General features: G+C 70.6%; 64 protein-coding genes and 4 pseudogenes (2 of these 68 running past the window's edge). 10 read left to right on the plus strand and 58 right to left on the minus strand.

Annotation, left to right across the window (positions count from 1 at the left end):
* From glmM to rplM, 3 genes are all read right to left on the minus strand, one after another.
* Positions 1 to 929 carry the 5' portion of a phosphoglucosamine mutase gene (gene glmM, locus LIV37_RS21520; RefSeq protein WP_020869228.1) on the minus strand. The gene continues 430 nt to the left of window position 1, outside the view, so the window shows 929 of its 1,359 coding nt (coding positions 1–929); the start codon lies at positions 927 to 929; its stop codon lies beyond the left edge, outside the window.
* A gap of 140 nt (positions 930 to 1,069) precedes the next feature.
* Positions 1,070 to 1,573, minus strand: a complete 504-nt coding sequence (gene rpsI, locus LIV37_RS21525; RefSeq protein WP_020869229.1) for a 30S ribosomal protein S9 — start codon at positions 1,571 to 1,573, stop codon at positions 1,070 to 1,072.
* Positions 1,574 to 1,614: 41 nt separating this feature from the next.
* The gene (gene rplM, locus LIV37_RS21530; protein ID WP_020869230.1) at positions 1,615 to 2,058 is read right to left on the minus strand and encodes a 50S ribosomal protein L13; all 444 of its coding nucleotides are present in this window, start codon (positions 2,056 to 2,058) and stop codon (positions 1,615 to 1,617) included.
* A 371-nt stretch (positions 2,059 to 2,429) separates the two neighbouring features.
* Between rplM and LIV37_RS21535 the strand changes: the two genes are divergently transcribed.
* Entirely contained in the window at positions 2,430 to 3,296 is an 867-nt protein-coding gene (locus LIV37_RS21535; RefSeq protein WP_020869231.1) for a hypothetical protein, read from the plus strand.
* 36 nt (positions 3,297 to 3,332) lie between these two features.
* Here the strand turns inward: LIV37_RS21535 and LIV37_RS21540 are convergent, their stop codons facing one another.
* Positions 3,333 to 4,124, minus strand: coding sequence for a hypothetical protein (locus tag LIV37_RS21540; RefSeq protein WP_020869232.1), 792 nt, complete (start codon positions 4,122 to 4,124; stop codon positions 3,333 to 3,335).
* Positions 4,125 to 4,365: 241 nt separating this feature from the next.
* Here LIV37_RS21540 and LIV37_RS21545 point away from each other — a divergent pair, with 241 nt between their 5' ends.
* Entirely contained in the window at positions 4,366 to 6,465 is a 2,100-nt protein-coding gene (locus tag LIV37_RS21545; RefSeq protein WP_020869233.1) for a glycosyltransferase family 4 protein, read from the plus strand.
* A gap of 99 nt (positions 6,466 to 6,564) precedes the next feature.
* Complete coding sequence (locus tag LIV37_RS21550) at positions 6,565 to 7,092, plus strand: hypothetical protein (protein ID WP_020869234.1); 528 nt, start codon at positions 6,565 to 6,567, stop codon at positions 7,090 to 7,092.
* Here LIV37_RS21550 and LIV37_RS21555 read toward each other — a convergent pair.
* The 37 genes from LIV37_RS21555 to rpsJ form a co-directional block, all read right to left on the minus strand.
* Complete coding sequence (locus LIV37_RS21555; protein ID WP_020869235.1) at positions 7,086 to 8,294, minus strand: PP2C family protein-serine/threonine phosphatase; 1,209 nt, start codon at positions 8,292 to 8,294, stop codon at positions 7,086 to 7,088. The genes LIV37_RS21550 and LIV37_RS21555 overlap by 7 nt on opposite strands.
* The gene (locus LIV37_RS21560; RefSeq protein ID WP_020869236.1) at positions 8,291 to 9,310 is read right to left on the minus strand and encodes a SpoIIE family protein phosphatase; all 1,020 of its coding nucleotides are present in this window, start codon (positions 9,308 to 9,310) and stop codon (positions 8,291 to 8,293) included. Before LIV37_RS21560 ends, LIV37_RS21555 begins: the two co-directional genes overlap by 4 nt.
* Complete coding sequence (locus tag LIV37_RS21565) at positions 9,307 to 9,690, minus strand: ATP-binding protein (RefSeq protein WP_309471203.1); 384 nt, start codon at positions 9,688 to 9,690, stop codon at positions 9,307 to 9,309. Before LIV37_RS21565 ends, LIV37_RS21560 begins: the two co-directional genes overlap by 4 nt.
* Positions 9,691 to 9,769: 79 nt before the next feature.
* Positions 9,770 to 10,180, minus strand: a complete 411-nt coding sequence (locus LIV37_RS21570; protein ID WP_020869238.1) for an STAS domain-containing protein — start codon at positions 10,178 to 10,180, stop codon at positions 9,770 to 9,772.
* Positions 10,177 to 11,055: an STAS domain-containing protein gene (locus tag LIV37_RS21575; RefSeq protein ID WP_020869239.1), complete on the minus strand. Its 879-nt coding sequence runs from the start codon at positions 11,053 to 11,055 to the stop codon at positions 10,177 to 10,179. Before LIV37_RS21575 ends, LIV37_RS21570 begins: the two co-directional genes overlap by 4 nt.
* A 179-nt stretch (positions 11,056 to 11,234) precedes the next feature.
* A complete protein-coding gene (gene truA / locus LIV37_RS21580) occupies positions 11,235 to 12,101 on the minus strand; it encodes a tRNA pseudouridine(38-40) synthase TruA (RefSeq protein ID WP_020869240.1) in 867 nt (288 codons plus the stop codon).
* 84 nt (positions 12,102 to 12,185) lie between these two features.
* Positions 12,186 to 12,707, minus strand: a complete 522-nt coding sequence (gene rplQ / locus LIV37_RS21585) for a 50S ribosomal protein L17 (RefSeq protein ID WP_020869241.1) — start codon at positions 12,705 to 12,707, stop codon at positions 12,186 to 12,188.
* A 114-nt stretch (positions 12,708 to 12,821) separates the two neighbouring features.
* Positions 12,822 to 13,844 (minus strand): DNA-directed RNA polymerase subunit alpha, encoded by a 1,023-nt coding sequence (locus LIV37_RS21590; protein ID WP_009715858.1) that lies wholly within the window; start codon positions 13,842 to 13,844, stop codon positions 12,822 to 12,824.
* 105 nt (positions 13,845 to 13,949) lie between these two features.
* Positions 13,950 to 14,576 (minus strand): 30S ribosomal protein S4, encoded by a 627-nt coding sequence (gene rpsD, locus LIV37_RS21595; RefSeq protein ID WP_020869242.1) that lies wholly within the window; start codon positions 14,574 to 14,576, stop codon positions 13,950 to 13,952.
* 28 nt (positions 14,577 to 14,604) lie between these two features.
* A complete protein-coding gene (gene rpsK, locus LIV37_RS21600) occupies positions 14,605 to 15,009 on the minus strand; it encodes a 30S ribosomal protein S11 (protein WP_009715860.1) in 405 nt (134 codons plus the stop codon).
* A gap of 66 nt (positions 15,010 to 15,075) precedes the next feature.
* Positions 15,076 to 15,456 (minus strand): 30S ribosomal protein S13, encoded by a 381-nt coding sequence (gene rpsM / locus LIV37_RS21605; protein WP_020869243.1) that lies wholly within the window; start codon positions 15,454 to 15,456, stop codon positions 15,076 to 15,078.
* A gap of 196 nt (positions 15,457 to 15,652) precedes the next feature.
* Positions 15,653 to 15,766: a 50S ribosomal protein L36 gene (rpmJ, locus tag LIV37_RS21610; protein ID WP_003956441.1), complete on the minus strand. Its 114-nt coding sequence runs from the start codon at positions 15,764 to 15,766 to the stop codon at positions 15,653 to 15,655.
* A gap of 28 nt (positions 15,767 to 15,794) precedes the next feature.
* The gene (gene infA, locus LIV37_RS21615; RefSeq protein ID WP_003956442.1) at positions 15,795 to 16,016 is read right to left on the minus strand and encodes a translation initiation factor IF-1; all 222 of its coding nucleotides are present in this window, start codon (positions 16,014 to 16,016) and stop codon (positions 15,795 to 15,797) included.
* A gap of 164 nt (positions 16,017 to 16,180) precedes the next feature.
* Positions 16,181 to 17,017, minus strand: a complete 837-nt coding sequence (map, locus tag LIV37_RS21620; protein WP_020869244.1) for a type I methionyl aminopeptidase — start codon at positions 17,015 to 17,017, stop codon at positions 16,181 to 16,183.
* Between the two features lie 118 nt (positions 17,018 to 17,135).
* Positions 17,136 to 17,792 carry an adenylate kinase gene (locus LIV37_RS21625; RefSeq protein ID WP_020869245.1) on the minus strand — a complete coding sequence of 219 codons (657 nt, stop codon included), beginning with the start codon at positions 17,790 to 17,792 and terminating at the stop codon, positions 17,136 to 17,138.
* Entirely contained in the window at positions 17,792 to 19,105 is a 1,314-nt protein-coding gene (secY, locus tag LIV37_RS21630) for a preprotein translocase subunit SecY (protein WP_020869246.1), read from the minus strand. Before secY ends, LIV37_RS21625 begins: the two co-directional genes overlap by 1 nt.
* A gap of 204 nt (positions 19,106 to 19,309) precedes the next feature.
* A complete protein-coding gene (gene rplO, locus LIV37_RS21635; RefSeq protein ID WP_020869248.1) occupies positions 19,310 to 19,765 on the minus strand; it encodes a 50S ribosomal protein L15 in 456 nt (151 codons plus the stop codon).
* 1 nt (position 19,766) lies between these two features.
* The gene (rpmD, locus tag LIV37_RS21640) at positions 19,767 to 19,949 is read right to left on the minus strand and encodes a 50S ribosomal protein L30 (RefSeq protein WP_044571656.1); all 183 of its coding nucleotides are present in this window, start codon (positions 19,947 to 19,949) and stop codon (positions 19,767 to 19,769) included.
* A 2-nt stretch (positions 19,950 to 19,951) separates the two neighbouring features.
* Entirely contained in the window at positions 19,952 to 20,557 is a 606-nt protein-coding gene (gene rpsE, locus LIV37_RS21645; RefSeq protein WP_020869250.1) for a 30S ribosomal protein S5, read from the minus strand.
* A gap of 43 nt (positions 20,558 to 20,600) precedes the next feature.
* Positions 20,601 to 20,984 carry a 50S ribosomal protein L18 gene (rplR, locus tag LIV37_RS21650; RefSeq protein ID WP_020869251.1) on the minus strand — a complete coding sequence of 128 codons (384 nt, stop codon included), beginning with the start codon at positions 20,982 to 20,984 and terminating at the stop codon, positions 20,601 to 20,603.
* A gap of 3 nt (positions 20,985 to 20,987) precedes the next feature.
* Positions 20,988 to 21,527 (minus strand): 50S ribosomal protein L6, encoded by a 540-nt coding sequence (gene rplF / locus LIV37_RS21655; RefSeq protein ID WP_020869252.1) that lies wholly within the window; start codon positions 21,525 to 21,527, stop codon positions 20,988 to 20,990.
* A gap of 20 nt (positions 21,528 to 21,547) precedes the next feature.
* Entirely contained in the window at positions 21,548 to 21,946 is a 399-nt protein-coding gene (gene rpsH / locus LIV37_RS21660; RefSeq protein ID WP_020869253.1) for a 30S ribosomal protein S8, read from the minus strand.
* Between the two features lie 262 nt (positions 21,947 to 22,208).
* Positions 22,209 to 22,394 carry a type Z 30S ribosomal protein S14 gene (locus LIV37_RS21665; RefSeq protein ID WP_020869254.1) on the minus strand — a complete coding sequence of 62 codons (186 nt, stop codon included), beginning with the start codon at positions 22,392 to 22,394 and terminating at the stop codon, positions 22,209 to 22,211.
* A 3-nt stretch (positions 22,395 to 22,397) separates the two neighbouring features.
* A complete protein-coding gene (gene rplE / locus LIV37_RS21670) occupies positions 22,398 to 22,958 on the minus strand; it encodes a 50S ribosomal protein L5 (RefSeq protein WP_020869255.1) in 561 nt (186 codons plus the stop codon).
* A complete protein-coding gene (gene rplX / locus LIV37_RS21675) occupies positions 22,958 to 23,281 on the minus strand; it encodes a 50S ribosomal protein L24 (RefSeq protein ID WP_014054173.1) in 324 nt (107 codons plus the stop codon). Before rplX ends, rplE begins: the two co-directional genes overlap by 1 nt.
* A gap of 3 nt (positions 23,282 to 23,284) precedes the next feature.
* The gene (rplN, locus tag LIV37_RS21680) at positions 23,285 to 23,653 is read right to left on the minus strand and encodes a 50S ribosomal protein L14 (RefSeq protein ID WP_003998823.1); all 369 of its coding nucleotides are present in this window, start codon (positions 23,651 to 23,653) and stop codon (positions 23,285 to 23,287) included.
* Positions 23,654 to 23,756: 103 nt separating this feature from the next.
* Complete coding sequence (rpsQ, locus tag LIV37_RS21685) at positions 23,757 to 24,044, minus strand: 30S ribosomal protein S17 (protein WP_014054172.1); 288 nt, start codon at positions 24,042 to 24,044, stop codon at positions 23,757 to 23,759.
* Positions 24,044 to 24,268, minus strand: a complete 225-nt coding sequence (rpmC, locus tag LIV37_RS21690; protein ID WP_009715874.1) for a 50S ribosomal protein L29 — start codon at positions 24,266 to 24,268, stop codon at positions 24,044 to 24,046. Before rpmC ends, rpsQ begins: the two co-directional genes overlap by 1 nt.
* Positions 24,268 to 24,687 carry a 50S ribosomal protein L16 gene (gene rplP / locus LIV37_RS21695; RefSeq protein ID WP_014178774.1) on the minus strand — a complete coding sequence of 140 codons (420 nt, stop codon included), beginning with the start codon at positions 24,685 to 24,687 and terminating at the stop codon, positions 24,268 to 24,270. Before rplP ends, rpmC begins: the two co-directional genes overlap by 1 nt.
* Positions 24,688 to 24,691: 4 nt before the next feature.
* Positions 24,692 to 25,525, minus strand: coding sequence for a 30S ribosomal protein S3 (gene rpsC / locus LIV37_RS21700; RefSeq protein ID WP_020869256.1), 834 nt, complete (start codon positions 25,523 to 25,525; stop codon positions 24,692 to 24,694).
* A complete protein-coding gene (gene rplV, locus LIV37_RS21705; protein WP_014054168.1) occupies positions 25,525 to 25,872 on the minus strand; it encodes a 50S ribosomal protein L22 in 348 nt (115 codons plus the stop codon). Before rplV ends, rpsC begins: the two co-directional genes overlap by 1 nt.
* Positions 25,873 to 25,912: 40 nt before the next feature.
* Complete coding sequence (rpsS, locus tag LIV37_RS21710; protein WP_020869258.1) at positions 25,913 to 26,194, minus strand: 30S ribosomal protein S19; 282 nt, start codon at positions 26,192 to 26,194, stop codon at positions 25,913 to 25,915.
* 12 nt (positions 26,195 to 26,206) lie between these two features.
* The gene (rplB, locus tag LIV37_RS21715) at positions 26,207 to 27,043 is read right to left on the minus strand and encodes a 50S ribosomal protein L2 (protein ID WP_020869259.1); all 837 of its coding nucleotides are present in this window, start codon (positions 27,041 to 27,043) and stop codon (positions 26,207 to 26,209) included.
* Between the two features lie 47 nt (positions 27,044 to 27,090).
* Positions 27,091 to 27,417 (minus strand): 50S ribosomal protein L23, encoded by a 327-nt coding sequence (rplW, locus tag LIV37_RS21720; RefSeq protein WP_020869260.1) that lies wholly within the window; start codon positions 27,415 to 27,417, stop codon positions 27,091 to 27,093.
* Complete coding sequence (gene rplD, locus LIV37_RS21725) at positions 27,417 to 28,070, minus strand: 50S ribosomal protein L4 (RefSeq protein WP_020869261.1); 654 nt, start codon at positions 28,068 to 28,070, stop codon at positions 27,417 to 27,419. The genes rplW and rplD overlap by 1 nt, the downstream gene beginning before the upstream one ends.
* Positions 28,071 to 28,078: 8 nt before the next feature.
* Positions 28,079 to 28,723, minus strand: coding sequence for a 50S ribosomal protein L3 (rplC, locus tag LIV37_RS21730; RefSeq protein ID WP_020869262.1), 645 nt, complete (start codon positions 28,721 to 28,723; stop codon positions 28,079 to 28,081).
* A 13-nt stretch (positions 28,724 to 28,736) separates the two neighbouring features.
* The gene (rpsJ, locus tag LIV37_RS21735; RefSeq protein ID WP_003948644.1) at positions 28,737 to 29,045 is read right to left on the minus strand and encodes a 30S ribosomal protein S10; all 309 of its coding nucleotides are present in this window, start codon (positions 29,043 to 29,045) and stop codon (positions 28,737 to 28,739) included.
* A gap of 607 nt (positions 29,046 to 29,652) precedes the next feature.
* Between rpsJ and LIV37_RS21740 the strand changes: the two genes are divergently transcribed.
* A complete protein-coding gene (locus LIV37_RS21740; protein WP_121824658.1) occupies positions 29,653 to 30,465 on the plus strand; it encodes a DUF3152 domain-containing protein in 813 nt (270 codons plus the stop codon).
* Positions 30,466 to 30,468: 3 nt separating this feature from the next.
* Here the strand turns inward: LIV37_RS21740 and LIV37_RS21745 are convergent.
* Positions 30,469 to 30,810: pseudogene (locus LIV37_RS21745) on the minus strand (Uma2 family endonuclease); the annotation flags it as partial.
* 1,193 nt (positions 30,811 to 32,003) lie between these two features.
* Between LIV37_RS21745 and LIV37_RS21750 the strand changes: the two are divergent.
* From LIV37_RS21750 to LIV37_RS21760, 3 genes and pseudogenes are all read left to right on the plus strand, one after another.
* Positions 32,004 to 32,198 (plus strand): annotated as a pseudogene (locus LIV37_RS21750) (Uma2 family endonuclease); the annotation flags it as partial.
* A gap of 91 nt (positions 32,199 to 32,289) precedes the next feature.
* Positions 32,290 to 33,279, plus strand: a complete 990-nt coding sequence (locus tag LIV37_RS21755; RefSeq protein WP_020869268.1) for a GNAT family N-acetyltransferase — start codon at positions 32,290 to 32,292, stop codon at positions 33,277 to 33,279.
* Between the two features lie 169 nt (positions 33,280 to 33,448).
* Positions 33,449 to 35,602 carry a PIG-L family deacetylase gene (locus LIV37_RS21760; protein ID WP_121824657.1) on the plus strand — a complete coding sequence of 718 codons (2,154 nt, stop codon included), beginning with the start codon at positions 33,449 to 33,451 and terminating at the stop codon, positions 35,600 to 35,602.
* 344 nt (positions 35,603 to 35,946) lie between these two features.
* Here LIV37_RS21760 and LIV37_RS21765 read toward each other — a convergent pair whose 3' ends face one another.
* The 7 genes from LIV37_RS21765 to LIV37_RS21795 form a co-directional block, all read right to left on the minus strand.
* The gene (locus LIV37_RS21765; RefSeq protein WP_020869270.1) at positions 35,947 to 37,041 is read right to left on the minus strand and encodes an SRPBCC family protein; all 1,095 of its coding nucleotides are present in this window, start codon (positions 37,039 to 37,041) and stop codon (positions 35,947 to 35,949) included.
* Positions 37,034 to 37,621 (minus strand): hypothetical protein, encoded by a 588-nt coding sequence (locus LIV37_RS21770; protein ID WP_020869271.1) that lies wholly within the window; start codon positions 37,619 to 37,621, stop codon positions 37,034 to 37,036. Before LIV37_RS21770 ends, LIV37_RS21765 begins: the two co-directional genes overlap by 8 nt.
* Before the next feature lie 113 nt (positions 37,622 to 37,734).
* On the minus strand, positions 37,735 to 38,928 hold the full coding sequence (gene tuf, locus LIV37_RS21775) for an elongation factor Tu (RefSeq protein WP_020869272.1): 1,194 nt from the start codon (positions 38,926 to 38,928) through the stop codon (positions 37,735 to 37,737).
* A gap of 225 nt (positions 38,929 to 39,153) precedes the next feature.
* On the minus strand, positions 39,154 to 41,274 hold the full coding sequence (gene fusA / locus LIV37_RS21780) for an elongation factor G (RefSeq protein ID WP_020869273.1): 2,121 nt from the start codon (positions 41,272 to 41,274) through the stop codon (positions 39,154 to 39,156).
* Positions 41,275 to 41,312: 38 nt separating this feature from the next.
* Positions 41,313 to 41,783, minus strand: a complete 471-nt coding sequence (gene rpsG, locus LIV37_RS21785) for a 30S ribosomal protein S7 (RefSeq protein WP_014178748.1) — start codon at positions 41,781 to 41,783, stop codon at positions 41,313 to 41,315.
* A gap of 2 nt (positions 41,784 to 41,785) precedes the next feature.
* Complete coding sequence (rpsL, locus tag LIV37_RS21790) at positions 41,786 to 42,157, minus strand: 30S ribosomal protein S12 (protein ID WP_014054153.1); 372 nt, start codon at positions 42,155 to 42,157, stop codon at positions 41,786 to 41,788.
* Between the two features lie 489 nt (positions 42,158 to 42,646).
* The gene (locus LIV37_RS21795) at positions 42,647 to 43,498 is read right to left on the minus strand and encodes an FG-GAP repeat domain-containing protein (RefSeq protein ID WP_158634897.1); all 852 of its coding nucleotides are present in this window, start codon (positions 43,496 to 43,498) and stop codon (positions 42,647 to 42,649) included.
* 622 nt (positions 43,499 to 44,120) lie between these two features.
* Between LIV37_RS21795 and LIV37_RS21800 the strand changes: the two genes are divergently transcribed.
* On the plus strand, positions 44,121 to 46,889 hold the full coding sequence (locus LIV37_RS21800) for a helix-turn-helix transcriptional regulator (RefSeq protein ID WP_274596679.1): 2,769 nt from the start codon (positions 44,121 to 44,123) through the stop codon (positions 46,887 to 46,889).
* Positions 46,890 to 46,906: 17 nt separating this feature from the next.
* Here LIV37_RS21800 and LIV37_RS21805 read toward each other — a convergent pair whose 3' ends face one another.
* Positions 46,907 to 47,626, minus strand: a complete 720-nt coding sequence (locus LIV37_RS21805; protein WP_020869276.1) for a TetR/AcrR family transcriptional regulator — start codon at positions 47,624 to 47,626, stop codon at positions 46,907 to 46,909.
* A 47-nt stretch (positions 47,627 to 47,673) separates the two neighbouring features.
* On the opposite strand from LIV37_RS21805, the gene LIV37_RS21810 reads away from it, so the two are divergent.
* Positions 47,674 to 49,167: an MDR family MFS transporter gene (locus LIV37_RS21810; protein ID WP_121824654.1), complete on the plus strand. Its 1,494-nt coding sequence runs from the start codon at positions 47,674 to 47,676 to the stop codon at positions 49,165 to 49,167.
* An 80-nt stretch (positions 49,168 to 49,247) separates the two neighbouring features.
* On the opposite strand, the gene LIV37_RS21815 is transcribed toward LIV37_RS21810, so the two are convergent.
* Complete coding sequence (locus LIV37_RS21815) at positions 49,248 to 50,888, minus strand: FAD-dependent monooxygenase (protein ID WP_121824653.1); 1,641 nt, start codon at positions 50,886 to 50,888, stop codon at positions 49,248 to 49,250.
* A gap of 197 nt (positions 50,889 to 51,085) precedes the next feature.
* Between LIV37_RS21815 and LIV37_RS21820 the strand changes: the two genes are divergently transcribed.
* Positions 51,086 to 52,012, plus strand: coding sequence for a phytanoyl-CoA dioxygenase family protein (locus LIV37_RS21820; RefSeq protein ID WP_020869279.1), 927 nt, complete (start codon positions 51,086 to 51,088; stop codon positions 52,010 to 52,012).
* A gap of 160 nt (positions 52,013 to 52,172) precedes the next feature.
* Here LIV37_RS21820 and LIV37_RS53035 read toward each other — a convergent pair whose 3' ends face one another.
* The 7 genes and pseudogenes from LIV37_RS53035 to LIV37_RS21845 all read right to left on the minus strand — a co-directional run.
* Positions 52,173 to 52,424, minus strand: a complete 252-nt coding sequence (locus tag LIV37_RS53035) for an acyl carrier protein (protein WP_455569399.1) — start codon at positions 52,422 to 52,424, stop codon at positions 52,173 to 52,175.
* Between the two features lie 297 nt (positions 52,425 to 52,721).
* Positions 52,722 to 53,699, minus strand: a pseudogene (locus LIV37_RS53040) (beta-ketoacyl reductase); the annotation flags it as partial.
* 354 nt (positions 53,700 to 54,053) lie between these two features.
* A pseudogene (locus LIV37_RS21825) lies at positions 54,054 to 62,267 on the minus strand (type I polyketide synthase); the annotation flags it as partial.
* A gap of 49 nt (positions 62,268 to 62,316) precedes the next feature.
* Positions 62,317 to 75,111: a type I polyketide synthase gene (locus tag LIV37_RS21830; RefSeq protein WP_425507101.1), complete on the minus strand. Its 12,795-nt coding sequence runs from the start codon at positions 75,109 to 75,111 to the stop codon at positions 62,317 to 62,319.
* A 140-nt stretch (positions 75,112 to 75,251) separates the two neighbouring features.
* Positions 75,252 to 97,652 carry a type I polyketide synthase gene (locus LIV37_RS21835; protein ID WP_243146182.1) on the minus strand — a complete coding sequence of 7,467 codons (22,401 nt, stop codon included), beginning with the start codon at positions 97,650 to 97,652 and terminating at the stop codon, positions 75,252 to 75,254.
* A gap of 206 nt (positions 97,653 to 97,858) precedes the next feature.
* A complete protein-coding gene (locus tag LIV37_RS21840) occupies positions 97,859 to 108,895 on the minus strand; it encodes a type I polyketide synthase (RefSeq protein ID WP_121824652.1) in 11,037 nt (3,678 codons plus the stop codon).
* 51 nt (positions 108,896 to 108,946) lie between these two features.
* Positions 108,947 to 115,343, minus strand: partial view of a type I polyketide synthase gene (locus tag LIV37_RS21845; RefSeq protein ID WP_121824651.1) — the 3' portion only. 1,694 nt of this gene lie beyond the right edge of the window; 6,397 of the gene's 8,091 nt are visible here — the last part of the coding sequence; the start codon falls outside the window, past its right edge; it ends in the stop codon at positions 108,947 to 108,949.

Consider the following 115,343-nt stretch of genomic DNA (forward strand, 5'->3'; position numbering starts at 1 on the left):
GTCTGGACCAGTTCGACGCCCTCGCGCCGCATGGCCAGCTTGAAGCCGAGGTTGGACATCACGGTGCCGACCACCGTGTCCCCGCGCAGGTTGCCCGCCTCGCGCATGGCCAGGGCCAGGACGGCGAGGATCTGGTCGCCGTCGACCTCGCGGCCCGTGGCGTCCACCGCGAGACAGCGGTCGGCGTCCCCGTCGTGGGCGATGCCGAGGTCGGCCCGGTGCTCCACGACGGTCGCCTGGAGGCGGGCGAGGTGGGTGGAGCCGTAGCCGTCGTTGATGTTGAGCCCGTCCGGGTCGGTGCCGATCGTCACGACCTCGGCCCCGGCCCGCGCGAACGCCTCCGGGGAGACCCGGGCGGCGGCGCCGTGCGAACCGTCGATGACGATCTTGAGGCCGTCGAGCCGGTTGGGGAGGACGCCGACCAGATGGGCCACATAGGCGTCGAAGCCCTCGTCGTAGTCCCGGACCCGGCCCACCCCGGTGCCCGTCGGCCGGTCCCACGGCTCGCCGGAGGCGTGGGCGCGGTAGGTGGTCTCGATGCGGTCCTCCAGCTCGTCGGCCAGCTTGTGGCCGCCGCGGGCGAAGAACTTGATGCCGTTGTCGGGCATCGGGTTGTGGCTCGCGGAGAGCATCACCCCGAGGTCCGCGTCCAGCGCCCCGGTCAGATGCGCGACGGCCGGTGTGGGCAGCACGCCGACCCGCAGTACGTCCACCCCGGCGCTGGCCAGCCCCGCCACCACGGCGGCCTCCAGGAACTCCCCGGACGCTCGCGGATCCCGCCCGACCACCGCCACCGGCCGATGGCCTTCGAAGGTTCCCGCCTCGGCGAGCACATGCGCCGCCGCTACCGACAGGCCGAGCGCCATCTCAGCCGTCAGATCGGCGTTCGCGACGCCGCGCACACCATCCGTACCGAAGAGTCGTCCCACTGGTGTCCTCCGAAGTTACGAGCTGGGGGGCTGAAGCTTGCTTGTAGGTATACGCCCCCCGGTGGCGATAGCCGAACGCCCCGGAGGCACAGGTGGTGCCGCCGGGGCGTTCGGGTGAAGCAGCGGTGCCGCGATGGGCGTCAGCGCTTGCTGTACTGCGGCGCCTTGCGAGCCTTCTTCAGACCGGCCTTCTTGCGCTCGGTGGCGCGGGGGTCACGGGTCAGGAAGCCGGCCTTCTTGAGGGGGCCGCGGTTGTTGTCCACGTCCGCCTCGTTCAGCGCCCGGGCGATGCCCAGACGCAGCGCCCCGGCCTGGCCGGAGACGCCGCCGCCCGAGATGCGGGCGATGACGTCGTAGCGGTCGTCCAGCTCGAGCACCTTGAAGGGCTCGTTGACTTCCTGCTGGTGAACCTTGTTGGGGAAGTACTCCTCGAGAGTACGTCCGTTGATCTTCCACTGCCCGCTGCCCGGCACGATGCGGACACGCGCCACGGCGTTCTTGCGGCGCCCGGTGCCGGCGGCAGGCTGCGGGTCACCGAAGCGGGAAGCGAGCGACTCGGAGGTGTACTCCGACTCGACCGTCTCGACGCTCTCGGTGGTGTACTCCTCGACATCGAGGGGGGTCTCGGCGGTGGTCTCGGCCACGATGCTCCTCAGATTCTCTTCGTCGTAAGGGGTGGCCGGGACTACTGCGCGACCTGGGTGATCTCGAACGGAACCGGCTGCTGAGCGGCGTGCGGGTGCTGGTCGCCCGAGTACACCTTCAGCTTCGAGAGCATCTGACGGCCCAGGGTGTTCTTGGGGAGCATGCCCTTGATGGCCTTCTCGACGGCCTTCTCCGGGTTCTTCTCCAGCAGCTCGTCATAGCGGATGGAGCGCAGACCACCCGGGTAGCCGGAGTGGCGGTACGCCATCTTCTGGGTCCGCTTGTTGCCGGAGAGGTGCACCTTGTCGGCGTTGATGATGATGACGAAGTCACCAGCGTCGACATGCGGCGCGTACACCGGCTTGTGCTTGCCCCGCAAAAGGGTGGCGGCCTGGGTGGCCAGACGGCCCAGAACCACGTCGGTGGCGTCGATGACATGCCACTGACGCTGAACGTCGCCGGGCTTGGGGCTGTACGTACGCACGGTCGTAGCCTTCGCTTCTTCAGTGAGTGGAGTCTCCCCGGGCCCGCGAGGGCCGGGAGGACAGGTCCGGACAAGGCCACCCGGACGATCACGACAGCCCTGGCCGCACCTCGGTGACGCATGCCGAGTGCTTGCCGCTGGTCATCGGCCCGGTGGACCGGCGTAACGGCCTCTCACGTGAGAACGAGCAAGCCAATACGCATAACGAACTGGCAGAATACCGGCCCGCCCCCACCCGGGTCAAAACGCCCCCACACGACCGCGAACCCGTCCACGGCCCGGGTCCGGCCGGAAGGCCTGAGCCGTCGCGCGGCGTAATGGCAGCCGTCGGCGGGTCCATCCTGTCACCCGGCCGGTCTAAGATGCGCGCCATGAGCTTTGGGCAAGGGGGGCCTTATGGGCCCGGGGGTTCTCAGCCGCCTCAGCCGTCGACGCCGGACTGGGCGGCGCTCGCCGATCAGTCCGCCGCGCGCAACCGCCGCCGCAAGCTGCTCTTCATCGGGGGCGGGGCGCTGGCGACGGCCGCCGTCGCCGCGATCGTCGCCACCGCCGTGATCAGCAGCGGTCACAAGGACAAGGGGGGCGGCGATTCGGCCGGTGGGCTGCCCACTCCGCAGGACCTGCCCAGCGAGTCGGCGACGCCCGAGCCGACCTTCTCCAATGTGGCGCCGCCCGCGCCGCCGAAGCCGCTGGACATCATCTCCAGCGCCCGGCGGGACAAGGCACCGCTGAGCGCGGGCAGCCTCTTCCCCGACAAGCGCGCCGCCAAGGACGACCGGTCGTACACCAAGGCGGCGTCCGCCTCCACCACCAGCTGCTCGGCCGGGACCCAGGGGGCGCTCGGTTCGGTTCTGGTGAACAACGGCTGCCGCAAGCTGCTGCGGGCCACCTTCACCCGGGACGGCGTCGCGGTGACGGTCGGCGTCGCCGTCTTCGACGGCAAGGCGGCGGCCGAGAAGGCCAAGGACGGGTACAAGCCGAACATCGCCTCGCTCTCGGGCGGGGGCGTCCCGACCTTCTGCCGCCGGACGGCCTGCCAGAGCTCGGCGAACGCGATCGGGCGGTACGCCTACTTCACGATCTCCGGCTATACGTCGGGGAAGGCGGTCACGTCGTCGGACACCGCCACCCTCCAGGCCGCCCGCGATGTGGCCGACTACACCTTCCGCCGGATCCTGGCCCGGGGCAGCGCCCAGGCGTCGGCGGAGGCCGCCTCGGCCGCCTCCGCCACCAACTGAGACCGGGCCGCAAGCGAAAGGCCCGGCCCGCCGGGCTCAGGACGCGGCGCCCTTCGTGGCCTTCGCCACCTTCGCCACCTGGGCGTCCACCAGCGCGGCCGGGATCTCGGACTTCGCCGGGTCGGCGATGTTGACCCCGAAGAACACCATCACCTGCGGCCCGGTCCGCACGACCGTGAACTTGATGACGGCCTTCTCCTTGCCCGCGTCATGCAGGCTGAAGGACACCGCCTCGTCCCCGGCCTTCGGCGCGTCGAGCGGTGTCACCTTCTTGACGTCCGCCTTCCCGCCCGAGCCGTCCTCGGCGGGGAAGCCGCTCTGGCAGGCGGAGACGGCGTCGCGCAGGTCCTTCACGGTGCGCTCGGCGTCGCCCGGTCCGTAGGAGGAGATCCGGATCAGGCCGGTGCCCCCGACCTTCGCCTTGGTGAGGTCGGTGGCGTAGGCGCGGTGGACGCTGGCCTTGGGGGCCGGGTCGTACTGGCTCCCCATCAGCGCGGCCATCGGCCGGCACGCGGCCTTGCCGGTCTTGGCCGAGCCGCCCTCGCTGACTTCCTTGTCCGTCATCTTCTGCACCTCGACCCCCTTGACCTCGCCGTTGGTCAGGGCGGCCCGCTCCAGGGCGGACGCGGACAGGGGCTTGGCGGCCGGGTCGGAACTCGCGGCCTTGTCGCCCTGCGAAGCGCCGTCGCCCTGCTCGGCGCTGCCCGCCTGCTTGGCGCCGTCCGCCTTGCCCTCGCCGGAGTCGCTGCCGCATCCGGTCATCAGCCCGAGCGCCGCCACCACCGCGATGGCCGCGCCCACGGTCCGCTTCGCACCGGAGTCGTTCATTTCTCTGTCCACCCCTGGTCGGTATCGGGCCCGTACGGCCTCCGCACGGACACCCCGCAGACTCCCAGAACCCGGGGAAGGTTGTAATCCCTTTTCCGAATGTGGTTGATCCCATATCACCACACGCATAAGCAACCTTCGCGGCCCCAGTCAGTCTTACCGACCGACTCGGTCCTTACTGGCTCCGCCTCGGAGGGGAGGGCACGTCGCGGCAGTTCAGCCCCGCCGCGCGTACATCACCATGAAGATTTCTTTCCTGCTCCACAACGCCTATGGCATCGGCGGAACCATCCGGTCGACCTTCAATGTGGCCGGGGCGCTCGCCGCCCACCACACCGTGGAGATCGTCTCCCTGATCCGCACCATCGACACCCCGAACCTCCCTCTCCACCCCGCCGTGCGGCTCAGACCCCTGATCGACCTGCGCCCCCAGGAAGACCCGCCCCGCGCCGGGCGGCGCGCCGCCGACCTCGGCCATCCGCTGCTGACCCGGCCCAGCGCCCACATCCCCGCCGCCGAGGCCAGGGGCACCACCAACTTCAACGCCCTCACCGACGAGCGCGTCGCCGGGTACCTCGACCGCACCGACGCCGATGTCGTCATCGCCACCCGCCCCGGCCTGGTCATCTATCTCGCCGCGCTCGGCCGCGCCGGCCGCTTTCTGCGGATCGGCCAGGAGCACCGCCTCTACGGCACCCACCGCGCCGAGATCCGCGCCGCCTGCGACGCCGCCATACCCCACCTCGACGCGTACACCTCCGTCTCCGAGGCCGACGCGGCCACCCATCGGGCCCATCTCCCCGGTGTCACCACCCGGCTGACCGCCCTGCCCAACGGGGTGCCCGCCACCGGGATCGAGCCCTCCGACGGCCGCGCCAAACTCGTCGTGGCCGCGGGCCGGCTGATCCCCGTCAAGCGCTACGACCTGCTGGTGGCCGCCTGGGAGACGGTGGCCGCCAAACACCCCGACTGGCGGTTGCGCATCTACGGCCGCGGCCCCCAACTCCCCGCGCTGCGCCGTCAGGTCGACGAGCTCGGCCTGGCCGGCCACATCACCCTGATGGGCGCCCACTCCCCCATCGAGACCGAATGGGCCAAGGGCGCGATCGCCGCCGTCACCTCCCGCGAGGAGTCGTTCGGCATGACGATCGTCGAGGCGATGCACTGCGGGGTGCCCGTGGTCGCCACCGACTGCCCGCACGGTCCGGGCGAGATCATCACCGATGGCCGGGACGGACTGCTGGTGCCGGTGGGCGACGCGGACGGGATCGCCAAGGGGCTGCTGACCCTGATCGAGGACGATGAACTGCGCCGCTCGATGGGCGCGGCGGCCCGGATCGCGGCGGAGCGCTACGCCCCCGAGCGCGTGGCGGCCGCCTACGTACGGCTCATCGAGGAGCTCCACACCGCCCGCTCCACCACGGCCCCGGCCCACCGGCGCCGTACGGCCGGGCCGTTAAGGGGCCGGCCGGCCGGAGTGCCGCTGACCGGCGCCCTCAAGGACACGGTCAAGCAGCTGATCCGCAAGCCCCTGCGGCCCGTCGCGTCCTGCCGGGTCACCGCCGAGGGCGATCTGTCGGTGCTGCTGGAGCCCGCCGGCGTGCACGGCGGTGAGCTCGAACTGACCGTCACCCGCCGCAAGAGCGACGAGCCGCCCTTCCACATACCGCTGCTGCCCCCGGTCGGCGCCGCGCCGTCCGCGCCCTGGACGGCCACCCTCGACCGCGCGACGCTCGACCTCGACGAGGGCCGCTGGGACCTGCATGTGGTCCGCCCCTCCGACGGCGTCCGCCGCCGGGTCGGCTGCCGCTTCGCCGAGGGGCGCGGGCTGCTGGACCTGGAGCCGCTGCCCGGCTCCCCGTTCACCTGGTGGATCCCCTACTCCACCGTCGACGGCTATCTCGCGCTGCGCGCCTGGCGGCGCCCGGCCCACGCCGAGGCCCGGGTGATCCGCCTGGACGCCGAGGGGATCGCCGTCGAAGGCACCCTGCACGGCGCGCGCTTCGGGCCCGACGCCGCCCCCGCCGCGGTGGCCACCCCGTCCAGGGGCCCGGCCCGCCCGTTCCTCACCGGGGTCACCGCGCTCGACGGCGGCCGGTTCCGCTTCACCGTTCCGTACGAGCGGATCCGGGAGGCTCATGACGGCGAAGAGGGCGCCGCGGGCTGGACCCTGACGCTCCACAAGTCGGCCCGGGGCGGGACCCCGATCCGGATCGGACGCATCGTCGGCGACATCGTGGACCGCGACAAAACGGACCTCTTTCCGATCACTCACGGTGTCCGCCCCCACCTCACCCGCACCGGTGACCTCGCCATCATCTCCGTCACCACGGGGAATTGAGAGAATCGGTCCAAAGGTGCCGTGTTTGCCGCCGAGATCACCGGTAACACTCGGTGATACCAGCCTCGAGCGAGGAAAATCTCTGCGGAAGGCACAGCGATGTCAACAGTCACGCTCATCATCCTGCTGGCGGCACTGGCCGCCATGGCCGGCCTTGTGATCGCCCCCTCGGTGCGGCAGGCCCGCAAGGGCGAGCTGCCGGTCCGAAGCCTGCCCTCGGAAGCCAGGGAGCAGTACGCGGCGCGGTGGGCGGGCCTGCAGGAGCGGTTCGTGGACTCCCCCGGATGGGCCCTGCGCGAAGCCGACCGGCTGCTGGGCGCGCTGGCCGTCGACCGCGGCTATCCGGCCGAGTCCGAGGAGAAGCGGATGGACGCGCTGTCCGTCCGCCACCCCGAGGAGATCGACGGCTACCGCCGGCTGCACGCCATGGCGGCGCGGGTGCACGAGGGCGAGACGGCCACGGAGCGGATGCGGGAGGCCCTGATCGCGGCGCGTCCCCTGTTCGAACAGCTGGTCCGTGCCCAGCCGCACGACGAGCGCCCGCTCCCGCCTCCGGTCCCCCGTCAGCGGGACCTCCAGCGGGGCCGTGTCCCGCGGCAGCGCCTCGGCCCGGCCGCCGATCACTGACCGGTGAGCCGCACCGCCAGCGCGAGGGTGTCATCCGGATGCAGGATCACCGTGTGCATATCCTCCGCGATGGCGCCGGGGACCTCCTCCGTCGGGCTCTGCAGATGCTTGTGCGCGGCCTCGATCAGGCGCTTCTCGCCCTCGATCGGGTCCCGGCGGCTCTCGGTGAGACCGTCGGTGTAGAGCAGGAGGAGGTCCCCGGGGGCCAGCCGCTCGGTCAGCGGGGTCTCGCTGCCGGGCAGCGGAAAGCCGATTCCGCGCCCCCGGGCCTCCAGATACCGGGCCGTCCCGTCGCGGCGCAGCAGCAGCGCGGGCGGATGGCTCCCATTGGCCAGCCACAGCTCACCGGTGGCCGGATCGATCCGGGCCAGCTGCACGGTGGCCATCACGGACCGGTCGAAGGGGCGCAGGATCTCGTCGGTGCGGGCCACGATCGACTCGAGCCGATGGCCCTCCAGGGCCAGGGTGCGCACCGCGTGGGTGACGTTGAGCGCGCTGCGCGTGCTGGTCACCCCATGGCCCAGCGCGTCCACGATGGTGATGTGGACGGTGCCGTCGGGCAGCACGAACCAGTCGTACAGATCCCCGCCGGTCGGCGCGTCGGTGCCGGCCGGCTCGTAGTGCACGGCGAGTTCGAGACCGTCGGCCTTGATGGGCGCCGGGCGCAGCGCGTCCTCCAGCTCCCGCAGGGTCTGGCCGTGCGCGGTGCGCAACTGCTTGTCCCGCTCGTCGAGCTGGACGTAGAGCGCGAGCACCCCGCTGTTGGTCTCGGCGAGTTCGTCATTGAGACGGCGGTGCTCGGAGGTGAGCGCGTCGGCGGCGGCCACGACCGCGCGCAGCTCCTCCGCGGCGAGGGCGTCCTCGTCGGGCGCCTCGGCCGCGGCGCCGGAGGGGGGTGACGCCGGGAGGCGCCAGACCGTCTCGCCCTCGGTCACCTCGTCGGGGGCCATCGGGAGATCCGCCGCCACCGGACCCGTATCGCCCGGGGTCCGCAGCACCACCGTGAGCAGTCCCCCGGCCGGTTCGTAACCCCACTCGAGGCCCGCCTCCCGACCGGCCCGCAGCGCCGCCCCGGCGGCCTCGGCGGCGGACAGCACAAGGCGGGCCCGGACCGCGGGGTCCAGGGCGTGCTCCCGGGCCAGCGCCCGAACGGCCCGGCTGAGCCCCGCCGTCGTGGCGCAGGTGAGGTTCCTCGTCGTCATGGAAGCCTTAAGGGGGACCTGGCCGCGAGCACCGTGGCGTCGTCGCGGACGCGGCGATGGCCATGGGCGAGTGCGGCGGACAGCAGGGGCGGCGGGAGGCGGAGCACGGACGGGGGCGGGTCGAGCGACCAGCGGGCGTCGATGCCGTCGCTGTGCAGCACCGCCGTACCGCCCTGGGGCAGCGGGAAGTCGTGGACGCGGGGGGTGGGCATTCCCCAGCCGACGATACCGGGCTGGCCGATCAGCCGGTGCCGGACCCGGTCGTGGGTCAGGGCGAGGGCGCGGATGTTGCCGATGCCGCAGTAGTCGGCGTGCTCGGGACGCAGCCGCAGCACGCCCACGGCGGCGCCCCGGGTGTGCCGCAGGGCCCGGTTCATCCGGGTGAGCACCTCCGGCAGCGGCCGGTCCGGGTCGGTGTGGAAGGTACGCAGCGCCGCCTGGGCCGCCTCGGCGGCGGGCCGGCCGTGGCCGAGACCGTCCAGGACGACCGCGGTGCGGGCGGCGTCCGTGTCGACGACCGCGCAGGCGTCGCCGCAGCCCTCCTCCCCCTCGGCGGGCAGACAGACCGCACCCACCCCCTGCCACCCCGGCCGCTGCCCGCCCGGCGCGGTGAGGCGGGCGCAGGCCCAGGTGCCCGCGTGGGTCCCGTCGGCGCTGCGCATCTGGAAGTGGGTCGCCATCCGCTTGACGGCGCCGAGCCCGACCCCCAGCGTGCCGGACGTGGTGTAGCCGTCCGTCAGACAGCGCTCGGGGTCGTGCATACCGGGGCCGCGGTCGGCGGCGAGGATCTCCACCCCGTGGCCCAGCGGCAGCGGCTGTACGTAGAGCGTGCCGTCGTTGGCGTGCTTGTCCAGGTTGGTCGCCAGCTCCGAGGCGATCACGGCCGCCTGGTCGGGCAGCGCCCCCGGCAGCCCGCACGCCCGGGCTACCTCACGCGCCGCCTCGGCGGCCAGATGCACGGCACTGCGGTGGTCGACGCGCACCTGGACGGTGGGCGCCGTGAACGTATGGGTCACCGCACCGTCCAGCGGGTGACGACCACCACCGTGCCCTCACCCGGGCCGGTGCGCACCGAGAACTCGTCCATCAGCCGCCGGGCGCCGCCCAGCCCGTGGCCCAGGCCGGAGCCGGTGGTGAAGCCGTCGGTGAGCGCCGCGTCGAGGTCGGCGATCCCCGGCCCCTCGTCCTTGACGACCAGCCGCAGCCCGCGCCGTCCGCGGGGGTCGCGCGGATACTCCAGGGTCACCGTGCCGCCGCCCCCGTGGACATAGGCGTTACGGGCCAGCTCGCTGGCGGCCGTGACCACCCGGGTCTGGTCCACCAGGCCGAAGCCCACCTCGACGGTGGCCGCGCGCACGGCATGGCGGACCGTCAGCAGGTCCTCCTCCGTCCGCACCGGGTACGAGGCCGGCGCGGGCGGGCGCCGGTCCTCCGTCCGCGAGGGCCTCTTGGGTCCCCGGGAGGCGAGGGTGAATTCACCGGGCAGTGCCACGTCGGGCCCCTTCCAGGGGCTGTGGGGCCTGACGCCACCCCAGCGCGGCCATGCCCTGCTCCGGATTGAGTGCCGTCTCCACGCCGACGAGCTCGATCCCGAGCTCGACCAGGGTGATCGCCACCGGCGGTCGCATCCCGGCCACGATCACCCGCGCCCCCAGCAGCCGGGCGACCGTGGTCAGCTCCATCAGCGTCCGGGCCACGAAGGAGTCGATGACCTCCAGCCGGGAGATGTCGATGAGCACCCCACGGGCGCCCTCGGCCGAGATCCGCTCGGTCAGCTCCTCGGTGAAGGCGATGGCGGTCCGGTCGTCGAGCTCATTGAGCAGGCCGGTGACGAGGACGTCTCCCAGTCGCAGAATCGGAACGCCGGGCGAGCGATGACCGGTCACCGACCGTCTCCTTCGTCACCGTCGGGCCCGGGCCCGTCGATCAGCTTGATCGCGGCGGCCAGCGCGTCGGCCAGCGTCGCCCGCGTGAGGATGGTGGAAAGGTCGATGCCGAGCTGGGCGATGGTCTGGGCGATCGAGGGGCGCACCCCGCTGATCACACAGTCCGCGCCCATCAGCCGCACCGCGTTCACGGTCTGCATCAGATGCTGGGCGACGGCGGTGTCCACCGTCGGCACACCCGTGATGTCGATGATCGCGACCAGCGCCTCATGGTCCTGGATGGCCTGGAGCAGATTCTCCATCACCACCTGGGTCCGGGCGGTGTCCAGGGTGCCGATCAGCGGCACGGCCAGCACCTGCCGCCACAGCCGCACCACCGGCGTCGACTGCTCCATCAGCTGCTGGCTCTGCCGCCGGATGATCTCCTCCCGGCCGTCCACATACGTCTCGAAGGACAGCGCCCCGGCCACATCGAGCAGCCGGTTCATGAAGACGGCCGAGGCGAACAGCTCCTCGGCGTCCCGGGTGTCCCGCTGCACCGCCCTCAGCAGCGCCTCCTTGAGCGCCAGCACCGCGAGCGAGGTCGCCGTCGGGGTGGCCCCGGCCCGCGCCCGGCGCAGCGACAGGCCGACCACGGCTTCGTGCAGCCCGGGGCTGGAGGTCACCACACGGTCCACCGGCACACCGCTCTGCAGTCCGGGGACCAGCGCCTCGATCAAGGCGTCGGCCTCCTCGTGGAGTTCGGCCTCCCCGATGTCGGTGTCGAGCAGGGCCTGCTCCATCTGCAGCTCGACCCAGCGATCGGCGATCTCCTCGCCGCGTTCATGGAGCGCCCTGGTCAGACGCTCTCGCACAGCGGCCTCGCTGGTACTCACGCGGTTCCCTTCGCGGTCGGCGACCGTTGTCGGTTGGCAAATTTTATCGATCTTCCGGGGGCCCCGGAAGCCGCATCATGCCGATCGCCGCCCCGCCGTGACCTGTTCTCGCCTCCGCCGTACGCACACGATGCGCGTGGCGAGTACCCCGTGATCGCCCGACCACACCCAGCCAGGCCTCAGCAGCAGCCGGAACCGATCGCCGTCGCGCCCGGCAGGGACCGCTTGTTGCGGGACTCGCGGTTACGGGCCGCGAGTTGGCCGTCGGCCGGGTAGCCGACCTCTTCCAGGGTCAGACCGTGGGGGCGTACGACATGGACGGCGGAGTCGCGCAGCCCGGCGGAGAGCACCCTGGCGGGCCAGTCCGGCGGGCGGTGTCCGTCGCCGACGAAGAGCAGCGCGCCCACCAGCGAGCGCACCATGTTGTGGCAGAAGGCGTCCGCCCGCACCGTGGCCGTGATCACGCCGTCCGCCCCGCGCAGCCAGTCCAGCCGCTGGAGGGTGCGGATGGTGGTGGCGCCGTCGCGCTTCTTGCAGTACGCGGCGAAGTCGTGCTCGCCCAGGAGCCGTGTCGAGGCCGCGTTCATGGCGTCCACGTCCAGCGGCCAGTCGTGCCACAGCACATGGCCGCGCAGCAGCGGGTCGACCCCGCCGGGGTGGTCGGTGACCCGGTAGGCGTAGCGCCGCCAGATCGCGGAGAAGCGGGCGTTGAACCCGTACGGGGCCTCGGCGACCCGCCAGACCCGTACGTCATGGGGCAGCCGCCCGGCCAGCCGCCGCAGCAGCCTGTCCCGGTGCTCGGCCCACAGCGCCTCGGGCAGATCCACGTGCACCACCTGGCCGCGGGCGTGGACCCCCGCGTCGGTGCGGCCCGCGACGGTCAGCTCGAAGGTCTCCGCGGAGCGCGTCACCGTCCGCAGCGCGCTCTCCAGCTCGCCCTGTACGGTGCGCCGCTCGCGCTGCTTGGCCCAGCCCGAGAAGTCCTTGCCGTCGTAACTCAGATCCAGCCGGACCCGTACGAAACCGGGCGCCGCCTCGTCACTCACCCAACCGTTCCTCTCCATGCGGAACGGGCCCGCTCCCAGGATCTGGGGGCGGGCCCGTCCGTACGACGAAAGCCGTCGAACGCCTCAGGCGTCCTTCGACTCCTCGGCCTCGGCCTCGGCCGGAGCCTCGGCGGCCTCGGCGGCCGGGGTCTCCTTCTTGAGGTCCGCGACGGCCTGGTCACCGGCAGCGTCCTTGGCGGTGCGCTGGGTGGCGGCCTCGGCCTCGCCGACCGCCTCCTGCTGCACGGTCAGCGCCTCGACCAGCTCGATGACCGCCATCGGGGCGTTGTCGCCACGGCGGTTACCGATCTTGGTGATGCGGGTGTAGCCACCCGGCCGGTTCTCGTAGCGCGGCCCGATCTCGGTGAAGAGGGTGTGCACGACGCTCTTGTCGCGGATGGTCTGGAGCACCAGACGGCGGTTGTGAAGGTCGCCCTTCTTCGCCTTGGTGACCAGCTTCTCCGCGACCGGGCGCAGGCGGCGGGCCTTCGCCTCGGTGGTGGTGATCCGGCCGTGCTCGAACAGCGCGGTGGCGAGGTTCGCCAGCAGGAGCCGCTCGTGCGCGGCGCTGCCGCCCAGACGGGCGCCCTTGGTGGGCTTCGGCATTGGTCAATCTCCTCGATGTCTGCACCGGCCGTATGAGGTACCGGTGTCAGTGAACAAAATCCAGCCCGTCCGGCGATTGAGGACAAGACCTCAGCCACAGCGGACCAGCAGGTTCTAGTACTGCTCGGTCTCCACGAAACCGGCGTCCGCGTCGTCGTCCGCGCCGAACGCGTCCGCCGCGGCGGTCGGGTCGAATCCGGGCGGGCTGTCCTTGAGCGCCAGGCCCATACCGGCCAGCTTCGCCTTGACCTCGTCGATCGACTTGGCGCCGAAGTTCCGGATGTCGAGCAGGTCCGCCTCGGACCGCGCCACGAGCTCACCCACGGAGTGGATGCCCTCGCGCTTGAGGCAGTTGTACGAACGGACGGTGAGCTCGAGCTCCTCGATCGGCAGCGCCAGATCGGCGGCGAGGGCGGCGTCCGTCGGGGACGGGCCCATGTCGATGCCCTCGGCGTCCACGTTCAGCTCGCGGGCCAGGCCGAACAGCTCGACCAGGGTCTTACCGGCCGACGCCATGGCGTCACGCGGCCGCATGGCCTGCTTGGTCTCGACGTCGACGATCAGCTTGTCGAAGTCGGTGCGCTGCTCGACACGGGTCGCCTCGACCTTGTAGGTGACCTTGAGCACCGGCGAGTAGATCGAGTCGACCGGGATCCGGCCGATCTCCTGGCCGACCTGCTTGTTCTGCACGGCGGAGACATAGCCGCGACCGCGCTCGACGGTCAGCTCCATCTCCAGCTTGCCCTTGCCGTTCAGCGTAGCCAGGACCAGGTCGGGGTTGTGCACCTCGACACCGGCCGGCGGCGCGATGTCGGCGGCGGTGACCAGACCCGGGCCCTGCTTGCGCAGGTACATCACGACCGGCTCGTCGTGCTCCGAGGAGACGACCAGCTGCTTGATGTTGAGGATCAGGTCGGTGACGTCCTCCTTGACGCCCGGCACGGTGGTGAACTCGTGCAGGACCCCGTCGATCCGGATGCTGGTCACGGCCGCACCGGGGATCGAGGAGAGGAGCGTACGACGCAGGGAGTTTCCGAGGGTGTAGCCGAAGCCCGGCTCCAGCGGCTCGATCACGAACCGGGAGCGGAACTCGTCGACGACCTCTTCGGTCAACGAGGGACGCTGAGCGATCAGCATGGGTTTTGCCTCCAGTCTCCGGCGCCCGCTATTTGACGCCGAACCCTTCAATGGTACGGGCGGTACGTGCCAAACGGCTCCGTACCGCCCGTATCGTCTTGGCTACTACTTGGAGTAGAGCTCGACGATCAGCTGCTCCTGCACCTGGGTGTCGATCACCTGGCGCTCGGGCATCGAGTGCACGAGGATCCGCAGCTGCGACGGAATGGCCTCCAGCCACGCCGGCACCGTGCGGTCGCCCGCCTCGGCCTGAGCCACCTGGAAGGGGGTCATGGTCCGGGACTTCGGACGAACCTCGACGATGTCGTTCACGGTGACCCGAGCCGACGGAATGTCGGTCTTGACGCCGTTCACGGTGAAGTGACCGTGGCGGACCAGCTGACGGGCGTGGTCGCGGGACTTGGCGAAGCCGGCCCGGTAAACCACGTTGTCCAGCCGGGTCTCGAGGATGCGAAGAAGGTTCTCACCGGTCTTGCCGGTCTTCTTGTTCGCCTCCGCGTAGTAACCACGGAACTGCTTCTCAAGGACTCCGTAGATGCGGGTCGCCTTCTGCTTCTCACGGAGCTGCAGCAGGTACTCGCTGTCCTTGGTGCGCCCGCGACCGTGCTCACCCGGGGGGTAAGGACGGATCTCGATCGGGCACTTCGCGCTCTCGCACTTGCTCCCCTTGAGGAAGAGCTTCTGCTTCTCCCGACGGCAACGCTTGCAGTCGGCCCCGGTGTAACGCGCCATTGTTTCTGTTGTCTCCTACTTCAGCCGGTCAGACACGCCGACGCTTGGGCGGGCGGCATCCGTTGTGCGGAGTCGGGGTGACGTCCTGGATCGAACCCACCTCCAGGCCGGTGGCCTGGAGCGAGCGGATCGCGGTCTCACGGCCGGAGCCAGGACCCTTGACGAACACGTCGACCTTGCGCATGCCGTGCTCCTGCGCGCGGCGGGCGGCCGACTCGGCGGCCATCTGCGCGGCGAACGGAGTGGACTTGCGCGAGCCCTTGAAGCCGACGTGGCCGGCCGAGGCCCAAGAGATCACGTTCCCGGTCGGGTCCGTGATCGAAACGATGGTGTTGTTGAACGTGCTCTTGATGTGAGCGTGCCCGTGGGCGACGTTCTTCTTTTCCTTGCGGCGCACCTTCTTGGCGCCGGCCGTCCTGCTCTTCGGAGGCATTCTCGAAATCTCCCGTGGAGGTGGTCGGTCCTACAGCTCGGACCGCTTGTCAGCGTCCGGTGCGGACTACTTCTTGCCCGGCTTCTTCTTGCCGGCGATCGCGCGACGCGGGCCCTTGCGGGTGCGGGCGTTGGTCGACGTGCGCTGGCCGTGGACCGGAAGGCCGCGGCGGTGACGCAGACCCTGGTAGCAGCCGATCTCGACCTTGCGACGGATGTCGGCCTGGATCTCGCGACGGAGGTCACCCTCGGTCTTGATGTTGTTGTCCACGTACTCGCGGATCTTGACCAGGTCCTCTTCGCCCAGGTCGCGAACGCGGGTGTCCGGGCTCACACCGGTGCTGGCGAGCGTCTGCTGGGCAAGGGTGCGACCGATGCCGAAGACGTAGGTGAGGGCGACCTCTACGCGCTTGTCGCGCGGGAGATCAACGCCTGCGAGGCGTGCCATGAATCTGGCTCCAGATGGTTGTCGGAGGTCTTCCGCAGCACCACTCCCGGCCGCCGTACGGGACGGCTCCCGGGTCCCCGGCCTCCGACCGGGGGTGTCGTCCCCGCCAGGCGGGAACGGGTGACTGCGTATGTACGAAAAGTTATGACGTCGCGCGAAGATACTGCGAGTGGTGCAGGATTTCGGCCGGTGTGCGTCAGCCCTGGCGCTGCTTGTGGCGCAGGTTGTCGCAAATGACCATGACCCGGCCGTGGCGGCGGATCACCTTGCACTTGTCGCAGATCTTCTTGACGCTCGGCTTGACCTTCATGGGTGTGAGGTTCTCCGGGTCGTGAGATCTACTTGTAGCGGTAGACGATCCGTCCGCGCGTGAGGTCGTACGGAGACAGCTCCACGACCACCCGGTCATCGGGCAGGATGCGGATGTAGTGCATACGCATCTTGCCGCTGATGTGCGCGAGGACCTTGTGACCGTTCTGAAGCTCCACCTTGAACATCGCGTTCGGCAGAGACTCGATCACGGTGCCCTCGATTTCGATGGCGCCTTGCTTCTTGGCCATGTCCTGCTTTCGGGATCGGCTACCTTGATCGGCTCGCAACATGCGGGAGGGCATGCGAGAGCCGACGTGTCAGTCTACGTCAGGGCATCCCGAAACACGAATCCGGGGCATCATGCCCCGATTTTGAGATCTTTATGCCCACGGAGATCGTCAGACGGAGATCGTCAAGCCAGCGGGTCGGGCGCGGTCTCCACGCCCAGCTCGGCCAGCTTGGCCTTGCCGCCGTCCACGGCGGTCAGCACCAGCGGGCCCTCCTCGGTCAGCGCGACCGAGTGCTCCCAGTGGCTGGACCAGGTGCCGTCGTCCGTCTTGACCGTCCAGTCGTCGGCCAGCACATGCGTCTTCGCGGTGCCCAGGCTCACCATGGGCTCGATCGCGATGCAGAAGCCGGAGACCAGCCGGGGGCCCTTGCCGCGCTTCTTGGAGACGTAGTTCAGCAGATGCGGGTCCATGTGCATCTGGGTGCCGATGCCGTGGCCGCCGTAGTCCTCGATGATCCCGTACTTGCCGGAGGCCGGGCGGGGCTGGCGGCGGATGTAGCCCTCGATCGCCTTGGAGATGTCGACCAGCCGGTTGCCCTTGCGGACCGCCGCGATCCCGGCCCACATCGACTCCTCGGTGACCCGGCTGAGCTCGTACAGCTCCGGGGCGTGACCGGTGCCCACGAAGGCGGTGAAGGCGGCGTCGCCGTGCCAGCCGTCCACGATCGCGCCCGCGTCGATGGAGATGATGTCGCCGTCCCTGAGGACGGTCTCCCGGTCCGGGATGCCGTGCACCACGATGTCGTTCACCGAGGTGCAGATGGTGGCGGGGAAGCCGCCGTACCCCAGGAAGTTCGACTTGGCGCCGTGGTCGGCGATGACCTTACGGGCGACGTCGTCCAGGTCCTTGGTGCTGGCGCCGGGGACGGCCGCCGCCCGGGTCGCCTCGTGAATGGCGGCGACGACCAGTCCCGCCTCACGCATCTTCGCGATCTGCTCGGGAGTCTTGATCTCCACCATTGGGGGCCTTCCGGGATCGGTCTCTGGTGCGGTCCGTGCTGTGACGTATCTGCTCAACGATACGGCCGCGGCGCCCGTGCCGGGCGCCGCGGCCGTTCCGTATGGGTTCTCGCGGCCGTCAGGCTGCCTTGGCGGCCAGGGCGTCCATCGCCCGCTGGGTGACCTCGGACACCTTGCCCAGCGCCGAGATCGTCACGACCAGGCCCTTGGCCTTGTAGTAGTCGATGATCGGCTCGGTCTCCCGGTGGTAGACCTCGAGGCGCTTGCGGACCGTTTCCTCGCTGTCGTCCTCGCGCTGGTACAGCTCGCCGCCGCAGACGTCGCACACGCTCTGGGCCTTCGGCGGCTTGTACTCCACGTGGAAGGTGTGCGAGCTGTCGTTGCGGCAGGTACGACGGCCCGCGATGCGCTTGATCACCTCGGACTCGGGGACCTCCAGGTCCAGCACCGCGTCCAGCGAGACACCGCGCTGCCCCAGGTAGGTGTCCAGGGCCTCGGCCTGGATCTGGTTCCTCGGGAATCCGTCCAGCAGGAAGCCCGGCTGTGCGTCCTCCTGGTCCAGCCGGTCCTCCGCCATGCCGATGGTGACCTCGTCCGGTACCAGCTGTCCGGCCCGCATGTACTCCTGCGCCTGCTTGCCGAGGGGGGTGCCCTGGCTGATGTTCGCGCGGAACAGGTCGCCGGTGGAGATATGCGGGATCGACAGCTTCTCGGCGAGGTACGCGGCCTGCGTACCCTTGCCGGCTCCCGGAGGCCCGACGAGGACGATTCGCATCAGCGGAGGAACCCTTCGTAGTGTCGCTGCTGAAGCTGGCTCTCGATCTGCTTCACAGTCTCCAGGCCGACACCCACGATGATCAGGATGCTCGTGCCGCCGAACGGGAAGTTCTGATTGGCATTGAGCGTCACCAGCGCCACCGTGGGCACCAGGGCGATCAAGCCCAGATAGAGCGCACCGGGCCACGTGATGCGGTTCAGCACGTAGCTCAGATACTCCGCGGTGGGACGACCAGCCCGGATACCCGGGATGAACCCACCATACTTCTTCATGTTGTCGGCAACTTCTTCGGGGTTGAAGCTGATGGCGACATAGAAGAATGCGAAGAAGACGATCAGCAGGAAGTACGTGGCGATGTAGATCGGGTGGTCGCCCTTGACGAAGTTCTGCGAGATCCAGGTCGCCCAGCCGGCCTTCGAATTCGAGAACTGGACGATCAGCGCCGGGATGTACAGCAGCGATGAGGCGAAGATCACGGGGATCACACCCGCCTGGTTCACCTTCATCGGGATGTAGGTGGACGTACCGCCGTAACTGCGACGGCCGATCATGCGTTTGGCGTATTGCACGGGGATCCGGCGCTGGGCCTGCTCGACGAAGACCACCAGGCCGACCATGGCCAGACCGCAGAGGATCACCAGGCCGAACTCCAGCCAGCCGTCCATGATCTTGCCCTGCTGCTTGATGCTCCACATCGCGCTCGGGAATCCGGCGGCGATGGAGACGAACATCAGGATCGACATGCCGTTGCCGATGCCGCGGTCGGTGACCAGTTCACCGAGCCACATGATCAGCGCGGTGCCCGCGGTCATCGTGATGACCATCACGGCGGTGGTGAAGATCGAGTCGTCCCGTACGATCTGACCGCCGACCGGGCAGCTCTGGAAGAGCGAGCCGCTGCGGGCGGTGGCCACCAGGCCGGTGCCCTGGAGGATGGCCAGCGCGATGGTCAGATAGCGGGTGTACTGCGTGATCTTTCCTTGACCGGCCTGGCCCTCCTTCTTGAGGGCCTCGAGGCGCGGGATCACCACGGTCAGCAGCTGCAGGATGATGCTCGCCGTGATGTACGGCATGATCCCTAGCGCGAAGATGGTGATCTGGAGCAGTGCGCCACCACTGAACATGTTGACCAGGCCGAACAGCCCCTGCTGGCCCTTGGCGAGGTCCATGCACGTCTGGACGTTCTTGTAGTCGATGCCCGGGATCGGGATATGTTGCCCGAGCCGGAAGAGCACGATGATGCCCAGCGTGAACAGCAGCTTCTTGCGCAGGTCGGGCGTCTTGAACGCCCGGGCGAACGCGGTGAGCACGGTGCCTCCTGCGCCCCCCGCGTCGCTTCGCGAGAGGTGACGGTCTTGAGGATCGACGGATACTTATCAGCCAGGACCCGCGCGGAGACGTACCGCGCGGAAGGTAACAACGCCAGCCACCTTACCGGCGACCCGGCCCCGCTTGGAACGACCAACCGGGGATGCCCCGTATCTGGGGCACCCCCGGTCAGAAACGCACCGTGCTCAGACGAGCTCGGTGACGGTGCCACCGGCGGCGGTGATCTTCTCCTTGGCGGAGCCGGAGACGGCGTCGACCGTCACCTGGAGCGCCACGGAGACCTCACCGGAGCCCAGCACCTTGACGAGCTGGTTCTTGCGAACCGCACCCTTGGCGACCAGGTCGGCCACCGTGACCTCGCCACCCTCGGGGTAGAGCGCGGCCAGCCGGTCCAGGTTCACGACCTGGTACTCGGTGCGGAAGGGGTTCTTGAAGCCCTTGAGCTTCGGGAGCCGCATGTGGAGGGGCATCTGCCCACCCTCGAAGCGCTCCGGAACCTGGTAGCGGGCCTTGGTGCCCTTGGTGCCACGACCAGCGGTCTTACCCTTGGACGCCTCACCACGACCGACACGGGTCTTGGCGGTCTTGGCGCCCGGGGCGGGCCGGAGGTTGTGGACCTTCAGCGGGTTGTTCTCCGCCATGTCAGTCGACCTCCTCGACCGTCACGAGGTGCCGCACGGTCTGCGCCATGCCGCGGAACTCGGGGCGGTCCTCCTTGACGACCACGTCGCCGAGCCTCTTCAGCCCGAGCGAACGCAGAGTGTCGCGGTGGTTCTGCTTGCTGCCGATGTACGACTTCGTCTGCGTGATCTTGAGGCGGGCCATGCTCACACACCCACCCCGGCACGCGCCCGCAGCAGAGCGGCGGGAGCGACGTCCTCGAGCGGCAGACCACGGCGGGCGGCGATCTCCTCGGGGCGCTGAAGGCCCCGCAGAGCGGCCACCGTGGCGTGCACGATGTTGATCGGGTTCGAGGAGCCGAGCGACTTGCTCAGCACGTCGTGGATGCCCGCGCACTCCAGCACGGCGCGCACCGGGCCACCGGCGATCACACCGGTACCGGGGGACGCCGGCTTCAGCAGCACGACACCCGCGGCCTCCTCACCCTGGATCGGGTGCGGAATGGTGCCGGCGATCCGGGGGACCTTGAAGAAGTGCTTCTTGGCCTCCTCCACGCCCTTGGCGATCGCGGCCGGCACCTCCTTGGCCTTGCCGTAACCGACACCCACGGTGCCGTCACCGTCGCCCACCACGACCAGCGCGGTGAAGCTGAAGCGACGACCACCCTTCACAACCTTGGCGACGCGGTTGATCGCGACAACACGCTCGACGTAAGCGGTCTTCTCGGCGGCAGCGCCACCGTCCCGCCGGTCCTTCCGGTCCCGCCGCTCGCCGCCACCGGCGCCGCCACCGCGGCGCTGGGGTCCAGCCATTGGATTTACCTCTCTCGTTTCCGCTTTGCGTTGGAACCGGGGCTCAGAACTTCAGCCCGGCCTCGCGGGCGGCGTCCGCCAGAGCGGCGATGCGCCCGGCGTACTTGTTACCACCGCGGTCGAACACGACGGCCTCGATGCCCGCGGCCTTCGCCCGCTCGGCCACCAGGGCGCCGACCTGCTGCGCCTGGGCGCTCTTGTCGCCCTCGGCCGCCCGGATGGAGCTGTCCAGCGTCGACGCCGAGGCCAGGGTGTGGCCCGCGATGTCGTCGATGACCTGCGCCACCATGTGACGGTTGGACCGCGTCACCACGAGGCGGGGGCGGACCGGCGTACCGGAGACCCGCTTGCGGACGCGGATGTGACGCCGCTTGACGGCAGCGGCCTTGCGAGCGTTGCCCTTGGCAATCTTCACACCGTATGCCATGGCTTACTTACCAGCCTTTCCGACCTTGCGGCGGATGACCTCGCCCGCGTACTTCACGCCCTTGGCCTTGTACGGGTCGGGCTTGCGCAGCTTGCGGATGTTCGCGGCGACCTCGCCGACCTTCTGCTTGTCGATGCCCTCGACGCTCAGCTTGGTCGGGGACTCCACCTTGAAGGTGATGCCCTCCGGTGCCTCGACCAGGATCGGGTGGCTGTAGCCCAGGGAGAACTCCAGGTTGGAGCCCTTGGCCTGGACGCGGTAACCGACACCGCTGATCTCGAGCGCCTTGCTGTAGCCCTGGGTCACGCCGGTGATCATGTTCGCCACCAGCGTGCGCGACAGGCCGTGCAGGGCCTTGTTCTGACGCTCGTCGTTCGGGCGGGTGACAACGAGGGCGTTGTCCTCACCCTTGGCGACCTCGATCGGCGCGGCGACGGTGTGCGAGAGAGAGCCCTTGGGACCCTTCACGGCGACCGTGCGGCCATCGATGGTGACGTCCACACCAGCGGGAACCTGGATGGGCAGCTTGCCAATGCGCGACATGTGCTTCCTCCGTTCCCTGGTTACCAGACGTAGGCGAGGACTTCCCCACCCACGCCCTTCTTGCCGGCCTGCTTGTCGGTGAGGAGCCCGTGCGACGTGGAGATGATCGCCACGCCCAGGCCGCCGAGCACCTTCGGCAGGTTGGTGGACTTTGCGTAGACCCGCAGACCCGGCTTCGAGATCCGCTTGATGCCGGCGATCGAGCGCTCGCGGTTGGGGCCGAACTTCAGCTCGAGGGTGAGGCTCTTGCCGACCTCGGCGTCCTCGACCTTCCAGCCGGTGATGTAGCCCTCCTGCTGGAGGATCTCCGCGATATGCGACTTGATCTTGCTGTGGGGCATCTCGACGGAGTCGTGGTACGCCGAGTTCGCGTTTCGCAGACGCGTCAGCATGTCTGCGATCGGATCGGTCATGGTCATGATGGCCTTCGGCCTCTCTCGCCGGGGTTTCCTGTATGCGCCATCCCTCTCACCCGCTCAGTGGCGGGCACGGGTGCGGCGCGGGGACCTACGGCGTAGTAAGGATTCTGGGCGGCGAGCGCCCAACCCTTCTACTCTACGGGAGCGGAAGGGCGGGCCTCGCCATCCATTTGCTTACCGAGAGCCCGGTATCAACCCAAAATTCCATCTTTCGCCCGCCAGGGCGTCCGTTGAGGGCGGTGGCGGGAGACGGGTGGGTTGATTACCAGGAGCTCTTGGTCACGCCCGGCAGCTCGCCACGGTGAGCCATCTCACGGAGGCACACGCGGCACAGGCCGAACTTGCGGTACACGGAGTGCGGACGTCCGCAGCGCTGGCAGCGCGTGTAACCACGCACGCCGAACTTGGGCTTGCGGCCGGCCTTGGCAATGAGAGCCTTCTTCGCCACGGCTCACGCCTCCTTGAACGGGAAGCCGAGGTGACGCAGCAGGGCGCGGCCCTCTTCGTCGTTGGTCGCCGTGGTCACCACGGTGATGTCCATACCCCGGACGCGGTCGATCTTGTCCTGGTCGATCTCGTGGAACATGACCTGCTCCGTGAGACCGAAGGTGTAGTTGCCCCGGCCGTCGAACTGCTTCGGCGACAGACCGCGGAAGTCGCGGATGCGCGGAAGCGCGAGCGACACCAGGCGGTCCAGGAACTCCCACATGCGGTCACCGCGGAGGGTGACGTGGGCGCCGATCGGCTGGCCCTCACGCAGCTTGAACTGCGCGATGGACTTACGGGCCTTGGTGACGGCGGGCTTCTGGCCGGTGATCGTGGCGAGGTCGCGGATGGCGCCCTCGATCAGCTTGGAGTCGCGGGCGGCGTCGCCCACACCCATGTTGACCACGACCTTGGTCAGACCCGGGATCTGCATGACGTTCTCGTAGGAGAACTGCTCCTGCAGCTTGCCCTGGATCTCTTCGCGGTAGCGCGCCTTGAGGCGCGGTGCAGTGGTGGTGGCAGTCATCAGATGTCCTCACCGGTCCGCTTGGCAACGCGGATCTTGTTGCCCTCGTCGTCGAAGCGGTATCCGACGCGGGTGACGACCTTGTTTCCGTCCTTCTCCACCACGAGCTGCACATTGCTCACGTGGATCGGGGCCTCGGTCGTCACGATGCCGCCGGTCTTCGAACCACGAGCGGTCTGTCCGGCCTTGGTGTGCTTCTTGACCCGGTTGACACCCTCGACCAGGACCCGGTCCTCGCGCGGGAAGGCCGCGATGACCTTGCCCTGCTTGCCCTTGTCCTTACCGGTGATGACCTGGACCAGGTCGCCCTTCTTGATCTTCATCGGTTACAGCACCTCCGGCGCGAGCGAGATGATCTTCATGAACTTCTTCTCGCGCAGCTCACGGCCCACCGGGCCGAAGATACGGGTGCCGCGGGGGTCGCCATCGTTCTTGAGGATGACGGCCGCGTTCTCGTCGAAGCGGATGTACGAACCGTCCGGGCGGCGGCGCTCCTTCACGGTGCGCACGATGACCGCCTTGACGACGTCACCCTTCTTCACGTTGCCACCGGGGATCGCGTCCTTGACGGTGGCGACGATGACGTCACCGATGCCCGCGTAGCGGCGACCGGAGCCACCGAGAACACGGATGCAAAGGATCTCCTTCGCGCCCGTGTTGTCGGCGACGCGCAGTCGCGACTCCTGCTGGATCACGTCTATCTCCTGATCGTCTGCCGGTTCCCGGCAGGGGCTGGATATATCCAGCCCCTGCCGAGCCTGGCGGAACTGTCCTGCGGACTATTGCCCGCAGGAAGAATTACTTGGCCTTCTCGAGGATCTCGACGACGCGCCAGCGCTTGGTCGCGGACAGCGGCCGGGTCTCCATCAGGAGGACGCGGTCGCCGACACCCGCGGCGTTCTGCTCGTCGTGCGCCTTGAGCTTGTTGGTACGGCGGATGACCTTGCCGTACAGCGCGTGCTTGACGCGGTCCTCGACTGCGACGACGACGGTCTTGTCCATCTTGTCGCTGACGACCAGACCCTCACGGGTCTTGCGGAAGCCGCGGTTCTGCGTTGCGTTCTCAGTCACATTCGTCTCGCTCATCAGGCGCTCTCCACCGTCTCGATGCCGAGCTCGCGCTCCCGCATCAGGGTGTAGATCCGGGCGATGTCCTTCCGGACGGCCTTCAGCCGGCCGTGGTTCTCGAGCTGTCCGGTCGCCGCCTGGAAGCGGAGGTTGAACAGCTCTTCCTTGGCCTCACGCAGCTTGCCAACGAGGTCCTCGTTGTTCAGCTCACGCAGCTCGGACGCCTTGGTACCGGCCGCCATCACGACTCACCTGCCTCGCGCCGAACGATCCGGCACTTCATCGGGAGCTTGTGAGCAGCGCGGGTGAGCGCCTCACGCGCAGTCTTCTCGTTCGGGTAGGACAGCTCGAACATCACCCGACCGGGCTTGACGTTCGCGATCCACCACTCCGGCGAGCCCTTACCGGAACCCATGCGGGTCTCCGCAGGCTTCTTCGTCAGCGGACGGTCCGGGTAGATGTTGATCCAGACCTTGCCGCCACGCTTGATGTGGCGGGTCATCGCGATACGAGCGGCCTCGATCTGACGGTTGGTGACGTACGCCGGGGTGACGGCCTGGATGCCGTACTCGCCGAACGCCAGCTCCGTACCGCCCTTGGCCATGCCGGACCGCTTGGGGTGGTGCTGCTTGCGGTGCTTGACCCTGCGAGGGATCAGCATGGGGTCAGCTCTCCTTTCCGGCTGCGCTGGGCTCGGCCGCCGCCGCGGCGGGCGCCTCGGCCTTGCCGGCCTCGGTGGTGGGCGCGGCGGACTGCTGCGGCTTACGGCCACGGCCACCGCGCTCGCCACCACGGCGCTGCGGGCGGTCGCTGCCACCACGCGACGGGCGGTTGCCGGCGCGGGCGGCCGCGTTCTCGGCGCGGACCTCGGCGATGTTCTTCACGTCGCCCTTGTAGATCCACACCTTGACGCCGATGCGGCCGAAGGTGGTCTTGGCCTCGAAGAAGCCGTAGTCGACGTTCGCGCGGAGCGTGTGCAGGGGCACGCGGCCCTCGCGGTAGAACTCCGAGCGGGACATCTCGGCGCCGCCGAGACGGCCACCACACTGGATCTTGATGCCCTTGGCACCGGCCTTCATCGAGCTCTGCATCGACTTGCGCATCGCACGACGGAAGGAGACGCGGGAGGAGAGCTGCTCGGCGACGGCCTGGGCCACCAGCTGAGCGTCCACCTCGGGGTTCTTCACCTCGAGGATGTTGAGCTGCACCTGCTTGCCGGTGAGCTTCTCCAGCTCGCCGCGGATACGGTCGGCCTCCGCGCCGCGGCGGCCGATGACGATGCCCGGCCGGGCGGTGTGGATGTCGACGCGGACGCGGTCACGGGTGCGCTCGATCTCCACCTTGGAGATACCGGCGCGCTCCATGCCCTTCGTCATCATCCGGCGGATGGCGACGTCTTCCTTGACGTAGTCCTTGTACAGCTTGTCGGCGTACCAACGCGACTTGAAGTCGGTGGTGATGCCGAGCCGGAACCCGTGCGGGTTTACCTTCTGGCCCATTACCGGGTTCCTTCCTTGCTGCTGACGACCACGGTGATGTGGCTGGTCCGCTTGCGGATCCGGTAGGCGCGGCCCTGGGCGCGCGGACGGAACCGCTTCAGAGTCGGGCCCTCGTCGACGTACGCCTCGGAGATGACGAGGCTGTCGGCGTCGGTGTGGTCGTAGTTGTGCGCGGCGTTGGCGATGGCGCTGTCCAGCACCTTGCCGACCGGCACGCTCGCGGCCTGCGGGGCGAAACGCAGGACCGCCTGGGCCTCCGTGGCACTCATGCCACGGATGAGGTCCACCACGCGGCGGGCCTTCATGGGCGTGACGCGGATGTACCGCGCCTGGGCCCTGGCTTCCATGGTTGTCCCTTCAGTGTCTGTCATGAGTCTTTTCCGCTGATCAGCGACGACGCGACTTGCGGTCGTCCTTCTCATGGCCGCGGAAGGTGCGGGTCGGCGCGAACTCGCCGAGCTTGTGGCCGACCATCGACTCGGTGACGAACACCGGGACGTGCTTGCGGCCGTCGTGCACCGCGATCGTGTGGCCGAGCATGGCCGGGACGATCATCGAGCGGCGGGACCAGGTCTTGATGACGTTCTTGGTGCCTGCTTCGTTCTGCGTGTCCACCTTCTTGATCAGGTGGTCGTCGACGAAGGGCCCCTTCTTGAGACTGCGCGGCATCTAAACCCGCTCCTAGCGCTTCTTGTTCGTCTTGCGGCGGCGGACGATGTACTTGTTGCTGGCCTTCTTCGGCGAGCGCGTACGGCCCTCCTTCTGACCCCACGGCGAGACCGGGTGGCGACCACCGGAGGTCTTGCCCTCACCACCACCGTGCGGGTGGTCGACGGGGTTCATGACCACACCACGAACGGTCGGGCGGACGCCCTTCCAGCGCATGCGGCCGGCCTTGCCCCAGTTGATGTTCGACTGCTCGGCGTTGCCGACCTCGCCGACGGTGGCGCGGCAGCGGACGTCGACCAGGCGGATCTCACCGGACGGCATGCGCAGGTGGGCCATGGAGCCCTCCTTCGCCAGCAGCTGCACGGAGGCACCCGCGGAGCGGGCGAACTTCGCGCCGCCACCGGGCCGCAGCTCGATGGCGTGGAGCGTGGTACCAACCGGGATGTTGCGCAGCGCGAGGTTGTTACCGGGCTTGATGTCGGCGCCGGGGCCGTTCTCGATCCGGTCGCCCTGCGTCAGGCCGCGCGGCGCGAGGATGTAGCGCTTCTCGCCGTCGGCGTAGTGCAGCAGCGCGATGCGCGCGGTGCGGTTGGGGTCGTATTCGATGTGCGCGACCTTCGCCGGGACGCCGTCCTTGTCGTGACGGCGGAAGTCGATCACGCGGTACGCACGCTTGTGACCGCCACCCTGGTGGCGGACCGTGATGCGGCCGGCGTTGTTACGACCACCCTTGCTGTGCAGCGGGCGGACCAGCGACTTCTCCGGCGTGGACCGCGTGATCTCGACGAAGTCGGCGACGCTGGAGCCACGACGGCCCGGGGTCGTCGGCTTGTACTTGCGGATACCCATTTCTCAGTCCTCGGAAGATTCCGGACTTCTGGACGTTCCGATCCCCGTTAGGAGACCGGGCCGCCGAAGATGTCGATGCGGTCGCCCTCGGCGAGGGTCACGATGGCGCGCTTGGTGTCCTTGCGCTTGCCGTAGCCGGTGCGGGTGCGCTTGCGCTTGCCCTGCCGGTTGATCGTGTTGACCCCGGTGACCTTGACCGAGAAGACCGCCTCGACGGCCTGCTTGATCTGGGTCTTGTTCGCGCGCGGGTCGACGATGAACGTGTACTTGTTCTCGTCCAGCAGCGCGTAGCTCTTCTCCGAGACCACCGGCTTGACGAGGACGTCGCGGGGGTCGGTGAAGGTCTTGCTGGTGACAGCGGTCGCCTCACTCATCAGGCGGCGCTCCCTTCGGTCTTCTCAGCGGCCTTGGGACCAGCCACGAAGGACTCGAAGGCGGCCTTGGTGAAGACCACGTCGTCGGAGACGAGCACGTCGTACGTGTTCAGCTGGCCCGGCTCCAGGATGTGCACCTGGGGCAGGTTGCGGGCGGACAGCCACGCGGCCTCGTCGCTCCGCTCGGCGATCAGGAGCACGTTCTTGCGCTCACTGATCCTGCCCAGCAGGGTCTTCGCGGCCTTGGTGGAGATCTCACCGTCGACCACGCCGGTCACGACGTGAATGCGCTCGTGACGCGCCCGGTCGGAGAGGGCGCCGCGCAGCGCGGCGGCCTTCATCTTCTTCGGGGTGCGCTGGCTGTAGTCGCGCGGCACGGGGCCGTGCACGACGCCACCGCCGGCGAACTGCGGCGCGCGGGTCGAACCCTGGCGCGCGCGGCCGGTGCCCTTCTGGCGGTACGGCTTCTTGCCACCGCCGCGGACCTCACCACGGGTCTTGGTCTTGTGCGTGCCCTGTCGGGCAGCGGCCAGCTGGGCGACGACGACCTGGTGGATCAGCGGAACGCTGACCTGCGCGTCGAAGATCTCCGCGGGGAGCTCGACGGACCCGGCCTTGTCGCCTGCCGGCGAAAGGATGTCAATGGTGCTCATCGGTTACCTCAGGCCCCCTTGGCCGCGGTACGGACCAGGACGAGGCCGCCGTTCGGACCAGGAACCGCTCCCTTGATCAGGAGCAGACCCTTCTCCGCGTCAACGGCGTGGACGGTCAGGTTCTGGGTGGTGACCCGCTCATTGCCCATGCGGCCGGCCATGCGCAGGCCCTTGAACACGCGGCCCGGGGTGGCGCAGCCACCGATGGAGCCCGGCGAGCGGTGCTTGCGCTGGGTGCCGTGGCCGGCGCCGAGGCCGCCGAAGCCGTGGCGCTTCATGACACCGGCGGTGCCCTTGCCCTTGCTGGTGCCGGTCACGTCGACCTTGACACCGGACTCGAACACCTCGGCCGTGACCTCCTGGCCGAGCGTGTACTCACCGGCGTCGGCGGTACGCAGCTCCACCAGGTGGCGGCGCGGGGTCACATCCGCCTTGGCGAAGTGGCCCTTGAGCGGCTTGTTCACCTTGCGCGGGTCGATCTCGCCGAAGGCGATCTGGACGGCGCTGTAGCCGTCCGCGTCATCGGTGCGGACCTGGGTCACGACGCAGGGACCGGCCTTGACGACGGTGACCGGGACGACGCGGTTGTTCTCGTCCCACACCTGCGTCATGCCGAGCTTCTCGCCCAGGACGCCCTTGATCTGCTTAGCCATCTCGCGCGTCACCTCAGAGCTTGATCTCGATGTCGACGCCGGCCGGCAGGTCGAGACGCATCAGCGAGTCAACCGTCTTCGGCGTGGGGTCGAGGATGTCGATGAGGCGCTTGTGCGTACGCATCTCGAAGTGCTCGCGCGAGTCCTTGTACTTGTGCGGCGACTTGATGACGCAGTACACGTTCTTCTCTGTGGGCAGCGGCACCGGGCCCGCGACCGACGCACCAGTCCGGGTCACCGTCTCGACGATCTTCTTCGCCGAGGAGTCGATGACCTCGTGGTCGTAAGCCTTGAGCCGGATGCGGATCTTCTGTCCCGCCATGGCTACTTCGTAGTCCTGTCTCTCGTAACGCTCTGGGACCCGATGGCGTTCGTGTCCTCCTCCACCTCACTCCCGACCCACGCGGTCGGGCGTGTCGCAACCCCTCCCGTAAATCTCCGCACGGAGATCCCTGATGAAGGGGGTTGCTGGGGGAGAAATTCACCCACCGGGCGCCTGGCTGGGGCCCCGCTGACGCTTCCCGGAAGATTCCCGTACTTCCGCCCCTGATCAGGGGCGACGAGTACTGTGGGACTCGCTTCCGGTCCTCCCGGCGGGAGGCGCGCAGCATCGGCACTCAACCGAGCAACCTGGTCAGTGTGCCATAGCGGCTGCTCCGGACGCCAATCAGGGGCCCGGAAGCGTACCCCGCGCGGGGCGCACTTCAAACTCGGCGCGCACCGGGGGGGGCGGCACAGTGGCACGTGCGACTGTGCTGTCCAATGTGACCCCGCGCGCAACAGGGGCACAAGCCCCAACCGGTCACCCTCCCCACACGTCTCTCCAGGGGAACACACGACACACTCGCACTCCGGAGCACCGACGGCTCACGCGGCATGCGCACGCGGCCGATTCACCCGCCCCGCTGACACCCCCTGGAAGCGCCCCCATGACCTCCACCGCGCAGGCCCCCGGCCCATCCACCTCACCACCGAGACGACGGGGGCGCACCACCCGGAGCGCCCGCCCCCGGAACGTGGTGGTGGCACTGGCCGCCGGTGCGGCCCTGATCGCCGGGGTCGTGTTCGCGTTACGCGGCGACGGCGGCGGTAAGGGCGCGGCCCGCGCCACGGCCCCGGCGGCCCCGCCGCCCGACGCCATCTCGGCCACCTCCAGACCCCCTCGCCCGGGCTCCCCCACCACCGCGACCGGCGAGTTCGACACCGCGCGGTCCTCCGGCGCGGTGATCGGCAAGGGAAGCGATCCGCGGCGGTTCAAGGTCATGGTGGAGAAGGGCACCGGCATCAACGCGAAGCGGGCCGCGGCCGAAATCTCGGCAATCCTCGCCGACAAGCGCGGCTGGACCAACGACGGCGAGCACTCCTTCCAGCTGGTCGCCGACGGCCCCTCCGACTTCGAGGTGAAGATCGCCACCCCGGACACGGTCGACGAGATCTGCGGCGCCGTGGGCCTGGACACCCATGGCGAGGTCAACTGCGACGCCGGCAGCCAGATCATGGTGAACCTCAAACGCTGGAACACCGGCTCACCGGAGTTCTCCGGCCCCATCGGCGGCTACCGGGCGCTGATCATCAACCACGAGGTCGGCCACCGCATCGGCCACGGCCACGAGACCTGCCCCGGGAAGGACAGACGGGCGCCGGTGATGATGCAGCAGATATACGGGCTCAAGGGCTGTGTCGCGAACGAGTGGCCCTACGACGCGGAGGGCAGGTACATCGGGGGCCCGGCGGTGTCATGACGACTACATGTGATCGATCTGGGTCAGGTCGATGTCGATCATGAAGGGGACGGTCAGCTTCAGCCGCTCGTGATAGATGCCGGTGTTCGTGTAGGAGTTGGTCACCGGGTCCAGCTCATAGGTGTGCACGGCCGGGCGATCGTTCTCCCCCGCCATCTCGACCAGCCAGAAGTGGGGAATGCCCGCGGCGGCGTACTTGAGGGGCTTGGTCTCGCGGTCCCGCTCCTCGGAATCCGGCGAGACGACTTCCACAGCGAGCACCACGTCGGCCGCTTCGTACCGAGTCTGCCGCCGACTCTGCTCCGCCTCCGCGCGCACCACCAGAAGATCGGGCTCCGGGGCGTGCGGGACCCCCGCGTGGAGCGGCTGCCGAGCGTCCGCCCGAAAGACGGCGTGAGCGACCCCGGCGAAAACGGCCACGGGCTCCTGCTCGTCGAGGAACTGGCGGACCCCTGCGGGAGCTGGAGCAGCACGGGTACCTCGAGCGGGTCCGGGAGCGTACGCCCGAGGGGCGAATCCTCACCCGGACGTTCTCGTACAACGCCCCGGAGATCACCCGCGCCCGCCGCCGCGCCGGGGAGCCCCGGCCGACGCCGTCCCGCCCGCACCGCCCGTCCAGTCCCCGCCGCCCCCGGCGCCCGTACCGGTCCGGACTCCCGCGCCGCGACGTCACTCCTCGCGGAGCTGCGCCGCGACGACGACCGCTTACTCCTGCCGAAGCGGGACGTGCGCCGCCTCGCCCCCGCCGTCACCACCTGGCTGGAGCGGGGCACCACCCCCGAGGCCGTACGCCGCACCCTGGGCGGGAACCTCCCGCCCGACCTGCGTCACCCGGCCGCCCTGCTCGCCCATCGCCGAAGCCCGGCCTCTGCCGGGACTGCCAAGAACCCGAGCAGGGGGACACGCCCACCGCCGCCTGAAGGAATCGCCCAGCAAGGTGCGTCTCGGAGTACGAGTACGACACCGTCTCGCGCCTTCGGCGCATGTGAGCATGGGTCCGGGGGATGGGGGGCGAGCGCCGCCGCCGACTGCCGGGCCGGTTGGGTGTTGAGGCCGTGGCGGCTCGGCGACGCGGGAGCGACGTCCGATCTGGAGTCCGGTGGATCCGGGGCGGCCCCTCCGGATACCCCCCTCGAAAACGCTTGATCTAACGCAACTAATTTATCAAACAGTTTCCAGGGGTACCCCCACCCCGGCAGTCCGGCGACGGCCCCGCCCTCCCCGGCGCGGATGCCGCCACCGGCACCCGCTGCGACCGGCCCGGCGCCCGGCGACGCGGCCCGCGCCCCCACTCCCTGCTCCGCTGCTCAATGGCGCCGAAGGCGCGAAACGAACCCCGCGCCCGGCCACCGGCACCCACTCCGGCCCCGGCCCCGCTCGCCCAGGGCCCCAGCCCGAACCGCCCGGCTCGCTAGCATGGTTTTGCAGGCTTCCCGTTGCCCGGCGCGGCCGCCGGCCGAGAGAGGAGCGAGCGCCATGACGATCGCCCCGGATCACGCTGACCGTGACGCCCTCCGCTATCAGTCGATGCGGGACATCGTCGAGCTCCACAGCTCGGCATCCCCGTGTATGTGATCTTCGATCCCCGAACGGGCGAGGGCTCCGTGCTGTCCGACATCCACCGCACCCCGCACGGTCCTCGCTACGCGACCCGAAAGGACTTCGTCTACGGGGAGGACATCACGATCGGCGAGTGGACCGTCTCGACCGAGAACCTGCCGCACTACACATAGGGAGCACCGCCCTCGGGAGGCATGCTGGTGCGGCGGACCGGGCCCACGGTAGGTTCGGCGCGCCAGGTCGCCGGGACGAGGGGGGATCGGGATGGCCGGGGTGCCGCTGCGGGTGGAGATCTTACGGGCGGGCGAGGAGCATGTGGAGCAGATCGCCCGGCTCGCCGAGTCACGGAGTCTGAACGGGCCGGACGGCGCCCAGGGGACGGTGGAGGGGGGCTTCCTGGTCTCGGCGTACACCGAGGCCGACTACCGCGCCCGGCTGGAGAGCGCCGAGCACTTCTACGTGGCGGTCAAGGGCGGGCATGCGCTGGCGTTCCTGCTGGCCTACAGCTCCGCCCAGGTCGAGCCGGACGAATGGCTGAACCGCCGGATCAAGACGGCGCTCGGCAACTTCCTGGTGATCAAGCAGATCTGTGTGGCCCGTGAGGCGGCGCGGAGCGGCATCGCCTCGATGCTCTACTACCACGTCCTCGACCAGTGGGACGAGAGCCCCGTGATCGCCGCCGTGGTCAACGATCCCCCCAACGACGCGTCCGCCCACTTCCACCACAAGCTCGGCTTCCAGGAGCTGACCCGGCTGACCCCGCCCGACGGGCTGCCCCGGGTGGTGTGGGTGTGGCGCAAACCGCGTGAGGCGATGCTGCACGCGCAGTACGGGATCGCGGTGGACCTCTACAAGCACGAGGACAACCTCAACTGGCAGAAGCTGAACAACTTCTTCTACATCACCGCGGGCCTCGCGGCCGCCACCGCCTTCTGCCTGGGCAAGGAGGGCGCGGGCGGCTCCCTCGGCAAGGGGCTGGCGATGATCATCGCGGTCATCGGCGTCGGAGTGTCGCTGGGCTTCTCGCTGATGCTGCGGTTCGGGCGGCAGTACCTCCTGGCGCGCAAGGAGGCCGTGATCGAGCTCGAGGAGTACATGGCCTGGCACGGCGGCGAGCGGATCGTGAACCGCCGCACCGACGACCCCGGCGCCACCTATCTGAAGGTGTCCCCGACCGGCGCGATCATGATGCTGCTGCCGGTGCTGGTCGCGGCCTGCTGGCTCGCGGTGCTCGGGGTGCTGATCGCCGACTGACGTGGCCGAAAGGGCCGGCCCCGGCGGGATGCGTCGGCCCCGTGACGGCGATGTGCCCAATCTGTGACCGACACCTCCCGGCCATCGGACAACCTGTCAAGATCACCAACCGTCCCTTCACTCGGAGCAGCCGGAGACTACGCGCTGCCGAAGTGACAGGGTCACCAAATTGAACAGTCGATGGACATCGCGGGGGACGCGGACCACCCGCAGGCAGACGCTCGCCGCGCTGGCGGCGCTCACCGCCGGGGGAGCCGTGGGGGTTGCCGGGGTCACCGGGATCGCCGGATGCGGGGCCGGACATTCGCGAGGCGCGGCGGCCGGGCCGGCGCGGGCCAGTGAGCCCGGGGCGGCGGAGCCGTTCACCTCGACGGTGGGCGACAAGCGGGCGCTGCTGCTGCAGATCATGGCGCACCCCGACGACGATCTGTACTTCATGAACCCGGACGCCGAGCATGTGCTGCGCTCCGGAGTCCCGGTGGTGAGCGTGTACGTCACGGCCGGTGAGGCCCGGGGGATCAACCATCAGGCGGGGACGCCGATCCCGGACGCCGACAAGGCCGCGTACTCCGCCTCCCGCCACCAGGGGCTGCGGCAGGCGTACGCGCAGATGATGGGGCTGAACCAGTTCGCGCCCTGGCAGCGGTCGGTGCTGCGGCTGCCCGGCGGGGTCACGGCGGAGACCAACACCCTCGCGAACGGCGCCCGCGGCGCCCGGCTGATCTTCCTCAACATCGCGATGCTGTCGGACGGCGGCGTACGGATCCCCGCGCTGTGGGACACCCCGGGCACCGTGATGCGCACCCTCCTGGCCACCGGTTCCCCGGTGGCGCACCCCAGTTCGTACGGCCATCGGACGCTGGTCGACGTGCTCGCCGGGATCATGGACCGCTATCGGCCCACGCTGATCCACACACTGGACCCGGACCCCGACTTCCAGGTGCACGACGTGCTGCACCCCAAGGACAACGATCAGCCGGGCTGCTCGGACCACCGCGACCACACCCCGGTCGCGCTGTTCACCTGGAAGGCGATCGCCCAGTGGGTGACCGCGTCCACACAGCGCGACGAGCGCGCCCCGCGCTTCACCACCACCGCGTTCCGCGGCTACTACAACCAGCGCTGGCCGCACAATCTGCCGCCCGCGGTGCTCGCCCAGAAGGCCCGGGCGATCAAGTCCTACGGCGGTGCGCCGGACTGGGACTGCGGCAACGCGGCGGGCTGCGGCGACTACAGCCAGGGCGGGGTGCGCCCGCTGCGGAACCGCAAGGGCTGGATCCGCTCCACCCACTACCGCTACCCCGCCTCGCTGCCCGCCCCCACCACGGACGCCCAGGGGCGGCTCGTGGCGTACGGCGTGCTCGGCGCCCAGGCCGTGCGGTGGCGCGAGACGGCGGCCGGCAGCGGACGGTTCGGGGCGCCTCAGGGGCTCGGCGGCGGACCGCTCGCCCCGGCGCTCGCCGCGGTGCGGGACAGCGCTGGGCGGCAGGTGCTGTTCGCCCTGCGGTTCGCGGCGCTGGCGGGGCAGGGCGCGGCCGACCTCCGCGAGATCGTGGTGCTGGAGCAGCGCCGCCCGGACGGCCCGTTCCGCCCCTGGACCGGGCTCGGCACCCCTGAGAGCGACCCCGAGCACGGCCGCCGGGTCGGCTGCCCGGCGGCGGTCGCCACCCCGGACGGCCGGGTGCACCTCTTCGTACGGACCGCGGACAAGAGCCTGGCCACCCGGGTACGGGACGCCAGCGGCCACTGGGGTCCCTGGCAGCGGCTCGGCGGCGCCGAGATCCAGGACGGGCTGACCGCGCTGCTGGACGCGGACGGGCAGGTCCATGTCCTCGCCCCCGGCCGCGACACCGTCCACCACTGGGCGCAGGAGTGGGCCGGCGGCCCGGTCGCCCTGCGCCCGCCGTCCGGTCTGCCGCGCCCCGGCGGGGATCCGCTGGGTGCCGCGGTGGCCCCCGACGGCACGCTCGCGCTGATCTACCGCACCCCCACGGCCACCGTGCCCGCCGTCCACGGCGACACCTCCCTCACGGTGCGGCACTTCGAGGGCTACGGGGCGATCGCCGCCCACACCGTGGCCGAACCGTCCGGCCGCCACGAGGCGAAGACGCTGCTGCTGGCCGGGCGCGACCTGGGCGGGGAGGTCCAGGTCCAGTACGGCACCGGCCCGGACGCCAAACCGCTGCGCTCCCCCGGCCATCTGACCCCGGTCGGTGCCCCGGCCCTCCTGGCGGACGACGGCCACCAGGGCGTCTGCGTGGTGGGCCTGTCCGCCGACGCCACCCCCTGGATCTGGCGCCCCCGCCCCACGAAACGGGCCTGACGGCCCGGCCCACCACCGGGTGAGGCGGGGCCGGGGGCACCGTCCCCGGCCCCGCGTCATCCGGCCCACGCCCCGCGCCATACATCCCGGTGGTGCCGGGTCTGCCCCGGCCCCCGGCCAGGGGCGTCGCCACCGGCCCGGGGGCTGGGTGACGTGGCCCGGCCGCGTCCCCTACCCCGCCCGATTCGCGTTCGCCGTGGAGCTTCGCCTATGGGCGGGCGGCACGGCCTGGCGGCATGGGCGGGCGGCACGGCCTGGCGGCATGGGCGGGCCCCACCCGCCGTCTCTGGGCTGGGTGGGGCCCGGTCATGTTCTGCCCAGGGCGGGGGTGTTCCGGTGGGTGCTCAGCGACGGGCCGCTGCGGCGCGCCGTCGAGGGCGGTCGTCGGCCTCGGGCTCCTCGTCGAGGTCCTCGACCTCCTCGGGGTCCTCCTCGTACGCCTCGGGTTCCTCGGCCTCGTCCGGCTCCCCGGCGGCCTCCGGCTCCTCCTCGTACTCCTCGTCGTACTCCTCGGACTCGCCGCCTGCGGGCTCCTCCTCGTACTCGTCCCCAGCCCCAGCCTCAGCCGCCTCGTCCGGCTCATCGGCCTCTCCCCCGGTCTCCTCACCCTCACCGGTCCCGGCGGCCTCGTCGGCCTGCTCGTGCTCTTCCTCCTCCACGGCCGTCTCGTGGTCCCGCACGACCTCGCCGTCCCGGATCTCGCCGCGCCAGCCGTCCGTGGCCTCGCCGCGCATCATGATGAACTTCCGGTAGAGCTTCAGATCGAGCCGGGCCCGTCGGCCCTGGGCCCGCCAGATGTTGCCGGTCTTCTCGAAGAGGCCCTTGGGGAAGTACTCGAGAACCAGCAGCACCCGGGTGAGGTTGTCACCGAGCGGGTGAAAGGTGACGACGCCCTTGACGGTGCCCTTGGCGCCCTCCGTGGTCCAGCTGATCCGCTCGTCGGCGACCTGCTCGGTGACGTTCGCCCGCCAGCTGCGGGTGGACTTGGCGACCTTCACCTTCCAGTTGCTGCTGGTGTCGTCGGCCTTCTCGACGCTGACGACCCCCTTGGCGAAGGTGCTGAACTCCTGGAACTGGGTCCACTGGTTGTACGCCTCGCGGACCGGCACCCCGACGTCGATGTCCTCGACGACCGTCACGCTCTTCGATTTGCCGCCCCCGCTCTTGCCCTTGCCGCCTTTGCCGAAGACCCCTCTGACCTTCTCCTTCAGCGAGTCCTTGAGCGAGTCCTTCAGCTGGGACGTACCGGCCTTCATCAGGGCCTGTCCCGGAGACTTGCCCTCGGAGAGGGACTGCGCGCCCTTGGCGAGGCCCGAGCCGAGGCCGGAGATCGCATGGGTCGCCCGCGCCTGGACATAGTTCCGCAGCTCGTCCTTCAGACGGTCGGTGGCCGGATTCTTGACGATGTCGTCCTTGAGCTTGCCGAGCGTGTCAGCCATTGCGGCCCCCCGCGGTCCTGGCGGTCTTCTTCGCCGTGGCCTTCTTCGCCGTGGTCTTCTTGGCCGCGGCCTTCTTCGCCGTGGCGGAACCGGACGCGGCGGTCTTCTTCGCCGGGCGGGCCGGGGCCTTGGCCGCCGCCTTGCGCGGAGGCCTCGGCGGCTTCGGTTTCCGCTTCGGCCCGGATTCCGCCTCGCCCTCCGGCCCCTCGGCGGGCTCCTCGTCCTCGCCCCGGTCCCTCTCGTCCTCGGCGTCGGCCTCCTCGCCCTCGTCTTCGTCCCCGCCTTCGCCGCGCAGCAGCGCCGTGCGCTCGTGCAGCGAATCGGCGAGGCCGCTCACCCGGTCGGAGACGGCCTTGGTCGCGGCCTGCCGGGTGGCGTCGGCGAGTTCCTTGCGCACCTCCGAGTTGAGGCCGCTCAGCAGCGGCGCCTGGGCGAGGGACTTCTTCAGCTGCTGCGGATCCAGCGAGATCTTCTTCCCGGCCAGCAACATGCCCAGCCCGACAGCGAGTTTCGCCTTCTTCGTACGCCCGAGGAGATAGCCCCCCACGACCGCGACCGTGATCTTGCCATTTGTCATCATCTGTTCGCTCCCGAAGTCGAACGCGGCTTCGATGTGGACGGCCGGGTACCCACATACGAAAGAGCCCCACCCGCAAGAAGCGAATGGGGCTCTTTGCTCCGGGGAGCGTCAGGTCACTTGTTGATCTTGGTGACCTGGCCGGCGCCGACGGTCCGGCCACCCTCACGGATGGCGAACTTCAGGCCCTCCTCCATGGCGACCGGCTGGATCAGCTGGACGGACATCTCGGTGTTGTCGCCCGGCATGACCATCTCGGTGCCCTCGGGGAGGGTCACAACGCCCGTCACGTCCGTGGTACGGAAGTAGAACTGCGGACGGTAGTTGTTGAAGAACGGCGTGTGGCGGCCACCCTCGTCCTTGGACAGGATGTACGCCTGGGCCTCGAACTCGGTGTGCGGAGTGACCGAGCCCGGCTTGATGATGACCTGGCCGCGCTCGACGTCCTCGCGCTTGATGCCGCGGAGCAGCAGACCGACGTTCTCACCGGCCTGGCCCTCGTCGAGCAGCTTGCGGAACATCTCGATACCGGTGACGGTGGTCGAGGTCTTCTCCTGCTTGATGCCGATGATGTCGACGTTCTCGTTGACCTTCAGCACACCGCGCTCGATACGGCCGGTGACGACCGTACCGCGACCGGTGATCGTGAAGACGTCCTCGATCGGCATCAGGAACGGCTTGTCGACGTCGCGCTCCGGCTGCGGGATCGACTCGTCGACGGCCTTCATCAGGTCGAGGACGGACTTGCCCCACTCGGCGTCGCCCTCGAGCGCCTTGAGCGCCGAGACCTTGATGACCGGAACGTCGTCGCCCGGGAACTCGTACTCGGAGAGCAGCTCACGGACCTCGAGCTCGACGAGCTCCAGGATCTCCTCGTCGTCCACCATGTCGGCCTTGTTCAGGGCGACAACGATGTACGGCACGCCGACCTGGCGGGCCAGGAGCACGTGCTCCTTGGTCTGCGGCATCGGGCCGTCGGTGGCGGCGACCACGAGGATGGCGCCGTCCATCTGCGCCGCACCGGTGATCATGTTCTTGATGTAGTCGGCGTGACCGGGGCAGTCAACATGCGCGTAGTGACGCGACTCGGTCTGGTACTCGACGTGCGCGATGGAGATGGTAATACCGCGCTGGCGCTCCTCAGGAGCCTTGTCGATCTGGTCGAAGGCCGAGGCCTCGTTCAGGTCCGGGTACGCGTCGTGCAGCACCTTGGTGATCGCAGCGGTAAGCGTGGTCTTACCGTGGTCGATGTGACCGATGGTGCCGATGTTGACGTGCGGCTTAGTCCGCTCGAACTTCGCCTTCGCCACTGGGGTCCTCCTGTGGAGTGGTTCTGTACGCATCCACACTTTGCGGATGGGTTCAGGTGGTCTTACCGAACCGGCCAGGACCCCGAGGGGGATGCCCTTCGCCGTATTCGTATGGGGGCCGGCGGCCGGGGCCCGGCATGGAACGCGGTGAACGCGCTCCATGCCGGGATGCCCCGATGCCTTGTGCTTCCAGCCTAAAGGGTGAGAAATGCGGATGAACCCGCGTTACTCGCCCTTGGCCTTCGCGATGATCTCCTCGGCGACGTTCCGCGGAACCTCGGCGTAGGAGTCGAACTGCATGGAGTAGCTGGCGCGGCCGGACGTCTTGCTGCGCAGGTCGCCCACGTAGCCGAACATCTCCGACAGCGGAACCAGGCCGGTGACCAGCTTGGCGCCGCTCCGGTCCTCCATGGACTGGATCTGCCCGCGACGGGAGTTGATGTCGCCGATCACGTCACCCATGTAGTCCTCGGGCGTGGTGACCTCGACCTTCATCATCGGCTCGAGCAGGGCCGGGCTGGCCTTGCGGGCGGCCTCCTTGAAGGCCATCGAACCGGCGATCTTGAACGCCATCTCGGACGAGTCGACCTCGTGGTAGCCACCGTCGAGCAGGGTGACCTTCACACCGGTCAGCGGGTAGCCCGCGAGCACGCCGAACTCCATGGCCTCCTGGCAGCCCGCGTCCACCGACGGGATGTACTCCCGCGGGATGCGACCACCGGTGACCTTGTTCTCGAACTCGTAGCCATCGCCCTCGAGCGGCTCCAGCGCGATCTGCACCTTCGCGAACTGGCCGGAACCACCAGTCTGCTTCTTGTGCGTGTAGTCGTACCGCTCGACCGGCTTGCGCAGCGTCTCGCGGTAGGCCACCTGGGGCTTGCCGACGTTGGCCTCGACCTTGAACTCCCGGCGCATGCGGTCGACCAGCACATCGAGGTGCAGCTCGCCCATGCCGGAGATGATCGTCTGGCCGGTCTCCTCGTCGGTCTTGACGCGGAAGGACGGGTCCTCCTCGGCAAGCCGCTGGATCGCGACGGCCAGCTTCTCCTGGTCGCCCTTGGACTTCGGCTCGATGGCCACCTCGATGACCGGGGCCGGGAAGTCCATCGACTCCAGGATCACCGGGTTCGACGAATCGGAGAGGGTCTCACCGGTGGTGGTCTGCTTCAGACCCATGACGGCGACGATGTCACCGGCACCCACCGACTCGATCTCCTCACGCTTGTTCGCGTGCATCCGGTAGATCTTGCCGATGCGCTCCTTCTTGCCCTTGACGGAGTTCAGCACCTGCGTGCCGGCCGTCATGCGGCCCGAGTAGACCCGGATGAAGGTGAGCTTGCCGAGGTGCGGGTCACTCGCGATCTTGAACGCCAGAGCCGACAGCGGCTCTTCCTCGGAGGGACGCCGCTTGATGACCTCGTCGGGGTCCTTGACCGAGTGGCCCTCGATCGCCTCGATGTCGATCGGCGACGGCAGGTAGCGGACCACGGCGTCGAGCAGGGGCTGCACGCCCTTGTTCTTGAACGCGGTGCCACAGAACACCGGAGTGACGGTGGTGCCCTCACCCTTGCCCGAGGCGATGGTGATACGGCGGACCGCCGCGTAGAGCTGCTCCACGGTGGGCTCCTCGCCCTCCAGGTACAGCTCCATCATCTCTTCGTCGTTCTCGGCGACGGTCTCGAGCAGCTTGCCGCGCCACTCGTCGGCGGCCTCGGTGTGGGTGTCCGGGATGTCGACGGTGTCGTACATCTCGCCCTTGGTCGCCTCGGCGGACCAGACCAGCGCCTTCATGGTGACGAGGTCGACGACGCCCTTGAAGTCGGCCTCGGTGCCGATCGGCAGCTGCATGACGATCGGAACCGCGCCAAGGCGGTCCGTGATCATGTCGACGCAGCGGTGGAACTCCGCACCGGTGCGGTCGAGCTTGTTGACGAAGCAGATACGCGGAACGCCGTAGCGGTCCGCCTGACGCCACACCGTCTCGGACTGCGGCTCGACGCCGGCCACGCCGTCGAACACCGTCACGGCACCGTCGAGCACGCGCAGGCTGCGCTCCACCTCAACGGTGAAGTCGACGTGCCCCGGGGTGTCGATGATGTTGATCGTGTGGTCGACGTTCTCGAGCGGCCAGTGACAGGTCGTCGCGGCGGACGTGATGGTGATGCCGCGCTCCTGCTCCTGCTCCATCCAGTCCATGGTGGCGGCGCCATCGTGGACTTCACCGATCTTGTAGCTCACGCCGGTGTAGAAGAGGATCCGCTCGGTGGTGGTCGTCTTGCCCGCGTCGATGTGGGCCATGATCCCAATGTTGCGGACCTTGGCCAGGTCAAGTGAAGTGGTGGCCATATGGCTCAGTCTTCTCTCGGTTCTCGATGGGGTAGCGACTACCAGCGGTAGTGCGCGAAGGCCTTGTTGGACTCGGCCATCTTGTGGGTGTCCTCGCGACGCTTGACGGAGGCGCCCAGACCATTGCTGGCGTCCAGCAGTTCGTTCATCAGGCGCTCGGTCATGGTCTTCTCGCGGCGGGCGCGGGAGTAACCCACCAGCCAGCGCAGCGCGAGGGTGGAGGAGCGGCCGGGACGGACCTCGACCGGCACCTGGTAGGTGGCGCCACCGACACGGCGGGAACGGACCTCGAGGGTCGGCTTGACGTTCTCCAGCGCGCGCTTGAGGGTGATGACCGGGTCGTTGCCGGACTTCTCGCGCAGGCCCTCCATGGCGCCGTAGACAATGCGCTCGGCAGTGGAGCGCTTGCCGTTCAGCAGGACCTTGTTGATGAGGGACGTCACCAGAGGAGAGTTGTAGACCGGGTCGATGATGACCGGGCGCTTCGGGGCGGGACCCTTACGAGGCATTCTTACTTCTCCTTCTTGGCGCCGTAGCGGCTGCGAGCCTGCTTGCGGTTCTTGACGCCCTGCGTGTCGAGGGAGCCGCGGATGATCTTGTAACGAACACCCGGCAGGTCCTTCACACGACCGCCGCGCACGAGCACGATGGAGTGCTCCTGCAAGTTGTGCCCCTCACCCGGGACATAGGCGGTGACCTCGATCCCACTGCTCAGCCGGACACGCGCGACCTTGCGGAGCGCCGAGTTCGGCTTCTTCGGCGTCGTGGTGAACACGCGAGTGCATGTACCACGGCGCTGCGGCGACCCCGCGAGGGCGGGGGTCTTGTTCTTCTCGACCTTGTCCTGACGGCCCTTGCGGACCAGCTGCTGGATCGTAGGCACCGTTTCTCCGGTTTCTGTGTGCCAGTCTCGGTAAAGCTAACCTGGAGTTTCTCCGACCCACGCGGTCGGGTGTGTCGCGCACCGCAGCTCTCCGCGGAAGCTCAGAGAGTGCAGATTGTTGGTGTCGACACTCCAGCTCCCCACGCGGACGAGTGCACGCGCGAGGACCCGGGCACACCCCAGGCACAAGGTCTGAGCGTACCTACCTCATCGACTTCGGTCAAAACAATGCACCGGACCCCGACACGCCGGAATTGTCCCGCCGGGCCCCGCCCTCGGCAACAGTCGCGGCGGCGGCTCGCGGACCGCTGCCCGAGGAGAGCCCGCTCTCCCGGCTGCTCTCCTCCTCCCATCCGGAACGCCGCAGAGCGGCCACCCCGCGAGGGGGTGACCGCCCTGTGAGCGATACCGGTCCTACTGGCCGTCACCTTCATACGGACATGAGGTGCGCCCTTACGGACCTCGGTCCGCTATGGGCCTCGGTCCGCGTCAGCTGATGGCGGTCACATCGCGCCAGCTCTTCGCCACCACCACGGGCTCCCGGAAGACGGCGGTGGGGTCGTTGGGGTCGAAGGTGCCGCTGTGGGCGTAGGCCACGAGCGAGCCGTCCTGCCGCAGGCCGAGCAGGTCCGGCCGGCCGTCGCCGTTGATGTCCGTGACATCGATGATGTCCAGCGTGTCCCAGCCGTGGCCGATCGTGTGCCAGCGGCCCTCGCCCACCGGCTCCCCGTGGGGGTCCAGGCCCTCGTCGGGCGTGAGGTAGAGGGCGAGGTCGCCGTTGTCATGGAGGACGAGCAGTTCGGGGCGGCCGGAGCCGGTGACGTCGGCGGCACCCAGGGGGATGTCCGTCGCCCCGAGGGTGGCCAGCCGCACAGGCGCGTCGAAGCTGTTGGTGCCATCGACCTCGCCGGCGAAGGGAATGATGTCGATCTTGCTGGTGCCGCCCTGCCTGCCGATGATGTCGGTCTTGCCGTCGGCGTTCATATCGGCGAGGGCGATCGTGTCGTAGGCGACCTCCGGCAGTTTCCCGCCGATGTGGACCGGTTCCGCCAGAGTGTCCAGTCCGGCGAGACCGCCGCGATTGAGGAAGATATAGCCCTGTTCTTCCACGGTGAGCGCGAACACATCAGCCCTGCCGTCACCCGTGAAATCGCCGGCCCCCACCCATAGATAGTGATCGGGGAGAATATCGACACCGATCTTCATGGGTTCGCCGTACGTTTTCAATCCATTCAGCGCACCGGATCCCGGGTAGACGAATAATTCGCTCCCATGCCGGACGAGAATATCCTGCCTACCGTTCCCGTCGAACGAACCGGAATGACCGGTGTAGAACAGCATCGACTCTCCCCGCTCCAGGGTTCGACAAGCGCCCCCATGCGGAATTACCGAGGAGCGCGCCACCAGGCATTTGCCCATCCTATGGGCGCTGTTCGCCCGGTAAACCCCTAGACCAACCCCTAGTACCGCTCCATCAGGCTTGCCTTGATCTTGGCGTCGTTCCGCTGGACAGGGGCTGGTGGCAGGTGACGCAGATGCCGGTCCAGCACCTCAGCAGGCGTTGGAGGGTGTCGAGGATCTTGACAGCGACCGCTCCGGGCCCGAACCTGATGGCGTTGCCGCAGGTCAACCTGGGTACCCCTAGGGAACTCGGCCCAGGTCCACGACAGTTGGCGGCCGTGGCGGAACGACCCATCGACCGGGTGAATGCCCACTTCAGGCCCCGGTGCGATGAACGTCACGTTTTCCGCACGGCATGTCCCGCCCGTCCCGAAATAAATGGTGAGATGGCGGCACATAGTGGCACCCCAATTAGTAATGGATCAGTAAGGCGCTTTTTTTAGCTTGACCGTTCTGTGACCAGGCCACACCATCGATAGCGATGGACGCGGTGCAATCGCGCACGCCATTTACCGCTAGGACCGAGACTCGCAAAGGGGGATTTGTGGAGCTGGCCGAACGGATGGGCGAACTCACTCAGCTACGATCCATGCTGTCGACCTGCCTCGCAGGCGAAGGAGGGGTCACTCTGGTGACGGGGGCAGTGGCCTGTGGAAAGACCAGCCTGCTGAACACCTTCGCCCGGGATGTCAAAGACGCGGGAGCGCTGTTCCTCCATGCCGGCGCGTCCCGCGCCGAGCAGCTCCTGCCGCTCGGTGTGGTGGGGCAGCTATTAGACAGCGCCCCGCTGTCGGCAAGCCAGTCGCAGCGAAGCGCCCGGCTGAGCGCCGAATGTGTGACGGAACGGCCCGATCAAGACTCGGAAACCCTTGAGCAACAGCACGCACGCGTCATTCACGAGTTCTGCACCCTGCTCCTGGAGCTGACCACCCAGGGCCCCCTCGTCGTGGGGATCGACGATGTCCAGTACGCCGACCGACTGTCCCTGCAATTCCTGTCCTACCTGACCAGGCGCCTCGCGGCGGAGCCGATCCTCATCGTGCTGAACGAGTGGGCGGTGCTGGAGCCCGCGCTCGACTCCTTCCGCGCCGAACTGATCAGCCACTCCCACTGCCGCCGCATCCGGCTGGGGCCGCTGTCCCCCGCCGGTGTCGCCGAACTGCTCGCGGACCACACGGACACCTGGCCGTCCAGCCCGCTGCCCACCGCCTGCGCGGAGATCAGCGGGGGCAATCCGCTGCTGATCCGCGCGCTGATCGAGGACCATGCCACGGTCGCCGGGCGGGTCTCCACGGAGGACCTGGCCGGGCCCGTCGTCGCCGACGCCTTCCGGGAGGCCGTGCTGGTCTGTGTCCACCGCTGTGGACCCGATGTGCTCGAGGGCGCCCAGGGGCTCGCGGTGCTCGACGACGCCGGCACCCCCGCACTGCTGGCCCGGCTGCTCGACATCGAACCGCACCAGGCCGACCACATCGTGGAGGTGCTGACCATGGCCGGGCTGCTGGCGGACGGCCACTTCCGGCATCCGGCCGCCCGCACCGCCGTTCTCGACAACATCGCCGGGAAGGACCGCACGCGTCTGCACCGCCGGGCCGCCGAGCTGCTCTACCAGGAGGGCGCCCAGGCGACGACCGTCGCCGCCCACCTGATCACCTCGAACCAGACCGATGCGCCCTGGACGGTGCCGGTGCTGCGGGAAGCGGCGGACCAGGCGCTGGTCGGGGACCAGGTCGAGCAGGCGATCAAGCTGCTCAAGCTGGCCCGGCGGAACTGCGCCGACAAACGCCAGCAGGCCGCCGTCACCACCCTGCTCGCCGAGGTCGAATGGCGGCTCAACCCCTCGGCCGCCGCCCGGCTGCTGCCCGAGCTGATCGAGGCCGTCCGCGCCGGAGTGATGGAGACCGACGTCACCGCCCCGGTCGGCCTCCTGCTGTGGAACGGCGAGCTGGCGCACGCCATCGACGCGCTCAACCAGCTCTACGCGACGGTCGACCGCTCGGACTCCCAGGCCGTGACCGAACTGCACATCCTCAGGCTGTGGGCGGGCTGCTCCTACCCGGTGCTGCTGCGCCGCGCTCCCGAGCCGTCCGGCTTTCCCCATCCCGACGACTCGCTGAGCGAGGCCGCCGCGACGGACATGCGGCTGCGGGCCCTGACCGCGTTCACCACCGTGCTGCGGCAGGACACCCACGCCAAGGCCGTCACCGCCGCCGAACAGGTGCTGCAGAGCTGCCACCTCGGCCACGCGGTCATGGACCCGGTGATCCCCGCGCTGCTGACCCTGACCTACGCGGACCGGCTGGACAAGGCGGCGCCCTGGTGCGACGCCCTGCTGGCCGAGGCCCGCGCCCGGCACGTCCCCGCCTGGCAGGCGATACTGTCCGCGGTCCGCGCCGACATCGCGTTGCGCCAGGGCGACCCCGAGGCCGCCGAGCAGCACGCCCGCTCCGCCCTCGGCGCGATATCCGACCGCAGCTGGGGCGTGGCCCTCGGCGCACCACTGGGCATCCTGCTGCAGGCCCTGACCTCGCTCGGACGCCACGCCGAAGCCGAGGAGCTGACCCGGGCGGCGCCACCGGAGGTGTTCCAGACCCGCTGGGGGGTGCTCTACCTGTACGCGCGGGGCCGCTGCCACCTGGCGGCCAACCGGCTGCAGGCCGGCCTGAGCGACCTCACCACCTGCGGTGAGCTCCTGGCCGCCTGGGACATGGACCTGCCGGGCTTCCTGCCCTGGCGCGCCGACGCCGCGCGGATCCATCTGCGGCTGGGAAACGTGCGGCAGGCGCGGCGGCTGGCCGAGGAGCAGCTCACCCGGCCCCTCACCCGTGGCTCCCGCACCCATGGCATCGCCCTGCGCACGCTGGCCGCCTGCAGCGAGCTCAAACAGCGGCCGCATCTGCTGCGCAAGGCCGCCGAGGAGCTCCAGGAGCAGGGCGACAGACTGGAATTGGCGGAGACCCTCACCGATCTCAGCGAGGCCCACTACGCGCTCGGGGAGTCCGACCGGGCCCGGATGATGGCGCGCAGAGCGTGGCACGTCGCCACCGAGTGCCGTACGGACGTGCTGCGGGAGCGGCTGTCGGTGTGCCTGGCGGAGGAGGACGCCGCGCCCCTGATCGACACGGCGGGGGTGACCGCGCTGAGCGACGCGGAGCGGCGGGTGGCCACCCTCGCGGCCAAGGGGCACACCAACCGGGAGATCGCCCGCAAGCTCTACATCACGGTCAGCACCGTGGAGCAGCACCTGACCAGGGCGTACCGCAAGCTCGACGTGCGCAGCCGGGTGGATCTGCCCGTCTGGCTGCAGCCGAGCGGCGCGGCGACGACGTAAAGGCATGCCGCGCCCTGTCAGGAGACCGGCCGGTGAGGGCCGTAGGCGCGGAGGAACGCGCGGACGCCGCTGACGACGATCCGCTCGATCTCGGCGTCGCCCACGGGCACGACGCCGAAAAGGGAACGGTGGTTCACGCTGCTGGTCACCAGCGCTCCGAAGTGGGCGGCGGCCTCCACCGGGTCGGGCACGGCGAGGGCACCGCGCTCGGCCAGTTCCCCCAGCCGCTCGGCCAGGGCCCGCTGCTCGATGCCCGGCCCCCGCCAGCGGTCGAGCAGCGCGGGGAAGTGGGGCGCCTCGGTGATCACCAGCCGGATCGCCGCGGCGCGGCCCACCGAGCGCGCCACGGTGGTGCCCAGCTCGCAGCCGAAGCGGACCAGGGGCGCCTCGATGTCGTCGGCCTCTCCGAGGGCGCTGTCCTCCCCGAGGGTACGGTCCAGGATCTCCGAGAACTGCTCCGCGTACGCCTCCTCGGCGTCCTCGATGACGGAGAGGAACAGCCGCTCCTTGCTGCCGTAATAGTCGTAGACCGTGCGCTTGGAGACGCCCGCTTCGGCGGCGACGGCATCCACGCTGGTGCCGGCCACCCCATGGGCCACGAACAGCTCGAACGCCGCCCGTGCGATCGCCGCGCGCTTCTTCGGGGAGCCCTGACGCAGCCGCTTGCCCGCGCCGGACGCCGGACGGTCCCCGGCGGCGGCTGCGGGCGGCGGGGCGCTCCGTGCGTTGGTAACCACAATGAGGAGGGTACAGCAACTACACCACACGGTGTAGAGTCCCTCGCATGACTAGCCCGTCCGCGGGGGCCGCTCCTTCCGCCCCCGAGCAATCCGCATCCGACCGGCTGGACCCCGCGCTCATCCGACTCGGTGTGATCCTGGTGATCGGCGCCATCGCCTCGATGCTGGACACCACGATCGTCAGCGTCGCGATCGACGGCCTCTCGCGCGAGTTCGACACCGACATCTCCACCATCCAATGGGCCAGCACCGGGTATCTGCTCGCGCTTTCCGCGGTCATCCCGCTCACCGGCTGGGCCGTGGAGCGCTTCGGCGCCCGCACGATGTGGCTCTTCTCGCTGACCGCCTTCCTGGGCGGGTCCGCGCTCTGCGGCGCCGCGTGGTCGGTCGGCAGCCTGATCGCCTTCCGGGTCCTCCAGGGCATCGGCGGCGGCCTGATCACCCCGGTGATGCAGACCATCCTGGTCCGCGCGGCCGGTCCCCAGCGGATCGGCCGCATCATGAGCATCGTGGCGGTGCCCGGCCATCTCTCCCCGATCGTCGGTCCATTGGTCGGCGGCGCCATCATCGACTCCGTCAGCTGGCGCTGGATCTTCTACGTCAACGTGCCCATCTGCGCTATCGCCCTGCTGCTGGCCCGGCGGGGCGTTCCGCGCGACACCAGGAGCGACACCGCCGCCCGGCTGGACGTGCTCGGGCTGGCGCTGCTGTCCCCCGGCCTCGCGGCGGTCATCTACGGGCTGTCGCAGACCAGCAGGCCCGCGGGGTTCGGGGCGGCCCCGGTGGTGGTCTCCCTGTCGCTGGGCGCGGTTCTGCTGGCCGCCTTCGCGGCCCATGCGCTGCGCACCCGGATCACCCCGGTCCTGGACCTGCGGCTGTTCCGGCACCGGTCGTTCACCGCGGCCACCTTGCTGATGTTCCTCGGCGGCATGTCCGTCTTCGGCGCGATGCTGCTGATGCCGCTCTACTACCAGCAGGTGCGCGACAAGAGCGCGCTCGACGCGGGCCTGCTGCTCGCACCGCAGTCCATCGGCACCATCATCGCGCTGACCTACGTCGGCAAGCTGACCGACCGGATCGGCTCCCGGCCCATCGTGCTCACCGGTGTCGCCATCGGCGTGGCCGGCACCCTCGCCTACACCCAGGTCCAGCCGGACACCAGCGTGTGGCTGCTCAGCGCGTCCCTGCTGGTCTGGGGGATCGGCATCGCGGCCTCGATGGTGCCCATCATGAGCGCGGCCTACCAGGGGCTGGAGCCGGCCGCCATCCCCCGGGCCACCAGCGCCATTTCGGTGATCCAGCGGCTGGGCGGCTCGTTCGGCACCGCGGTGCTCTCGGTCATCCTGCAGCGCCAGATCATCCGGCACAGCGACGGCGGGCAGCCGGACCCCGACTCGCTGACCAAGGCGTTCGACACCACCTTCTGGTGGGTCCTGGGCTTCACCGCCCTCACCCTGGTACCGGCCCTGCTCCTCCCCCAGGTGAAGAAGCGGGAGCCCGCCAGGCCCACTCCGGAGCCCGCCGCCGCCGAGCGGTGAGGCGTCCGGCGCCGGGCCGCCCGGCGATCCGTCCCGAGGACCGCCGGGCACCCCGCGTCCGGGCGGCCGGGCCGGGGCCGTCAGCCGAACCAGCGGGTCAGCGCCGTGCGCAGGGCAGCGTCGTCCGGACCGGTGTCCTCCTGGGCCGCCCAGCACACATGGCCGTCCGGCCTGATGAGCACGGCCGATACGTCCAGCCCCGCCACCGGACCGGCCACCACATGGCCGATCCGGTCGGCCCGGCCGTGCAGGGCGGACGCCAGCCGGCCGGGGCCGTCGGCCTCCGCCGCCTCGTCCGCCACCTCCTCCGACAACTCCAGCAACACGCCCCGGCCCGTGTGCATCAGCTCGCTGAAGCGCACCGGTTCGCCGCCCACGGTCAGGTCCAGATCCGGCATCAGCCCGCCCACCAGAGGGTGGCCGTCGCCGTCGGACGCGTCGTAGCGGATGGTCAGACCCGAGGTGAGACCCGCCAGATAGCGGTTGGTCTCCGGCAGGTCCACGAGCGAGGTCAGCAGGTCGCGCAGCGCCGTCATGTCCTGCTCCCGGCTCAGCAGGGTGGACTGCGCGCGGGCCGAGCCCAGGATCGCGGCGGCCACCGGGTGGCGTTCGCCGTGGTAGGTGTCCAGGAGCCCGTCCGGCGCCCAGCCCTTGACCGCGGCGGCCAGCTTCCAGCCGAGGTTGAAGGCGTCCTGCAGCCCGAGGTTCATGCCCTGGCCACCGATCGGGAAGACGATGTGGGCGGCGTCCCCGGCGAGCAGCGCCCGCCCCACTCGGTACCGGTCCACCTGCCGGCAGGCGTCGCCGAACCGGGAGGCCCACAGCAGTTCCTTCATCTCGGCGGCAGGACCGCCGACGGCACGGAGGACGTCCTGGACCTCCTGCTCGGTGATCGGGGCGTCCCGGAGGATCGCCCGGCCGCCCGTCTGCTCCGGGTCGGAGAACATCAGCCGGTAGACGTCGTTCTCCAGCCCCACCAGCGAGAAGTGCGTCTGACGGCCGCCCTCGCTCAAGGTGATCATGCCGGTCAGTCCCACGTCCGGCAGCATCCGGACATCCCGGCCGTCCACCTCGCCGACCCCGTCGTGCGGGCCCTGGCCCTCGAACCACTTCTCGGGCGGCCGCACCAGCACGACATCGGCCGCCACCCGGGTCTGGGGGCCGCCGTCCGTGCCGTCGAACGGCAGGTCCAGCACCCTGCGCACCCTGCTCCGCGAACCGTCGCACCCCACGAGGTAGCGGGCACGCAACGGCGTCTCCGACCCGTCCGGTCCCCGGACGGTGGCCGTAACGCCGTGCTCGTCCTGCTCGAAGCCGACGAGTTCCCGGCCGCGCTCCACGGTGATTCCATGAACGGTGTCCAGCCGTTCCTCCAGCATCGCTTCCACCCGCGATTGCAGAACGCCGATCTGCTGGGGATACCGGGACCCGAACGGTTCATTGTCGAGGGCCACCGGAATTCCGGCGAAGAAGCTGCGCGTCAGAAATCCCAGCTGAATGGGGTGTTTCCGGAGACCGGTCAGCAGACCGCGCAGATCCAGGATTTCCGCGGTGCGTGGATGCAGGTTCAGCGCCCTGGACTGTCCGGTGGGCTCCGCCAGAGTTTCCAGCACTGTTGGCCGCACCCCCGCCAGGGCCAGCTCATTGGCCAGCAGGAGACCGGTGGGCCCGGCTCCGGCCACGATGACGTCCGTCTCCCGGACGTGTCCTTGAGGGCTCAACTCATCACCTCAGCAGACCAGTTGGACGGCGGCCACAACCTCACCACCCTTACGTCGGCGGACCCTACGCCGCACGGAAGCATTCACTCCATCCCTTGGCGCCCCTATTTTCAGCATTAGGGGTTGGTGTCACCAACAAGCGTCAGTAGCGTTACGGCGACACCGCGATCGGCGAATTTCCACGGGACGAGGTGGCCATGACCGTGCAAGCCCCCGAAGCACCGTTGCGCGAACTCACGGATGAGGAGGTGGCCGCCTACCGCGACGACGGTGCCATACGAGCGTCGGGACTGTTCTCCGACGAGTGGGTGGGCCGGATAGCAGAGGCCGTCGACTACGTTCTGGCCAATCCATCCGTACTGGCGCAGGCGACCGCCGACTTCTCCGATGGAAAGGCGAACGGCGACGCTTTCATGTGGAAAACACATGAGGCATTCCGTGATTTCGTCTTCCGCTCACCGGCCTCCCGCGTCGCCCAGCGGCTCTTCGGCTCCCGGACCGTCACCGCCTTCTACGACCAGGTGTTCACCAAGCCGCGGGGCACCTCGAAGCCCACTCCGTTCCACGAGGACGCCACGTCCTTCCCCGTCGACGGGGACCAGGTCTGCGCGATGTGGATCGCCCTGGACAGCTGCGGCCCCGACACCGCCGCCCTGACCGTCGTCCGTGGCTCACACCGCTGGGAGCGGGACCGGGCCCCGGTCACCTCCAGCCTGATGCACCGGGCCATGAAGTCGGACCGGGCGGAGACCGCCGCACCGGGCCCCGAAACCCGGCGCGACGTGCTCACCTGGGACGAGAAGGACCTGCTCGCCTGGGATCTGGCCCCCGGCGACGCGGTGATTTTCCACCCGGCCGCGCTGCACGGGGCCACCGGCACCGCACCGGCCCACGGCCGTCGGGCCTTCGTGTCCCGCTGGCTCGGCGACGGCGTCACCTTCCAGCCGAAGAAGGGCGTCATGCCCATCCTGTGGGACCCGGGGCTGGCGCCCGGCGACCCGATGGGCGGACCGCTCTTCCCCCGCGTCCTGCCGGCCGTCGACACGGACGAGGGCCAGTGGGAGGCACAGCAGCCCGACCCCGAGCGGCTGGGCCACTTCCTGCGGCGGATCGGCAGGGGCTGACCACCGCCCGCCGCCGGCCGTCCGGCCCTCGGGGACGCTTCGGCCCTCGGGGGCCGTTCGGTTGCTGGGGGCCGTTCGGTCATCGGGGGCCGTTCGGTCGTCGGAGACCGCGGCGCAGAGGGGCCCGTGGACACCACTGTCCACGGGCCCTCTCCGTCGTTCACTCCCCGGCGGCCTGTGCCGCGGCCAGCTCCGCGCTCAGATATCCGGCCAGCGCGACCGGAGTCGGGCAGTCGTAGACCACCGTCGCGGGCAGCGTCAGCCCGGTGGCGGCCGTCAGCCGGTCCCGCAGCTCGATCGCTCCGAGCGAGGCGAACCCCATCTCCAGGAACGCCCGTTCGCCGTCGACCTCCGCCGCGGAGGGGTGGCCCAGGACGGCGGCCGCCTGTCCGCGCACCACGTCGAGAAGCATCCGGTCGCGCTCCGGCCCGGACGCCTCCCACAGCTCCGACGCCACCGTCCGCGGACCGGTCTGCGCGTCGAAGGCCCCGGGGCGCCGCCCGGTCGCGAACTCCGGCAGAAGGTCGAACAGCCGGCTGGGGCGGGCCGTGGTGAACACCTCGCCGAACCGCTCCCAGTCGACGGCGGCGGCGAGTACGGTCCCCTCCGCACCGCCGACCGTCCGGCGCAGCACGGCGATCCCCTCCGCCGGTTCCAGGGAGCCGAGCCCCAGCTCCAGCAGCCGGCCGGCGAGCGCGTCGGTACTCCACGGCCCCCAGGCCACGGAGGTGACCGGCAGCCCGCGGGCCGCGCGCCGCCCGGCCAGGGCGTCCGCGTACGCCTCCGTCATCGCCCGTACGGCCTGGCCGACACCGCCCACCGTGCCGGTGATGGACGAGAAGACGACGAAGGCCGACAGTTCGAGGTCCTCGGCGAGCTCGTACAGATGGGTCAGACCGGCCAGCCGACCGGACACCAGCTCGTCGTACCGCGCGCCGGGCAGCCCGACGACCGGGTGGTCCTCGACCACGCCCTCGGTGTGGACGATGGCGTCCGGCGGGTACTCCGCCAGCAGACGCGCCAGCGCGTCGCGGTCGTCCAGCGGGCAGGAGGCGACAGTGACGCGTGCACCGGCCGCGCCGAGCTCCGCCGCGAGGCCGTGCGAGTCCGAGCCGTCCCCGGTCAGGACGAGATGCCGCGCGCCGTCGGCCGCCAGCCAGCGGGCGACGTGCGCACCCACGCCCTCAATGCCGCCGGTCACCAGCACCGTACCGGCCGGATTCCACCGCGGTCCCGCGGTGTTCTCGGTGTTCTCCGTGTTCTCGGCGCTTTGGGGGTTCTCGATGCTCTGGGGGTTCTGGGTGTTCTGGGGGTTCTGGGGGTTCTGGGTGTTCCGCTCAGTCTGGGCGTCCGCGCGCACCAGACGGCGGCCGAGGGCTCCGGCGGAGCGGATGGCCACCTGATCCTCACCGGTCGAGCTCGTGAGGACACGACACAGCCGGGTCAGCGCGCGTGCGTCGAGCCGCTCGGGGAGGTCCACGAGACCGCCCCACCGCTCGGGGTGCTCCAGCGCGGCCACCCGGCCGAGCCCCCACAGCAGCGCCGCCGAGGCCGAGGGCGCGGGCTCGGAGGGGGCGACCCCGACCGCACCATGGGTCAGCCACCACAGGGGGGCTTCAAGCCCCAGCTCGTCTGCCGCACGGACCAGTTCGACGGCCCAGGACCCGGTCCGGGGCAGGGCCACCATCCCCCGGACCGCGTCCGCCGAGGCCGCCTTCAGGGACTCGGTGAGTGAGTCACCGTCCGCCGTCACCAGCCGGACCCGCGCACCGTGCCGCTCCAGGCCCCGGGCCACGCGTCGGACCACGTCGTCCTCGTCCGGGACGGCGTCCCCGTCCAGGGCACCGTCCCCGTCCAGGGCGGCATCCGCGCCCAGAGCCGCACCCTCGCTCAAGACGGCATCCGTGCCCCGCTGTCCGGGCACCACCAGGAGCCAGGTTCCGTCGAGCACGGGCGGGCCGTCGGCATCGACGCCGGGCAGTGGCTCCCAGCCGATCCGGTACCGCAGACCGTCGCGGAGGTCCTGGGAACGGTCCCGTGCCCGCCAAGCCGACAGCGCGGGCAGCGCGGCGTCGAGCGTGGCTCGCCCGTCCGGGTCCGTGACGCCCAGCGCCTCGGCCAGTGTCCCGAGGTCTCCGCACTCCACGGCCGCCCAGAAGCGGTCCTCCCGTTCCTGAGGTGCGGGCTGGTCCGCCCGGCCGTCCCGCATCCAGTAGCGGTCACGGGCGAACGCGTAGGTCGGCAGCTCCACCGTGCGCGCTCCCGCGAACAGCGCTGACCAGTCCACGCGGACGCCGTGCGCGGACGCCTGGGCCACCGCGCCGACCAGGGCCTCGGCCTCGGGGCGGCCGCTTCGGAGGACGGGCACCAGCAGGATGTCGTCCGCGTCCGCCACGTCGGCCAGGCAGTCCTGGGCCATCGCCGACAGCACGCCGTCCGGGCCCAGTTCGAGACAGGTCCGTACGCCCAGGTCGCGCAGCGACCGCACGCCCTCGTGGAACCGTACGGTCTCGCGGACGTGCCGTGTCCAGTAGTCCGCCGAGCACACCTCCTCGGCGGGCACCGGCACCCCGGTGAGGTTGGACACCAGGGGGATGCTCGGCGGGCGGTAGGTCAGTCCGTCCGCGACGGCGCGGAACTCGTCCAGCATGTCCTCCATGTGCGGCGAGTGGAACGCGTGGCTGACCCTCAGCCGCCGGGTGCGCCGTCCCTCGGCGACCCATTGGTCGGCGATGTCCAGTACGGCGTCGAGGTCACCGGAGACGACCGTGGCGGCCGGGCCGTTGACGGCGGCGACACTCACGAAGCTCTCGAGGCCCACCAGCGACTCCCGCACCTCCTCCTCGCTCGCCCGGATCGCCACCATGGCGCCGCCGTCCGGCGCGGCCTGCATCAGCCGGGCACGGGCGGACACCAGCGCGCAGGCGTCGTCCAGGTCGAGGACCCCGGCGGCGTGGGCGGCGGTCAGCTCGCCCAGGGAGTGGCCCATGACGCAGTCGGGGCGGATGCCCCAGGACTCCAGCAGCCGGAGCAGGGCGGTCTCGACGGCGAACAGGGCGGGCTGGGCGTACTCCGTACGGTCCAGCAGCTCCTGGCCGGCTCCGAACACCACGTCTTTCAGGGGCAGCGGAACCCGGTCGCACACCGCGTCGAACGCCTCGGCGAACACGGGATACGTGTCGTACAGCTCCCGTCCCATGCCGACCCGTTGGGCGCCCTGGCCGGTGAAGACGAAGGCCGTCCCGCGGTCGGTGGCGGTGGCGGTCGCGGTCGCGTTCACGTGGAAGGTGTTCGCGGCGGGGAGGTCGTCGTACAGCGCCGACAGGCCCTGTAGGACGTCGGCGCGCTCGGCGGCCACCACCGCGCCCCGGAAGGGGAAGAAGCTCCGCGTGGACACCAGCGACCAGCCGACGTCGACCGGGCGCAGTCCCGGGTGGGCGATGAGGTGGTCGCGCAGCCGGAGCGCCTGCCGGCGGAGGGCCTGGGCGGAGCGCGCGGAGAGCAGAAGGGGAACGACTGGCCGGGTGCGGTCACGGTCGGGCGGTTCGGAGGTTTCGGAGATCTCGGAGATTTCCGGGGTCACGGTGGTTTCCGGGCTATCCCGGGTTTCCGGGGTGATCGCTTCCCGCTGTGTTTCGGTGGGGCCGGTTTCGGGGGCCTGTTCCAGGATGACGTGAGCGTTGGTACCGCTGATCCCGAACGAGGACACCCCCGCCCGACGCGGACGCTCACCCACCTCCGGCCACTCCCGAGCCTCCCTCAGCAGCGACACCCCACCCGACGACCAGTCCACATGCGGCGACGGCTCATCCACATGCAACGTGCCCGGCAGCACCCCGTGCCGCATCGCCATCACCATCTTGATCACACCCGCCACACCCGCCGCCGCCTGCGCATGCCCAATATTCGACTTCACCGACCCCAACCACAACGGCTCACCACCCGACCGCTCCCGCCCATACACCGCCTGCAACGCCTGCGCCTCAATCGGATCACCCAACACCGTCCCCGTCCCATGCCCCTCCACCACATCCACCTCACCCGCCACCACACCCGCACGACCCAACGCCTGCCGAATCACCCGCTGCTGCGACGGACCATTCGGCGCCGTCAACCCATTCGACGCACCATCCTGATTCACCGCACTACCCCGCACCACCGCCACCACCCGATGACCCCGCCGCCGCGCCTCCGACAACCGCTCCACCACCAACACCCCCACACCCTCCGACCACCCCGTCCCATCCGCCGCCCCCGCAAACGACTTGCACCGCCCATCAACAGCCAACCCCCGCTGCCTGCTGAACTCCACAAACGTCCCCGGAGACGACATCACCGTCACACCACCCACCACCGCCATCGAACACTCCCCCGCCCGCAACGCCTGACCCGCCATATGCAACGCCACCAACGACGACGAACACGCCGTATCCACCGTCACCGCCGGACCCTCGAACCCCAGCGCATACGCCACCCGCCCCGACAACACACTCGCCGTATTCCCCGTCCCCACATAACCCTCAACACCCTCAGGCAAAACCCCCAGCCGGGACGCATAGTCGTAATACATCACCCCCGCATACACACCCACATCACGCCCACGCAGCTCACCCGGCACCAACCCACCGGACTCCAACGCCTCCCATACCACCTCCAGCAACAACCGCTGCTGCGGATCCATCGCCACCGCCTCACGCGGCGAAATACCGAAGAACTCCGCATCAAACTCCGCAGCCCCGTAGAGGAAGCCGCCCTCGCGCACATAGCTCTTCCCCCAGCGTCCCGGGTCCCGGTCGTAGAGCGCCTCCACGTCCCAGTCCCGGTCCACCGGGAACACGGACACCCCGTCGCCGCCGGAGGCCACCAGGTCCCACAACCCCTCGGGGGATTCCACCCCACCCGGGAAACGGCACGCCATCCCCACGATCGCCAACGGCTCATCACTCGCCACCCCCGCACCCGACGACGGCACCACAACGGCATCCGCCTCACCACCGAACAGCTCACCACCCAGCTGAGCCGCCAGCGCCGCAGGCGTCGGATAGTCGAACACCAACGTCGCCGGAAGCAGGAGTCCGGTGGCCTCGTTGAGCCGGTTCCGCAGGTCCACACCGGTCAGCGAGTCGAAGCCCAACTCGCCGAACGGGCGCTGCGGATCGATGCCGTCCGAGGAGCGGTGACCCAGCGCCGCAGCGGTCTGCCGACGGACGAAGTCGAGCAGGGCCTGGTCCCGCTGGTCCGCGGGCAGGGAGCGCAGCCGGTCCCGTACCGCGCTGCCGGAGGCCGCACGGGCCGCACGGCGCACCGGCGCGGGGACGAGGTCGGCCAGCAGCGGCGGGACGTGGTCCGGGCGGTGGCGCAGCGCGGCGGTGTCCAGCCGCATCGGCAGCAGCACGGAGTCCCGCGCGGGGAGGGCGGCGTCGAAGAGGGCAAGCCCCTCGTCGGCGGACAGCGCACCGAGCCCGGCGCGCCGCATCCTCTCGGCGTCCGCCCGCGAGAGCTCGCCGGCCATGCCCATGGCGCCCTGCTCCCAGGGGCCCCAGGCCAGGGAGAGCGCGGGCAGGCCATGGGCGCGGCGCCGGCCGGCAAGAGCGTCCAGGAAGGCGTTGGCCGCCGCATAGTTGGCCTGCCCCGGGCCACCCAGAGTGCCGGACGCCGACGAGAACAGCACGAACGCCGACAGATCCAACCCCGCCGTCAACTCATGCAGATACCACGCCGCATCCACCTTCGGACGCAACACCGCATCCAACCGCTCCGCCGTCAACGAACCAACCACACCGTCATCCAGCACCCCCGCCGCATGCACCACCCACGCCAAATCCCCCACACCCGCCACCACACCCGCCAACGCCCCACGATCCCCCACATCACACGCCACCACCGACACCTCAGCACCCAGCTCCAACAACTCCTCCCGCAGCCCCACTGCACCCGGCGCCTCCACACCCCGCCGACTCACCAACACCAACCGCCGCACACCACGCTCCACCACCAAATGCCGAGCCACCACCCCACCCAACGCACCCGTACCACCCGTAATCAACGCCGCACCCCGAGCCCCGAAAACCTCCCCACCCTCCGACACCGACACACCACGAAGCCGCGGAACCAGAACCGTCCCGCCACGTACCGCCATCTGCGGCTCCCCGGAGGCCAGTACGGCCGCCAGTGCGCCCGTGAGCCCCGGGCCGTGCACATCGTCACAGCTGGTCAGGTCCACGAGCACGATCCGGCCCGGGTGCTCGGACTGCGCCGACCGCACCAGCCCCCATACCGCCGCTCCCGCCGGGTCGGCGGTCTCCTCCTCCGACACCGCGACCGCCCCGCTGGTCACCACGGCGAGCCGGGTGCCCGCGAACCGTTCGTCGGACAGCCAGGACCGGAGCGCCGCCAGCACCTGTCGGGTGGCGGTGTGCGCCGCGGTGGCCGGGTCATCCCCGCCGGGGACGGGAGCGGGGACCACCACCACGTCCGGCGGCGGCCCGGCCGAGGCCACCGCGTCGTCCCACATCCGGATGTCCGGCGCGGCAGACGTGTCCCCGGCAGCCGCGTCCCCGGCGGCCGGTTCGACCGGGGACCACACGGTCCGGAACAGCGAACGGCGGAGCGCGGCCCGCGCCGCACCGGCGAACTGTTCCTCGGACACCTGACGGAACAGCAATGACTCCACCGAGAGCAGCGGCGCTCCGGTCTCGTCCGCCACCTCCACGGACAGGGCGTCCTCGGCCGAGGGCGACAGCCGTACCCGGACGGTGTCGGCGCCGGCCGCGTGCAGCCGTACCGTCGTCCACAGGAACGGCAGACGGGCCGCCGCCCGGCCGGGTTCGGCGAGCAGCGAGACCGGGTGCAGCGCGGCGTCGAGCAGGGCGGGGTGGAGGCCGTACCGCCCGGCCTCGGTCCGGTGTTCCTCCGGAAGAGCCACCTCGGCGTAGATGTCGTCGCCGACCGCCCAGGCGGCCCGTACCGCCCGGAACGCGGGGCCGTAGCGGAAGCCCGCCTCGGCCAGGCCCGGGTAGAGACCGGTCACGTCGAGCGGTTCCGCGTGCGGCGGTGGCCAGGCCGAGGCCCAGGCGCACCCGTCCGTGGCCGCCTCGCGGGTGGCCGCCTCATGGGTGGCCGCGAGGGCTCCGCGTGCGTGCCGCGTCCAGCCGTCCGCCTCCTGGTCGGCCGTCGCGTCGCCGGGGCGGGAGTAGATCTCCAGTGGCCGCCGTCCCCGGTCGTCAGGGGCCCCGACCGTCAGCTGCAGCTGGACGGACCCGTCGCGGGGCAGGACGAGCGGGGTCTCCAGGGCGAGTTCGTCGAGGCGGTCGCAGCCGGTCAGCTGGGCGGCCCGGAGCGCGAGCTCGGCGAAGGCGGTCCCCGGCAACAGGACGGTGTCACCGACCACATGTCCACCGAGCCACGGCTGCCCCGCCAGGGACAGCCGGCCGGTCAGCACCAGCCCGTCGTGGTCGGCGGGTGTCACGGCGGCGCCCAGCAGCGGATGTCCGGCCGAACTCAGGCCGAGAGCGGTGACGTCACCCGCTGGGGCGCCGCCGTCCAGCCAGTACCGCTGCCGCTGGAACGGATAGGTCGGCAGGTCCACCCGCCGGGCCCCGGCCGGGAGCAGCGCCGTCCAGTCCACCGCGACGCCACGCACATGGCCGGACGCGACGGCCGAGCGCACGGAGGCGGCTTCCGGCCGGCCCTCGCGCAGCAGCGGAATCAGCGCGCAGGACGCGGAGACGGACTCCTGCCCCATGGCGGACAGCGCCCCCGCCGGTCCGAGCTCCAGGCAGGTGGCGACGCCCTGGCCAGCCAGTCGGCTCATCCCGTCGTGGAACCGTACGCACTCGCGGACGTGCCGCACCCAGTAGTCGGCCGTGCGGATCTCGGCGGCGCCGACGACGCGGCCGGTCAGGTCGGAGACGATCGCGATCCGTGGGGGCTCGTACGACACGCTCTCGGCGACCCGGCGGAACGGTTCGAGCATCGCGTCCATGAGCGGCGAGTGGAAGGCATGGCTGACCCTGAGGCGTTTCACCCGGCGGCCGGCCTCCTCCCAGCGCGACGCGACCGCGGCGACCTCCGCCTCGGCGCCCGAGATCACCGTGGCTTCCGGGCCGTTGACGGCCGCGACGGCGACCTGGTCATAGCCGGTCAGCGACTCGCGCACCTCGGCCTCGGCGGCGCGCACCGAGACCATGGCGCCGCCCGGCGGCAGCGCCTGCATCAGCCGCCCGCGCGCCGCGACGAGCCGGCAGGCGTCCGGAAGGGAGAGGACGCCGGAGACATGAGCGGCCGCGAGTTCGCCGACCGAATGCCCCAGCAGATAGTCGGGGCGCACCCCCCAGGACTCCAGCAGCCGGAACAGCGCCACCTCGACGGCGAACAGGGCGGGCTGCGCGTACTCGGTGCGGTCCAGCAGCTCCTGGTCGGCCCCGAACACCACGCCCTTGAGCGGCGTCGCCGTCTCCAGCCGCTCGCAGACCGCGTCGAACGCCGCGGCGAAGACGGGGTACGTCTCGTACAACTCCCGCCCCATGCCGACGCGTTGGGAACCCTGTCCGGGGAAGAGGAAAGCACACTCGCCCTCCGCGACCGTGCCCGTCACGGTGTCGGGGTCCGGCTCGTCCGCCGCGAGGGCGTCCAGCGCCCGCCGGAACCCCTCCTCGTCCGCCGCGAAGAGCACGGCCCGCCGCTCCAGCCCGGCCCGGAGCGTGGCCAGCGCCACGCCGACGTCGGCGGGACGGGCCTCGGGGCGGTCGTCGAGGAAGGCGCGGAGCCGCTCCGCCTGGGCCCGGAGGGCCTGGCCGCTCCTGGCCGACAGAACCCAGGGCAGCGGCGTCGGCGCGGTGCCGGTGAGGCCGTGGCGAACGGCTGGGTCGGCCTCCTCCCGGGGCGGTGCGTCCGGCGCCTGTTCGACGATCACGTGGGCGTTGGTGCCGCTGATGCCGAAGGACGAGACACCGGCCCGCCGGGGGCGTCCCGTCTCCGGCCACGGCAGCGGCTCGGCCAGCAGCGACACCGCACCGGCCGACCAGTCCACATGCGGGGTCGGCTCGTCCACGTGCAGCGTCCTCGGCAGCGTACGGTGGCGGATGGCCATCACCGCCTTGATGACCCCGGCGACACCGGCGGCGGTCTGGGTGTGGCCGATGTTCGACTTGACCGTGCCAAGCCACAGCGGCCGGTCGGCCGGCCGGTCCTGGCCGTACGTCGCCAGCAGCGCCTGCGCCTCGATCGGATCGCCCAGCGAAGTGCCCGTGCCGTGCGCCTCCACCAGATCGACGGCGTCGGCGGACATCTGGGCGGCGGCCAGCGCCTGCCGGATCACCCGCTGCTGCGCGAGACCGTTCGGGGCCGTGAGCCCGTTGCTGGCGCCGTCCTGGTTGACTGCCGTACCCCGCACCACGGCCAGCACCTGGTGCCCGAGGCGCCGCGCGTCGGACAGGCGCTCCAGCAGCAGGACGCCCACGCCCTCGCCCCAGGCCGTACCGTCCGCGGCTGCCGAGAACGCCTTGCACCGTCCGTCGACGGCCAGCCCCCGCTGCCTGCTGAACTCCACGAACATCGTCGGCACCGACATCACCGACACCCCGGCGACCAGCGCCATCGAGCACTCGTTCTGCCGCAGCGACTGGCCTGCCAGATGGAGCGCCACCAGGGAGGACGAGCACGCCGTGTCCACGCTCACCGCGGGGCCCTCCAGCCCCAGGGTGTAGGCCACCCGGCCGGAGACCACGCTCGCCGCTCCCCCGGTCAGCAGATAGCCCTCCACCTCGTCGTCCACCGCGCTCGCCCCGGACCCGTAGCCGAGCTGGGCAGCGCCGACGAACACCCCCGTACGGCTGCCACGCAGAGCGGTGGCGTCGATCCCCGCCCGTTCGAACGCCTCCCAGGACGTCTCCAGCAGCAGCCGCTGCTGCGGGTCCATGGCGAGCGCCTCGCGGGGGTTGATGCCGAAGAAGCCGGCGTCGAAGTCGGCGACGTCACGGACGAACCCTCCCTCGCGGACATAGCTCGTCCCGGGCCGGTCCGGGTCCGGGCTGTAGAGCGCGTCCAGGTCCCAGCCCCGGTCGTCCGACAGCGGGCCCATCGCGTCACCGCCGGAGCCCACGAGCCGCCACAGGTCCTCCGGGGACCGGACGTCACCGGGGAAACGGCAGCTCATGCCCACGATCGCCAGGGGTTCACGAGAGGTCTCGGTCAGATGGCGGTTCCGCTGCCGAAGCCGCTCGACTTCCTTGACGGATGCCCGAAGCGCCTCGACAAGTTCGTTGTTCGGTGTGGTCATCACGGTCTCCGCTGGTCGAGCGCCTTCAGGACTCGGACTGTTGCAGGGCGAGTTCGATGAGACTCTGGGTGTCCATGGTGTCGATCCGGCCGTCCTTGTCCTCGGCCCCTCCGCCACCGTCACCGTCACCGGGCACCGAGGGTTCCTCGTACAGTCCGGCGAGCTCCAGCAGGGCGTCCATCAGCCCGGCGTCCCGGAGGCGGGTGATCGGGATGGCGGCCAGCGCCTGCCGGACCCGGGCCTCCGTCCCGTCGGGATCGTCCTGCGGCTCGGTGTCCGCCACCAGCTCCGCCAGGAGGTGGCGGACCAGCGCGGCGGGGGTCGGGTGGTCGAAGACGAGGGCGGCGGGCAGCCGCAGCCCGGTGGCGGCGTTCAGCCGGTTGCGCAGCTCGACGGCGGTGAGCGAGTCGAACCCGATGTCCTTGAACGCCCTGTTGGCCTGGACGGTGTCCGATGAGGCATGGCCGAGAACGGCGGCCACTTGGTCACGCACCAAGTCCATCAGCACACTGTGCCGTTCCCCCGCCGACAGCCCGGCCAGCCGGTGGGGCAGCGCGGACCGGTCGACGGCCGCCTGGCCGCCCATGAGCGTCTTCCGCGAGGGCCCCCGGGTCAGGCCACGCAGCAACGGGGGCAGCAGATCCGCCCGCGCCGCCAACTCGGAGGTGTTCAGGCGGATCGGGAACAGCTGTGCCCGTTCGGCGGCCAGGGCGGTGTCGAAGAGGGCCAGGCCCTCGTCGTTGGACAGTCCGCTCACCCCAGAGCCACCCATCCGCCGGAGGTCGGTGCGGTCCAGATGTCCGGTCATGCCGCTGGCCTCCTGCCACAGGCCCCAGGCGAGGGACTGGGCGGGCAGGCCCTGGGCCCGGCGGTGCTGGGCGAGCGCGTCCAGATAACTGTTCGCCGCCGCGTAGTTCGCCTGACCAGGACCACCCAAGGTCCCGGACGCCGAGGAGAACAGCACGAACGCCGACAGATCCACATCGCGGGTCAGCTCATGCAGATGCCACGCCGCGTCCGCCTTCGGACGCAACACCGTCTCCACCCGCTCAGGCGTCAGGGATTCCACCACCGCGTCATCCAGGACACCCGCCGCATGCACCACCCCCGACAGATCCCCTATACGTGCGATGACCTCCGCCAGCGCCTCACGATCCGCCACATCACACGCCACCACCGACACCTCAGCACCCAGAGCCGACAACTCGGCACACAACTCCTCCGCACCCTCAGCCGCCAGACCCCGCCGACTGGTCAGCACCAAACGACGCACACCACGCGCCTCCACCAAATGCCGCGCCACCAACGCACCCAGGACGCCCGTGCCGCCTGTGATCAGGACCGTGCCCTGACCATCCAGCGGCACCGGAACCGTCAGCACCACCTTGCCCACATGCCGCGCCTGACCCATAAAACGGAACGCCTCACGCGCCCGCCGCACATCCCACACCGTCAACGGAAGCGGCCGCAGCACACCCTCCCGGAACAGGGACATCAGCTCGGACAGCATCTCCCCGATCCGCTCCGGACCCGCCTCAATCAGATCAAACGCCCGATACCCCGCCACCCCCTCCCGCACATCCGTCTTCCCCAGCTCCAGAAACCGACCACCCCCCGCCAACAACCCCAACGACACATCCACAAACTCACCCGCCAACGAATTCAGCACCACATCCACACCCCGACCCCCCGTAGCCGCAAGGAACCGCTCCCCGAACTCCAAATCCCGCGACGAAGCGATGCGCTCCGCATCCAGCCCCATCTCCCGCAGCACACCCCACTTCACCGGACTCGCCGTCGCCCACACCTCCGCACCCACATGCCGCGCCAACTGCACCGCCGCCATCCCCACCCCACCAGCAGCCGCATGCACCAACACCGACTCACCCGACCCCAACCCAGCCAGATCCACCAGCCCGTAGTACGCGGTCAAGAACACCACCGGCACAGAAGCCGCCTCCGCGAACGACCACCCCTCCGGCATCCGCGCCACCATCCGGCAATCCGCCACCGCCACCGACCCAATCGACCCCGGAAACAACCCGAACACCCGGTCCCCCACACCCAGCCCCACCACATCAGGCCCCACTTCGAGCACCACACCCGCACCCTCGCTGCCCAGCCCCTCCTGACCCACCACCCCAAGCGTCAACAACACATCCCGGAAATTCACCCCCGCCGCACGCACCCCGACCCGCACCTGACCAGACCCCAACGACTCCTCGACGGCCTCTGGGCCGGGAACCAGCGCCAGACCGTCCAAGGTGCCCTTCTCCATCGCCTCCAGCCGCCACGCCCGCTCACCGGCCGGGACAGTCAGCGTGTCGTCGCCGCCCCACCGGGCCAGCCGGGGCAGGAACACCTCACCGGCTCGTACGGCCACTTGCGGTTCCTCGGTGTGCACGGCGGCGGCCAGCGCTGCCCATGAGGACTCGCCGCCATCGATGTCGGCCAGGACGAACCGGCCCGGGTTCTCCGACTGTGCCGAACGCACCAGAGCCCACACGGCGGCGGCGGCGAGATCCTCGACGTCCTCGTGCGCCCTGGTGGCGATCGCCCCACGGGTCACGACCAGGAGTCGGGACGAGCCGAAACGCTCCTCTGCAAGCCACGCCTGCACCATCGACAGCGCCCGGCCGACCGCCTCATGAATCGCGGCCGGGGTGCCATCGGACTCCGTATGGAAGGGGGCGACGACCACCTCCGGGCTCTCGGCGCCCGAGCCGATGGCGTCGGCGAGCGCTATCAGGTCCGGGTGGGCGGGGAGCGCTGGAGCGGGACCGGCTCCGCCCGTGTCCAGCGTCGCCCACCCGTCGGTGGACCCGGGCGACGTCATGGACGACGCCACGGACGGGGTCACGGACGGGGCCGCCACCCAGTCCAGCTGGAACAGCGAGTTGCTAGTCATGGTCTGCGCCATGCGCAGCTGCTCGGCGGAGACGGAGCGGAGGACCAGAGAGTCGATCGAGATCACCGGCTGCCCGGCGTCGTCGGTGGCCGTCAGCGTCACGCCTTCGGACGTCGTGCGGGTGATCCGGACGCGCAGTGCGGAAGCGCCGGCAGCGTGGAGGGTCACCCCCTCCCACGAGAACGGGAGCAGGACGTGCCCGGGGTGGTGAGGGAGATCGGTCAGGCTCATCGCGTGCAACGCGGCGTCGAGCAGGGCGGGGTGCAGCACGAACCCGTCGGCGTCGGCATCGCTCGGGAGCCGCACTTCGGCCAGCACCTCGGCGCCCTGCCGCCAGGCGGCCGAGAGGCCCCGGAAGGAAGGTCCGTAGTCGAGCCCGGCTTCGGCGAACCGCTCGTACAGACCGTCGAGATCCGCCGGAGCCGCCCCGGCCGGGGGCCAAGGGGCGTTCTGGGCCTCGGGTGTGACCGCGCCGCGACTCACGAGGCCGGTGGCGTGCCGCAGCCACGGCTGATCGTCCGGGGCGTCCTCGGCTCGGGAGTAGACGGTGAGCGTCCGGACGCCGTTGTCGTCCGGCTCGGCCACGGTGACCTGGAGCTGGGTGGCACCGTCCTGCGGAATGACCAGCGGGGTCTCCAGGGTCAACTCGTCCAGACGGTCACAACCGACCTCGTCCCCAGCACGCATCGCCATCTCGACAAAGGCCGTACCCGGCAGCAACACCCGGCCCATGACCACGTGATCCGCCAGCCACGAATGCGACCCCACCGACAACCGCCCCGTCAGCACCACCCCAGCACCATCAGGCGACCGCACCACCGCCCCCAACAACCCATGCTCCACCACACCCAACCCCACAGCCGACACATCACCCGACACCACCGGCACATCAAGCCAATAACGCCGCCGCTGAAAGGCATACGTCGGCAACTCGACCCGCCGCGCACCCCCGAACAACGAGGACCAGTCCACCGCCACACCATGGACATACGCCTCCCCCACAGACCGCAAAAACCGGTCCAACCCGCCATCGTCACGACGCAGCGACCCCAAAACCACAGCCCCCGCACCCGCCGCGTCAATGCTCTCCTGCACCCCGACCGCGAGCACCGGATGCGCACTGGCCTCAATAAACACATCGAAACCGTCGTCAAGGAGCGCCTTGGTCGCGGTCGCGAAACGCACCGTCTCCCGCAGATTCCGATACCAGTACTCCGCATCCAGCTGCTCGGTGTCGATCCAGTCACCCGTCACCGTGGAGAAGAACGGCACCCGGGACCGCACCGGAGCAATCCCGCCCAACTCCTCCAACAACCGCTCCCGCAACACCTCCACACCCACCGAATGCGACGCGTAATCCACCTCAACCCGCCGCGCCCGCACCCCCTCCACCCCACACACCCCAACAAACTCATCCAACGCCTCCCCATCACCCGACACCACAACCGAGGACGGCCCATTGACAGCCGCCACACCGACCCGGCCATCCCACCGCTCCAACAGCACACCAACCTCGTCGGCGGAAACCGCCACTGACACCATGCCCCCACCACCCGCCAACACCCTCAACGCCCGACTCCGCAAAGCCACCACACGCGCCCCGTCCTCCAACGACAACGCACCCGCCACACACGCCGCCGCAATCTCCCCCTGCGAATGCCCCACCACCGCACCCGGCACCACACCAAAGGACTCCCACAACGCCCCCAACGACACCATCACCGCCCACAACACCGGCTGCACCACATCCACCCGCCCCAACGCAGACCCGTCCTCCAACACCCCCGCCAACGACCAATCCACATACGCCGACAAAGCCCGCTCACACTCCGCCATCCGCCCCGCAAACACCGACGAAACCCCCAACAACTCCACCGCCATCCCCACCCACTGCGACCCCTGCCCCGGAAACACCACCACCGACTTCCCCACACCCGAACCCCCACCAGCAACCAACCCCGGAGCCGAAACCCCCTCGGCCAACGCCACCAAACCAGCACGAAGCCCCCCGACACCATCCCCCACCACCACCGCCCGATCCGGCAACGCCGCCCGCGACGCCGCGAGAGACAGCCCCACATCGGCCGGACACAGATCCGTACGGCCCTCCGTGAACGACACCAGACGCCCCGCCTGCTCACGCAGCGCCCGTTCACCCCGAGCCGACAGCGGCCAGACAACCGGCCCATCCGCCGCCAGATCCCCCGGCCCCTCCACGACCCCGGCATCATCGGCCTCGACGACCTGCTCAAGGATCACGTGCGCATTGGTCCCACTGACCCCGAAGGAGGAGATGCCGGCCCGGCGCGGACGGCCGTCCACCTCCGGCCACTCCCGGGCCTCCGTCAACAGCGACACCCCACCCGACGACCAGTCCACATGCGGCGACGGCTCATCCACATGCAACGTGCGCGGCAGTACCCCGTGCCGCATCGCCATCACCATCTTGATCACACCCGCCACACCCGCCGCCGCCTGCGCATGCCCGATATTCGACTTCAACGACCCCAACCACAGAGGCCGATCAACCGCACGCCCCTGCCCATACGTCGCCAACAACGCCTGCGCCTCGATCGGATCACCCAGCGTCGTCCCCGTCCCATGCCCCTCCACCACATCGACATCACCCGACGACAACCCCGCACCCACCAACGCCTGCCGGATCACCCGCTGCTGCGACGGACCATTCGGCGCCGTCAAACCATTCGACGCACCATCCTGATTCACCGCACTACCCCGCACCACCGCCAACACCCGAAGCCCACGCCGCCGCGCCTCCGACAACCGCGTCACCAACAACACACCCACACCCTCGCCCCAGCCGGTGCCGTCCGTGGCGGCTGCGAACGCCTTGCACCGGCCGTCCGCCGCAAGCCCGCGCTGCCTGCTGAACTCCACGAAGGCGCCCGGGGTGGCCATCAGCGCCACCCCGCCCGCCAGCGCCATCGAGCACTCGCCCTTCCGCAGCGCCTGGGCGGCCAGATGCAGCGCCACCAGCGACGACGAGCACGCCGTGTCCACCGTCAGCGCCGGGCCCTCCAGCCCGAAGGTGTACGCCACCCGCCCGGACACCACACTGGCCGAAGTACCGGTCAGCAGATAGCCCTCGGTGCTCTCCGCCGCCTGCTGGACGAGTGCCGCGTACTCCTGGCCGCTGACCCCCACGAACACCCCGGTGTGGCTGCCCCGCAGCGAGGACGGATCGATCCCGGCCCGCTCCAGCGCCTCCCACGACGCCTCCAGCAGGAGCCGCTGCTGCGGGTCCATGGCCAGCGCCTCACGTGGGCTGATCCCGAAGAACTCCGCGTCGAAGTCGCCGACGCCGTTCACGAAGCCGCCCTCGCGGACGTACGACGTGCCGGGGTGGTCGGGATCCGGGTGGTACAACGCGTCCACGTCCCAGCCCCGGTCGGTGGGGAACGTGGTCATCCCGTCACGGCCCTCGGCCACCAGCCGCCACAGGTCCTCGGGCGACTCCACATCGCCCGGGAGGCGGCAGGCCATCGCCACGATCGCGACGGGGTCGTCATCGGCGGCGGCCACCGCCGTGGCCTCGGTGACGTCCTCCACACCGAGCAGCTCGGCACGCAGGTGCTGGGCCAGCGCGTTCGGCGAGGGGTGGTCGAAGACGAGAGTGGCGGGCAGCCGCAGTCCGGTGGCGGCGTTCAGCCGGTTGCGGAGTTCCACGGCGGTGAGCGAGTCGAAGCCCAGCTCCTTGAACGCCTTCGCCGCGTCCACCGCTTCCTGCGAGGCGTGCCCGAGCACGGCGGCCACGTCGGCGCGCACCAGGTCCAGCAGGATCCGCCGGCGTTCGGGTTCGGACGCGGCGACCAGTCGGCGGTGCAGCGCCGAGCCCCCCGCGCCGGTGGCGTCGCCGGACGCGGCGACGCGCCGGGACGGCTGCCTGCGCACCAGCCCCTGGAACAGCGCGGGTAGCGCACCTGCCCTGCGGAGCGCGGCCACGTCGAGGTGGAGGGGGAGCAGCACCGCGTGTCCTCGAGCCAGCGCGGCCTCGAACAGGTCCAGGGCGTCCTCTGTGGCCAGAGGAGCCATCCCGGCGCGCGTCATCCGGCTGATGTCGGCGTCGTCGAGGTGCGCGGTCATGCCGCTGGCCTCCTGCCACAGACCCCAGGCGAGGGACTGGGCGGGCAGGCCCTGGGCCCGGCGGTGCTGGGCGAGCGCGTCCAGATAACTGTTCGCCGCCGCGTAGTTCGCCTGACCAGGACCACCCAAGGTCCCGGACGCCGAGGAGAACAGCACAAACGCCGACAGATCCACATCGCGGGTCAGCTCATGCAGATGCCACGCCGCGTCCACCTTCGGGCGCAACACCGTCTCCACCCGCTCGGGCGTCAGGGATTCCACCACCGCGTCATCCAGGACACCCGCCGCATGCACCACCCCCGACAGGTCCCCTATGTGCGCGATGACCTCCGCCAGCGCATCGCGGTCGGCGACGTCACACGCCACCACCGACACCTCAGCCCCCAGAGCCGACAACTCGGCACACAACTCCTCCGCGCCTTCAGCCGCCATACCCCGCCGACTGGTCAGCACCAAACGACGCACACCACGCGCCTCCACCAAATGCCGCGCCACCAACGCACCCAGGACGCCCGTGCCGCCTGTGATCAGGACCGTGCCCTGACCATCCAGCGGCACCGGAACCGTCAGCACCACCTTGCCCACATGCCGCGCCTGACTCATGAAACGCAGCGCGTCCACGGCCTGGCGTACGTCCCACGCCGTCACCGGAAGTGGCCGCAATACGCCCTCCCGGAACAGGGACATCAGCTCGGACAGCATCTCCCCGATCCGCTCCGGACCGGCTTCCTGAATGTCGTAGACGCGATACGTGACGCCTGGATGCCGGTCGGCCACCTCGCCAGGATCCCGCTTGTCGGTCTTGCCCATCTCGAGGAACCGGCCGCCGCGCGGTTGCAGCCGGAGCGACGCGTCCACGTACTCGCCCGCAAGCGAGTTCAGCACCACATCCACACCCCGGCCCCCCGTAGCCGCAAGGAACCGCTCCTCGAAACCCAGGTCCCGCGACGAAGCGATGCGCTCCGCATCCAGCCCCATCTCCCGCAGCACACCCCACTTCACCGGGCTCGCCGTCGCCCACACCTCCGCACCCACATGCCGGGCCAACTGCACCGCCGCCATCCCCACCCCACCAGCGGCCGCATGCACCAACACCGACTCACCCGACCCCAACCCGGCCAGGTCGATGAGCCCGTAGTACGCGGTCAAGAACACCACCGGCACAGAAGCCGCCTCCGCGAACGACCACCCCTCCGGCATCCGCGCCACCATCCGGTGATCCGCCACCGCCACCGACCCGATCGACGCCGGGAACATCCCGAACACCCGGTCGCCGGGGGCGAAACCGACGACCCCGGGGCCGACCTCCAGGACGTACCCGGCGGCCTCACCGCCCAGACCGTCCTGGTCGACCATGCCGAGGGTGAGCAGCACATCCCGGAAGTTGAGCCCGGCCGCGCGCACCTCGAGCCGGACCTGACCGGGCTCCAACGGTCGCTCCGCGGCGTCGGAGTCGACGAAAGCGACATTGTCCAAAGTGCCCTTGCTGGTGACGTCCAGCCGCCAGGCGTCCTGCTCCTCCGTGTGCGCCGGCAGCGCCAGCGTGCCGTCCGAGGACGCCCGGACCAGCCGGGGCGCCCACACCTTTCCGGCCCGCAGGGCGAGCTGCGGTTCGCCGGTGGCGAGCGCGGCCGAGAGGGCGGGCCAGAGGTCGGCGGAGTGATCCGCACGCGCGTTGACGTCCGCGTTCACGCCGGCGTCCGCGTCCGCGTCCGCGTCCGCGTTCACGTCCAGGTCCGCGTCCACGTGGGCGTCCAGGTCCGCCTCCACGTGAGCGTCCATGTGGGCGTCCCCGTCCACGAGATGAAAGCGGCCCGGGGTCTCCGACTGGGCGGACCGGACCAGGCCCCAGACGGCGGCCGCTCCCAGGTCGTCCACGGAGCGCCGCTCGTCGACGGTCACGCCACCCCGCGTCACGAGGGCCAGCCGGGAGGCGGCGAAGTTCGGATCCGCGAGCCAGGTCTGGAGCAGGGCGAGAGCGCGGGAAGTGGCCTCATACGGGCTTCCGCCGTCGCACCGGGCCAGCACCACTTCGGGGGTGGGGGCCGATCCGGCGGCGATCGCGTCGGACAGGGCGCTCAGCGAGGGGAAGTCCTCGTCGGCTCGCTCCGGAAAGCCGACGGTGAGGTAATCGCCGGCCGGTGAGTCGGCCGTCGGCAGCGGGGTCCAGTCGACGCGGAAGAGGGAGTCCTCGACGGCCGGGTGGCCGCCGCCGAGGGCGTCCGCCGGGACCGCCCGCAACGTGAGGGACTCCACCGAGGCCACCGGCGCGCCAGTGCTGTCGGCCGCCAGGAGGGACATCTCGTCGGGGCCGCTCGGCGAGAGCCGGACGCGGAGTGCGGACGCGCCCACGGCGTGCAGTTCGACACCGCTCCAGGAGAACGGAAGGCGCACCTGCGCGGAGCCCGCCGTGGTGTCCGCGAGGGCCGCCGTGTGCAGGGCCGCGTCGAACAGGGCGGGATGCAGGCCGAACCCGGTCGCGTCGGCGCCGTTCCCGTCCGCCAGCCGGACCTCGGCGAAGACCTCCTCGCCGCGCCGCCACGCCGTGTGAAGGCCCTGGAAGACGGGGCCGTAGGTCAGGCCGTGATCGGACAGCCCGCTGTAGAGGCCGTCGAGATCGACCGGCGTGGCGCCCTCGGGCGGCCAGGGGGTGAGCTCGTACGCGCCTGTGGCGACGTCAGGGGCCAGCACACCGCTCGCGTGACGGGTCCAGGGCTCATCGGCTCCGCTGTCCCCCGTGTCTTCCGCTCGCGAATAGACGGCGAGGTGACGGCGTCCGTTCTCGTCCGGCTCGGCCACGGTCAGGCTGAGGAGAACGCCGCCCTGCTCCGGAAAGACCAGGGGGGCTTCGAGGGTCAGTTCGTCGAGTCGGGTGCAGCCCACCTCGTCACCGGCGTGCATGGCCAACTCGACGAAGGCCGTGCCCGGCAGCAGTACGCGGCCCATGACGACGTGGTCGGCCAGCCACGGGTGCGAGCGCGGCGACAGGCGTCCCGTGAAGACCACGGAGTCCTCGCCGGGCATCGCCATCACCGCGCCCAGCATCGGATGCCCGGCCCCGCCGAGGCCGAAGGTCCCGGCGTCGCCCGACAGTTCGGGGGCGTCGAGCCAGTAGCGCTGCCGCTGGAAGGCATACGTCGGCAACTCGACCCGCCGCGCACCCCCGAACAACGAGGACCAGTCCACCGCCACACCATGGACATACGCCTCCCCCACAGACCGCAAAAACCGGTCCAACCCGCCCTCGTCACGACGCAGCGACCCCAAAACCACAGCCTCCGCACCCGCCGCGTCAATGCTCTCCTGCACCCCGACCGCGAGCACCGGATGCGCACTGGCCTCAATAAACACATCGAAACCCTGCGCCAACAACACCTCGGTCGCGGTCGCGAAACGCACCGTCTCCCGCAGATTCCGATACCAGTACTCCGCATCCAGCTGCTCGGTGTCGATCCAGTCACCCGTCACCGTGGAGAAGAACGGCACCCGGGACCGCACCGGAGCAATCCCGCCCAACTCCTCCAACAACCGCTCCCGCAACACCTCCACACCCACCGAATGCGACGCGTAATCCACCTCAACCCGCCGCGCCCGCACCCCCTCCACCCCACACACCCCAACAAACTCATCCAACGCCTCCCCATCACCCGACACCACAACCGACGAAGGCCCATTGACAGCCGCCACCCCCACCCGGCCACCCCACCGCTCCAACAGCACACCAACCTCATCAACCGAAACCCCCACCGACACCATGCCCCCACCACCCGCCAACACCCTCAACGCCCGACTCCGCAAAGCCACCACACGCGCCCCGTCCTCCAACGACAACGCACCCGCCACACACGCCGCCGCAATCTCCCCCTGCGAATGCCCCACCACCGCACCCGGCACCACACCAAAGGATCCCCACAACGCCCCCAACGACACCATCACCGCCCACAACACCGGCTGCACCACATCCACCCGCCCCAACGCAGACCCGTCCTCCAACACCCCCACCAACGACCAATCCACATACACCGACAAAGCCCGCTCACACTCCGCCATCCGCCCCGCAAACACCGGAGAAACCCCCAACAACTCCACCGCCATCCCCACCCACTGCGACCCCTGCCCCGGAAACACCACCACCGACTTCCCCACACCCACCACACCACCGGACACCACACCAGCCACACCCCCACCGGACGCCAACACCCGCAGGGCTTCCCGGATGTCGCCCGCCTCGCGCCCGAACAGCACGGCGCGGTGGCCGAGGGCGCTGCGGGAGGTGGCGAGCGAGTAGGCGAGGTCAACGGCCCCGGCGGGAGCGGCGGCGGCCCCGTCCTCCTCGTCGAGGAACGACGCCAGCCGGGCGGCCTGCTCACGCAGGGCGTCGGCGCTCCCGCCGGAGATCACCCAGGGCAGGGCGGCGGGGGCCGGTTCGCCGCTGGCCGCGGGCTGCTCCTCGGCCGGCTCCGGCGACTGCTCGAGGATGACATGGGCGTTGGTCCCGCTGATGCCGAAGGACGAGACCCCGGCCCGGCGCGGACGGTCGCCCGTCTCCGGCCACTCCCGGGCCTCCGTCAGCAGCGACACCCCACCCGATGACCAGTCCACATGCGGCGTCGGCTCGTCCACGTGCAGCGTCTTCGGCAGCACCCCGTGGCGCATCGCCATGACCATCTTGATGACGCCACCGACCCCCGCGGCCGCCTGCGTGTGCCCGATGTTCGACTTCAACGACCCCAGCCACAGCGGCCGCTCCCGCTCCCGGTCCCGGCCGTAGGTGGCCAACAGCGCCTGCGCCTCGATGGGGTCGCCCAGCGGGGTTCCCGTGCCGTGGGCGTCCACGGCGTCGACATGTTCGGTGGAGAGCCCGGCGTCGGCCAGCGCCCGCAGGATCAGGCGCTGCTGCGAGGGGCCGTTGGGGGCGGTGAGGCCATTGCTGGCACCGTCCTGGTTCAGCGCCGAGCCCCGTACGACGGCCACCACGGGGTGCCCGTTGCGCCGGGCGTCGGACAGCCGCTCCACGAGCAGCAGCCCGGCCCCTTCCGACCAGCCGGTGCCGTCGGCCGCGGCGGCGAACGACTTGCAGCGGCCGTCGCGTGCCAGCCCCCGCAACCTGCTGAACTCGACGAACGCACCGGGCGTGGACATCACCGTGACCCCGCCCGCGAGCGCCAGCTCGCAGTCCCCTCGGCGCAGCGCCTCACAGGCCAGGTGCAGGGCCACCAGGGACGAGGAGCACGCCGTGTCGAGGGTGACCGCCGGGCCTTCGAGGCCGAAGGTGTAGGCGAGTCGTCCGGAGGCCACACTGCCGGAGCTGCCGTTGCCGAGGAACCCTTCGAGGCCCTCGGGTATGGCGTGCAGCCGGGCCGCGTAGTCGTGGTACATGACGCCCGCGAACACCCCCGTGGGGCTGCCCCGCAGCGACTCGGCGGCGATGCCCGCCCGCTCGAAGGTCTCCCAGGCGGTCTCCAGCAGCAGCCGCTGCTGCGGATCCATCGCCAACGCCTCACGCGGGCTGATGTTGAACAGACCGGCGTCGAACAGGTCCGCGTCGTAGAGGAAGCCGCCGTCGCGGATGTACGACGTCCCGTGCCGCTCCGGGTCGGGGTCGAAGAGCGCGTCGGCGTCCCAGCCGCGGCCCTCCGGGAAGGGACCGATCCCGTCCCGTTCCTCGGCCACCAGCCGCCACAGGTCCTCCGGTGACCGGACCCCGCCGGGGAACCGGCAGGCCATGGCGACGATGGCGATCGGCTCCTGCTCCCTGGACTCCACCTCGTGCAGGCGCTGCCTGACCTGGTGCAGATCGGTGGTCACCCGCTTCAGATAGTCCCGAAGCTTCTGCTCGTTCGACATCGGCCGTTCAGCTCCTCGCCCGGGAACGGAAACCCGTCGGTGGTGCGGTGGGAAACTTCTGTCGGTGCGTTGACGCGCTGCTTGTCCGCTGAGCGCCGCAGCTAGTGGCCCAGTTCGGTGTCGATGAATTCGAAGATCTCGTCGTCGGTCGCCGAGTCGATCCGCTCCGCGACCGTGGTGTCACTGATGGCTCCGCCCGCCCCGTCCACCATGGACAGCAGCTCCTGCAGCCGCACGGTGAGCCTCGCGCGGGCCACGTCGTTCCGGGACAGCGCCGCGAGGTCGTCCTCGATCCGGTCCAGCTCCGCCAGCAACGGCAGGACGGACGCGGTGCCGTCCGGCACGATCCGCTCGGCGAGATGGCTCACCAGCGCGGACGTGGTGGGCTGATCGAAGATCAGCGTGGCGGGCAGCCGGAGGCCGGTGGCGGCGGTCAACCGGTTGCGGAACTCGACCGCGGCCAGCGAATCGAAGCCCAGCTCGCCGAAGGTGCGGTGCGGATCGACGGCGGCCGACGAGGCGTGCCCGAGGACGGCGGCCACCTGCTCACGGACGAAGTCGGAAAGTTGGAGCTCCCGCTCGGCCTCGGAGGCCCCGGCCAGCCGTTGCGCGAGCGAGGGCACCGAGCCGTTCGCCGCCGTACCCGCCGCCGGGACCGGTACGAGCCCGTGGAACAGCGGCGGGAGCAGTTCGGCGGGCCGCGCCCGCAGTGCGGCGAGGTCCAGTCGGATCGGCACCGCCAGCGGCCGGTCGGTGGACAGCGCGGCGTCGAGCAGCCGCAGCCCCTCCGCATCGGCCAGCGGGACCACTCCGGTCCGGCTCATCCGCCGCCGGTCCGTCGCGTCCAGCGTGCCGGTGATGCCGCTCTCCGACGCCCACAGCCCCCAGGCCAGCGAGGTCCCGGCCAGCCCCGCCGCCCGGCGCCGCTGGGCCAGGGCGTCCAGGAAGGCGTTGGCGGCGGCGTAGTTGGCCTGTCCGGCCGCGCCCATCGTGGCGACGGCGGAGGAGAAGAGGACGAACCGGGAGAGGGGCAGGCCCTTGGTGAGGGCGTGCAGATTCAGCGCGGCGTCCACCTTCGGGCGCAGCACTCGGTCGAGCTGTTCGGGTTCCAGGGTCTGGAGGACCCCGTCGTCGACCACGCCGGCCGCGTGCACCACACCGGTCAGCGGGGCCTCTTCGGGGATCCGTGCCAGCAGCCCCGCGAGCGCTGCCCGGTCCGCCACATCGCATGCCTCGACGGTCACCTGGGCGCCCGACGAAGTGAGTTCCGCCGCCAGTTCGGCGGCTCCCTCGGCCGCCGGGCCCCGGCGGCTGACCAGCAGCAGACGGCGTACGCCGTGTTCGGTGACGAGGTGGCGGGCGGTCAGCGCGCCCAGGGTGCCGGTGGCGCCGGTGATCAGTACGGTCCCTCGCGTGTCCCACGGGGACGGCTGCCGCGGCCGCAGCCGGGCCAGCCGGGGCACGAACGCGACCCCGCCACGCATCGCCGCCTGCGGTTCCTCCGCCGCGACCAGCGACATGAGGAGCTGGGGGAGGGCGCGGCGCGAGGTGTGCGCGTCATCGAGGTCCAGCAGGGTGAAACGGTCGGGGTGCTCCGTCTGCGCCGTCCGTACCAGGCCCCACAGGGCCGACGCGGCCAGATCCGCCACACCGTCCCCGGGCCGGGCGGCCACGGCGCCGCGGGTGACCAGAACCAGGCGGGTGCCCGTGAAACGCTCCTCCGCCAGCCAGTCCCGCAGCAGCCGCAGCACACCATGTGCCGTGTCCCGCGCGGCGTCCGCGGCAACTGTCTCGGATGCGGTCGTGGATGCGGTCGCGGAGGCGGGGCCGGAGGCGGGGCCGGACGGAACGGAGTGCGAGACACAGGACGCCACCACCACGTCGGGCGCCGCGGCCTGGGTCGATGCCTCGGCCAACGCGCTCAGGTCCGGGAAGGAGCGTACGGACACGGAGGCGTCCGTCAGCGTCTCGGCCAGCCCGAGGCCGTCCGCCCCGAGCACACCCCACCATCCGGCCGCGGGCGGTGCGGGCTCCGGCCGCGGCTCGACCCAGTCCACACCGAACAGTGCGTCACGGTGGTGCGACACTCCGCCGACGGCGGCCAACTGCTCCGGCTTCACCGGCCGCACGGCCAGGGAATCCACCGTGATCACCGGGGCGCCGGTGCTGTCGGCGATGGACAGCGCCACCGCTTCGTCGCCTACGGGGGACACCTGGACGCGGAGCGCGGAAGCGCCCCTGGCGTGCAGGGTGACGCCGTTCCACTGGAACGGGAGCCGGATCCCGGCCTCGTCCGGCGTACGGTCGGCGGCGTCGAGGGCAGCGGCATGCAGGGCGGCGTCGAGCAGCGCGGGGTGCAGGGCGAACGACGCGCTGTCGGTGCCGGGGGGCAGTTCGACCTCGGCGTAGATCTCCTCCCCCAGCCGCCACGCCGCCCGCAACCCCCGGAACACCGGCCCATAGCCATACCCCAGACCGGCCAACCGCTCATACAACCCATCCACCACCACCGACTCCGCACCCTCCGGCGGCCACACCCCCACACCCACCGACCCAGCCACCCCAACAGCCCTCAACACACCCGACGCATGACGCACCCACGGCACCCCCGACGACACACCCTCCTCACACGAGAACACCTCCACCGACCGCGCCCCCACCTCATCAGCACCACCCACCACCACCTGCAAACGCACCCCACCCCCATCAGGCACCACCAACGGCGCCTCCAACGTCAACTCCTCCACCCGACCACACCCCACCTCGTCACCAGCACGCAACGCCAACTCCACACACGCCGCCCCCGGCAACAGAACCCGGTCCATGACCTGGTGGTCGGCCAGCCAGGGAAGGGCCGATACGGAGAGCCGCCCGGTGAAGAGGTACTCATCACCGCTGGAGAGCGCGACCGCCGCCCCGAGCAGCGGATGTCCGGCCGAGTCGAGCCCGGCGGAGGACACGTCCATGGGAGCCGCGGCCTCCTCCAGCCAGTAGCGCTTCCGCTGGAAGGCGTAGGTGGGCAGGGGGATGACGCGCGATCCGGCGAAGACCGCGTGCCAGTCGACGGCGGCACCGCGCACATGGGCGGTGGCCAGTGCCCGCCACAGCGTCTCGGGTTCGGGCCGGTCGCGGCGCAGGACGGGAACGCTCACCCCGGCCCCGGACACGCCGTCCTGGACCATCCCCGACAACGTCCCGTCCGGACCCAACTCCACGAACGTGCCCACACCCTCAGCTTCCAGGGCACGGAGACCGTCGTGGAAACGCACCGCCTCACGTACGTGCCGGACCCAGTACTCCGCACCCTCCGGAACACCCACCCGGCCCGACACATTCAGCACCAACGGAATCCTCGGTGCCTCGTGCTCCACCGACTGCGCCACCTGCCGGAAATCCTCCAGCATCCCTTCCATCAGGGAGGAGTGGAACGCATGCGAGACCCGCAGCCGACGCACCCGCCGACCCTGAGCCTCCCACTGCGCCGCGACCGCCTCCACCGCATCCCCCACACCCGACACCACCGTGGACACCGGACCATTGACCGCCGCGACATCCACACCCTCCGGCAGGCCTTCCAGCACCTCCGCCTCGGACGCCTCCACCGCCACCATCGCCCCACCCGACGGCAACCCCTGCATCAACCGACCCCGCGCCTCCACCAACCCACACGCATCCCCCAGCGAAAACACCCCCGCCACATACGCCGCCGCCAACTCACCCACCGAATGCCCAAGTACAAAATCCGGAGCCAGACCCCACGACTCCACCAACCGGAACAACGCCACCTCAACCGCAAACAACGCAGGCTGAGCAAACTCCGTACGATCCAGAACCCCCTGATCCCCGCCGAACACCACACCCTTCACCGGCAACGTAAACCCCGCACACACCTCATCAAACGCCTCCGCGAACACCGGATACACCTCATACAACCCCCGCCCCATCCCCACCCGCTGCGACCCCTGACCCGCGAAGAGAAACGCCACCGGACCCGTCGTAGCGACACCCTCGACAACCAGCGGCGACGACTCCCCACGCGTCAGCGCGTCCAGGCCGTCCAGGAACCCGGCCTGGTCATGTGCGGTCACCACGGCCCGGTGCGGGAAGGAGTCCCTGGCCGTCGCCAGTGAGAAGCCGATATCGGCCAGATCGATCCCGGGGTGCTGGTGGAGGAACGACCGCAGACGGGCGGACTGGGCGCGCAGAGCCTGCTCCGTACGACCGGAGACCAGCCAGGGCAGTGTCTCGGGGCCGCTGGATTCCCGCTGTGTTTCGGTGGGGCCGGTTTCGGGGGCCTGTTCCAGGATGACGTGAGCGTTGGTACCGCTGATCCCGAACGAGGACACCCCCGCCCGACGCGGACGCTCACCCACCTCCGGCCACTCCCGAGCCTCCCTCAGCAGCGACACCCCACCCGACGACCAGTCCACATGCGGCGACGGCTCATCCACATGCAACGTGCCCGGCAGCACCCCGTGCCGCATCGCCATCACCATCTTGATCACACCCGCCACACCCGCCGCCGCCTGCGCATGCCCAATATTCGACTTCACCGACCCCAACCACAACGGCTCACCACCCGACCGCTCCCGCCCATACACCGCCTGCAACGCCTGCGCCTCAATCGGATCACCCAACACCGTCCCCGTCCCATGCCCCTCCACCACATCCACCTCACCCGCCACCACACCCGCACGACCCAACGCCTGCCGAATCACCCGCTGCTGCGACGGACCATTCGGCGCCGTCAACCCATTCGACGCACCATCCTGATTCACCGCACTACCCCGCACCACCGCCACCACCCGATGACCCCGCCGCCGCGCCTCAGACAACCGCTCCACCACCAACACCCCCACACCCTCCGACCACCCCGTCCCATCCGCCGCCCCCGCAAACGACTTGCACCGCCCATCAACAGCCAACCCCCGCTGCCTGCTGAACTCCACAAACGTCCCCGGAGACGACATCACCGTCACACCACCCACCACCGCCATCGAACACTCCCCCGCCCGCAACGCCTGACCCGCCATATGCAACGCCACCAACGACGACGAACACGCCGTATCCACCGTCACCGCCGGACCCTCGAACCCCAGCGCATACGCCACCCGCCCCGACAACACACTCGCCGTATTCCCCGTCCCCACATAACCCTCAACACCCTCAGGCAAAACCCCCAGCCGGGACGCATAGTCGTAATACATCACCCCCGCATACACACCCACATCACGCCCACGCAGCTCACCCGGCACCAACCCACCGGACTCCAACGCCTCCCACACCACCTCCAGCAACAACCGCTGCTGCGGATCCATCGCCACCGCCTCACGCGGCGAAATACCGAAGAACTCCGCATCAAACTCCACAGCCCCATGCAAGAAGCCGCCATGGCGCACGTACGATGTGCCCGGCCGGTCCGGATCGGGGTCGTAGAGCTTCTCCAGGTCCCAGCCCCGGTTCGAGGGGAATTCCGACACGCCGTCGCCGCCGGAGGCCACCAGGTCCCACAACCCCTCGGGGGATTCCACCCCACCCGGGAAACGGCACGCCATCCCCACGATCGCCAACGGCTCATCACTCGCCACCCCCGCACCCGACGACGGCACCACAACGGCATCCGCCTCACCACCGAACAGCTCACCACCCAGCTGAGCCGCCAGCGCCGCAGGCGTCGGATAGTCGAACACCAACGTCGCCGGAAGCCTCAGCCCGGTCGCCGTGTCCAGCCGGTTCCGCAGTTCGACGGCGGTCAGCGAGTCGAAGCCGATCTCCCGGAACGCCTTGTCCGTGTCCACGGCCCCCTCGGAGCCGTGGCCGAGCGCGGTCGCGGCCTCGCGCCGCACCAACTCCAGGAGGTGCTCCGCCCGCTCCTCCTGTCCGAGCCCGGCCAGGCGCTCCCGGAGCGAGGCCGGGTCACCTGCACCCGCCGTCGCGATGCGGCGGCCACGGGTCCGTACGAGACCGGAGAACAGCGGGGGGAGGCTCGCCGCCTGCTCGCGCAGGACGGCCATGTCCAACCGCATGGGCAGCAGAACCGAGTGTGCGGAACCGACGGCGGCGTCGAAGACCTTCAGAGCGTCGTCCGTCGACATCGCGGTCATCCCCATACGGGCCATCCGCTGCTGGTCCGGATCGCCGAGGCCGCCGGCCATACCGCCGTCCTGCGCCCACAGGCCCCAGGCCAGGGAGAGCGCGGGCAGGCCATGGGCGCGGCGCCGGCCGGCAAGAGCGTCCAGGAAGGCGTTGGCCGCCGCATAGTTGGCCTGCCCCGGGCCACCCAGAGTGCCGGACGCCGACGAGAACAGCACGAACGCCGACAGATCCAACCCCGCCGTCAACTCATGCAGATACCACGCCGCATCCACCTTCGGACGCAACACCGCATCCAACCGCTCCGCCGTCAACGAACCAACCACACCGTCATCCAGCACCCCCGCCGCATGCACCACCCACGCCAAATCCCCCACACCCGCCACCACACCCGCCAACGCCCCACGATCCCCCACATCACACGCCACCACCGACACCTCAGCACCCAGAGCCGACAACTCGGCACACAACTCCTCCGCGCCTTCAGCCGCCATACCCCGCCGACTCACCAACACCAACCGCCGCACACCACGCTCCACCACCAAATGCCGAGCCACCACCCCACCCAACGCACCCGTACCACCCGTAATCAACGCCGCACCCCGAGCCCCGAAAACCTCCCCACCCTCCGACACCGACACACCACGAAGCCGCGGAACCAGAACCGTCCCGCCACGTACCGCCATCTGCGGCTCCCCGGTGCTGACAGCCTGCCGCAGCAGCTCCGCGTCCGTGTCCCGGCTGTCGCGGTCCACCAGCACAAACCGTCCGGGGTGCTCCGACTGTGCCGACCTGATCAGGCCGTGCACGGCGGCGGCGGCGAGATCGCCGTCCTCCTCCCCGTCCTCGTCGGTCCGTAGCGCACTGGACGTCACGAACACCAGCCGGGCATCGGCGAACCGGCTGTCCGCGAGCCAGGACTTCACCAGCGCCAGGGCGCCTTCGGTGGCCGTGCGAACCGCCGGGAGGTCGCCCGCACCCGCCGGGACCTCGTACACCACCACATCGGGCACCGTGGCACCGGCCGTGGTCGCCTCCGTCCCCGTCCCCGTCCCCGTCCCCGTCTCCGTCTCCGTCTCCGCGAGGTCCGCGAGCGCACGTACGGGATCGTCACCGGCCAGGACGGACCACGACGTCCGCTCATCGGGTACGGCCGACGGCGCCGGAGTCCACTGGACCTGGAAGAGGCTGTTCCGCGGGATCGTCCCGGCGACGTCGAGCTGTTCGGGCGCGACCGGGCGGGTGGCCAGGGAGCGTACGGACGCGACCGGACGTCCGGCGGGGTCGGCGAGCCGCAGTGACACCGATCCGTCACCGTCGGGGGTCAGTCGCGCCCGCAGCGCGGAGGCGCCGGTCGCGTACAGCGTCGTACCCGACCAGGCGAACGGAAGGCGCAGCCCGGTGGGTGCCTGACCGGCCAGGCTGTGCAGGACGGAGTCCAGCAGGGCGGGGTGAAGGCCGAACCGATCGCCGTCGAGGTGCTCGGGCAGCCGTACCTCGGCGAAGAGCTCGTCCCCCAGCCGCCATGCCGCGCAGAGCCCCTGGAACCCGGGACCGTAGGTGACTCCGGCGTCCGCGAGGCGTGCGTAGAGGTCGTCGGTGTCCACCGCGACACCACCGGCCGGCGGCCACACGGCCAGGTCGAACTCGTCGTCATCGTTCAGTTGGGCGGAGAGTGTGCCGGTGGCGTGCCGGGTCCACGGGTGCTCCTCGGCCGCCGTCTCCGGGCGTGCGTACACACTGATCGGGTGGCGTCCGGCCGGGTCGGCGGCGCCGACGGTGAGCTGCAGCTCCACGGCGCCACGGTCGGGGAGCACCAGCGGTGCCTCCAGGGTCAGTTCGGCCACCTGGTCGCAGCCCACCTCTTCCCCGGCGCGCAGCGCCATGTCCACGAATGCCGTTCCGGGCAGCAGCAGCCTGCCCAGCACCGCGTGGTCGGCGAGCCACGGATGGGTGGCGGTCGAGAGGCGTCCGGTGAACAGCAGTCCCGCTCCATTGGCGAGCCGCACCACGGCGCCGAGCAGCGGATGGTCCACCGACGCCTGGCCGACGGCGGCCATCCCGGTGGTGGAGGAGGAGCGCAGCCAGTACCGCTGCCGTTGGAACGGGTACGTCGGCAGGTCCACCTGACGGGCCCCGGAGGGGAGCGCCGCCGTCCAGTCCACGGGGACGCCGCGGACGTAGGCGCGGGCCACGGCAGCCAACAGCGTCTCGGGTTCAGGCCGGTCGCGGCGCAGCACGGGAACGCTCACCCCGGCCCCGGACACACCGTCCTGGACCATCCCCGACAACGTCCCGTCCGGACCCAACTCCACGAACGTGGCCACACCCTCGGCCTCCAGAGCACGCACACCGTCGTGGAACCGCACCGCTTCCCGTACGTGCCGGACCCAGTACTCCGCACCCCCCGGAACACCCACCCGACCCGACACATTCAGCACCAACGGAATCCTCGGTGCCTCGTACTCCACCGACTCCGCCACCCGCCGGAAATCCTCCAGCACCCCCTCCATCAGGCACGAATGGAACGCATGCGAAACCCGCAACCGACGCACCCGCCGACCCCGCGCCTCCCACTCAGCCGCCACCGCCTCCACCACCGACGCCACACCCGACACCACCGTGGACACCGGACCATTGACCGCCGCCACATCCACACCCTCCGGCAAGCCCTCCAGCACCTCCGCCTCGGACGCCTCCACCGCCACCATCGCCCCACCCGACGGCAACCCCTGCATCAACCGACCCCGCGCCTCCACCAACCCACACGCATCCCCCAGCGAAAACACCCCCGCCACATACGCCGCCGCCAACTCACCCACCGAATGCCCAAGTACAAAATCCGGAGCCAGACCCCACGACTCCACCAACCGGAACAACGCCACCTCAACCGCAAACAACGCAGGCTGAGCAAACTCCGTACGATCCAGAACCCCCTGATCCCCGCCGAACACCACATCCCTCACCGGCAACGAAAACCCCGCACACACCTCATCAAACGCCTCCGCGAACACCGGATACACCTCATACAACCCCCGCCCCATCCCCACCCGCTGCGACCCCTGACCCGCGAAGAGAAACGCCACCGGACCCGTCGTAGCGACACCCTCGACAACCAGCGGCGACGACTCCCCACGAGCCAACACCCCCAGCCCGTCCAACAACCCCTCCCTGCCAACCCCCAACACCACCGCACGCCGCTCCAACGCCGCACGCGAGGTCACCAGGGAGAGGCCGATATCCACGGGGCGCAGCCCGGAGTCGTTTCGCACGTGGTCGGCGAGCTGTGCGGCCTGGGCCGTCAACGCCCTCTCGGTGCTGCCGGACAGGACACACGGCACGATGCCCGTCGCCTCGTCGCCGTCGGTGGGCGCGGGTGGCTCGGCCGAGGGGCCCTGTTCCAGGATGACGTGGGCGTTGGTGCCGCTGATCCCGAAGGAGGACACGCCTGCTCGCCGCGGATGCCCGTTCTCCGGCCAGGGAGTGCGCTCGGTCAGGAGGGACACGCTGCCCGCAGACCAGTCGACATGCGGTGTGGCCTCGTCGACGTGCAAGGTCTTCGGCAGCGTGCCGTGCCGCATCGCCATCACCATCTTGATCACACCCGCCACACCCGCCGCCGCCTGCGCGTGGCCGATGTTCGACTTGACCGTGCCGAGTCGGAGCGGCCGGTCGGCGGGCCGGTCCTGGCCGTATGTCGCCAGTAGCGCCTGCGCCTCGATCGGATCGCCCAGCGAGGTGCCGGTGCCATGCGCCTCCACCGCGTCGACCTGGTCGGGGGCGACCCCGGCCTTCGCCAGCGCCTGGCGGATCACCCGCTGCTGCGAGGGGCCGTTGGGCGCGCTCAGGCCGTTGCTGGCACCATCCTGGTTGACCGCCGTACCCCGGACGACCGCGAGCACCCGGTGCCCGTTCCGGCGCGCGTCGGACAACCGTTCCACCACGAGGACGCCCGCGCCTTCCGCCCATCCGGTGCCGTCCGCGGAGGCGGCGAACGCTTTGCAGCGGCCGTCGGGGGACAGTCCGCGCTGGCGGCTGAACTCGATGAAGGCCGCCGGACTGGACATCACGGTGACGCCGCCGACCAGCGCCATCGAGCACTCGCCCTGGCGTACCGCCTGCCCCGCCAGGTGGAGCGCCACCAGGGACGACGAGCACGCCGTGTCCACCGTGACCGCCGGGCCCTCCAGCCCGAAGGTGTACGCCAGCCGTCCCGAGGCCACGCTCGCCGCCACCCCGGTCAGCTGGTAGCCCTCGACGTCGCGCGGCGCCTCGTGCAGCGCGGGACCGTAGTCCTGCGACATGGCGCCGATGAAGACACCGGTTTCGCTGCCCCGCACCGAGGCCGGATCGATCCCGGCTCGCTCGAACGCCTCCCAGGACACCTCGAGCAGCAACCGCTGCTGCGGGTCCATCGCCAGCGCCTCACGCGGGCTGATGCCGAAGTGGGCGGCGTCGAAGTCCGCGGCGCCGTGCAGGAATCCGCCGCCGGTGGCGTAGAACGTGCCGGAGCGGTCCGGATCCGGGTCGTAGAGCTGGTCCAGGTCCCAGGCGCGGTCGGTGGGGAAGGCGGACACCGCGTCACCACCGTCGGCCAGCAGCGTCCACAGTGCTTCCGGAGACCGGACATCACCGGGGAAGCGGCAGCTCATGCCGATGATGGCCAGCGGCTCGTCCGATACGGCGACGGGCACCGGGGCGCCGCTCTCCGCCCCGGTCGCGCCGAGGATTTCCGTACGGAGGTAGGCCACCAGCACGAGCGGGCTCGGGTAGTCGAACACCATGGTCGCGGGGAGCCGCAGTCCGGTGACCGCGCCCAGCCGATTCCGCAGGCGTACGGCGGTGAGCGAGTCGAACCCGAGGTCCTTGAACGCGCTGCCCGGGACGATCGTCTCGGGGCCGGCGTGCCCCAGCAACGAGGCGATCTCCTCCCGCACGACGTCCAGCAGCAACCGCTCCTGCTCGCTCTCGGTGAGCGGCAGCAGACGCCGCCGCAGCAGCGACCGGGCGGGCCCCGATTGGGCGGTACGCCGTCGGCTCCGGACCAGACCGCGCAGGATGTCCGGCACCGACTCGGCCTGTGCGCGTACCGCGGCGGTGTCCAGGCGGATGGGGACCAGGAACGTCCGGCCGGAGCTCAGCGCGGTGTCGAACGCCGACATGCCTTCGGCCGCGGACAGCGGGAGGACGCCCAGGTCCGCGATGCGCCGTAGGTCGGCCTCGTCGAGCTGTCCGGTCATGCCGCTGGACCGCTCCCACAGACCCCAGGCGAGGGACTGGGCGGGCAGGCCCTGGGCCCGGCGGTGCTGGGCGAGCGCGTCCAGATAACTGTTCGCCGCCGCGTAGTTCGCCTGACCAGGACCACCCAAGGTCCCGGACGCCGAGGAGAACAGCACGAACGCCGACAGATCCACATCGCGGGTCAGCTCATGCAGATGCCACGCCGCGTCCACCTTCGGACGCAGCACCGTCTCCACCCGCTCAGGCGTCAACGACTCCACCACCGCGTCATCCAGGACACCCGCCGCATGCACCACCCCCGACAGATCCCCTATGTGCGCGATGACCTCCGCCAGCGCCTCACGATCCGCCACATCACACGCCACCACCGACACCTCAGCACCCAGAGCCGACAACTCGGCACACAACTCCTCCGCACCCTCAGCCGCCAGACCCCGCCGACTGGTCAGCACCAAACGACGCACACCACGCGCCTCCACCAAATGCCGCGCCACCAACGCACCCAGGACGCCCGTGCCGCCTGTGATCAGGACCGTGCCCGCAAGCTCCCGGAGGACCCCCGCGTCCTCGTGCCGCGTGTGGGCGAGCCGGGGCGCCAGCACCTTGCCCGCGCGTACGGCCGACTGGGACTCGCCGGAAGCGACGGCCGCCCGCACCACCGCCCAGGAGGCGTCGTCCTCGTCGACATCCACCAGGACGAACCGTTCAGGGTGTTCTGACTGCGCCGACCGGACCAGCCCCCAGAGGGAAGCCGAGGCGAGATCGTTCACCCCGGCGTCGCCGGGTACGGACACGGCTCCCCGGGTGAGGAACACCAGGCGCGCACCGGCATACCGTTCGTCAGCAAGCCACGCCTGGACCAGGGCCAGTGCCTGGTGGATGACCGTACGGACCGCCGACAACGGGTCGTCGTCGGGCCCCGGCGCCGGGGCCGCCACCACAACGGTCGGCGCTGTACCGGTGTCCACGGCACCGGCATCGGCATCGGCATCGGCATCGGCATCGGCATCGGCATCGGCCAGCGTTTCGAGGTTGTCGTGGAAGCGCACCCCGAGGGCAGCGGCCAGCGCGACATCCCCGAGGCAAGCCCACGTCGCCGCGTCGTTCGGCTCGTCACCGCTGGGCAGCGGGGCCGCGACCCACTCGACGTCGAAGAGCGAACCGGGAGCCACTACGGCGGGGACCGCCTCAGCCAGCTGTTCCACCGACGCCGACCGCAGTGCCAGCGACTCGACCGAGGCCACCGGGCGCCCGGTCACGTCGGCGGCCAGTACGGACAGCGTGTCCGGGCCGGTCGGGGACAGCCTGACGCGCAGCTCCGACGCACCGACGGCGTGCAGAACGACGCCTGTCCAGGAGAACGGCAGCCCATGGCTGTCCACGGACCGGCCGAGACCCGCACCGTGCAGCGCCGCGTCGAGCAGCGCGGGGTGGAGTGCGAAACCGGTGGCGTCGGCCCCCTCCGGGAGCCGTACCTCGGCAAAGACCTCGTCGTCCGACCGCCAGGCCGCTTGCAGCCCCCGGAACAGCGGACCGTACTCCAGACCGGCCTCGGCCAGCTCGTCGTACAGGCCCGTCATGTCGATGGGTACCGCGCCCTGCGGCGGCCAGACCACGAGGTCGCCTCCGCCGCCGGTGTCCGACGCGATGCTCATGCCGGTGTCCGGTGCGCTCACGATGTCCGGAGCACTCACGGTCTCCGAAGCGCTTACGGTCTCCAGGGCACCGGGCGACAGCAGACCCTCGGCGTGCCGGGTCCACGGCGAGTCCGGCGGAGCGCCCTGGGGACGGGAGTAGACACCGATCCTCCGGACGCCGTTGTCGTCCGGCTCGGCCACGGTGACCTGGAGCTGGGTGGCACCGTCCTGCGGAATGACCAGCGGGGCCTCCAGGGTCAACTCGTCCAGACGGTCACAACCGACCTCGTCTCCAGCACGCATCGCCATCTCGACAAAGGCCGTACCCGGCAGCAACACCCGGCCCATGACCACGTGATCCGCCAGCCACGAATGCGACCCCACCGACAACCGCCCCGTCAGCACCACCCCAGCACCATCAGGCGACCGCACCACCGCCCCCAACAACCCATGCTCCACCACACCCAACCCCACAGCCGACACATCACCCGACACCACCGGCACATCAAGCCAGTAGCGCTGCCGCTGGAAGGCATACGTCGGCAACTCGACCCGCCGCGCACCCCCGAACAACGAGGACCAGTCCACCGCCACACCATGGACATACGCCTCCCCCACAGACCGCAAAAACCGGTCCAACCCGCCCTCGTCACGACGCAGCGACCCCAAAACCACAGCCCCCGCACCCGCCGCGTCAATGCTCTCCTGCACCCCGACCGCGAGCACCGGATGCGCACTGGCCTCAATAAACACATCGAAACCCTGCGCCAACAACACCTCGGTCGCGGTCGCGAAACGCACCGTCTCCCGCAAATTCCGATACCAGTACTCCGCATCCAACAACTCGGTATCGATCCAGTCACCCGTCACCGTGGAGAAGAACGGCACCCGGGACCGCACCGGAGCAATCCCGCCCAACTCCTCCAACAACCGCTCCCGCAACACCTCCACACCCACCGAATGCGACGCGTAATCCACCTCAACCCGCCGCGCCCGCACCCCCTCCACCCCACACACCCCAACAAACTCATCCAACGCCTCCCCATCACCCGACACCACAACCGACGAAGGCCCATTGACAGCCGCCACCCCCACCCGGCCCCCCCACCGCTCCAACAGCACACCAACCTCATCAACCGAAACCCCCACCGACACCATGCCCCCACCACCCGCCAACACCCTCAACGCCCGACTCCGCAAAGCCACCACACGCGCCCCGTCCTCCAACGACAACGCACCCGCCACACACGCCGCCGCAATCTCCCCCTGCGAATGCCCCACCACCGCACCCGGCACCACACCAAAGGACTCCCACAACGCCCCCAACGACACCATCACCGCCCACAACACCGGCTGCACCACATCCACCCGCCCCAACGCCACCCCATCCCCCAACACCCCCACCAACGACCAATCCACATACACCGACAAAGCCCGCTCACACTCCGCCATCCGCCCCGCAAACACCGGAGAAACCCCCAACAACTCCACCGCCATCCCCACCCACTGCGACCCCTGCCCCGGAAACACCACCACCGACTTCCCCACACCCACCACACCACCGGACACCACACCAGCCCCACCCCCACCGGACGCCAACACCCGCAGCCCCTCAAGCAACTCGGCACGATCACGCCCCACCACCGCCGCCCGCTCAGACAGCACCGCCCGCGAACTGACCAGCGACCAGCCCACATCCACCGGCCTCAGCCCAGGCCGCGCCCCCACCCACGACACCAGACGCCCCGCCTGCTCACGCAGCGCCTCAGCACTCCTCGCCGACACCGCCCACACAACCGGCCCGTCCCCAGCCGACTCCCCCGGCCCCTCCACGACCGCGACATCATCGGCCTCGACGACCTGCTCAAGGATCACGTGCGCATTGGTCCCGCTGACACCGAACGAGGAGACCCCGGCCCGGCGCGGACGGCCGTCCACCTCCGGCCACTCCCGGGCCTCCGTCAACAGCGACACCCCACCCGACGACCAGTCCACATGCGGCGACGGCTCATCCACATGCAACGTCCTCGGCAACACCCCATGCCCCATCGCCATCACCATCTTGATGACGCCACCGACACCCGCCGCGGCCGTACTGTGCCCGATGTTCGACTTCAACGACCCCAACCACAGGGGCCGATCGGCCGCACGTCCCTGCCCATACGTCGCCAGCAGCGCCTGCGCCTCGATCGGATCACCTAGCGTCGTCCCCGTCCCATGCCCCTCCACCACATCGACATCACCCGACGACAACCCCGCACCCGCAAGGGCATCGCGGATCACCCGCTGCTGCGACGGCCCATTCGGCGCCGTCAGCCCATTGCTCGCCCCGTCCTGGTTCACGGCACTGCCCCGCACCACCGCCAGCACCGGATGCCCATGGCGCCGGGCGTCCGACAGTCGCTCCAGCAGCAGGACGCCCACGCCCTCACCCCACGCCGTACCGTCCGCGCCCGCCGCGAACGCCTTGCACCGTCCGTCGATCGCCAACCCCCGCTGACGGCTGAACTCGATGAAGCCGGAAGGAGTGGCCATCACCGCGACTCCGCCGGCCAGCGCCATCGAGCACTCGCCCTTCCGCAGCGCCTGGGCGGCCAGATGCAGCGCCACCAGCGACGACGAGCACGCCGTGTCCACCGTCAGCGCCGGGCCCTCCAGCCCGAAGGTGTACGCCACCCGCCCGGACACCACACTGCCCGAAGTACCGGTCACCAAGTAGCCCTCGGCCTGCTCCGCCGCCCGGTGCACCAGAATCGAGTAGTCGTGGCTGTCCGTACCGGCGAACACGCCGGTCCGGCTGCCCCGCAGCGACGCCGGATCGATCCCGGCCCGTTCGAACGCCTCCCAGGACGTCTCCAGCAGCAGCCGCTGCTGCGGGTCCATCGCGGCGGCCTCGCGCGGGCTGATACCGAAGAACGCCGCGTCGAACTCCCCCGCGTCGTAGAGGAATCCGCCCTGCCGGACATAGGACGTGCCCGGCTCGTCCGGGTCGGCGGAGTAAAGCGCGTCCAGATCCCAGCCACGGTCGGTCGGGAAGTCCGAGATCGCGTCCCGGCCTTGGTCAACCAGCTGCCACAGATCCTCGGGAGCCCGTACCTCACCCGGGTAGCGGCAGCTCATCGCGATGATCGCGATCGGGTCGTCATCGACGGCGGCCACGGTCGCCGTAGCGATCGGTATGGCGGTGTCGGCCCCGACGAGCGCCGTACGCAGATGTTCCACCAGGGCGATCGGGGTCGGGTAGTCGAAGACGAGGGTGGAGGTGAGCCGCAGCGCCGTGGCCGCGTTGAGGCGGTTGCGCAGTTCCACGGCCGTGAGCGAGTCGAAGCCCAGCTCCTTGAAGGTCTGGGTGTCGTCCAGGGTCTCCGCCGAGGTATGGCCCAGCACGGTCGCCACCTCGGTCCGGACGAGATCCAGGAGGATCCTCTGCTGCTCCTCGACGGACATCCCGGCCAGTCGATCGGCCAAGGACCGCGCCCCGGGAGTCGAGGCGGCGGACGATACGGCACGTCGGGTGGAGCCGCGTCGGTTCGGCGTGCTGGTCACAAGCCCCTTGAGCAGGGTGGGTACGGAGTCCGCCCGCCCGCGCAATGCCTCACGGTCCAGCCGTGCCGGCACGACGACGGCCGAGGCATACCGCTCAGCCGCGTCGAACAGCGCCAGCCCCTCCTCGGCCACCAACGCCACCAAACCCGAACGGGCCATCCGCCGCACATCGGCATCCCCCAGCCCACCGGCCATACCACCCCCCACCTGCTCCCACGGCCCCCAAGCAAGGGACTGAGCAGGCAACCCCTGACCCCTGCGATACTCAGCCAGAGCATCCAGATAACTGTTCGCCGCCGCGTAGTTCGCCTGACCAGGACCACCCAAGGTCCCGGACGCCGAGGAGAACAGCACAAACGCCGACAGATCCATCCCCCGCGTCAGCTCATGCAGATGCCACGCCGCGTCCACCTTCGGACGCAACACCGCCTCCACCCGCTCAGGCGTCAACGACTCCACCACCGCGTCATCCAGGACACCCGCCGCATGCACCACCACCGACAGATCCCCTATACGTGCGATGACCTCCGCCAGCGCCTCACGATCCGCCACATCACACGCCACCACCGACACCTCAGCACCCAGAGCCGACAACTCGGCACACAACTCCTCCGCACCCTCAGCCGCCAGACCCCGCCGACTGGTCAGCACCAAACGACGCACACCACGCGCCTCCACCAAATGCCGCGCCACCAACGCACCCAACACACCCGTACCACCCGTAACCAACACCGTGCCCCGACCATCCAGCGGCACCGGAACCGTCAGCACCACCTTGCCCACATGCCGCGCCTGACCCATAAAACGGAACGCCTCACGCGCCCGCCGCACATCCCACACCGTCAACGGAAGCGGCCGCAGCACACCCTCCCGGAACAGAGACATCAACTCCGACAGCATCTCCCCGATCCGCTCCGGACCCGCCTCGATCAGATCGAATGCCTGATACACCACTCCCTGGTACCGCTGCGCCACTTCCTCGGCAGCATGGATGTCCGTCTTCCCCATCTCGAGGAACCGGCCGCCGCGCGGTTGCAGCCGGAGCGACGCGTCCACGTACTCGCCCGCAAGCGAGTTCAGCACCACATCCACACCCCGGCCCCCCGTAGCCGCAAGGAACCGCTCCTCGAAACCCAGGTCCCGCGACGAAGCGATGCGCTCCGCATCCAGCCCCATCTCCCGCAGCACACCCCACTTCACCGGACTCGCCGTCGCCCACACCTCCGCACCCACATGCCGCGCCAACTGCACCGCCGCCATCCCCACCCCACCAGCGGCCGCATGCACCAACACCGACTCACCCGACCCCAACCCAGCCAGGTCGATAAGCCCGTAGTACGCGGTGAGAAACACCAGGGGGACCGACGCCGCCTCCGCGAAGGACCAGTCGTCGGGAATCCGCGCCACCATCCGGTGATCCGCGATCGAGTGGGTGCCGAACGCGTCCGGCAGCAGGCCGAACACGCGGTCGCCCGGCGCCAATCCCCTGACGTCGGGGCCAACCTCGACGAGGACCCCGGCCCCCTCGACTCCGATCGCCGCCTCACCCGGGTACATCCCCAGGCTGCTGAGAACGTCGCGGAAATTGAGGCCGGCGGCGCGGACGGCCACCCGCACCTGCCCCGGCTCCAATGGCTGGTCGGCGGTGGTGGAGGGGTGGAGGGACAAGTCCTCCAGGGTGCCTCCGCTCGCCGTGTCCAGGCGCCAGGCCGACGCGGACTCGACGGGCAGGGGCAGCGCCTCGACGGGCAGGGCCAGGGCCTCGACGGGCAGGGCCAGGGCCTCGTCGCCATCGGCATGCCGGAGTGTGGGGGTGAGCACCTCGCCATGGCGCAGGGCGAGATGCGGATGTCCCGCGCCCACGGCCGTGCGCAGCGCGTCGCGCGAGTCGGGGTGCGCGTCGGTGTCGAGCAGCACAAAGCGGTCGGGGTGCTCCGACTGCGCGGACCGGATCAGCCCCCACACCGCGGCGGCGGCGAGGTCCGCCACCCGCTCACCCGGGCTCGCCGCCACCGCGCCACGCGACATGAACACCAGCCGCGACGAGGCCAAGCGGTCATCCTCCAGCCACCGGTGCACCCACGACAGCGCCTCGGAGACGACATCCCGCACCCCGCACCCACCGGCTCCCGAACCACCCGCGCCTCCGTCGCCGCATGCCACGAGTACCGCCGCCGGGACCTGCGCGCCCGCGTCGAGCGCGGCCACCAGCGCCGAGGTGTCGGCGTACCGGACGCAGTCCTCCGGGGCGAACGGCACCGGGCCGATGGCCGCATACGGCCGTCCGCTGTCGGCTTCGGCGTCAGCCAGGGGCTCAGCCAGGGGCGTCGGTGTCGCCGCGCTCCACTCGACGGCGTAGAGGTGGTTCGGGTCGGCGGACCGACCGGCGGCCTGGAGCTGACCTGCCGAGACCGGCCGCAGCGACAGGGACTCGACCGAGGCCACAGCTCGGCCGTCGTCGTCGGCCACCAGGAGTGAGACGGCGTCCGTGCCGGTGTGCGTCACCCGTACGCGCAGGGCCGACGCCCCCGACGCGTACAGGGTCACACCGGACCACGAGAACGGCAGACGCACCTCGGCGCCCTGGCCCGGGCCGCCCGCCACCGCCATGGTGTGCAGTGCCGCGTCGAGCAGTGCCGGGTGCAGGCCGAACCGGTCCGTCGGCACGCTGTCCGCCAGCCTCACCTCGGCGTACAGGGCATCGCCGAGCCGCCACGCCGCCCGCAGCCCGTGAAACGCCGGGCCGTAGCCGAGCCCGAGATCGCGCAGGTCGTCATAGAGGTCGCCGACATCGAGGGACTCGGCCCCGGTGGGCGGCCACACGGATAGCTCGGAGGCCGGTTCCGTGGTGTCGGCGGCGAGCAGCACGCCGGTCGCGTGCCGCGTCCAGGACGGCTCGGCGGAGGGCTCGTACGGCGCGGCCGCATGCTCCGGCCGCGCGTACACGGTGAACGGCCAGGCCCCGGAGCCGTCCGCGTCGCCCACCACGACCTGGACCTGGACACCGCCCTGCTCGGGGAGCAGCAAGGGGGCTTCAAGTGTCAGCTCGTCCACCCGGTCGCAGCCGACCTGATCGGCGGCGTGCAGGGCGAGTTCGACGAAAGCGGTGCCAGGGACGATCACATTGCCGAGCACGGCGTGGTCGCCGAGCCAGGGCTGGGACCGCACCGACAGCCTGCCGGTGAACAGGAGCGCGTTGTTGTCCGCCAGGCCCACCGCCGCCCCGAGCAGGGGGTGCCCGGCCGAACGCTGTCCCAGGGCGGCGGCATCGCCGGAAGCGGCGGGGGCGTCGATCCAGTAGCGCTCGCGTTGGAAGGCGTAGGTGGGCAGGGGGACGCGGCGGGCCCCACTACCGGCGAAGACCGCGTACCAGTCGACGGGCACACCCCGCACATAGGCCGTGGCCACCGCCCGCCACAACGTCTCCGGTTCAGGCCGGTCGCGGCGCAGCACGGGAACGCTCACCCCGGCGCCGGACACACCGTCCTGGACCATCCCCGACAACGTCCCGTCCGGACCCAACTCCACGAACGTGGTCACGCCCTCGGCCTCCAGAGCACGGACACCGTCGTGGAACCGCACCGCTTCCCGTACGTGCCGGACCCAGTACTCCGCACCCTCCGGAACACCCACCCGACCCGACACATTCAGCACCAACGGAATCCTCGGTGCCTCGTACTCCACCGACTCCGCCACCCGCCGGAAATCCTCCAGCACCCCCTCCATCAGGGACGAATGGAACGCATGCGAAACCCGCAACCGACGCACCCGCCGACCCCGCGCCTCCCACTCGGCCGCCACCACATCCACCACCGACGCCACACCCGACACCACCGTGGACACCGGACCATTGACCGCCGCCACATCCACACCCTCCGGCAAGCCCTCCAACACCTCCGCCTCAGACGCCTCCACCGCCACCATCGCCCCACCCGACGGCAACCCCTGCATCAACCGACCCCGCGCCTCCACCAACCCACACGCATCCCGCAGCGAAAACACCCCCGCCACATACGCCGCCGCCAACTCACCCACCGAATGCCCAAGTACAAAATCCGGCACCACACCCCACGACTCCACCAACCGGAACAACGCCACCTCAACCGCAAACAACGCAGGCTGAGCAAACTCCGTACGATCCAGAACCCCCTGATCCCCGCCGAACACCACATCCCTCACCGGCAACGAAAACCCCGCACACACCTCATCAAACGCCTCCGCGAACACCGGATACACCTCATACAACCCCCGCCCCATCCCCACCCGCTGCGACCCCTGACCCGCAAACAGGAAAGCGCACCTACCCTCCGCCACCACACCCTCGACAACATCGGGGCCGGCCTTGCCGTCCGCAAGGGCCGTCAGGGCGGCTCGCGTTCCCGGTTCGTCAGCGGGGAGCACGACCGCGCGGTGGTCGTGGTGCGCTCGCGCGGTGGCCAGCGAATAGCCGATGTCCAGAGCACCGAGCTCCGGCCGCTGGGCCACATGAGCCGCCAGTTCGCGAGCCTGGGCCCGTAGCGCCTGGTCGCTTCGGCCGGACACCAGCCACGGGAGGGCGTCACCGGCGGGCGGCTGCTCGGCCGCCGGTTCGTCGTCCGGTGCCTCCTCCACGATGACGTGTGCGTTGGTGCCGCTGATGCCGAAGGAGGACACCCCCGCGCGCCGGGGACGGTCGGTCCGGGGCCATTCGACCGGTTCCGTCAGCAGGGACACCGCCCCCGACGACCAGTCCACATGCGATGTCGGCTCATCCACATGCAGTGTCTTCGGCAGGACGCCCTGCCGCATCGCCATCACCATCTTGATGACACCGGCCACGCCCGCGGCACCCTGCGCATGGCCGATGTTCGACTTCAGCGATCCCAGCCGCAGGGGGCGGTCCCACGACCGCTCGCGCCCATAGGTCGCCAGCAGCGCCTGCGCCTCGATCGGGTCGCCGAGCCGGGTGCCCGTGCCGTGCGCCTCGACCGCGTCCACCTCGTCCGGTGCGACCCGCGCGTTGGCCAGGGCCTCCAGGATGACGCGCTGCTGCGCCGGGCCGCTGGGGGCGGTGAGCCCGTTGCTGGCACCGTCCTGGTTGACGGCGGAACCCCGCAGCACGGCGATCACCTGGTGGCCGTTGCGCCGGGCGTCGGACAGCCGTTCCAGCAGCAGCAGGCCCGCGCCCTCCGCCCAGCCCGTACCGTCGGCGGTCCCGGCGAACGATTTGCACCGGCCGTCCGGGGACAGCCCGCCCTGGCGGCTGAACTCGATGAACGCGCCGGGGCTGCACATGACGGTGACGCCCCCGGCCAACGCGTACGAGCACTCTTCCTGGCGCAGCGCCCGGGCCGCCAGGTGCAGGGCCACGAGGGACGACGAGCACGCCGTGTCCACCGTGACCGCCGGGCCCTCCAGCCCGAAGGTGTACGCCACTCGCCCGGACGCGACGCTGGCGGTGTTGCCCGTCATCAAGTGGCCCACGAGGTTCTCCGCCGCCTCGTGGGGCCGTGGACCGTAATCCTGTCCGGTCATTCCCACGAACACGCCGGTCCGGCTGCCCCGCATGGTCGCGGGGTCGATACCGGCCCGCTCAAACGCCTCCCACGAGATCTCCAGCAGCAGCCGCTGCTGCGGGTCCATGGCCAACGCCTCGCGCGGGGAGATCCCGAAGAAGGCCGGGTCGAAGGCGGCGGCATCGTGCAGGAAGCCGCCGGGCGGGATCACGGGGGTTCCGCTGCCGTCGGCGTCACCGTCAGGGCGCTGAAGCGCGGAAAGGTCCCACCCGCGGTCGGTGGGGACGTCGGAAATGGCATCGGTGCCCGTCGATACCATCTGCCAAAGGGCCTCCGGGGAATCGACCCCACCAGGCAGCCGACAGCTCATCGCGACAATGGCGATCGGCTCCTTGTCGGCCTCTTCCATTTCCCGGATGCGCTGCCGCGTTTGGCGAAGATCGGCCGTTACCAGCTTGAGGTAATCGCGAAGAGTATCTTCATTAGCCATTCGACGCCACCTATTCAGGGCAGGCCAACGCATCCCCGGGGCAAATGAATGCCGAGGTAAACCGTTGGGCACGTCACCAGATCCGAGTGAAAACTATGGGATCCCAAGAGAGGGAACAACCCCTAGCCGAGCCCCTAGGGCCCCAAGCCGAAGCGGCCGTCACCAGCGGCAAGGGGGCATTGCGGCAAGGGGCTCGGGAACAGGGGTCAGGACCGGCCGAGTTCCTTGTTAATCAAGGCGAAGATTTCCTCGTCCGTCCCCGACTCGAGAACGTCCACGCCGTTATCGGCGGCCCTCTCCCCGGAAGCGCGTTCCGGGCCCGACCACTTGGCCAGCAGCGCCTGGAGCCGGACCACCACCTTGGCCCGGGTCATGTTATCGATGGCGGCTCGGGAAAGAGCGTCCTCCACGCTGTCCAACTCATCGAAGAGCGACCGCTCGGCGGATTGCATAGCCGGGAACATTTCCCCGACAAGCCACTGGGCGAGCGCCTCCACGGTGGGGTGGTCGAATACCAGGGTGGAGGGAAGCCGTAGTCCGGTGGCGGCGTTCAGCCGGTTGCGGAGTTCCACGGCGGTGAGCGAGTCGAAGCCGAGATCCTTGAACGCCCGCCCCGCGTCGATGAGCGCGGTGTCCGGGATGTTGAGAACGGCCGCCACTTCCGAGCGGAGGAAGTCCGCCAGGGCCCGGTGGCGTTCGGCCCCGGGCAGGGCGGCGAATCGCCGGGTGAGGTCGTCGGTGTCCTGGCGCGATACGGCCACGCGTCGGTTCGGCGTGCTGGTCACAAGCCCCTTGAGCAGGGTGGGTACGGAGTCCGCCCGCCCGCGCAATGCCTCACGGTCCAGCCGTGCCGGCACGACGACGGCCGAGGCATACCGCTCAGCCGCATCGAACAGCGCCAGCCCCTCCTCGGCCACCAACGCCACCAAACCCGAACGGGCCATCCGCCGCACATCGGCATCCCCCAGCCCACCGGCCATACCACCCCCCACCTGCTCCCACGGCCCCCAAGCAAGGGACTGAGCAGGCAACCCCTGACCCGCGCGATACTCAGCCAGAGCATCCAGATAACTGTTCGCCGCCGCGTAGTTCGCCTGACCAGGACCACCCAAGGTCCCGGACGCCGAGGAGAACAGCACGAACGCCGACAGATCCATCCCCCGCGTCAGCTCATGCAGATGCCACGCCGCGTCCGCCTTCGGACGCAACACCGTCTCCACCCGCTCAGGCGTCAGGGATTCCACCACCGCGTCATCCAGGACACCCGCCGCATGCACCACCACCGACAGATCCCCTATGTGCGCGATGACCTCCGCCAGCGCCTCACGATCCGCCACATCACACGCCACCACCGACACCTCAGCACCCAGAGCCGACAACTCGGCACACAACTCCTCCGCACCCTCAGCCGCCATACCCCGCCGACTGGTCAGCACCAAACGACGCACACCACGCGCCTCCACCAAATGCCGCGCCACCAACGCACCCAGGACGCCCGTGCCGCCTGTGATCAGGACCGTGCCCTGACCGTTGAGCAGGGCCGGAACCGTCAGCACCACCTTGCCCACATGCCGCGCCTGACCCATAAAACGGAACGCCTCACGCGCCCGCCGCACATCCCACACCGTCAACGGAAGCGGCCGCAGCACACCCTCCCGGAACAGAGACATCAGCTCGGACAGCATCTCCCCGATCCGCTCCGGACCCGCCTCAATCAGATCGAACGCCCGATACCCCGCCACCCCCTCCCGCACATCCGTCTTCCCCAGCTCCAGAAACCGACCACCCCCCGCCAACAACCCCAACGACACATCCACAAACTCACCCGCCAACGAATTCAGCACCACATCCACACCCCGACCCCCCGTAGCCGCAAGGAACCGCTCCCCGAACTCCAAATCCCGCGACGAAGCGATGCGCTCCGCATCCAGCCCCATCTCCCGCAGCACACCCCACTTCACCGGACTCGCCGTCGCCCACACCTCCGCACCCACATGCCGCGCCAACTGCACCGCCGCCATCCCCACCCCACCAGCAGCCGCATGCACCAACACCGACTCACCCGACCCCAACCCAGCCAGGTCGATAAGCCCGTAGTACGCGGTCAAGAACACCACCGGCACAGAAGCCGCCTCCGCGAACGACCACCCCTCCGGCATCCGCGCCACCATCCGGCAATCCGCCACCGCCACCGACCCAATCGACCCCGGAAACAACCCGAACACCCGGTCCCCCACACCCAGCCCCACCACATCAGGCCCCACACCCAACACCACACCCGCACCCTCACTACCCAGCCCCTCCTGACCCACCACCCCAAGCGTCAACAACACATCCCGGAAATTCACCCCCGCCGCACGCACCCCGACCCGCACCTGACCAGACCCCAACGACTCCTCGACGGCCGGGGAGCCGACGAGGGCCACACCGTCCAAGGTGCCCGCGACGGCCACCTCCAGCCGCCACGCCCGCTCCCCCTCCGGGATGGCCAGCGTGTCATCGGCCTGGGCCGGGACCAGCCGTGGAACGGCCACCTCGCCGTGACGAACGGCGAGCTGTGGCTCTCCCGACTCGACGGCCTTCGGGATCGCTCCGCACGACTCTTCGCTCCCGTCGACCTCCACGAGCACGAACCGGCCGGGGTGCTCGGACTGGGCGGACCGGACCAGGCCCTGAACGGCCGCCCCGACCATGCCTTCCCGGGTGACGATCACCAGGGTGGACGTCGCGCGTTCCTCGTCCGCGAGCCACGCCTGCAGCGTGGCCAGCGCCCAGGCGGTGGCGGTCCGGACCTGTGCCGTCGGCTCGCCCTCCGCCGGTGGTGGCGTCGTCAGTACGGCGTCCGGCGCCGTCGCACCCGAGGCGAGCGCGGCTCCGAAGGCGGGGATGTCCGGGTACGCAACGCTTCCCGGCACCTCGAAGAAGAGATCGCCGACGGTGGCCAACGACAGCGCCGATGAGGTACTCGGCTCGGGCCACGGCGTCCAGTCGAGCCGCAGCAGGGAATCGGCGCCGACGCTCGTCGGCGTCCGGAGGCTTTCCGCCGAGACGGCGCGCAGCACCAACGACTCGATCCGTGCGACGGGTTGGCCGCCCGCGTCGGCGAGCTCCACGGACACCGTATCGGGTCCGGTCTGGGCCAGGCGCACCCGTACGGAGGTCGCGCCGGTCGCGTGGAGCGACACTCCGCGCCACGAGAAGGGCAGACGGGTCGCGTCGTCATCGGCCAACGCGGTGAAGCCCATCGAGTGCAGGGCGGCATCGAGCAGCGCGGGGTGCAGACCGAATCCCCCCACGTCGGTGCCGGGGGGCAGTTCGACCTCGGCGTAGATCTCCTCCCCCAGCCGCCACGCCGCCCGCAACCCCCGGAACACCGGCCCATAGCCATACCCCAGACCGGCCAACCGCTCATACAACCCATCCACCACCACCGACTCCGCACCCTCCGGCGGCCACACCCCCACACCCACCGACCCAGCCACCCCAACAGCCCTCAACACACCCGACGCATGACGCACCCACGGCACCCCCGACGACACACCCTCCCCACACGAGAACACCTCCACCGACCGCGCCCCCACCTCATCAGCACCACCCACCACCACCTGCAAACGCACCCCACCCCCATCAGGCACCACCAACGGCGCCTCCAACGTCAACTCCTCCACTCGACCACACCCCACCTCGTCACCAGCACGCAACGCCAACTCCACACACGCCGCCCCCGGCAACAGAACCCGGTCCAGTACCACGTGATCGGCGACCCAAGGCTGTGTGTGCCGGGACACCCGGCCGGTCAGCACCACCGCGGAGCTGTCGGCCAGCGGGACCGCGGCGGCCAGCAGGGGGTGGTCGGCCGGGCTGAGCCCGGCCGATGCGGTGTCGGCTCCGGAGGACGGCTCCAGCCAGAACCGGGTCCGCTGGAACGGGTACGTCGGCAGGTCCACCGGCTGTACGCGGGGCCCTCCCAGCACGGCGCACCAGTCCACGGGGACGCCGCGAACGTAGGCGCGGGCCACGGCAGCCAACAGCGACTCGGGTTCAGGCCGGTCGCGGCGCAGCACGGGAACGCTCACCCCGGCCCCGGACACACCGTCCTGGACCATCCCCGACAACGTCCCATCCGGACCCAACTCCACGAACGTGGCCACACCCTCAGCCTCCAGAGCACGCACACCATCGTGGAACCGCACCGCCTCACGTACGTGCCGGACCCAGTACTCCGCACCCCCCGGAACACCCACCCGACCCGACACATTCAGCACCAACGGAATCCTCGGCACCCCATACTCCACCGACTCCGCCACCCGCCGGAAATCCTCCAGCACCCCCTCCATCAGGCACGAATGAAACGCATGCGAAACCCGCAACCGACGCACCCGCCGACCCCGCGCCTCCCACTCGGCCGCCACCACCTCCACCACCGACGCCACACCCGACACCACCGTGGACACCGGACCATTGACCGCCGCCACATCCACACCCTCCGGCAAGCCCTCCAACACCTCCGCCTCAGACGCCTCCACCGCCACCATCGCCCCACCCGACGGCAACCCCTGCATCAACCGACCCCGCGCCTCCACCAACCCACACGCATCCCCCAACGAAAACACCCCCGCCACATACGCCGCCGCCAACTCACCCACCGAATGCCCCAACACCACATCCGGCACCACACCCCACGACTCCACCAACCGGAACAACGCCACCTCAACCGCAAACAACGCAGGCTGAGCAAACTCCGTACGATCCAGAACCCCCTGATCCCCGCCGAACACCACATCCCTCACCGGCAACGAAAACCCCGCACACACCTCATCAAACGCCTCCGCGAACACCGGATACACCTCATACAACCCCCGCCCCATCCCCACCCGCTGCGACCCCTGACCCGCGAAGAGAAACGCCACCGGACCCGTCGTAGCGACACCCTCGACAACCAGCGGCGACGACTCCCCACGAGCCAACACCCCCAGCCCGTCCAACAACCCCTCCCTGCCAACCCCCAACACCACCGCACGCCGCTCCAACGCCGCACGCGAGGTCACCAGGGACACCGCCGTCTCCACCGGACCCAGCTCGGGACGTTCCGCGGCGAACGCCGCCAGCCGCTCGGCGTATGCCCGTAGCGCCCGCTCGCCGACCGCCGACAGAACCCACGGAAGGACCGGCGGCAGCGGCGCGAGGGCGCCGGACTTCGCCTCCTCCGTGGCATCCGCCTCCCCCGTGGCATCCGCCTCCTCCGGGTCCGCATCCTCCAGGATGACGTGGGCGTTGGTACCGCTGACGCCGAACGAGGACACCCCGGCCCGGCGAGGGTGTCCGGCTGGCCGGGGCCAGTCCACGGGGTCCGTCAGCAGGGACACCGCGCCGGAGGACCAGTCCACCTGCGGGGACGGCTCGTCCACGTGCAGCGTGCGCGGCAGCACCCCGTGCCGCATCGCCATCACCATCTTGATCACACCCGCCACACCCGCCGCCGCCGCGGTGTGCCCGATGTTGGACTTCAACGACCCCAACCACAGCGGCCGGTCGGCCGCACGCCCCTGCCCGTACGTCGCCAACAGCGCCTGCGCCTCGATCGGATCGCCGAGCCGGGTGCCCGTGCCGTGCGCCTCGACCGCGTCCACCTCGCCGGGCTCCAGCCCCGCCGCGGCCAGCGCCTGGCGGATCACCCGCTGCTGCGAGGGGCCGTTGGGCGCGCTCAGGCCGTTGCTGGCACCATCCTGGTTGACCGCCGTACCCCGGACGACCGCGAGCACCCGGTGCCCGTTCCGGCGCGCGTCGGACAACCGTTCCAGGAGCAGGACGCCGACGCCTTCGCCCCAGGCCGTGCCGTCGGCCGCGGCGGCGAACGACTTGCAGCGACCGTCGGGCGCCAGCCCGCGCTGGCGGCTGAACTCCACGAAGGCGACGGGGTTGACGACCACCGCGACACCGCCGACGACGGCCAGCGAGCTCTCGCCCTGCCGCAGCGACTGGCAGGCCAGGTGGAGCGCCACCAGGGACGACGAGCACGCCGTGTCCACCGTGACCGCCGGTCCTTCGAGACCCAGCGCGTACGCCACCCGTCCTGAGACGACGGCCGTGGCGCCCCCGGTCAGGTAGTAGCCCTCGGCGCCCTCGGCGGCCTGCCGCGCACCGGCCCCGTAACCCTGCGCGGACGCTCCGACGAACACACCGGTCGGAGTGGCCCGCAGCGACGTGGGATCGATGCCCGCCCGCTCGAACACCTCCCAGGAGGCCTCCAGCATCAGCCGCTGCTGCGGGTCCATCGCCAGTGCCTCACGCGGGGAGATGCCGAACAAGGTGGGGTCGAATTCCCCGATGTCCGGGATGAAGGCGCCCTCGCGGACGTATGACGTCCCGGGCCGGTCCGGCTCGGGGTCGTACAGCGCGTCGAGGTCCCATCCCCGGTCCGTGGGGAAGGGCGAGACCGTGTCGACCCCATCGGCCACCACCCGCCACAGCTCCTCCGGTGACTCGGCGCCACCGGGGTAGCGGCAGCTCATCGCCACGATCGCGATGGGGTCGTCGGACGTCACCGGAACCGTCGCCCCGGTCGGCCCCCGCCCCGGCTCCGTGGCGTCGTCGCCCAGGATCTCGTGGCGGAGGAAGTCCGCCAGCGCGGCCACGGTGGGATGGTCGTAGACCAGGGTCGCGGGCAGCGGCAGACCGCTGGCCTCACTCAGCCGATTGCGCAGCCGCACGGCGGTCAGCGAGTCGAGGCCCAGCTCCCGGAAGGCGCGTCCGACCGGTATCGCACCGGCCTCCGCGTATCCCAGGACGGCAGCGGCCTGTTCGCGTACGAGCGACACCAGCAGATCGGTCCGGCCGGACCGCGAGAGCGCGGCGAGCCGTTGGCGCAGCTCCGGTTCCGCGCCGCTTTCGACGGCCGTGGACGTGGCCGTGGACGCTTCGAGCAGCAGCCGCCGCACCTCGGGGAGTTCTCCGATGAGGGGACGGGGGCGGGCCGAGGTGAAGAGGGGGACGAACCGGGCCCAGTCCACGTCCGCCACGGTCACGGTCGTCTCGTCGTGGTCCAGTGCCTGGCCGAGAGCGGTGATCGCCAGGTCGGGGTCCATGGGCCGCAGACCGCGCAGCCGCAGATAGGCGTCGGCGCCGGCGTCGGCCGCCATGCCGGAGCCGTCCCAGGAACCCCAGGCGACCGAGGTGGCGGTTCCGCCGCGGTCGCGCCGCCGCTGGGCGAGGGCGTCGAGGAAGGCGTTCGCCGCGGCGTAGGCGCCCTGGTTCCCGCTGCCCCACACCCCCGCGTTGGACGAGAAGAGAACGAAGGCGTCGAGTTGGTCCGGGGGGAGCGACGCGTCGAGGAGTGCGGCGCCGGCCGCCTTGGCGCCGAGCACCTGGGCGCACTCGCCCGGTGTGGTGTCAAGGAGCGGTGTGAGCTGGCCCACCCCCGCGGTGTGGACGACGGCGTTCGGCGGATGCTCGGCCAGGAGCGCGGTGAGCGCGTCCCGGTCGGTGACGTCGCACGCGACGATCGTCACCTCGGCACCGAGCGCCGTCAGTTCGTCCCTCAGCCGGTCGGCGCCGGGCGCGTCGGGTCCGCGCCTGCCCGTCAGTACCAGGTGGTCCGCGCCCTTGCGGGCGAGCCACCGCGCCACGCCGGCGCCGAGCGCGCCGGTGCCGCCGGTCACCAGGACGGTGCCGCGCGGACGCCAGGGCGAGGGAGCCGATGCGGAGGCCGACGCCGCGCGCACCATCCTGCGGACGTACGTACCCGAGGGCCGTACGGCGATCTGGTCCTCGTCACCGGCCGCGGCCAGGATGTCGGAGAGCCTCTGCCGAGCCCCGGCGTCCAGCGGCTCCGCGGGCAGGTCCAGCAGCCCGCCCCAGCGCTCGGGGTGCTCCAGACCGGCCACCCTGCCGAGCCCCCAGACCTGCGCCTGTACGGGGCTGAGCAGCCGGTCGGAGCGCTGCGCCGCGACCGCGCCCCGGGTGGCGAGCCACAGTGGCGCGTGGCGCCCGTCGAGCGCCTGGACCAGGGCGAGGGTGGCGGCGAGGCCGCGCGGCACCGCCGGGTGGTCGGGGTGCGGTGCCTCGTCCAGGGCCAGCAGCGACAGAACGCCCGACAGGGGCGCCGGCCGCTGGTCGACGGCGTCCGCCACGGCCCCCACCAGCGCGGTGCGATCGACGTCCGCGCAGGACACCAGGAGGGGGACGACGAGGGCGCCGGAGTCGGCCAGGGCGGAGGACACGTCGCTCACCAGGGGGTCGTCGGCGTGCGTTTCCGGGACGGCGAGCAGCCAGCTGCCGGAGAGGCGGCCGGTGGGCGGGGCCGAGAGCGGCCGCCAGGTGATCCGGTAGCGCCATGAGTCGATGAGCGACCGGTCGCGTGCGGTACGACGCCAGGTGGCCAGGGCGGGCAGCAGCTCCCCGACCAGCTCCCCGTCCGCGTCGAGGGTCAGCGCCAGCTCGGTCACGTCGGCCCGTTCGACCGCGTCCCAGAAGCGCGTCTCGGCCTCATGGGCCCGGAGGGGCTCGGCCTCGTCAGGGGACGCGTGGGTGTCGAGCCAGTAGCGCTGCCGCTGGAAGGCATACGTCGGCAACTCGACCCGCCGCGCACCCCCGAACAACGAGGACCAGTCCACCGCCACACCATGGACATACGCCTCCCCCACAGACCGCAAAAACCGGTCCAACCCGCCATCGTCACGACGCAGCGACCCCAAAACCACAGCCCCCGCACCCGCCGCGTCAATGCTCTCCTGCACCCCGACCGCGAGCACCGGATGCGCACTGGCCTCAATAAACACATCGAAACCCTGCGCCAACAACACCTCGGTCGCGGTCGCGAAACGCACCGTCTCCCGCAAATTCCGATACCAGTACTCCGCATCCAACTGCTCGGTATCGATCCAGTCACCCGTCACCGTGGAGAAGAACGGCACCCGGGACCGCACCGGAGCAATCCCGCCCAACTCCTCCAACAACCGCTCCCGCAACACCTCCACACCCACCGAATGCGACGCGTAATCCACCTCAACCCGCCGCGCCCGCACCCCCTCCACCCCACACACCCCAACAAACTCATCCAACGCCTCCCCATCACCCGACACCACAACCGACGAAGGCCCATTGACAGCCGCCACCCCCACCCGGCCATCCCACCGCTCCAACAGCACACCAACCTCATCAGCGGAAACCGCCACCGACACCATGCCCCCACCACCCGCCAACACCCTCAACGCCCGACTCCGCAAAGCCACCACACGCGCCCCGTCCTCCAACGACAACGCACCCGCCACACACGCCGCCGCAATCTCCCCCTGCGAATGCCCCACCACCGCACCCGGCACCACACCAAAGGACTCCCACAACGCCCCCAACGACACCATCACCGCCCACAACACCGGCTGCACCACATCCACCCGCCCCAACGCCACCCCATCCCCCAACACCCCCACCAACGACCAATCCACATACACCGACAAAGCCCGCTCACACTCCGCCATCCGCCCCGCAAACACCGGAGAAACCCCCAACAACTCCACCGCCATCCCCACCCACTGCGACCCCTGCCCCGGAAACACCACCACCGACTTCCCCACACCCGAACCCCCACCAGCAACCAACCCCGGAGCCGAAACCCCCTCGGCCAACGCCACCAAACCAGCACGAAGCCCCCCGACACCATCCCCCACCACCACCGCCCGATCCGGCAACGCCGCCCGCGACGCCGCGAGGGACAGCCCCACATCGGCCGGACACAGATCCGTACGGCCCTCCGTGAACGACACCAGACGCCCCGCCTGCTCACGCAGCGCCCGTTCACCCCGAGCCGACAGCGGCCAGACAACCGGCCCTACCGCGGGTTCGGTCGTGGCCTCCTCGGCCTCGACGTGTTCGAAGATCACATGGGCGTTGGTCCCGCTCATGCCGAACGAGGAGACCCCGGCCCGGCGCGGACGGCCGTCCACCTCCGGCCACTCCCGAGCCTCCGTCAACAGCGACACCCCACCCGACGACCAGTCCACATGCGGCGACGGCTCATCCACATGCAACGTGCGCGGCAACACCCCGTGGCGCATCGCCATCACCATCTTGATGACGCCACCGACACCCGCCGCGGCCGCGCTGTGCCCGATGTTCGACTTCAACGACCCCAGCCACAGCGGACGATCAGCCGGGCGCCCGCGCCCGTACACCGCCTGCAGCGCCTCCGCCTCGATGGGGTCGCCCAGCACCGTGCCCGTGCCGTGCCCCTCCACCGCGTCCACCTCGTCCGGCGACAGCCCGGCGTTCCCCAGTGCCTGCCGGATCACCCGCTGCTGCGACGGCCCGTTCGGCGCCGTCAGCCCGTTGCTCGCCCCGTCCTGGTTCACCGCGCTGCCCCGCACCACCGCCAGTACCGGAAGCCCACGCCGCCGCGCCTCCGACAGCCGCGTCAGCAGCAGTACGCCCACCCCCTCCGCCCATCCCGTCCCGTCCGCGCCCGCCGCGTACGCCTTGCACCGTCCGTCGGCGGACAGCCCCCGCTGCCTGCTGAATTCGATGAACGGTCCCGGGCCGGACAGGATCGTCGCTCCGCCCGCGAGCGCCATCGAGCACTCGCCCTTGCGCAGGCTGTGGCAGGCGAGGTGAAGGGCGACCAGGGACGAGGAGCAGGCCGTGTCCACGGTCACCGCGGGGCCCTCCAGTCCGAGGGTGTAGGCCACCCGCCCGGAGGCGACGCTCGCGGCGGTGCCGGTCAGCAGATGGCCTTCCAGTTCCCCGGGCGCGGACCGGGCGCGGGGGCTGTAGTCCTGGCCGTTCGTACCGGCGTAGACGCCGATCGTGTCGCCGCGTACCGAGGTGGGGGCGATCCCGGCGCGTTCGAAGACCTCCCAGGACGTCTCCAGCAGCAGCCGCTGCTGCGGGTCCATCGCCAGCGCCTCACGCGGACTGATCCCGAAGAACTCCGCGTCGAACTCCCCCGCGTCATGGACGAACCCGCCCTGGGTGACATAGGACGTGCCCGGCTCGTCCGGATCGGTGGAGTGGAGCGCGTCCAGATCCCAGCCACGGTCGGCCGGGAAGTCCGATACCGCGTCCACCTGGTCGTGGACGAGCCGCCACAGGTCCTCCGGTGAGCGGACCCCGCCGGGGTAGCGGCACGCCATGGCCACGATCGCGACCGGCTCGGCCTCGGCGGTTTCGACCTCCTGCAGCCGCTGCCGGGTCTTCCGCAGTTCGGCGGTCATCCACTTGAGGTGGTCCAGGAGCTCTTCTTCGTTGGCCATTCGGTACGCAACTCCTCGGATCGGGCCGTCGGCCGTGGTTCCCCGGCCGGGTCAGGCTTTGCCGAACTCCTGGTGGATGAGGTCGAACAGGTCGTCCGCGGTGGCCCCGTCCAGTTCCTCGTCCCGCGCGTGGTCGTCGTCGGTGTCCCGGGCCGGTCCGGGCCGTGCCGCCGAGGGGCCGGTGCGGTCCGGGAGGAGCGCGGACAGGCGTTCCCGGACGGTGGTGTGGGCGGGGTCGTCGGCGGGGAGCACCGCCAGCGCGGACTCCAGCTCCTGGAGCGTGCGCAACGCCCGCCCACCGGAGCCGGAGCCGGAGCCGGAGTCGGGCCCGGAGCCGGAGTCGAGGATCTCCGTCCGCAGATGGCGGGCGATGCTCTCCGGGGTGGGGTGGTCGAAGGCGAGCGCGGCGGGCAGTCGCAGACCGGTGGCCGCGACCAGCCGGTTGCGGAAGTCGACGGCGGTCAGCGAGTCGAAGCCCAGGTCGCGGAAGGCCCGGTCCGGATCGACGGTACGGGCCGAGGGGTGGCCCAGAGCCGCCGCGGCGTGCTCGCGCACCAGGTCCAGCACCAGTTGGTCCCGCTCCGGCTCGGGCGCGCGGGCCAGTCGTTCGGCCAGCGTGGGCCCGGACGGGTCCGGGGCGACGGCCACCGTTTCCTCCGCCGTCCGCCGCACCTCCGCCAGGTCGCCGATCAGCGGGCTCGGGCGCAGCGCGGTGAAGCCCGGGGCGAACCGCTCCCAGTCCACATCGGCCACGACCACACAGGCCGGGCCGCCCGGCGCGTCCCACAGGGCGTCCACCGCGAGCCGGGGGCTGAGGGTCCGCAGACCGCGGCGGCGCAGGTGGTCCTCCGCCGCGGCGGCCATTCCGCCCTCGGCCCAGGGCCCCCAGGCCACCGAGGTGGCGCACCGGCCACGGTCCCGGCGCTGCTCGGCCAGCGCGTCGAGGAAGGCGTTGGCCGCCGCGTAAGCGCCCTGTCCACCGCTGCCCCAGACGGCGGCGATGGACGAGAACAGGACGAAGGCGTCGAGGGGTTCGTCGGCGAACAGCTCGTCCAGGTGCACCGCACCGGTGGCCTTGGCGGACACCACCGCGTCGTAGTCGCCGAGGTCGGTGCGTACGTCCGGCATCTCGGGCGCTCCGGCGGCGTGGACGACGGCGGTGACCGGCGGGCCGGCGTCGCGGAGCCCGTCGACGAGGGCGGCCAGGGCGTTCCGGTCGGTGACGTCGCAGGCGGCCATGGTGACCGCCGCGCCCAGGCCGGTCAGTTCGCCCTCCAGGGCGGCGGCACCCGGCGCCGACCGGCCTCGGCGGCTGACGAGCACCAGGTGCTCGGCGCCCTCACGGGCCAGGGCGCGGGCGACGTGTGCGCCCAGGGTGCCGGTGCCGCCAGTGATCAGTACGGTGCCTCGTGGCCGCCACCGAGGTGTCCGGGGGGCCTGTCCGTCACGGACCAGCCTGCGGCCGAACAGCCCGGCGGGCCGCACCGCCAGCTGGTCCTCGTCCTGTCCGCCCGTCAGCGCCGTGGCGAACCACTCCCGTGTGCGGTGGTCCCACGTGTCGGGGAGATCGATGAGCCCGCCCCACAGCTCGGGGTGTTCGAGGGCCATCACCCGTCCCAGGCCCCACAGCTCGCCCTGCGGGGCGCTGGTGAGCGGGTCGCCGGGGCCGGTCGAGACCGCGCCGCGGGTCGCACACCACAGGGGTGCGGTGAGGTTGCGGCCGATCTCCGTCTCCAGCAGGGCGAGGGTGTGCCGGAGACCTGGGGGGACGGCCGGTTCCCCGTCGTCCGGGGCGTCGTCCAGGGCGAGCAGGGACAGCACACCGGTCACCCCGGGAGGCGCGGCGGCCAGCCCCTCGGCGAGGCTCGTCCGGTCGCTCACCAGGACGGTCCGGGTGCGGGCGCCGCGTTCGTCCAGCGCCCGCTGCGCCCCTTCGGCGGCCGGGTGGGCCACGAGCGCGGCGGGCACGAGGATGAGCCAGGTGGCGGCGGACGCGGCGGCGGGCTGGAGGTCGAGGGGTTTCCAGGTGACGCGGTAGCGGCGGCGGTCCGCCTCGGCCCGTTCCCGCCGGCCGCGCCGCCAGGCGGAGAGGGCGGGCAGGACGGCGCTCCACGGCTGCTCGTCGGCCACCTCCAGCATCGTGCCCAGCGCCTGGTGGTCGGCGCGCTCCACGGCGTCCCAGAAGGGCGCGTCCACGGTGTCGTTGAGGGTCCGCCCCGGGTCCGTGGCCGGGGTCGTGGCCGGGTCCAGCCAGTAGCGGCGGCCCCGGAAGGTGTACGCGGGAAGGTCCACCCGCCGGGCCCCGGTGTCCTCGAACACCGCCGGCCAGGCGATCCGGCGCCCTCTGACGTGGGCGGTGCCGAGCGCCGCCCACAGGCTCTCGGCCTCGGGGCGGCCGGTGCGCAGGGCGGGCACCAGCGCCACGTCGCAGCCCGGCGGCAGGCAGTCCTGGCCCATGGCGCTGAGCACACCGTCCGGGCCGATTTCGATGAACGTACGGACGTCCTGGTCCGCCAGGTACCGCATGCCGTCCAGGAAGCGCACGGTGTGGCGGACGTGCCGCACCCAGTACTCGGGCGTGCCGATCTCCTCCGGGCTGGCGGGGCGGCCGGTGAGGTCGGACACCACGGGGATCCGGGGCGTTTCGTACCTCACGGTCTCCGCCACCCGCCGGAAGTCGTCGAGCACGGGGTCCATGAGCGGTGAGTGGAAGGCGTGCCCGGTCCGCAGCCGCTTCGCCTTCCGGCCCCGGTCCGTCCAGTGGGCGGCGAGCCGTGCGATGTCCTCGTCCGCGCCGGAGAGCACGACGGACGTCGGCCCGTTCACGGCCGCGACACCGACCCCGTCGGGCAGGGACTCCAGGACCTCGGCCTCGGACGCCCGCACCGCCACCATCGCCCCGCCCGGGGGGAGCGCCTGCATCAGCCGGCCGCGCGCCGCCACCAGCCGGCACGCGTCCTCCAGGGAGAACACGCCCGCGACATGCGCGGCGGCCAGCTCGCCCAGCGAATGCCCCAGCAGCGCGTCGGGCCGTACGCCCCACCGCTCCAGCAGCCGGAACAGCGCCACCTCCACCGCGAACAGGGCGGGCTGGGCGGTCGCGGTCCGGTCCAGCGCGGCCGCGTCGTCGCCGAAGACCGTGCACCGCAGCGGCAGGTCCATGTGCTCGCACACCGCGTCGAACGCCGCCGCGAACACCGGGTAGGTCTCGTACAGCTCCCGTCCCATACCGGGGCGCTGCGCGCCTTGTCCCGTGAACAGGAAGGCCACCTTGCCGTCCTTCGCGGTGCCCTCGACGACGCCCGGCGAGGGGGTCCCGTCCAGCAGCGTGTCCAGACCGCGGAGCAGTTCCGTACGGTCGGCCCCGATCACCACGGCCTGATGGGCGAGTGCGGCGCGCGAGGTGGCCAGGGAGAACGCCACGTCGCGGGGGTGGTCGTGGCGTCCCGGTCCCTGGAGGTGGGCCCGGAGTCCGCGGGCCTGTGTGCGCAGCGCGTCCGGGCCGGAGGCGGCAAGGAGCCAGGGGACGACCCCGGGGCGGGGCCGGGGAGTCTCGGGCGCGTCAGAGGTCTCGGGCGCGTCGGGCCCGTCGGCGGCGTCGGGCGCGTCAGAGGTCTCGGGCACGTCGGAGGCGTCGGGCACGTCGGCGGCGGGGTCGGACGCGTCGGAAACGTCGGTCGCGTCGGAGGCGGGGTCCGGGGTGTGTTCGATGATCACATGGGCGTTGGTGCCGCTCATTCCGAACGAGGAGATGCCGGCCCGGCGCGGACGGCCGTCCACCTCCGGCCACTCCCGAGCCTCCGTCAACAGCGACACCCCACCCGACGACCAGTCCACATGCGGCGACGGCTCATCCACATGCAACGTGCGCGGCAACACCCCGTGCCGCATCGCCATCACCATCTTGATCACACCCGCCACACCCGCCGCCGCCTGCGCATGCCCAATATTCGACTTCAACGACCCCAACCACAACGGCCGATCAACCGCACGCCCCTGCCCATACGTCGCCAACAACGCCTGCGCCTCGATCGGATCACCCAGCGACGTCCCCGTCCCATGCCCCTCCACCACATCGACATCACCCGACGACAACCCCGCACCCACCAACGCCTGCCGGATCACCCGCTGCTGCGACGGACCATTCGGCGCCGTCAAACCATTCGACGCACCATCCTGATTCACCGCACTACCCCGCACCACCGCCAACACCCGAAGCCCACGCCGCCGCGCCTCCGACAACCGCGTCACCAACAACACACCCACACCCTCCGCCCACCCCGTACCGTCCGCCGACGCCGAGAACGCCTTGCACCGCCCATCGGCAGCCAACCCCCGCTGCCTGCTGAACTCCACGAAGCCCCCGGGCGTGGACATCACGGCGACGCCGCCGACCAGCGCCTGGGCGCACTCCCCCGCGGCGAGGGCCGTCGCCGCCAGGTGCAGGGCCACCAGCGACGACGAGCAGGCGGTGTCCACCGTCAGCGCCGGGCCCTCGAGGCCGAAGGTGTAGGAGATGCGTCCGGCGAGCACGCCCGCCGCGTTGCCGGTGAGCAGATGCCCTTCCAGCTCCCGCGCCGCGGGCCCGGCCAGGGAGAGGTAGTCCTGTCCGCTGGTGCCGATGAACACGCCGGTCGTCCGGTCCCGGAGGGACGTGGGGTCCACACCGGCCCGTTCGGCGGCCTCCCAGGAGACCTCCAGCAACTGCCGCTGCTGGGGGTCCATGGCCAGCGCTTCCCGCGGCGAGATGCCGAAGAAGTCCGCGTCGAACCGGGTGGCGTCGTCCAGGAAGCCGCCGTGGCGGACGTACGACGTCCCCGGCCGGTCCGGATCGGGGTCGTACAGCCGCTCCAGGTCCCACCCCCGGTCGGCCGGGAACGGGGCGACGGCGTCACCGCCGCGGTCCACCAGTTCCCACAGGTCCTCCGGCGACCGTACGCCGCCGGGCAGTCGGCAGGCCATCCCGACGATCGCGACGGGCTCCTCCGAGCGCGCTCCGGTCACCGTGAGGGCGTCGTCGACGGCGTCGTCCGCCCCGCCGAGGAGCTCGGCCCTCAGCTGCCGGGCGAGGGCGTGCGGGGTGGGGTGGTCGAACGCGAGCGTGGGCGGCAGCTCCAGGCCGGTCGCCGCGTTCAGCCGGTTCCGCAGCTCGACCGCGGTGACGGAGTCGAAGCCCAGGTCCCTGAAGGCGCGTTCGGCACCGACTGCGGCCGGGGATCCGTGGCCCAGCACGGTGGCCACCTGGAGCCGCACCAGGTCCAGCAGCCCACGCTCCTGTTCGGCCTCCGGCCGCCCCGCGAGCCGCTCCCGCAGCGGGGACTCCCCCGTGGCGACGGCCGGGGGCGGGGCGGCGGGCGCCACCTCGGGCATGGTCGTCCCGGTGTCCAGCCAGTAGCGGGTGCGCTGGAAGGCGTAGGTCGGCAGGTCCACCCGCCGGGCCCCGGTGCCGTCGAACACCGCTTCCCAGTCGGGGCCGACGCCCCTGATGTGCAGCCGGCCGAGCGCCGTCGTCAGCGCTTGGGCGTCCGGCCGGTTCGTGCGGAGCGCCGGTATGAACGCGATGTCCGCACCGCCGGTCGGGCACTGGTCCCCCAGGGCGCCCAGGGTGCCGTCCGGGCCCAGCTCCAGGAAGGTCCGCACGCCCTGGTCCACCAGCCACCGGACACCGTCGGCGAACCGTACGGTGCCGCGGACGTGCCGCACCCAGTAGTCGGGGGAGCCGATCTCCTCGGCGTCGGCGGCCGTGCCGGTGAGGTTGGAGACGACGGGGATTCGCGGCGGGTGGAAGGCCACGGTCTCCGCGACCGCGCGGAACTCCGCCAGCATGGCGTCCATGTGCCGCGAGTGGAAGGCGCGGTCCACCCGCAGCCGCGTCGCCTTGCGCCCTTCGGCGGTCCAGGACCGGGCGAGTTCCCCGACCGCGTCCTCGTCCCCCGAGACCACCGTGGACGACGGGCTGTTGACCGCGGCGATGTCCACCCGGTCCGCCAGACCGTTCAGCGCGGCACGCACCTCGGCCTCCCCTGCCCGCAGCGCGACCATGGCCCCGCCGGGGGGCAGCTCCCCCATCAGCCGGCCGCGGGCGGCCACCAGGCGGCACGCGTCCGCCAGCGAGAACACGCCCGCCAGATGTGCCGCCGTCAGTTCGCCCACCGAGTGCCCGAGCAGCCGGGTGGGGTGCACCCCCCGCCGCTCCAGGGACCGGAACAGCGCCACCTCCAGTGCGAACAGCGCGGCCTGGGTGTACGCGGTGTGGTCCAGCGGCTCGGGGTCGTCGCCGAACACCACCTCCGCGAGGGGACGTTCGAGGTGTGCGGCGAAATGCCCGCCCACTTCGTCGAAGGCGGCGGCGAAGACCGGGTCGTCCCGGTGCAGCTCCCGGCCCATGCCCAGGCGCTGGGACCCCTGGCCGGACAGGAGGAAGGCGAGCTCGCCGGGGGCCTTGGCG

Source organism: Streptomyces rapamycinicus NRRL 5491, assembly GCF_024298965.1.
Taxonomy (GTDB): domain Bacteria; phylum Actinomycetota; class Actinomycetes; order Streptomycetales; family Streptomycetaceae; genus Streptomyces; species Streptomyces rapamycinicus.

What these genes read in the sequence shown, in the direction of transcription:
- LIV37_RS21535 (WP_020869231.1), top strand. Translation starts at nt 2,430, where the DNA reads ATGAGCTTTGGGCAAGGGGGGCCTTATGGGCCCGGGGGTTCTCAGCCG.
- LIV37_RS21540 (WP_020869232.1), bottom strand. Translation starts at nt 4,124, where the DNA reads ATGAACGACTCCGGTGCGAAGCGGACCGTGGGCGCGGCCATCGCGGTG.
- LIV37_RS21545 (WP_020869233.1), top strand. Translation starts at nt 4,366, where the DNA reads ATGAAGATTTCTTTCCTGCTCCACAACGCCTATGGCATCGGCGGAACC.
- LIV37_RS21550 (WP_020869234.1), top strand. Translation starts at nt 6,565, where the DNA reads ATGTCAACAGTCACGCTCATCATCCTGCTGGCGGCACTGGCCGCCATG.
- LIV37_RS21555 (WP_020869235.1), bottom strand. Translation starts at nt 8,294, where the DNA reads ATGACGACGAGGAACCTCACCTGCGCCACGACGGCGGGGCTCAGCCGG.
- rplQ (WP_020869241.1), bottom strand. Translation starts at nt 12,707, where the DNA reads ATGCCGAAGCCCACCAAGGGCGCCCGTCTGGGCGGCAGCGCCGCGCAC.
- LIV37_RS21590 (WP_009715858.1), bottom strand. Translation starts at nt 13,844, where the DNA reads ATGCTGATCGCTCAGCGTCCCTCGTTGACCGAAGAGGTCGTCGACGAG.
- rpsD (WP_020869242.1), bottom strand. Translation starts at nt 14,576, where the DNA reads ATGGCGCGTTACACCGGGGCCGACTGCAAGCGTTGCCGTCGGGAGAAG.
- rpsK (WP_009715860.1), bottom strand. Translation starts at nt 15,009, where the DNA reads ATGCCTCCGAAGAGCAGGACGGCCGGCGCCAAGAAGGTGCGCCGCAAG.
- rpsM (WP_020869243.1), bottom strand. Translation starts at nt 15,456, where the DNA reads ATGGCACGCCTCGCAGGCGTTGATCTCCCGCGCGACAAGCGCGTAGAG.
- rpmJ (WP_003956441.1), bottom strand. Translation starts at nt 15,766, where the DNA reads ATGAAGGTCAAGCCGAGCGTCAAGAAGATCTGCGACAAGTGCAAGGTG.
- infA (WP_003956442.1), bottom strand. Translation starts at nt 16,016, where the DNA reads ATGGCCAAGAAGCAAGGCGCCATCGAAATCGAGGGCACCGTGATCGAG.
- map (WP_020869244.1), bottom strand. Translation starts at nt 17,017, where the DNA reads ATGGTGGAGATCAAGACTCCCGAGCAGATCGCGAAGATGCGTGAGGCG.
- LIV37_RS21625 (WP_020869245.1), bottom strand. Translation starts at nt 17,792, where the DNA reads ATGCGAATCGTCCTCGTCGGGCCTCCGGGAGCCGGCAAGGGTACGCAG.
- rplO (WP_020869248.1), bottom strand. Translation starts at nt 19,765, where the DNA reads ATGGCGGAGAACAACCCGCTGAAGGTCCACAACCTCCGGCCCGCCCCG.
- rpmD (WP_044571656.1), bottom strand. Translation starts at nt 19,949, where the DNA reads ATGGCCCGCCTCAAGATCACGCAGACGAAGTCGTACATCGGCAGCAAG.
- rpsE (WP_020869250.1), bottom strand. Translation starts at nt 20,557, where the DNA reads ATGGCTGGACCCCAGCGCCGCGGTGGCGGCGCCGGTGGCGGCGAGCGG.
- rplR (WP_020869251.1), bottom strand. Translation starts at nt 20,984, where the DNA reads ATGGCATACGGTGTGAAGATTGCCAAGGGCAACGCTCGCAAGGCCGCT.
- rplF (WP_020869252.1), bottom strand. Translation starts at nt 21,527, where the DNA reads ATGTCGCGCATTGGCAAGCTGCCCATCCAGGTTCCCGCTGGTGTGGAC.
- rpsH (WP_020869253.1), bottom strand. Translation starts at nt 21,946, where the DNA reads ATGACCATGACCGATCCGATCGCAGACATGCTGACGCGTCTGCGAAAC.
- rplE (WP_020869255.1), bottom strand. Translation starts at nt 22,958, where the DNA reads ATGACTGCCACCACCACTGCACCGCGCCTCAAGGCGCGCTACCGCGAA.
- rplX (WP_014054173.1), bottom strand. Translation starts at nt 23,281, where the DNA reads ATGAAGATCAAGAAGGGCGACCTGGTCCAGGTCATCACCGGTAAGGAC.
- rpsQ (WP_014054172.1), bottom strand. Translation starts at nt 24,044, where the DNA reads ATGAGCGAGACGAATGTGACTGAGAACGCAACGCAGAACCGCGGCTTC.
- rpmC (WP_009715874.1), bottom strand. Translation starts at nt 24,268, where the DNA reads ATGGCGGCCGGTACCAAGGCGTCCGAGCTGCGTGAGCTGAACAACGAG.
- rplP (WP_014178774.1), bottom strand. Translation starts at nt 24,687, where the DNA reads ATGCTGATCCCTCGCAGGGTCAAGCACCGCAAGCAGCACCACCCCAAG.
- rpsC (WP_020869256.1), bottom strand. Translation starts at nt 25,525, where the DNA reads ATGGGCCAGAAGGTAAACCCGCACGGGTTCCGGCTCGGCATCACCACC.
- rplV (WP_014054168.1), bottom strand. Translation starts at nt 25,872, where the DNA reads ATGGAAGCCAGGGCCCAGGCGCGGTACATCCGCGTCACGCCCATGAAG.
- rpsS (WP_020869258.1), bottom strand. Translation starts at nt 26,194, where the DNA reads ATGCCGCGCAGTCTCAAGAAGGGGCCCTTCGTCGACGACCACCTGATC.
- rplB (WP_020869259.1), bottom strand. Translation starts at nt 27,043, where the DNA reads ATGGGTATCCGCAAGTACAAGCCGACGACCCCGGGCCGTCGTGGCTCC.
- rplW (WP_020869260.1), bottom strand. Translation starts at nt 27,417, where the DNA reads ATGAGTGAGGCGACCGCTGTCACCAGCAAGACCTTCACCGACCCCCGC.
- rplD (WP_020869261.1), bottom strand. Translation starts at nt 28,070, where the DNA reads ATGAGCACCATTGACATCCTTTCGCCGGCAGGCGACAAGGCCGGGTCC.
- rplC (WP_020869262.1), bottom strand. Translation starts at nt 28,723, where the DNA reads ATGGCTAAGCAGATCAAGGGCGTCCTGGGCGAGAAGCTCGGCATGACG.
- rpsJ (WP_003948644.1), bottom strand. Translation starts at nt 29,045, where the DNA reads ATGGCGGGACAGAAGATCCGCATCCGGCTCAAGGCTTACGACCACGAG.
- LIV37_RS21740 (WP_121824658.1), top strand. Translation starts at nt 29,653, where the DNA reads ATGACCTCCACCGCGCAGGCCCCCGGCCCATCCACCTCACCACCGAGA.
- LIV37_RS21755 (WP_020869268.1), top strand. Translation starts at nt 32,290, where the DNA reads ATGGCCGGGGTGCCGCTGCGGGTGGAGATCTTACGGGCGGGCGAGGAG.
- LIV37_RS21765 (WP_020869270.1), bottom strand. Translation starts at nt 37,041, where the DNA reads ATGGCTGACACGCTCGGCAAGCTCAAGGACGACATCGTCAAGAATCCG.
- LIV37_RS21770 (WP_020869271.1), bottom strand. Translation starts at nt 37,621, where the DNA reads ATGATGACAAATGGCAAGATCACGGTCGCGGTCGTGGGGGGCTATCTC.
- fusA (WP_020869273.1), bottom strand. Translation starts at nt 41,274, where the DNA reads ATGGCCACCACTTCACTTGACCTGGCCAAGGTCCGCAACATTGGGATC.
- rpsG (WP_014178748.1), bottom strand. Translation starts at nt 41,783, where the DNA reads ATGCCTCGTAAGGGTCCCGCCCCGAAGCGCCCGGTCATCATCGACCCG.
- LIV37_RS21795 (WP_158634897.1), bottom strand. Translation starts at nt 43,498, where the DNA reads ATGCTGTTCTACACCGGTCATTCCGGTTCGTTCGACGGGAACGGTAGG.
- LIV37_RS21800 (WP_274596679.1), top strand. Translation starts at nt 44,121, where the DNA reads ATGGGCGAACTCACTCAGCTACGATCCATGCTGTCGACCTGCCTCGCA.
- LIV37_RS21810 (WP_121824654.1), top strand. Translation starts at nt 47,674, where the DNA reads ATGACTAGCCCGTCCGCGGGGGCCGCTCCTTCCGCCCCCGAGCAATCC.
- LIV37_RS21820 (WP_020869279.1), top strand. Translation starts at nt 51,086, where the DNA reads ATGACCGTGCAAGCCCCCGAAGCACCGTTGCGCGAACTCACGGATGAG.
- LIV37_RS53035 (WP_455569399.1), bottom strand. Translation starts at nt 52,424, where the DNA reads ATGCTTCTCGACGTGGTGCGCGGACAGGCGGCCGCCGTCCTGGGCCAC.
- LIV37_RS21835 (WP_243146182.1), bottom strand. Translation starts at nt 97,652, where the DNA reads ATGGCTAATGAAGATACTCTTCGCGATTACCTCAAGCTGGTAACGGCC.
- LIV37_RS21840 (WP_121824652.1), bottom strand. Translation starts at nt 108,895, where the DNA reads ATGGCCAACGAAGAAGAGCTCCTGGACCACCTCAAGTGGATGACCGCC.